Source organism: Aeromonas sp. D3 (genome assembly GCF_027705025.1).
GTDB classification, from domain to species: domain Bacteria; phylum Pseudomonadota; class Gammaproteobacteria; order Enterobacterales; family Aeromonadaceae; genus Aeromonas; species Aeromonas salmonicida.
Genome location: NZ_JAPDBE010000018.1, coordinates 1 through 94,250 on the forward strand (window position 1 = coordinate 1; position 94,250 = coordinate 94,250).

74 protein-coding genes and 3 pseudogenes are annotated in these 94,250 nt (G+C 60.0%); 41 read left to right on the forward strand and 36 right to left on the reverse strand.

Annotated features, from left to right (window positions below):
• The 3 genes from OKC28_RS12045 to OKC28_RS12055 form a co-directional block, all read right to left on the reverse strand.
• The coding region (locus OKC28_RS12045; protein WP_270689373.1) for a transposase domain-containing protein at positions 1-197 on the reverse strand (197 nt) is incomplete at its 3' end.
• A 127-nt stretch (positions 198-324) separates the two neighbouring features.
• Positions 325-1,578, reverse strand: a complete 1,254-nt coding sequence (icd, locus tag OKC28_RS12050; protein WP_005312750.1) for an NADP-dependent isocitrate dehydrogenase — start codon at positions 1,576-1,578, stop codon at positions 325-327.
• Positions 1,579-1,779: 201 nt separating this feature from the next.
• Positions 1,780-2,655: a helix-turn-helix transcriptional regulator gene (locus tag OKC28_RS12055; protein WP_219590278.1), complete on the reverse strand. Its 876-nt coding sequence runs from the start codon at positions 2,653-2,655 to the stop codon at positions 1,780-1,782.
• A gap of 132 nt (positions 2,656-2,787) precedes the next feature.
• Here OKC28_RS12055 and manA point away from each other — a divergent pair, with 132 nt between their 5' ends.
• On the forward strand, positions 2,788-3,987 hold the full coding sequence (manA, locus tag OKC28_RS12060; RefSeq protein ID WP_256687972.1) for a mannose-6-phosphate isomerase, class I: 1,200 nt from the start codon (positions 2,788-2,790) through the stop codon (positions 3,985-3,987).
• 229 nt (positions 3,988-4,216) lie between these two features.
• Here the strand turns inward: manA and OKC28_RS12065 are convergent, their stop codons facing one another.
• The gene (locus OKC28_RS12065; protein ID WP_021138017.1) at positions 4,217-4,366 is read right to left on the reverse strand and encodes a hypothetical protein; all 150 of its coding nucleotides are present in this window, start codon (positions 4,364-4,366) and stop codon (positions 4,217-4,219) included.
• A 708-nt stretch (positions 4,367-5,074) separates the two neighbouring features.
• Between OKC28_RS12065 and OKC28_RS12070 the strand changes: the two genes are divergently transcribed.
• From OKC28_RS12070 to OKC28_RS12085, 4 genes are all read left to right on the forward strand, one after another.
• Positions 5,075-6,982 (forward strand): PTS fructose transporter subunit EIIC, encoded by a 1,908-nt coding sequence (locus OKC28_RS12070; protein WP_256687970.1) that lies wholly within the window; start codon positions 5,075-5,077, stop codon positions 6,980-6,982.
• 484 nt (positions 6,983-7,466) lie between these two features.
• A complete protein-coding gene (locus tag OKC28_RS12075) occupies positions 7,467-8,687 on the forward strand; it encodes an alpha/beta hydrolase family protein (RefSeq protein WP_256687968.1) in 1,221 nt (406 codons plus the stop codon).
• A 287-nt stretch (positions 8,688-8,974) separates the two neighbouring features.
• Complete coding sequence (locus tag OKC28_RS12080; RefSeq protein WP_021138020.1) at positions 8,975-10,078, forward strand: YdcF family protein; 1,104 nt, start codon at positions 8,975-8,977, stop codon at positions 10,076-10,078.
• Between the two features lie 479 nt (positions 10,079-10,557).
• Complete coding sequence (locus tag OKC28_RS12085; protein ID WP_256687966.1) at positions 10,558-12,276, forward strand: alpha/beta hydrolase; 1,719 nt, start codon at positions 10,558-10,560, stop codon at positions 12,274-12,276.
• Between the two features lie 77 nt (positions 12,277-12,353).
• Here OKC28_RS12085 and OKC28_RS12090 read toward each other — a convergent pair whose 3' ends face one another.
• From OKC28_RS12090 to cyoA, 6 genes are all read right to left on the reverse strand, one after another.
• Entirely contained in the window at positions 12,354-13,715 is a 1,362-nt protein-coding gene (locus tag OKC28_RS12090) for an MFS transporter (protein ID WP_256687965.1), read from the reverse strand.
• 190 nt (positions 13,716-13,905) lie between these two features.
• Positions 13,906-14,799: a heme o synthase gene (gene cyoE / locus OKC28_RS12095; protein WP_005312708.1), complete on the reverse strand. Its 894-nt coding sequence runs from the start codon at positions 14,797-14,799 to the stop codon at positions 13,906-13,908.
• A gap of 11 nt (positions 14,800-14,810) precedes the next feature.
• Positions 14,811-15,143, reverse strand: a complete 333-nt coding sequence (locus OKC28_RS12100; protein ID WP_005312705.1) for a cytochrome o ubiquinol oxidase subunit IV — start codon at positions 15,141-15,143, stop codon at positions 14,811-14,813.
• Positions 15,144-15,758 carry a cytochrome o ubiquinol oxidase subunit III gene (locus OKC28_RS12105; protein ID WP_005312702.1) on the reverse strand — a complete coding sequence of 205 codons (615 nt, stop codon included), beginning with the start codon at positions 15,756-15,758 and terminating at the stop codon, positions 15,144-15,146. It abuts the gene before it with no gap.
• Between the two features lie 4 nt (positions 15,759-15,762).
• The gene (cyoB, locus tag OKC28_RS12110; protein WP_021138023.1) at positions 15,763-17,739 is read right to left on the reverse strand and encodes a cytochrome o ubiquinol oxidase subunit I; all 1,977 of its coding nucleotides are present in this window, start codon (positions 17,737-17,739) and stop codon (positions 15,763-15,765) included.
• A 3-nt stretch (positions 17,740-17,742) separates the two neighbouring features.
• Positions 17,743-18,768, reverse strand: coding sequence for a cytochrome o ubiquinol oxidase subunit II (gene cyoA, locus OKC28_RS12115; RefSeq protein WP_256687963.1), 1,026 nt, complete (start codon positions 18,766-18,768; stop codon positions 17,743-17,745).
• A 607-nt stretch (positions 18,769-19,375) separates the two neighbouring features.
• On the opposite strand from cyoA, the gene OKC28_RS12120 reads away from it, so the two are divergent.
• A complete protein-coding gene (locus OKC28_RS12120) occupies positions 19,376-21,301 on the forward strand; it encodes an NAD(P)-binding protein (protein WP_256687961.1) in 1,926 nt (641 codons plus the stop codon).
• On the forward strand, positions 21,298-22,497 hold the full coding sequence (locus tag OKC28_RS12125) for a c-type cytochrome (RefSeq protein ID WP_256687959.1): 1,200 nt from the start codon (positions 21,298-21,300) through the stop codon (positions 22,495-22,497). The genes OKC28_RS12120 and OKC28_RS12125 overlap by 4 nt, the downstream gene beginning before the upstream one ends.
• 71 nt (positions 22,498-22,568) lie before the next feature.
• Here the strand turns inward: OKC28_RS12125 and OKC28_RS12130 are convergent, their stop codons facing one another.
• On the reverse strand, positions 22,569-22,904 hold the full coding sequence (locus OKC28_RS12130) for a DUF3634 family protein (RefSeq protein WP_058394273.1): 336 nt from the start codon (positions 22,902-22,904) through the stop codon (positions 22,569-22,571).
• A 158-nt stretch (positions 22,905-23,062) separates the two neighbouring features.
• A complete protein-coding gene (locus OKC28_RS12135) occupies positions 23,063-24,031 on the reverse strand; it encodes a nucleoside hydrolase (protein WP_059113949.1) in 969 nt (322 codons plus the stop codon).
• A 296-nt stretch (positions 24,032-24,327) separates the two neighbouring features.
• Between OKC28_RS12135 and OKC28_RS12140 the strand changes: the two genes are divergently transcribed.
• A complete protein-coding gene (locus OKC28_RS12140) occupies positions 24,328-24,885 on the forward strand; it encodes a HutD family protein (RefSeq protein ID WP_256687956.1) in 558 nt (185 codons plus the stop codon).
• 33 nt (positions 24,886-24,918) lie between these two features.
• On the opposite strand, the gene OKC28_RS12145 is transcribed toward OKC28_RS12140, so the two are convergent.
• Both OKC28_RS12145 and azu read right to left on the reverse strand, forming a co-directional pair.
• A complete protein-coding gene (locus OKC28_RS12145) occupies positions 24,919-25,122 on the reverse strand; it encodes a hypothetical protein (protein WP_059113944.1) in 204 nt (67 codons plus the stop codon).
• 210 nt (positions 25,123-25,332) lie between these two features.
• A complete protein-coding gene (gene azu / locus OKC28_RS12150) occupies positions 25,333-25,773 on the reverse strand; it encodes an azurin (protein ID WP_256688383.1) in 441 nt (146 codons plus the stop codon).
• A 331-nt stretch (positions 25,774-26,104) separates the two neighbouring features.
• On the opposite strand from azu, the gene OKC28_RS12155 reads away from it, so the two are divergent.
• The 11 genes and pseudogenes from OKC28_RS12155 (at position 26,105) to OKC28_RS12205 (ending at position 42,379) form a co-directional block, all read left to right on the forward strand.
• Positions 26,105-27,145: an FAD:protein FMN transferase gene (locus tag OKC28_RS12155; protein ID WP_059113039.1), complete on the forward strand. Its 1,041-nt coding sequence runs from the start codon at positions 26,105-26,107 to the stop codon at positions 27,143-27,145.
• Positions 27,146-27,255: 110 nt separating this feature from the next.
• On the forward strand, positions 27,256-28,902 hold the full coding sequence (locus OKC28_RS12160; RefSeq protein WP_021138033.1) for a tetratricopeptide repeat-containing response regulator: 1,647 nt from the start codon (positions 27,256-27,258) through the stop codon (positions 28,900-28,902).
• 60 nt (positions 28,903-28,962) lie between these two features.
• Positions 28,963-29,925 (forward strand): ion channel, encoded by a 963-nt coding sequence (locus OKC28_RS12165; protein ID WP_234577217.1) that lies wholly within the window; start codon positions 28,963-28,965, stop codon positions 29,923-29,925.
• Between the two features lie 139 nt (positions 29,926-30,064).
• The gene (gene xthA / locus OKC28_RS12170; RefSeq protein WP_021138035.1) at positions 30,065-30,871 is read left to right on the forward strand and encodes an exodeoxyribonuclease III; all 807 of its coding nucleotides are present in this window, start codon (positions 30,065-30,067) and stop codon (positions 30,869-30,871) included.
• 345 nt (positions 30,872-31,216) lie between these two features.
• Positions 31,217-32,416, forward strand: a complete 1,200-nt coding sequence (locus tag OKC28_RS12175; protein ID WP_270689444.1) for an efflux RND transporter periplasmic adaptor subunit — start codon at positions 31,217-31,219, stop codon at positions 32,414-32,416.
• 9 nt (positions 32,417-32,425) lie between these two features.
• Positions 32,426-35,529, forward strand: a pseudogene (locus OKC28_RS12180) (efflux RND transporter permease subunit).
• A 118-nt stretch (positions 35,530-35,647) separates the two neighbouring features.
• Positions 35,648-36,406, forward strand: a complete 759-nt coding sequence (locus tag OKC28_RS12185; protein WP_058394283.1) for a substrate-binding periplasmic protein — start codon at positions 35,648-35,650, stop codon at positions 36,404-36,406.
• 54 nt (positions 36,407-36,460) lie between these two features.
• Positions 36,461-36,916 (forward strand): hypothetical protein, encoded by a 456-nt coding sequence (locus OKC28_RS12190; RefSeq protein ID WP_234595809.1) that lies wholly within the window; start codon positions 36,461-36,463, stop codon positions 36,914-36,916.
• Positions 36,917-37,239: 323 nt separating this feature from the next.
• Complete coding sequence (locus tag OKC28_RS12195) at positions 37,240-38,772, forward strand: efflux RND transporter periplasmic adaptor subunit (protein WP_270689390.1); 1,533 nt, start codon at positions 37,240-37,242, stop codon at positions 38,770-38,772.
• Positions 38,773-38,845: 73 nt separating this feature from the next.
• Positions 38,846-41,974 (forward strand): efflux RND transporter permease subunit, encoded by a 3,129-nt coding sequence (locus OKC28_RS12200; RefSeq protein WP_021138041.1) that lies wholly within the window; start codon positions 38,846-38,848, stop codon positions 41,972-41,974.
• 48 nt (positions 41,975-42,022) lie between these two features.
• On the forward strand, positions 42,023-42,379 hold the full coding sequence (locus OKC28_RS12205) for a copper-binding protein (protein ID WP_256687946.1): 357 nt from the start codon (positions 42,023-42,025) through the stop codon (positions 42,377-42,379).
• Positions 42,380-42,478: 99 nt separating this feature from the next.
• Here OKC28_RS12205 and OKC28_RS12210 read toward each other — a convergent pair whose 3' ends face one another.
• Entirely contained in the window at positions 42,479-43,495 is a 1,017-nt protein-coding gene (locus tag OKC28_RS12210) for a lipoate--protein ligase A (protein ID WP_256687944.1), read from the reverse strand.
• A gap of 292 nt (positions 43,496-43,787) precedes the next feature.
• Here OKC28_RS12210 and OKC28_RS12215 point away from each other — a divergent pair, with 292 nt between their 5' ends.
• Positions 43,788-46,280, forward strand: a complete 2,493-nt coding sequence (locus OKC28_RS12215; RefSeq protein ID WP_270689393.1) for a diguanylate cyclase domain-containing protein — start codon at positions 43,788-43,790, stop codon at positions 46,278-46,280.
• A 25-nt stretch (positions 46,281-46,305) separates the two neighbouring features.
• On the opposite strand, the pseudogene OKC28_RS12220 reads toward OKC28_RS12215, so the two are convergent.
• The 5 genes and pseudogenes from OKC28_RS12220 to OKC28_RS12240 form a co-directional block, all read right to left on the reverse strand.
• Positions 46,306-49,457 (reverse strand): annotated as a pseudogene (locus tag OKC28_RS12220) (efflux RND transporter permease subunit).
• A complete protein-coding gene (locus tag OKC28_RS12225; RefSeq protein ID WP_270689395.1) occupies positions 49,450-50,475 on the reverse strand; it encodes an efflux RND transporter periplasmic adaptor subunit in 1,026 nt (341 codons plus the stop codon). The pseudogene OKC28_RS12220 and the gene OKC28_RS12225 overlap by 8 nt, the downstream one beginning before the upstream one ends.
• Positions 50,476-50,531: 56 nt before the next feature.
• Complete coding sequence (locus tag OKC28_RS12230; RefSeq protein WP_111588104.1) at positions 50,532-50,978, reverse strand: YeeE/YedE family protein; 447 nt, start codon at positions 50,976-50,978, stop codon at positions 50,532-50,534.
• Positions 50,979-50,990: 12 nt separating this feature from the next.
• Complete coding sequence (locus OKC28_RS12235; RefSeq protein ID WP_270689398.1) at positions 50,991-51,404, reverse strand: YeeE/YedE family protein; 414 nt, start codon at positions 51,402-51,404, stop codon at positions 50,991-50,993.
• Positions 51,404-51,721 carry an ArsR/SmtB family transcription factor gene (locus tag OKC28_RS12240; protein ID WP_111588243.1) on the reverse strand — a complete coding sequence of 106 codons (318 nt, stop codon included), beginning with the start codon at positions 51,719-51,721 and terminating at the stop codon, positions 51,404-51,406. Before OKC28_RS12240 ends, OKC28_RS12235 begins: the two co-directional genes overlap by 1 nt.
• 115 nt (positions 51,722-51,836) lie before the next feature.
• Here OKC28_RS12240 and OKC28_RS12245 point away from each other — a divergent pair, with 115 nt between their 5' ends.
• The 3 genes from OKC28_RS12245 to OKC28_RS12255 all read left to right on the forward strand — a co-directional run bounded on the left by OKC28_RS12245 (position 51,837) and on the right by OKC28_RS12255 (position 53,696).
• Entirely contained in the window at positions 51,837-52,022 is a 186-nt protein-coding gene (locus tag OKC28_RS12245; RefSeq protein WP_270689400.1) for a YgaP family membrane protein, read from the forward strand.
• A 340-nt stretch (positions 52,023-52,362) separates the two neighbouring features.
• A complete protein-coding gene (locus OKC28_RS12250; protein WP_021138050.1) occupies positions 52,363-52,737 on the forward strand; it encodes a hypothetical protein in 375 nt (124 codons plus the stop codon).
• Positions 52,738-52,967: 230 nt separating this feature from the next.
• Complete coding sequence (locus OKC28_RS12255; protein WP_034523310.1) at positions 52,968-53,696, forward strand: MgtC/SapB family protein; 729 nt, start codon at positions 52,968-52,970, stop codon at positions 53,694-53,696.
• Between the two features lie 91 nt (positions 53,697-53,787).
• Here OKC28_RS12255 and OKC28_RS12260 read toward each other — a convergent pair whose 3' ends face one another.
• The 8 genes from OKC28_RS12260 to grpE form a co-directional block, all read right to left on the reverse strand.
• Positions 53,788-54,798, reverse strand: a complete 1,011-nt coding sequence (locus OKC28_RS12260; protein ID WP_021138052.1) for a substrate-binding domain-containing protein — start codon at positions 54,796-54,798, stop codon at positions 53,788-53,790.
• 27 nt (positions 54,799-54,825) lie between these two features.
• Complete coding sequence (locus tag OKC28_RS12265; protein WP_442865755.1) at positions 54,826-56,241, reverse strand: glycoside hydrolase family 32 protein; 1,416 nt, start codon at positions 56,239-56,241, stop codon at positions 54,826-54,828.
• Positions 56,241-57,605 (reverse strand): sucrose-specific PTS transporter subunit IIBC, encoded by a 1,365-nt coding sequence (locus OKC28_RS12270; RefSeq protein WP_021138054.1) that lies wholly within the window; start codon positions 57,603-57,605, stop codon positions 56,241-56,243. Before OKC28_RS12270 ends, OKC28_RS12265 begins: the two co-directional genes overlap by 1 nt.
• 83 nt (positions 57,606-57,688) lie before the next feature.
• Complete coding sequence (locus OKC28_RS12275; RefSeq protein WP_099369119.1) at positions 57,689-58,645, reverse strand: aminoimidazole riboside kinase; 957 nt, start codon at positions 58,643-58,645, stop codon at positions 57,689-57,691.
• A 115-nt stretch (positions 58,646-58,760) separates the two neighbouring features.
• Entirely contained in the window at positions 58,761-60,251 is a 1,491-nt protein-coding gene (locus tag OKC28_RS12280) for a carbohydrate porin (protein ID WP_021138056.1), read from the reverse strand.
• Between the two features lie 262 nt (positions 60,252-60,513).
• Positions 60,514-61,656: a molecular chaperone DnaJ gene (gene dnaJ, locus OKC28_RS12285; protein WP_021138057.1), complete on the reverse strand. Its 1,143-nt coding sequence runs from the start codon at positions 61,654-61,656 to the stop codon at positions 60,514-60,516.
• Positions 61,657-61,769: 113 nt separating this feature from the next.
• The gene (gene dnaK / locus OKC28_RS12290) at positions 61,770-63,695 is read right to left on the reverse strand and encodes a molecular chaperone DnaK (RefSeq protein WP_005312589.1); all 1,926 of its coding nucleotides are present in this window, start codon (positions 63,693-63,695) and stop codon (positions 61,770-61,772) included.
• Positions 63,696-63,993: 298 nt separating this feature from the next.
• Positions 63,994-64,569 carry a nucleotide exchange factor GrpE gene (gene grpE, locus OKC28_RS12295; RefSeq protein WP_096118784.1) on the reverse strand — a complete coding sequence of 192 codons (576 nt, stop codon included), beginning with the start codon at positions 64,567-64,569 and terminating at the stop codon, positions 63,994-63,996.
• A 267-nt stretch (positions 64,570-64,836) separates the two neighbouring features.
• Between grpE and nadK the strand changes: the two genes are divergently transcribed.
• The 9 genes from nadK to OKC28_RS12340 all read left to right on the forward strand — a co-directional run bounded on the left by nadK (position 64,837) and on the right by OKC28_RS12340 (position 76,844).
• On the forward strand, positions 64,837-65,721 hold the full coding sequence (gene nadK, locus OKC28_RS12300; RefSeq protein ID WP_005312583.1) for an NAD(+) kinase: 885 nt from the start codon (positions 64,837-64,839) through the stop codon (positions 65,719-65,721).
• 113 nt (positions 65,722-65,834) lie between these two features.
• The gene (gene recN / locus OKC28_RS12305) at positions 65,835-67,499 is read left to right on the forward strand and encodes a DNA repair protein RecN (protein WP_005312579.1); all 1,665 of its coding nucleotides are present in this window, start codon (positions 65,835-65,837) and stop codon (positions 67,497-67,499) included.
• Between the two features lie 492 nt (positions 67,500-67,991).
• Positions 67,992-68,885: a DHHA2 domain-containing protein gene (locus OKC28_RS12310; RefSeq protein ID WP_125729226.1), complete on the forward strand. Its 894-nt coding sequence runs from the start codon at positions 67,992-67,994 to the stop codon at positions 68,883-68,885.
• Positions 68,886-69,352: 467 nt separating this feature from the next.
• On the forward strand, positions 69,353-69,793 hold the full coding sequence (locus tag OKC28_RS12315) for a universal stress protein (protein ID WP_265421280.1): 441 nt from the start codon (positions 69,353-69,355) through the stop codon (positions 69,791-69,793).
• A gap of 251 nt (positions 69,794-70,044) precedes the next feature.
• Complete coding sequence (locus OKC28_RS12320; protein ID WP_011898958.1) at positions 70,045-71,208, forward strand: efflux RND transporter periplasmic adaptor subunit; 1,164 nt, start codon at positions 70,045-70,047, stop codon at positions 71,206-71,208.
• On the forward strand, positions 71,205-73,145 hold the full coding sequence (locus tag OKC28_RS12325) for a MacB family efflux pump subunit (protein WP_270689413.1): 1,941 nt from the start codon (positions 71,205-71,207) through the stop codon (positions 73,143-73,145). Before OKC28_RS12320 ends, OKC28_RS12325 begins: the two co-directional genes overlap by 4 nt.
• Positions 73,142-74,515 carry an efflux transporter outer membrane subunit gene (locus tag OKC28_RS12330; protein ID WP_270689415.1) on the forward strand — a complete coding sequence of 458 codons (1,374 nt, stop codon included), beginning with the start codon at positions 73,142-73,144 and terminating at the stop codon, positions 74,513-74,515. Before OKC28_RS12325 ends, OKC28_RS12330 begins: the two co-directional genes overlap by 4 nt.
• Positions 74,516-74,667: 152 nt before the next feature.
• Positions 74,668-75,474 (forward strand): siderophore-interacting protein, encoded by an 807-nt coding sequence (locus tag OKC28_RS12335; RefSeq protein ID WP_270689417.1) that lies wholly within the window; start codon positions 74,668-74,670, stop codon positions 75,472-75,474.
• Positions 75,475-75,737: 263 nt separating this feature from the next.
• On the forward strand, positions 75,738-76,844 hold the full coding sequence (locus tag OKC28_RS12340; RefSeq protein ID WP_270689419.1) for a 3-deoxy-7-phosphoheptulonate synthase: 1,107 nt from the start codon (positions 75,738-75,740) through the stop codon (positions 76,842-76,844).
• Positions 76,845-77,456: 612 nt separating this feature from the next.
• On the opposite strand, the gene OKC28_RS12345 is transcribed toward OKC28_RS12340, so the two are convergent.
• The gene (locus OKC28_RS12345) at positions 77,457-77,867 is read right to left on the reverse strand and encodes an H-NS family histone-like protein (protein ID WP_005312526.1); all 411 of its coding nucleotides are present in this window, start codon (positions 77,865-77,867) and stop codon (positions 77,457-77,459) included.
• A gap of 400 nt (positions 77,868-78,267) precedes the next feature.
• Entirely contained in the window at positions 78,268-78,690 is a 423-nt protein-coding gene (locus OKC28_RS12350) for a GNAT family N-acetyltransferase (protein WP_021138068.1), read from the reverse strand.
• 187 nt (positions 78,691-78,877) lie between these two features.
• Here OKC28_RS12350 and OKC28_RS12355 point away from each other — a divergent pair, with 187 nt between their 5' ends.
• Positions 78,878-79,378 carry an SRPBCC family protein gene (locus OKC28_RS12355; protein ID WP_021138069.1) on the forward strand — a complete coding sequence of 167 codons (501 nt, stop codon included), beginning with the start codon at positions 78,878-78,880 and terminating at the stop codon, positions 79,376-79,378.
• Positions 79,379-79,425: 47 nt separating this feature from the next.
• On the opposite strand, the gene OKC28_RS12360 is transcribed toward OKC28_RS12355, so the two are convergent.
• Positions 79,426-79,911 (reverse strand): hypothetical protein, encoded by a 486-nt coding sequence (locus tag OKC28_RS12360; RefSeq protein WP_270689425.1) that lies wholly within the window; start codon positions 79,909-79,911, stop codon positions 79,426-79,428.
• A pseudogene (locus OKC28_RS12365) lies at positions 79,908-80,075 on the reverse strand (DUF805 domain-containing protein); the annotation flags it as partial. The gene OKC28_RS12360 and the pseudogene OKC28_RS12365, both read right to left, overlap by 4 nt.
• Positions 80,076-80,289: 214 nt before the next feature.
• Between OKC28_RS12365 and OKC28_RS12370 the strand changes: the two are divergent.
• A complete protein-coding gene (locus OKC28_RS12370) occupies positions 80,290-80,547 on the forward strand; it encodes a DUF3297 family protein (RefSeq protein WP_005312504.1) in 258 nt (85 codons plus the stop codon).
• 136 nt (positions 80,548-80,683) lie between these two features.
• Here OKC28_RS12370 and OKC28_RS12375 read toward each other — a convergent pair whose 3' ends face one another.
• Both OKC28_RS12375 and puuR read right to left on the reverse strand, forming a co-directional pair.
• Positions 80,684-81,961, reverse strand: coding sequence for an NAD(P)/FAD-dependent oxidoreductase (locus OKC28_RS12375; RefSeq protein WP_212539095.1), 1,278 nt, complete (start codon positions 81,959-81,961; stop codon positions 80,684-80,686).
• A 51-nt stretch (positions 81,962-82,012) separates the two neighbouring features.
• The gene (gene puuR / locus OKC28_RS12380; RefSeq protein WP_270689430.1) at positions 82,013-82,612 is read right to left on the reverse strand and encodes an HTH-type transcriptional regulator PuuR; all 600 of its coding nucleotides are present in this window, start codon (positions 82,610-82,612) and stop codon (positions 82,013-82,015) included.
• Between the two features lie 356 nt (positions 82,613-82,968).
• Between puuR and OKC28_RS12385 the strand changes: the two genes are divergently transcribed.
• The 7 genes from OKC28_RS12385 (at position 82,969) to OKC28_RS12415 (ending at position 92,376) form a co-directional block, all read left to right on the forward strand.
• Entirely contained in the window at positions 82,969-84,432 is a 1,464-nt protein-coding gene (locus OKC28_RS12385) for an NAD-dependent succinate-semialdehyde dehydrogenase (protein WP_270689431.1), read from the forward strand.
• 246 nt (positions 84,433-84,678) lie between these two features.
• On the forward strand, positions 84,679-85,983 hold the full coding sequence (gene gabT / locus OKC28_RS12390) for a 4-aminobutyrate--2-oxoglutarate transaminase (RefSeq protein ID WP_270689433.1): 1,305 nt from the start codon (positions 84,679-84,681) through the stop codon (positions 85,981-85,983).
• 208 nt (positions 85,984-86,191) lie between these two features.
• The gene (locus OKC28_RS12395; RefSeq protein ID WP_125606473.1) at positions 86,192-87,517 is read left to right on the forward strand and encodes an APC family permease; all 1,326 of its coding nucleotides are present in this window, start codon (positions 86,192-86,194) and stop codon (positions 87,515-87,517) included.
• A gap of 448 nt (positions 87,518-87,965) precedes the next feature.
• The gene (locus OKC28_RS12400; RefSeq protein ID WP_005312486.1) at positions 87,966-89,315 is read left to right on the forward strand and encodes an APC family permease; all 1,350 of its coding nucleotides are present in this window, start codon (positions 87,966-87,968) and stop codon (positions 89,313-89,315) included.
• A 190-nt stretch (positions 89,316-89,505) separates the two neighbouring features.
• On the forward strand, positions 89,506-90,660 hold the full coding sequence (locus OKC28_RS12405; RefSeq protein ID WP_270689436.1) for a Na/Pi symporter: 1,155 nt from the start codon (positions 89,506-89,508) through the stop codon (positions 90,658-90,660).
• A gap of 139 nt (positions 90,661-90,799) precedes the next feature.
• On the forward strand, positions 90,800-91,270 hold the full coding sequence (locus OKC28_RS12410) for an FKBP-type peptidyl-prolyl cis-trans isomerase (RefSeq protein WP_021138077.1): 471 nt from the start codon (positions 90,800-90,802) through the stop codon (positions 91,268-91,270).
• A 338-nt stretch (positions 91,271-91,608) separates the two neighbouring features.
• Positions 91,609-92,376: a DODA-type extradiol aromatic ring-opening family dioxygenase gene (locus OKC28_RS12415; protein ID WP_270689438.1), complete on the forward strand. Its 768-nt coding sequence runs from the start codon at positions 91,609-91,611 to the stop codon at positions 92,374-92,376.
• Positions 92,377-92,432: 56 nt separating this feature from the next.
• Here OKC28_RS12415 and OKC28_RS12420 read toward each other — a convergent pair whose 3' ends face one another.
• Together OKC28_RS12420 and OKC28_RS12425 are read right to left on the reverse strand one after the other, a co-directional pair.
• Positions 92,433-93,014 carry a DUF1349 domain-containing protein gene (locus OKC28_RS12420; RefSeq protein ID WP_270689440.1) on the reverse strand — a complete coding sequence of 194 codons (582 nt, stop codon included), beginning with the start codon at positions 93,012-93,014 and terminating at the stop codon, positions 92,433-92,435.
• A gap of 223 nt (positions 93,015-93,237) precedes the next feature.
• Positions 93,238-93,609: a hypothetical protein gene (locus OKC28_RS12425; protein ID WP_270689442.1), complete on the reverse strand. Its 372-nt coding sequence runs from the start codon at positions 93,607-93,609 to the stop codon at positions 93,238-93,240.
• Positions 93,610-94,250: the final 641 nt, after the last annotated feature.

Sequence of the window (94,250 nt, forward strand, 5' to 3'; positions counted from 1 at the left end):
GGGACGTGGCGGAACATGGCCATGCCGATGATGGCCCAGACCAGACGCTCCATGGGCATGCGGCGACGGCGCAGGGTCACGACATTCTCTTCGGCGAGCAGGGTAGTGATGAGCGCAGGGGGAATGAGGTCGGAAAGTGACTCAAACTGGGCAGCATTGCTGGCGTGAAGGAAGTCGAGGGCCTGTTCGATACGCATAAAAAATCCGAAACCAATCAATAGGTTTCGGATTTTTACACATCAGCAGGATCGGTCAATGGATCCTTAACTGATCGGCATTACGCTCATGGCGCCGGTTTTGCTTTTCAAGACCTTCTGGATCCCATTACATCTGGTCGACCATGTCCTGGGCGAACTGGGAGCAGGAGCGCAGGGTGGCGCCTTCCATCAGACGCTCGAAGTCATAGGTGACCGTCTTGTTGGCGATGGCCGCTTCCATGCCCTTGATGATGAGATCGGCCGCTTCGACCCAGCCCATGTGACGCAGCATCATCTCGGCAGAGAGGATCAGCGAACCCGGGTTGACCTTGTCCTGACCGGCATACTTGGGCGCAGTGCCGTGAGTCGCCTCGAACAGGGCCACGCCGTCGCCGATGTTGGCGCCAGGGGCGATACCGATACCACCGACCTGGGCGGCCAGGGCATCGGAAATGTAGTCACCGTTGAGGTTCATACAGGCGATGACGTCGTACTCGGCCGGACGCAGCAGTATCTGTTGCAGGAAGGCATCGGCGATGACGTCCTTGACCACGATGGTCTTGCCGGTTTTCGGGTTCTTGAAGGAGCACCAGGGGCCACCGTCGATGAGCTGGGCATCGTACTCTTTCTGGGCCAGGGCATAGCCCCAATCCTTGAAGGCACCTTCGGTGAACTTCATGATGTTGCCCTTGTGCACCAAGGTCACGGAGTCGCGATCGTTGTCGATGGCATACTCGATGGCGGCACGCACCAGACGCTCGGTACCGGCCTTGGACATGGGCTTGATGCCGATGCCGCAGGACTCGGGGAAGCGAATTTTCTTCACGCCCATCTCGTTTTGCAGGAAGGCGATCACCTTCTTGGCTTCGTCGCTGTCCGCCTTCCACTCGATACCGGCGTAGATGTCTTCGGCGTTTTCGCGGAAGATCACCATGTCAGTCAGGTCAGGACGCTTGACCGGGCTCGGGGTGCCTTCGTAGTAACGGACCGGGCGCAGGCAGATGTAGAGATCCAGCTCCTGACGCAGGGCCACGTTGAGAGAGCGAATACCGCCGCCGACCGGAGTGGTCAGCGGGCCCTTGATGGCCACGCAATATTCACGAATGAAATCCAGGGTTTCGGCCGGCAGCCAGGCACCTTCGCCATAGATATGAGTCGACTTCTCGCCGGTATAGATCTCCATCCAGGCGATCTTGCGCTCGCCTTTGTAGGCTTTCTCGACCGCGGCATTGACCACATTCAACATGGCCGGGGTCACGTCCACACCGATGCCATCCCCTTCAATAAACGGAATGATCGGATGGTTGGGAACCTGCAGCTTGCCGTTGGCATCGACTGTGATTTTCTGGCCCTGGGTCGGGATAACTACTTTGCTTTCCATCGGCATCTCCTAACTTCCGTTTGTTATCAATCTGTAAGTTGCGCGCGGCCATCTTAGCCCATTCGTTTTCATAATCAAATGGCGAGCACGCATGTCAGACCATAGTCGAGTACTGGATCACAATGCGGCCGGCTCGCTCGCCCCTGCATACATTCGACGCCATCCAGCCCTGTTGTACTCGGGCCCAGACGGCGGCATGACTCATACCACCAGCCTATCCCCCTGCCCTTGCGGCTGACTCAGGGAGCGGTACTGTGAGGGGGTCAGCCCGGTCTTTTGCTTGAACACCCGGCAAAAATAGTTCACATCGCCGTAACCACAGCGGCTCGCCACCTCTTCAAGGCGGAAGCGGTATTTTTTCAGCATGAATTTGGCCCTGTCGATCCGCACCCAGCTGATGTAATCGGCCAGGCGCATGTGGCCCTGCTCGCGAAACAGGTGGGAGAGATGGCTGGCCGACACGTTGAAGCGGTGGGCGATGGAGTCGCGGGTGATGGGGCGGTGAAAATTTTCCTGGATATAGATGCAGATGCCATGAAACAGGTCTGCCCCTCTTGGCCGCTCGGCGGCGGATTCCGCCAGCAGCTGGCGGGCACTGGTGAGCAGCGCCTGCAACAGGTGGTTGTCGGTGGGGGAGCGGCCGGGATCCTCGGTCAGCACGTTGAGCGCCGCCAGTATGTGTTCGATCACGTGGCCGGCCCGCGCCATTATGCTGTGCTTTTGCACATCGAAAAAATCCGGGTCTTCCCGTCGCTTGCTCACCAGACTGAAACCGAGCTGGCGCTTGCCAAACAGCAGGCTAAGCACCGAGCAGTCCGTGGTCCACAGCGGCTTGTTCCAACCGTTGGGGGGGATGTAGAGCGCCTGTCCCGGCAGCACGCTTATCTCCTTGCAGCCCAGCTCCTTGTCCCAGACCTGGTTGAGGTATTCGCCGCTGAACACCAGTTCGAGGCGGGGAAAGTTGACCTGATAGCTGAAACCGGGCGGCACCCCCTGATCCTGGGCAAACCAGATCTGCTCGAAAGGGGCCTGCTCATGAAGGGCGCCATCGAGCAGCTGGCTGAAGATAAGTGACATGCTGATCCTGATCAAATAGAGAGAGGCAAGCGGTTGCTGCGGCCACAACCGCCCATGTTATAGTCCGGCCCACAGCAGCAATGCCACCCTTTTCTTCACCCGACTTTCTTCACACTAAATGAGGCATCCCTTATGAGCAGTCGCGATCTGCCCTCTTTTTTGTTAATGCAAAATCCGATTCAAGGTTACGACTGGGGCAGCCATGACTCCCTCACCACTCTGTTTGGCATCCCCAATCCGGCGGGCAAACCCCAGGCCGAATTGTGGATGGGCGCCCACCCCAACGGCTGCTCCGAGGTGACCCTGGCGGGCAGTGCCCAGAAACTCTCGGCGGTGATCGACACAGCCCCGGCCGCCGCGCTGGGTAAGGCCACCGTCACCCGCTTTGGCAGCCTGCCGTTCCTGTTCAAGGTGCTGTGCGCCGAGAAGGCCCTCTCCATCCAGGTACACCCGAGCAAAGCCCAGGCCGAAGCGGGCTTTGCCAAAGAAGAAGCCGCTGGCATCCCCATCAAGGCGGGCAATCGCAACTACAAAGACCCCAATCACAAGCCGGAGCTGGTGTTTACTCTCACCCCCTATCAGGCGATGAACGGCTTTCGTGCCATTCCCGCCATTCTGGCGCTGTTCGAGCGGGTCAAGCTGGCGGCCATCGCCGATCTGGTTGCGGCCCTTGCCGCCAGCCAGAACGAAGTGGGCCTGCAGCACTTCTTCCACCAGCTGCTGATCCTCAGCTGTGAGCGCAAAGATGAGGCACTGGCGGGCCTGCTGGCCTATGCCGCCGCCCATCAGGATGAGGAGACCTTCGCCCTCATCACCAGCCTGGCCGCCCAGTACCCGGGGGATGTGGGGCTGTTCTCGCCGCTGCTGCTGAACGTGGTCACCCTGCAGCCCGGTCAGGCGATGTATCTGGATGCCTGCACCCCGCACGCCTATGTGCGCGGCACCGGCCTCGAGATCATGGCCAACTCCGACAACGTGCTGCGCGCCGGGCTCACTCCCAAGTACATAGACGTGGCCGAGCTGTTGGCCTGCACCCGCTGCTTGCCCAAGCCGGACGACCAGATCCTGCTTGCTCCCCGCATGGAAGGGGCGGTGCAGCACTTCGAGGTGCCGGTGCCGGACTTCACCTTCAGCGTCTACCCGGCGGGCGAGCACCAGCTCACCACCGCCAGCGCCGAGATCCTGTTTGCCATCGACGAGGCCGTGATCCTCAAACGCGGTGACGACACTCTGCGTCTCGAGAAGGGGCAGTCCGCTTTTATCCCTGCTGCCACCGGCCACTACCAGTTGCTGGCCGAAGGCCGGGTCGCCCGCGCCGGCAACCGCTGCTAAGGCGTGAACCCGACACGGGGTCAATGAGTGAATAAACGCACAAGGGCCATCACTGATGGCCCTTGTTGTTTTTCTTTGGAAATCATCTTCACCGTTAGCCTGCCCTGCATGACGTGTACCACCTGACCAATAAAAACCCCCACCTCCCTTGCGGGCTGTGGGGGTTGTACTTTTCTGCTTGATGACGATGACAACTGGCTTGGCTATCGGCCAGTGACAGGATCAGCGGCTACTCATCCAGTTCATCCGGTTGCCGTTCCCCTGCCCGTATCTGTTGCAGTTCATCGACTCTGGCTTGCCACTTGTCGTGGGCCTGCTTGAGCTCCTGTTGCTTGAACTCTTCACGCATGGTGTCGATCTTCTGGTCAAGTGTTTCCATCAGAATGTCTCCTTACATCATTGGGTTAGCATGACAAGGTTAAGACTGGCTGACGGCGCTATTGGCCAACCTGCTCACCTAGTCAGACACCCCAATCCCCATAACCGCCCAACGAAATAAACGATTGATTATCTATAAACCAATCTAAAAAATGGGTGATAGCATCTTATGAAGCCATGCAGCCCATGCTCCCCAAGCCGGCAGAGGACCATTCTGCCCCCCCGGATTGTGCTGCAATATCAAGGGGCTATGCATATACCCAAGGCGGCCAATCCCCTACGACTGCTTATGCCTGGCCTCCTTTCCTTGACCCGGCTTACCAGTACAGACATAGGCAGCAAAAGAAGATCCCCCTCCCCGGCAGCACTTTTGCCAAACGGCTCACATTAAAGAGGCGGTTAAAGGGTTCAACACCCCGTCCCAACCTCCCCTTTTGCAAGAGGGGGGAACCGCAACGCCTCTTGCCCATCATTCCATAAAAATAATCAAGCACTTGTTTTTAAACAGATTTAAATCCATTCAGCCCAGCGATCCCCTGACAATCAAAGTGCGAGCCTGCTCACAGGGCCGGGGCATTGACACAAAAATCCAGTAAAGGGCACATATATCCGATTTCGGTGACATGGCTTGGGCGAAACAATAGGCAGGTCAATCGTTTGCTCCGTTCGTTACTCATATCACCAGGGCTCGCAGAGCCAGGAGACACCTATGCTCACCACCTTGATAGATGAAGGACTGATCTGCCTCGACATAGCGGCCAACGACAAGCAGGGATTGTTTGTCGAACTGGCCGCGCGGCTCAAAGCCTGCGGCAAGATAGCCAATCAGGATCAGTTCGTGCGCGACCTCTGGGCGCGGGAAAACCTCGACAACACGGGTTTTGAACAGGGGGTTGCCCTGCCCCACGCCAAGAGCGAAGCCGTGTTGCAGCCCGCCATCGTCATAGGCATCAGCCGGCAGGGGATCGACTACGGCGCCGAAGATGGGCTGTCCTCCAGACTGTTCTTCATGATTGCCTCCCCGGCTGGCGGCGCCAACCAACATATCGAGGTGCTGGCCGAGCTCTCCACCAAGCTGCTGGAGCCCGGCTTTATCCCCCGGATGCAGGCGGCCACCAGCAAGGCCGAGGTGCTGTCACTGCTGGCAGCCACGGCGCCTGTCGGCGTAGCCGGCAAGCAGCCGGTACGCGCCGAGGCAGCAGCTCAACCGAAAGCCAGTGCACCTGAACCCCAGGATCGCAGCATCAAGGCACAGCTCAACACCCTCAAGCAGCACCTGCTGTTTGGCACCTCCCACATGATCCCCTTCATAGTGGCAGGGGGCGTGCTGCTGTCGCTCTCGGTGATGATGAGCGGCAAGGGCGCCGTGCCCGAGGCGGGCGTGCTCAAGGACATGGCGGACATGGGGATAGCGGGGCTCACCCTCTTTACCGCCGTGCTCGGCGGTTACATCGCCTACTCAATGGCGGACAAGCCTGGTCTGGCGCCGGGCATGATCGGCTCCTGGATAGCGGTGCAGCAGTTCCACACAGGTTTTCTCGGCGCCATCCTGGTGGGTTTCATCGCCGGGCTTATCGTCAACCAGCTCAAGCGAATAAAACTACCGGATTCCATGAGTTCGCTCGGCTCCATCTTCATCTATCCGCTGATCGGTACCTTCCTGGTGTGCGGCATCGTCATGTGGGTCATAGGTGCGCCCATCGCCGCCATGATGGAGGGGATGAACCACTGGCTCTCCAGCATGGCGGGCTCCGGCAAGGTGATGCTGGGGGCCATCCTGGGCGGCATGACCGCCTTTGACATGGGCGGCCCGGTCAACAAGGTAGCGACCCTGTTCGCCCAGACCCAGGTCAACACCCAGCCCTGGTTGATGGGCGGGGTCGGTATCGCCATCTGCGTGCCACCGCTCGGCATGGCGCTGGCGACCCTGCTCTCCCCCCGTCGCTACAAGAAGGAAGAGCGTGAAGCAGGCAAGGCGGCCGCCATCATGGGCATGATCGGCATCAGCGAGGGGGCCATTCCCTTTGCTGCCGCCGACCCGGTGCGGGTCATTCCGGCCATAGTCGCAGGCGGCATCGTCGGCAACATCACTGGCTTCATGATGCACAGCATCAACCATGCCCCCTGGGGTGGCTGGATAGTGCTACCTGTGGTCGAAGGCAAGATGGGTTATATCCTGGGAACCGTGCTCGGCGCCCTGACCACGGCCCTTATCGTCAACCTGCTGAAAAAGCCGGTCACCGAGGACGAGACAGTGGCAACCGCCGACAGCGGCTATCAGATCATCGAAGCGGAAGGGGAAGCGGACGTGCTCGCCATCACCGCTTGCCCCTCAGGGGTGGCTCACACCTTTCTCGCCGCCAAGAGCCTGCAAAAGGCGGCCGCCAAGGCAGGCATCAAGCTCAAGGTGGAGACACAAGGCGCCAACGGCATCATCAACCGTATCAGCGCCAAGGACGTAGCCAATGCTCGCTGCGTCATCCTGGCCCACGATGTGGCCATCAAGAACCGGGAGCGCTTCGCCAATATCGAGGTTATCGATGTGAAGACCAGGGAGGCCATCCACAACCCGGAAGGGCTACTGGCCCGCACCCTGGCAGGCAGCAAGGTGGCCTGACGAGGGCGTTTGATCCGATGTGCAACAGGAGGGGCCGAGGGCCCCTCCGTTTATTTCAATCCCTACATTTTCAATGCAACGCAGGTGTGAAGCGCCAACCGCCATATCATCGCCCCCCATCTGCAGAAGCGGGCATCAGCCTGACCAGGCAGGCCTCGCCTTGTATTGTGAGTCGCCCCCCCTCCAGATGCCGGGTCGCCATCAACAAACAGGCCATTGGATGATCGGGAACCGATTATCACCACGCACTGCTTTCCCTTTCGGGTTTAGCCCTTGACATGAGCAGTGAGCAATCAAGCCTCAAGGGGGTCGCATCCATGGCGCGGATGGATCACACTGGGCTGGCTAACAGGAATAAACTGACGGTGGTCAGGCTCTGTCTCTGCCTTGTGTTCGCTGACACACCCAGGACCTGCAGACGCAGAAAGCCGGGCAATGAACAGCGCCACATTGCGTATCTTTACTGGAAAATGGAGTCTTCAGGATGAGAAATTGGATTCGTCTCGGTATTTTTACCCTGCTTTTGCACATAGGCGTATCACCGGCGTTCGCCCAACAGAGCGAGCCGATTCAGGTAACGTCAGGCATCCAGTACCAGTTGATTGCACGCTGGGATCAGGATCAGCTGAACAAGATCCTGACCCGTGACACACCGGCCTTTGCCGGCATCACTGTCTCGTATACACCCGCGCGCAATGCCGTGCGCCTCTATCGCATCAGCTACCACTCCGTCATCCCCGAGATGGGCAACAAACCCACTGTGGCCTCTGGCCTGCTGGCTGTGCCTGACACCGGTGGCCAGGACTTTCCGACGGTCTCCTATCAGCACGGCACCGTCTATGGTCACAATGAGGTGCCCTCCTTTGCCGATCAGTCACCGGAAACCCAGTTGATGATCGCGCAGTTCGCGGGTCAGGGGTACCTGCTCATCGGTGCCGACTACTTTGGTCTCGGCACCTCGACCGAACCGGAAGGCTATATGGTCAAGGGCAGCCATCAACAGGCCACATTTGATCTGCTGATGGCCAGCCGCGCTGTGCTCGCCCACATGCAGATCGTCAGCGACAAGCTGTTTCTGGCAGGCTGGTCACAGGGGGGCTTCGTGACCATGGCCTTCCTCGAGAAACTCGAAGCGGCCGGGGTCAAGGTCGATGGCGCCGCCACCGCCAGCGCACCGCTGGATGTCTACGCCTTGATGCAGGGCTTTCTGGTCTACCCACGCAAGTTCGATGCCGTCTGGCTCAACAGCATCATGATCCTCTCATCCTTTGCCTACGAGCATTACTACGGCATACCCGGGCTCGCCCGCTCCTTGCTGACCGACGAGTATTACGACATTGCCAAGAAGGCCTATGACAGAGAGCCCTTCAATCCGTCCGACATCACCACGGATCTGCACAAGCTGATCCGCCCTGCCTATTTCGACCCTCACTATTTTGCCAACTCGGCGTTCGGCAAGCTGATCGGCTCAGCACACGCCTACCGCTGGGTCATACAGTCGCCGGTACGCAACTACTACGGGGAAACCGATGAGGCAATCACACCGGGAGTCGGTCGTATGGCGATGATGTATGCCCAATCCATGGGGTCGGGCAACCAGAACGTCAAAGCCATCTCGACTGGCCCGACTACCCATCGCGGCACCTTCGCCACCGCAGTCCCCCAGTGGAAAGCCTGGTTCGACAAGGTCGCGAAGCCGGAGTGACCTCGGCACCGACAGCACGTCCCCCCCGGCAAAACGTCGGGGGGCAGGTGACAAACACACCCTGCCCCGGTATCTACATTGGTATCGGTTCTTTGCTCTGCATTGCCGAACTGGCGGCTCTCTTTGGCCCCACCACTACAGCCCATCCCCCGATAACCGAAGCGGTTCACGTTTTTTTCATCTGAAAAGGAGTAGAGTGGGCAATCATCAAGTTGATGTTTTTATTGAAAAAGCCCCTACGGGTCATGCGATGGCATAGCGCCCTTAACCCTCGGTGGAACGCCATGATGAAGAAAAATGCGGTTGCCCTGACCCTGGCCAGTCTGTTGATGTTGCCAGCGTTTATCCCCTCCAATGCCTGGGCGACCTCGGTGCGCTCCCTGCAAAAGGAGCAAAATTACGAACAGTACATCAGCAAGCGCCAGGTGGTTGATCAACTGCTGGCGGACGCCTGGCAGGTCTTCAAGTCGCCGGCTCGCATCTCCACTGCCGGGTTCACCGCCAAGATGCCGAGCAACATGGAGCAGGTCACAGAACTGCTGCTGCAAGCCTATCAACTCGAACCCTACCGCACCGACCTGTTGATCTCGGCAGCCAACGCCCAGATTTACAACGGCAACGTGGACAAGGCCATCACACTGTTCGAGCAGGGTCTCAGCACGGCGCCAGACGATCTGGATCTGAACACCTATCTCGCCACCTGGCAGCGCTTCAAAGGCAATCAGGGCAAGGCTGATGACTATTTCAAGCGGGTGAGCGAGCTCAACAGCGGCCGCGCCGCCGATCTGAAACGCATCTTCGACACCATAGACAGAGTCAATGCCACTCCGCTCAAGGAGCGTCAGGGCCGGGAAAAGAAAAAGGGACGGCAAGCCATCGTCACCCTGGGGTATGCCCTCAACCCGGATGGCAGCATGCACGAGATCCTGCTGGGCAGGCTGGAGACCACCCGCTCCCTGGCCCAGGCCAATCCGTCTGCGCTGATCATACTGACAGGTGGCGTGCCCCAGAACCGCCAGACCGAAGGCAAGCTGATGGCCGACTGGCTGGTAAAGAAAGGGGTAGATCGCTCGCGCATCATTGAGGAGAACTACGCCACCAGCACGGTGGAAAATGCCCTCTACAGCGGCTATGCCCTGGCCCGTCACCAGATCCAGTATGCGACCCTGGTGAGCTCCGCCAGCCACGTGCGCCGTGGCCAGACCCTGCTGGAGATTGCCTGCTGGCAGAGCGGTCCCGCCGGGATCCAGATAGACAGCGTCAGCTACCCGGACAAGCCGCTCTCGGCACTGGCCAAGGTGAGCGACAGCGAACTGCTCGGCATCTACCGCGATGCGCTGCGCACCTATGGCCTCTGGAGTTACCGCTCCGCCCCCCTGCTGGAGCGCTAATAGCCAGCACTCGGCCAGAAAATAAACATGCCCACTTCATGAGTGGGTGTTTTTATTTGGTCCGCTCTCGCCCGGATGGCGACAGCTCACTATTATCTTATTTATCATCCACAGCAAGAAGCCGCCAGCGTGGCGAAAAGGCAACCAAAATACAGGCTGCAACAGCAGCCGCAGATAGCGGCCATCATCAAGTCGCCTATATTGAAAACTATATTGGCAACCTGGCAGACAAGGTAACGAAACCCAAAGATAACACATAAAGCTTTGTTTTATTTCATATTTTCATTTGATAGCACAGGGGTGATAAAATTGAAAATAATGGTTCTGCACACAACAGTTACTATCTATCTTCTTATTTAATGCCTTTCATTTATTTTTGATATAAACAACAGCAATATTTTCACACAATTAATCACTGCATTTCATCTTGTTCATTCGCTTACCATCCGCTTGTTCAGGCAATACGATGGAAACAAACGATGAAATACACGCTGATGATCTCTCTACTGGCACCCACCCTGTTGGCGGGCTGTGAACTGGAAAAGAAAGAGGAGCCCCCCTTCAAGGGGCAACATATCACCGCCGCCTATGACACAGGTGTCGTCTGTCGCCAATTGCAGCAGGAGTGGCAGCAAGATGACATCGCCAGTCAGCTCAGTTGCCACTACCTGACGGTACCACTGAATTACGACAAGGAGTGGGTCGACGTCAAACAGACCAAATGGGAGAAGCGCCCTGCGCCCACCACAGCAACCTCCTTCCTTTCCGGCAACACGACTCGCTTCTCATCCCCTTCCTGGTCAGATAGCACAACCCGGTTCTCGACTCCCTCCTGGTCAAACGGCATCGACCTGGGTCAGGTCAAGCAGGAGACCCGCAAGGTCAAGGGTGACAATATCGATCTCTTCTATGTGCACTATCGCGCCAGCGGCGACTATCGCGGCACCCTCTTTTTCAACCCGGGCGGCCCCGATTCAGCAACCCCGAGGATGGGCCCCCTGCTCACCGCGCTGCGCAATGCCGATCCTGACATTCTCAGACATTACGATATCGTCACCATGGACCCCAGAGGGGCTGGTTACAGTGCACTAGGACACGAGCTCAGAAGCTGCCTGCTAAAAGACAAAGACGGCGTCAAACCTGACATGACCCCAAGCGAGCTCGCCAGATTATTCATTGAACGGGACAAGGGCGCCCTGTCGGCGCTGAACAACAGCGGCGATCACGGCAAGGCTCTCAGCAAACTGATACTGGAACGCTGCGACGAGCCATTTCGTCGTTACGCCCCCCATCTGGGCTCCCAGGCCATAGTGCAGGACATGGATCGCCTGCGTCAGCACCTGGGGCGCGACCGGATCACCCCCATCACCTTCTCCTACGGCACCCGCCTCGCCGCCCTCTATGCCGCCCGATATCCGAGCCACGTGGCAAATCTGGTGGTCGATTCGCCGATGTCCCCCACCGAGAGCCGCTACCCGGTCATCTTCCGCGGCGATGCCGAGAATGCCAATCGCATCCTTGAGTGGCGCTTCGGGGCCGAGGCGTTGCAACGCAGCATGGTGGTGACCCGGCAGGTACGCGACAGCGGCCGCTATGTGGATAATCAGGGCAATGTGCTCGACCGCACCCACTGGGAAGATGTGATGAGCGATGCCATCAGCGGCAGCCAGCACGCCGATCAGCTCGCCTTCTGGCAGCAGGATGATGCCGGCCCCCTGTTGGCCCGCCTCACCCAGGAGCAGGACGGCGAGACGCCCTACCAGGATCTGCTGGAAATGCCCTTCTTCAGCACCATCCACTGCACCGACAATAGCGAGCCCTATGGCTGGCAGGCGCTGGATGCGGAAGATGCTGCCTTCCAGGGCGCGGGCGCCCTGCTGCTGGCCAAGAGCTTCCACACCTGCGCCGACTGGCCTTACCCCCGTCAGCCCATCGCGACTGTTGGCGCCGGCGAGATCAAGCTCCCGGCCGATGCAAAGGCCCTGGTGCTCGGCGCCGAGTTCGATCCCAACACCCCGTTTGAAGGCGCCCGCCAGATGCAGGCGGCCTTTGGCAGCGCCGCCCGTCTGGTGCGGGTGGAGCAGAGCAACCGGCACGGCCAGCTGTACTCTTCACAGTGTGCCAGGAACGCCCTCAGCACCCTGCTGCTGGGCGACAGGCAAACACTGGTGCGGGAGCAAAGCTGCAAGGCTGATTGAGCAATTGCCCTACCCCACAAAAAACAAACAAGAAGCCCGCCGAATTGGCGGGCTTCTTTATCGATGGCACAAAGAGATCAGGCGGCGATCAACTGCTCCAGATCTTGGCGAGTGAGGCGCTTGGCATCGATTTTCACGTACACAGAGTGCTCTGCACTGGCCAGCATCACATCGCTCACCCCATCGCAGGCGCGGATCTTCTGCTCCAGCGCCGGACTCGCCTCCACACCTTCCGGCAGCACGATGCGCAGGCTGCTCACATAGGGGGGCTCCTGCATGGTCAGGCTCACACCGAGCCAGATCAGGGCCAGCAGGGCGCAGCAACCAAACACCAGTGCACCGCCTCCCAGACTGTAAAAGAGCCCGCCCAGGCTGCCACCGAGAGCCACGCCAATAAACTGGCTGGTGGAGTAGACCCCCATGGCGGTGCCCTTGTAACCGGGGGGGGACTCCTTGCTGATGAGGGATGGCAACAGGGCCTCCATTACGTTGAAACCGATAAAGAAGAGCTGCAACCCGGCGAGCAGGCCCCACAGCTGCAACCCGGCCTGCCACAGCACCACTTCGGCGATCAGCATCACCAGCACGCAGATCTGGAATACCCGCTTCATCTGGCGGTGCTTCTCGGCATAGATGATGAACGGCACCACGCTCACAAAGGCGACCAGCATGGTGAACAGATAGGCCTGCCACTGACTGTCGCGGGGCAGACCGGCCTGCTCCAGCAGTGGCGGCAACGCCACGAAGCTCGACATCAGCAGGGTATGGACGCACAAAATGCCGAGGTTGAGTTTGAGCAGGCGCGGGTTGGTGAGCACGGTGCGCATCCCCCCCCTGACCATGCTGGACTCGCGGTTGAGCAGATGACTGGTCGGGGTCGGCACCAGCCAGAGAGTGATGCCAATGCCCCCCAGGGCCAGCAAGGCTATCAGCCAGAACAGGCCGGAGAGCCCCAGCGCATGGGTAATCAGGGGGCCCGTCACCATGGCAATGGCGAAGGTGATGCCAAAGCTCACCCCGATAAAGGCCATCGCCTTGGTGCGGTTCTGCTCGCGGGTGAGATCCGAGAGCAGCGCCATCACGGCAGCCGAGATGGCACCGCTGCCCTGCAAGGCGCGGCCGAGGATGACGCCCCAGATGGAATGGGTCAGTGCCGCGATCACGCTGCCCAACGCAAACATCAGCAGGCCGCCGACGATCAAGGGCTTTCTGCCGATGCGATCGGAGAGCAGGCCGAACGGGATCTGGAACAGCGCCTGGGTCATGCCGTAGATGCCGATGGCCAGACCAATCAGGGCCTCGGAGGCGCCGGCCAGTGACATGCCATAGGTAGTCAGCACCGGCAGCACCATAAACATGCCGAGCATGCGCAAAGAGAAGACGGAGCCGAGCGCCCAGGTGGCGCGGCGCTCGCCCCTCGTCATGGTGAAATCATTCATGATGGCCTCGATAGGTCAAAGAGAGAGAAGAGAAAAGGGGCGGATGACAAGGCACACCACACCCGAAAAAGCCGACAATGCGCCCCAGAGGGCGGGCCTCATAATAACAGAGCCGGGAAGGTTCCCGGCTCTGGATTCTATTGATTTTCCTGGGTTGCATCACAGCCTTGGGAGCTGGAGACACGGACCATCAGGGCAGCATGCTCACCAGCACGGGCGTCGCGTCCGGCTGGAAGTCCACCGACATCATCACGCTCAGGCAAGTAATGGTGACGATGGAGAACATGAACAGCTTGCGGGCCCAGAGGGAGTCATCGACCGCCTGCTTGTAACCCGACAGCGCCATGCCCAGCCACCAGACGCTGACCGCAGTGGCCACGATCAGATACTTGTAACCGGCGTAACCGCCGAGGAACAGCATCAGGGTCGGCACCATGAAGGCCAGTATGTAGAGGGTGATGTGGTGTTTGGCCACGACAATCCCCTTCACCACCGGCAGCACGGGTATGTTGGCGGCCTGATAATCCTTGAAGCGGAAGATGGCAATCGCATAGGAGTGCGGCATCTGCCACAGGCTGAAGATCGCCAGCAGTATCAAGGCCCCCGAGTCGAACTGGCCGCTCACGGCGCAGTAGCCGATGACGGGTGGCGCGGCACCCGAAAGGCTGCCAACCAGGGTGCCGTAAACCGAATGACGCTTCATGTAGAGGCTGTAGACCCCCACATAGACAATGAAGCCCAGCACCGCCAGCAAGGCGGCCAACGGATTGGCCGCCCAGTAGAGCAGTGCAATGCCCGCAACACCGAGCGCGCTCGCATACCAGAGCGAGACGCCGGGGGCGATAAGCCCCCTCACCAGAGCGCGGTTTTTGGTACGCTCCATGATGCAGTCGATGTCCCTGTCTATGTAGTTGTTGAACACACAACCGGAGGCCACCACCAGTGAGACACCGGCCATGGTCAGGATGAACAGGGGCACATCCAGGCTCCCCTTGGACGCCAGCAGGAATCCCCCGATAACCGAGATGAGGTTACCGAAGATGATGCCCGGCTTGGTCACTTGCAGGTATTGCTTCATCATCATTGCCAACCTGCTCAGTGAACCATCATGTTGATGTTGAGGTTGTACATGATCCACAGGGAACCCACGACCACGATGGCGATGATGAGCACGGTAAACACCAGTGCCACCAGGTTCCAGCGCTCCTCGGACGAGGTGTTCATGTGCAGGAAGTAAACCAGATGCACGAAGATCTGCACCACCGCCATGGCCACCACTGTGATCAGCATGGTCTGGTGGGTGAAGCCCCCGTCCATCACCATCCAGAACGGGATGGCTGTCAGTATGACTGACAGCACGAAGCCGATCAGATAGCTCTTGGCACTGCCGTGGCTGGCGCCATGATTGTCAACGCTATGAGTGCTCATTTACATTGCTCCCATCAGATAGACCACGGTAAACACGCAGATCCACACCACATCCAGGAAGTGCCAGAACAGGCTCAGGCACATCAGACGGGAACGGGTGCGATCAGTCAGCCCCTTCTTGGCTACCAGCACCATCATGACGATCAGCCAGATGAGACCGCTGGTCACGTGGATGCCGTGAGTGCCAACCAGGGTAAAGAAGGCGGAGAGGAAGGCACTGCGATCCGGGCCATAACCCTCGGCAATCAGGTGATGGAATTCGTAGATTTCCATCGCGATGAAGCCGGCGCCCAGCACAAAGGTCACCAGCAACCAGCCATTGACGGCAGCAGCACGGCCCTTGTTCATGGCCAGCATGGCAAAGCCGAAGGTGATGCTGCTAAACAGCAGCAGCATGGTTTCGGCAAACACGAACGGCAGTTCGAAAATATCCTTGCCGCTGGGGCCGCCGGCGGTGCCGTTGACCAGGACTGCATAGGTTGCAAACAGACATGCAAACAGGATGCAGTCACTCATCAGGTAGATCCAGAAACCGAATACCTTGTTGGCTCCGGCATCATGGTGCCCATGGTCATGGGCACCCTCGTGAGTGTGATGTAGAACGTCGGTCGCCATGGCGTCACGCCCCCTTGTTGATGTTGGCAAAATGCTGACCTTCGATGCGTTCGATCTCGTCAACCTGCACGTAGTAGTCCACATCATCGTTGAAGCTGTGGATGATCCAGGTGGCAATCATGGCGACGAAAGCGGCAATCGCCATCCACCAGATGTGCCAGATCATGGCAAAGCCGAACAGGGCACTGAAGCCTGCGATGATGACACCCGCCCCTGTGTTTTTGGGCATGTGGATCGGCGCATACTGCTTGGGCTGCTGATAGGCGGTGCCGTTTTGCTTGGCTTCCCAGAATGCATCCAGACCTGTGATGGTCGGCTCGATGGCGAAGTTGTAGAAGGGCGGCGGTGAAGAGGTCGCCCACTCCAGGGTACGGCCACCCCAGGGATCGCCAGTCAGATCGCGATTCTTCTCGCGGTCACGGATACTGACCACCACCTGGATCACCTGGCACAAGACGCCAATGGCAATCAGGCCGGCACCCACGGCGGCCACGACCAGCCAGGGGTGGAAGGCCGGATCCAGCTGCTGGCTGACCCGACGGGTCATGCCCATGAAGCCCAGCACGTAGAGCGGCATGAAGGCCACGAAGAAGCCGACAATCCAGAACCAGAAGGAGCGCTTGCCCCAGGTTTCGTCCAGGGTGAAGCCGAACGCCTTGGGGAACCAGTAGGTGATACCGGCGAAGCAGCCAAACACCACGCCGCCGATGATGACGTTGTGGAAGTGGGCGATCAGGAACAGGCTGTTGTGCAGCACGAAGTTCGCAGCCGGTACCGACAGCAGTACCCCCGTCATGCCACCTATGGTGAAGGTGATGATGAACCCTATGGTCCACAGCATGGGCGAGGTGAACTCGATGCGACCACGGTACATGGTGAACAGCCAGTTGAAGATCTTCACCCCGGTCGGGATGGAGATGATCATGGTGGTGATGCCGAAGAAGGCATTCACGTTGGCGCCGGACCCCATGGTAAAGAAGTGGTGCAACCAGACGATGAAGGAGAGCACGGTAATGGCGATGGTCGCCCACACCAGCGAGGTGTAACCGAACAACTTCTTCTTGCAGAAGGTCGCCACCACTTCCGAGAAGATCCCGAACACTGGCAGTACCAGGATATACACTTCGGGATGGCCCCAGGCCCAGATGAGGTTGATGTACATCATCATGTTGCCACCCATGTCATTGGTAAAGAAATGGGTGCCGAGGTAACGGTCAGCGGTGAGCAGTGCCACAGTGACGGTCAGGATCGGGAAGGAGGCGATGATCAAAATGTTGGCGCACAAGGCAGTCCAGGTGAACACCGGCAGACGCATCATGGTCATGCCGGGGGCACGCATCTTGATGATGGTGGCGAAGAAGTTGACGCCGGTCAGCAAGGTACCCAGCCCCGAGATCTGCAGACTCCAGATCCAGTAATCCACCCCGACCCCCGGGCTGTATTCCAGACCAGAGAGTGGCGGATACGCCAGCCAGCCGGTCTGGGCAAACTCGCCGACCGCCAGGGAGACGTTGATCAACACAACGGCGGCGGCGGTGAACCAGAAGCTGATGTTGTTGAGGAAGGGGAAGGCCACATCACGGGCACCGATCTGCAGCGGTACCACTATGTTCATCAGACCTATTACCAGCGGCATGGCCACGAAGAAGATCATGATGACACCGTGAGCGGTGAAGATCTGGTCGTAGTGGTGGGGCGGCAAAATGCCATCGCCACCGGCCGAGGCCATCACCTGCTGGGTACGCATCATCACCGCATCGGCAAAGCCGCGCAGCAGCATGATCATGCCGAGGATCAGATACATGACCCCCAGACGCTTGTGGTCGACCGAGGTGAACCACTCTTTCCACAGATACTGCCACTTGCCGAAATAGGTGATCAGCCCGGCAATGCCGAGGCCACCCAGAATGATACCGGCCACAGTCACCATGATGATGGGTTCATGGTACGGAATGGCATCGAGCGTTAATTTTCCAAACATCAGTTATTCCTCGGATCCCGCTTTCACAGAGTTGTCATCCGTCGGCATCGTCATATGCCCGGCATGATCCATTTGTGTGTCATGCGCCATGGCGTCATGGTTCATTGTTTGCTGATCCATGGTGGTGTGATCCATGGTCTCGCCGTGCGCCATCCCTTTATGCTCACCGTGGCCCATGTCACCCATGAACTTGTTGATCAGGTTGACGAACAGTCCCGGATCGGCGCTGGAGAAATACTCCACCGGATGGTATTCGGTCGGCTTGGCCAGGGCATCGAACTCCGCCATTGTGGTGAGCTGCTTGGGCGATTGTTTCACCTTGGCGACCCAGGCGTCGAAACCTGCCTGATCCTGCGTGGCGATGGCCTTGAACTTCATCCCGGAGAAACCGGCACCGCTATAGCTGCTGGAGATGCCGTCATATTTCCCGGCTTCATTGGCGATGAGATGCAGCTTGGTCTGCATACCGGCCATGGCATAAATTTGCCCGCCCAGTTTGGGAATGAAGAAGGAGTTCATGACGGTGTCAGACGTCACCCGGAAATTCACCGGCGTGTTGACCGGGAAGGCCAATTCATTGACCGAGGCAATCCCCAACTCCGGGTAGACAAACAACCATTTCCAGTCGAGGGAAATAACATCGACCAGGATCGGTTTGGCCTCGGAATCGAGCGGCTTGTAAGGGTCCAGCTCGTGGGATGTTTTCCAGGTGATGGTCGCCAGAATGACGACGATAATGACGGGAACGGTCCAGACAACCGCTTCAATCTTGTTGGAGTGAGACCAATCCGGGGTATATTTGGCGTCGGTATTGGATGCCCTGTATTTACGGGCAAATACCACTGCCATAATAATCACAGGGATCACCACAATTAACATCAGCCCCAAGGCGGTTAATATCAGTGATTTCTGCTCCAGACCAATCTGCCCTTTGGGGTTCATCAACGCCATGTCGCAGCCGGTCAGCAAGCTGGCCGATGCGATCAACAGCAAAGCACCCAAGCCCCTCTTTAATTCAAAAGGTCTCATGCAGTGTCCTCATCATTCGCAGGCGTAAAGGTATAAAAAAAGCGCATCATTATATTGCATTGAGAATGGATGTAAACAAGGTGGGAAATTAATCTGCAAGTTGTTTTCTGTTTGGAGGTGACCTGTGATGTATGTTAATGCCTTGACAGCCGCCATTTTCACAAGGCTGTGCAATTATTCACCAGCAGCATTGATTTCATTTCAATCAGAATTAGCTCAGCAAGTGAACAGTCAGTTTTAAACCCTTTATTTAATGCGGTTAAATGACTTTTCCTGTATTTACGTCAGTTGCAAGCGGCCCTGTTTTCAACAATGGAAATAACCACATAAAAAGCAGATATAAAGACTCTTACAGACCCTTAATTAATCAAAATACGCTCAAGTTAATTCCATGCTATTGGTGAGACTATCTCCTGAACATACCTGTCTCATGCATTTCATCGGGTCTGCTTCATCACAACCGTCATCATCTTGTTTAATAAGTTATTATCAAACCCATGGACTCCATCCGGATATGGCGTTAGGTTGCGCCCCTTCGTTGCCAAGCCAGTGACGAAACCGACCCTATCCCATTCCCCATTTGACTCTTCATACCACAGGGATTGCCATGAGTATCACACGCAGAGACTTTCTCAACGGCGTAGCCATCACCATAGCGGCAGGCATAGCCCCCATCAATCTGTTGCAGGCGGCAGAGGGCGGCAAGGCGCTGGCCGACAAGACGCTTGCCTATCCGCCCGCCCTCACAGGGTTGCGAGGCAACCACCCGGGCTCCTTTGAACCGGCCCACAGCATAGCCCGCGACGGCAAGCAGTATGACTTCGCCAATGTTCCCCTCGAGGGGGAGTACGATCTGGTGATCGTCGGCGCCGGGATCAGCGGTCTGGCCGCCGCCTGCTTCTATCAACAGTTACTCGGCGCGGATAAAAAGATCCTGCTGCTGGACAACCACGACGACTTTGGCGGCCACGCCAAGCGCAACGAATTCACCACGCCTGATGGCCTGCGGCTGGGTTACGGCGGCAGTGAATCCCTGCAATCGCCGCGCTCCGTCTACAGCCCCATCGCGCTCGGCCTGCTCAAGACGCTCGAGGTGAACATCGACGAACTGGCCGCCGGCTTCCAGCAGACCTTCTATCCGGATCTGGGCCTGAGCCGCGGCGTCTACTTCGACGAGAAGCACTTTGGCGTCAACAAGGTGGTGAGCGGTGACCCTGGCCACAACGTGGCCGACGACATACCCCGGGACCGCCTCAACGGCCGCCCCCTTGCCGAATTCATCGGTGACTTCCCGCTCGATGAGCGCGACCGTGCAGCCTTGCTGGCCCTGCACGAAGAGAAGATCGACTACCTCAGTGGCATGAGCCGGGAGGAGAAAGACCTCTGGATGACCCGCAACAGCTACACCAGCTTCCTGCGAGACAAGGTGGGTCTGAGCGAACGTGCAATCACTTACTTCCAGCAGCGCACCAACGACTTCCAGGCGGTCGGTATCGATGCCACCGCCTGCGCCGATGCGCGGCTCTGTGCCCTGCCTGGCTTCGACGGGCTGGATCTCACTCCTCTCGATGCCGAGGAGCAGGCGGAGCTGGACGATCCCTACATCTTCCACTTCCCGGATGGCAACGCCGGCCTGACCCGCCTGATGGTGCGCAAGCTGATCCCGCAGGTGGCGCCGGGCCACACCATGCAGGATGTGGTGCTGGCCAAGTTTGACTACGGCAAGCTCGATCTGCCGGAGCACAAGGTGCAACTGCGCCTTGGCAGCACGGCGCTGCAGGCGAAGAACATCCGCCGCACCGATGGCAGCACAGGGGTGGATGTCACCTACATCAAGGAGGGCAAACTCCATCGGGTGCGGGCCAAACAGTCAGTCATGGCCGGCTACAACATGATGATCCCCTACATGGTGCCGGAGATGGCAGAGCCCCAGAAGGAGGCCCTTCGCCAGAACGCCAAGGCACCGCTGGTCTACACCAAGGTGGTGATCAAGAACTGGCAATCCTTCGTCAAGCTGGGAGTGCACGAGGTCTACTCCCCCGCGGCGCCCTACAGCCGGGTCAAGCTGGACTACCCGGTCAACCTCGGCGGCTACGAGCATCCCAAGAATCCGGATCAGCCCATGTGCCTGCACATGGTCTATGTGCCGACCCTGCCGGGCAGCGGCCTGTCGGCCCGCGAACAGTCCCGCAAGGGACGCGCCATGATCCTCGGCATGCCGTTCGAGCAGCACGAACAGATGATCCGCGAACAACTGCAGGGAATGCTGGGCAGCGCCGGTTTCAACCATGAGCAGGACATCCTCGCCATCACGGTCAACCGCTGGTCCCACGGCTACTCCTACATCACCAATACCCTGTTTGATGACGAGGCGCAGTGCGAAAAATGGATTGAGCTGGGTCGCCAGCCCATCGGCAACATCACTATCGCCAACTCCGACTCGGACTGGAGCCCCTACGCCCACTCCGCCATCGACCAGGCCTGGCGCGCGGTCAACGAGCTGGTCGCCATGCACAAAGGAGGTGCCCAATGATCCGCGCCCTGTCACTGACCGCTACCGCCCTGCTGGCAGCCATGGCGGCCCAACCTGCGCTGGCTGGCTCCGCCATGTCGGCAGGCGAGTATATTTCCAAGCTGGGGGATTGCGCCGCCTGCCACACCAGCGAGGCCAGTACCCCGCTTGCCGGTGGCAAGGGCTTCCCGACCCCCATAGGCACAGTGTTCGCCACCAACATCACCCCTGACAAGACCCACGGCATCGGCAACTACAGCCTGCCGGAGTTCATCAAGGTGATGCGCGAAGGGGTGACCAGGGATGGTCACCAGCTCTATCCGGCCATGCCCTACACCGCCTACGCCAAGATGAGCGATAAGGATCTTGAAGATCTCTATCACTACCTGATGAAGGAGGTTCCCCCGCTGGCGGTGGCCAACAAGGAGAGCGACATCCCCTGGCCGCTCAATATGCGCTGGCCGCTGATGGGCTGGAACTGGCTCTATCACGATGACAGTCGCTTCACTCCGGTAGCGGGCAAGAGCGAGCAGTGGAATCGCGGCGCCTATCTGGTGCAGGGTGCCGGTCACTGTGGCAGCTGCCACACCCCGCGCGGGCTCGGCATGCAGGAAAAGGCCCTGACCGAGGCAGACCCCCTCTATCTGAGCGGTGCAACGCTCGATGGCTGGTATGCCCCCAATATCCGCGGGGCCCGGTACGACAAGCAGGCGATCATCGATCTGCTGAAAACCGGCCTCAGCCAGCATCAGGCCGTTTCTGGCCCCATGGCGGAAGTGATCACTCACAGCAGTCAGTACTTCAGCGACGCCGATCTCGCCAGCATCGCCACCTATCTCACCGAGCTCAGTGACGACACGCCGGTGAGCCAGGGCAACCGGGCCTACGCCAGCGCGGGCGGAAAGGCAGACTACGCCATGTACTGCTCGACCTGTCACGGGGTCAACGGTGAGGGCAATGACCACGTCATTCCTTCACTGGTGGGCAACCAGACTGTGCTGGCCGATGATCCGGCCAGCCTGCTCAACGTGCTGCTACACGGCGCCGAGACCCCGATCACTCAGGGCCATATCGGCTACCACATGCCAGGTTATGGCTGGACCCTCAACGACGAGCAGATGGCCGAGCTGGCCAATACGCTGCGCGCCTCCTGGGGAAATGAAGGAGCCGCCATCAAACCGGCAGCCGTCAAGGCCCAACGCGAGCTGCACGAGTAGCACAACTGCAGACCTTCGCCATAAAAAACGGGCCTCCCATGGAGGCCCGTTTGCTGTGTGCCATCAGGGCGTCAGCCCTTGCGGGACTTGGGACCTTGGGTAGACACAGCTGACTGGTGGTAATCGGCATAAGGGAAGATATTGCGAAAACGCTGGGCGACTGGCTCCGGGATCGAACGGGAGAAGACCAGCTTGACCCCGTGCCCGTCCCGCTGACCCAGGATGCGGCCCCGCACGGGATCGTGGTGCAGGATCTGCCGGGCCTGGGCCAAAAACGCGGGGGACACCTTGCCCCGCTTGACCACCACCTTGTCCGCTTGCAACCGGATCTCGAACAGGGCTCCCCGCCCCAGCGTCATCAACCACCCGATCAGGGCAATTGCCACCAACAAGGATAACCAGGCCATCTCTTCCCTCCTAACGACTCAATGTCAGCACGTCACTCCGGGCTATTTCCACCCCCGCTGACGTCTTGCTGTCAGACAGTATAAGCGGCCCCATTGCCGGAATGTTTGGCGCGGATCACAGCCGTCGACTCACCTTGCGTTCGGTCACCCTACGCAGGTCAGCAATCCTTGCCCCAGGCCACCAGGGTGTCGCGATAGAGCGCCAGCAGCGCCTGATCCCGCACCGCCACCCCCACATGCTGGGCACGATAGTCGGCCCAGCCGTCATGAGGATGGGATTTGTCATCGAACTTTTGCAGGGTATGACCGATGGCGGGGCCACTGTTGATCACCCGCACAGGCCCCTTTCTCAGGGTGAACAGAGTCGGATCGATCACGTAGGCGATGGCGGAGGGATCATGTACGTGGCAACCATCCAGGCCGATGCGCTCCGAGTAGAAGCGCAGATAGAAACGGCTCACCTCCCACAGGAAGCGGCCCGGCTCGCCCGCCTCATCGCGCAGCGCATCCAGATAGCCACTGCTGAAGAAGCTCTGCTGGGTCACATCCAGCCCTATGATCACCACGGGCCAGTTGGCGGTAAACACCCGGTCGGCGGCATCGGGATCGTCGTGGATATTGGCCTCGGCATAGGGGGTGACGTTGCCGCGATGACCGTTGACGCCAAAGGCACCGCCCATCACCACCACCTGCTTCACCAACCCGGTGATCTCCGGTGCCTCCTGCAGCGCCAGCGCCAGGTTGGTGAGCGGCCCTATGGTAACCAGGGTGATCTCGCCGGGGGCGGCTTTTACTGCGTCGACTATGTATTGCCACGCCGGGCGTGCATCCGGGGCGAGACTCACCTCCCCGGCCTCGACATCGCCGAAACCACTCGGGCCGTGCACGACAGTGGTCGGCCCCACGGGATCGCGCAGCAGCGGCGCGGCCGCGCCCTGGGCGACATCTGCCTTCATGCCGTACTTCTGCTTGAGCCAGAGTGCATTGCGGGTGCCATTGTCGATGGTGGCGTTGCCAAAGACGGTAGTGATGGCGATGAGATCGATGGCGGGGTGCGCCTCGGCAAACAGAATTGCCATGGCGTCGTCGATACCCGGGTCGGTATCCAGAATGATTTTGTGGCTCATAGGGCCTCCAGACAACAACGGAACTGCCAGTGTAACGACACCCTGCCCGTTTAACAGCGCTGTGATCACACCCTGACGATTGCCTTTCCCCGGAGCGGGTCGAGTGGCGTCTTCTTGAGCAGAACGGGTGGCAGAGACAGGCCGGTAACCTGACAGTCGGCCTGCGCAGCGAAAGAGTGCTGAAATAGTGGGCAACCGGACGGCCGCGGATAGCTGCCGCCTTGTGAGCCGCCGCGCGGAATGGTATCACTTGGCCTCATTGACCACTTATCTCACCCACCTGCCGAGGCGCCATTGTGATCACCCTGATTAAAGAGTCGGACCAGCTGAAGATGCCCTGGAAGAACAAGCAGGGCACCACAGCCCAGATCCTCATCTCTCCCAGGGGAGCGACTCTGGACAAGCTCGACTTTGACTACCGTCTGAGCTCGGCCCCCATCAAGGAAGCCGGTATGTTCTCCCGTTTCCCGGGTTATCAGCGCATCCTGCTGCCCGTCAGCGGCGCCGGCTTCGTGCTCAACGGCCATCCTTACGCCACCCTGGAGGCGGCCCATTTCAGCGGGGATGACGAGACCCACTGCGCCTTGCTGAAAAAAGAGGTGACGGATCTGGGGCTCATCTACGATCCTGCGCGCATCAGCGCCAACGTACGGGTGCTCAATCTGCCGTTTCCCCTCACCCTGACTCTGGAGGCCGACAAAACCTACCTCTGCCATCTGCTGAGCGGTCAGCTCACGGTTCAGGATCATACCGTGGCGGTCAACGACACCCTGGTGGTGACCGGCGAGGAGAGCATACGGCTGGAGTGCCAGAAGAAGACCGCCATCGCCTTCTTTACCCTGCAAGCCAGATAGGGGAGAGGCCCGCGCAGGCCATTGGAGACGGGATCACCGTTTGGGGGCGCGGCCCCCGCTGTCGAGACAGGCCTGCATGGTGTCGTAGGGAACATAGTGCTTGGTGCGGCTGTAGTAGGTGCCGCCCTGGGGGTGGCAGATGCCGTTGCGGCTCTTCTTGACCGGGGGCTCAGCCGCCAGCGCCAGGGCACACACCAGCATCAGACAACAGCTGACAACCCATTTGACTGCGCTCATCACTCACATCCATTCAGTGTCCGGGCCAGCAGGCCCCGCTTGCTGCCTATTTTATCCCGCCCAAAGCGCGGCCACTCCTTGCCAGATCACGAAATGAATCATTTATTCAATCGCTTGGCTCATCTACATCCGCGATCGACACAAGATTTGCGCATCATAAAAAAGCCGGGGCAGCCCGGCTTTTTCTTCATGACAACCAGAACAAGCGGCTTAGCCGATCTTGAAGCTGCCCTTCATCATGGCGAAGTGGCCGGGGAAGGAGCAGAAGAAGGTGAGGTCGTTACCAGCCAGGCCGTCGGTTTTGAAGGTCACGCTGGTGCTCTCGCCGCCGCCAATCATCTTGGTGTGGGCCAGCACCCGCGGATCATCCTTGGGCAGGTAGTTGTTGTCGGCACCGGCACTCATGCCGGCGGTGGCGACAGTCTGATAGTCGGCGGTGTTTGACAGCACCCAGTTGTGGCCCATGGCGGTCACCGGCATCTTGCCTGTGTGATTGAGGGTCACTGTCACCTCTTTGCAGGTCGCCGGTACGCTCATCTCTTTGAGGTTGAACTGCATGGCATCATTGCCTTCGATGACCAACGCGCACTCATCGGCCAGAGCCGGGGCAGCCAGGGTGCTCAGAAACAGCAGGGTAATCGCCTTTTTCATCATCTTCTCCTTTGATTGGCAATAGATGGCAACACAATTGCCTCAGGCTGTGATCCACAACGGGCAAAGATGCTGTCAAAATCGACCTTATTCTACTCAAGTGTTGTCAATCGGCTATGGCTTTAGTGCAAAGCTGCGGGTCAAGTCACCAGATTGACCTTATTAACAACAGACCTTGAGCCTGAATGGATACGCACCCGCCTCGTCATAGGCCCACCTGTGTTTAATTTTGTCCGCGATTTTGTGCGCCAGACACTCGCCACCCGCCAACCTCTTGGCTAAGCTGGCGCCCCTGTGGCACAACGCCCTGTTTGAGATAGAGATGTTGCTTATGTCGTTCACCTCCATGTCGGCCCTGCGTGGCCTGCTGTTACCTCTGGTGCTGATGTTGACCGCCTGCCAGCCAGCCCCCACCCAGACCCGCATTCAGGGTCAAACCATGGGCACCTACTATGTGGTGACGGTGAACGATCCCTATCCGGGCGGTGAAGCAGAGCTGAAGCGTGAGCTGGATGCCCTGCTGGCGCGGATGAACAAGGAGATCTCCACCTATGACAAGAGCTCCCTCATCTCCCGCTTCAACCAGGGGCCAGCCAACCAGCCCATGATGATTCCGGCCACCATGGCAACCATAGTGCAACAGGGCATTGATACGGGACACCTCAGCCAGGGCAAGCTGGATGTCACAGTGGGCCCTCTGGTCAACCTCTGGGGATTCGGGCCGGACATGCGCCCGCTCAAGAAACCCAGTGACGCACAGATCGCCAAGGCGCGTCAGAGAGTGGGTATCGACAAACTGACCCTGACCCCGCAGGGGGATCACTTCCTGCTCAGCAAGGCAATCCCGGATCTCTACCTCGATCTCTCTACCCTGGGGGAAGGCGCCGCATCGGATGAAATCGCCGTGTTGCTAGAGAGCAAGGGCGTCCACAACTATCTCATTGAAGTGGCGGGTGCCGTGCGCAGCAAAGGCAACAACAGCAAGGGCAAGCCCTGGCGCGTCGCCATTGTCAAACCGGCGGATCAACCCGGCGCCTTCTCCGATGTTGTGACCCCCAATGGCATGGCCCTCAGCACCGCAGGCAGCTATCGCAACTACTACGAGCTCGATGGTCAGCGTTACTCCCACATTATCGACCCGGCAACAGGCGCCCCCGTGACCCACAAGCTGGTCTCCGCCAGCGTGATGGCCAACACAGCGCTGGAGGCCGACGCCCTCGATACAGCACTCATGGTGATGGGGCCTGATCAGGCAATGGCCTTCGCCAAAGAACATCAGCTGGCGGCCTATCTCATCATCAAGACGGAGCAGGGCTTTACCGCGAAATTCACCCCCCAGTTTGCCCCTTATCTGGTGCAAGAGAAGCCATAAACCGTATGGCCCCGCTGAAAAACAGCGGGGCCGGCCCATGTTCAATTGCCTGTCTGCGCGCTTTGGTGGCACACTTCTGTTATCCGCCCGTAGCGCCTTGACCCTGACAGATGCAGACACCGGAACCCGAAGCAGAGAAAAAAGTCCAGCCCAAGCCCAAACGCATCTTGCTGGTCAACGAACAGCGATCCTTTCAGGTGATGATGAAGGCCATGTTGATCAACCTGGGCATCAATCGCATCACCTATGTCAATTCGGCCGAGGAAGCCCGGCGCCGCTGTCAGAAAGAGACCTTTGACATCTATCTGCTCGACTACGAACTGGGGGGCGGCGAGAACGGGCGTCAACTGCTGGAAAGTCTGCGGGATCAGCATCTCATCCCCCCCCAGAGCGTGGTGATCATGGTGAGCGCTGACAGCTCCCGCGCCATGGTGCTGAGTGCGCTGGAGGCCGAGCCCGACGAATACCTGATGAAGCCCTTCTCCCAGGAACAGTTTTCCTTTCGCCTCAAGCGTGCCCTCGCCCGCCGCCAGGCGCTGGAGAGCGTCTTCACCGCCCTGGCCAAGGACGATCTGCCTGCTCTGCTGGCCATCTGTGCCGAGCGAGCCGATGCGGTGCCCCGCTTTGCCAACTTCTGCCGCTGCCTGCAAGCCGATACCCAGCTCAAGCTGGGGCAGGCCAAGGAGGCGCGCAGCCTGATGCGCCAACTGCTGGCCGGGCAAGAGAACAGCTGGGCTCGGCTGACGCTGGGCAAGGCGTGCCACACCCTGGGCCTGAACGAGGAGGCCGTGAGCCACCTGCAGGCTACCCTCAAGAATACCCCGCTGATGGTGGAGGCCCACATGTGGCTGGCGGAATCCCAGCTGGCCCTTGGCAATGACGAGCTGGCACAGCAGGAGCTCAGGCGAGCGGTGGATATTTCGCCCCAGTCGGTGCAGCTCTCCCGCCGGCTGGCAGAAGTGTGCCTGCTACGCCACGACTACGCCCAGGCCAAGGATGTATTGCTGTCCCTCATCGACCTGTCGCGCAACTCCATCCATCGCACCCCTCACTATCTGGGGGCCTATATCCAGACCCTGACCCTGTACGCCCTCAACAGCAACGACAGCTACCACATCGCCAATCTGCAGAAACAGGTGAATTCGGCCCTGTCTCGCATCCGCGATTCGCTGATGATGGCGGAGTTCAACTACCCGGTGTTCGAGCAGATCTGCCAGGCCAGGGTGCAGATCGCCCTGGGGGAGCTGCTCAAGGGCAAGAAGATGCTCTATCGCGCCAACCAGAACTGGCTCGACCAACCGGCCACCATGCCCCCCAGCCTGCTGGGCGAGACCATACTGGCCCTCTACCAGCTCGGCGAATTCGAATACGCAGAGAGCCTGCAGGCACTGCTGGCAGAGGATGAAGACAGGCTGCTCACCACCTGCATCCAGGCCACCCGTGATGACAAGACAGTGCTGGAGCGGCGTCAGCGTTACCAGCAGCTCAACGATCTCGGTATCAAGGCCTATCAGAGTGGTGAGCTGGAGCAGGCCCTCGGCCACTTTCGTGAGGCCCTGCGCCGCGCCCCCGCCAATACAGGTGCTGCCCTCAACAAGATCCAGGTGCTGCTGCAACTGATGCAGAAGAATCGCAAGAGCCCGGAGTTTGGCGCCGAGTGCAAGGAGACGCTGGAGGTGCTGGACGGCATCCCCCTCAACCCCACCCAGCAGGATCGTTTTCGCAAGCTGCGTCAGGAGTTTACCCAGCTCAGCTGACCCGGAAGCGGCTCCCCTCGCCTATGCTGATACAGACTTGGCGAGGGGAGGAGAACCGCAATGGCGATGTGTCGATATCTGGTGGCGGACGGGCGTCACTGCAGCGAGGAGGCAGGGGAGCACGAGCTGTGCCGCTGGCACGATCCCCACGCCGATCATCAGGATCCCCAGACGGCGCATGAGCTTGAGCACTACATTCATCAGGGCGGTCTGTGCCACGGCCTGCAACTGGCTCGTGCCAACCTGGCCGGGCTCAATCTGGTGAAGAAGGGAGCACCACAGGGCTTCTTGCTGGAGCAGTGCAACTTCTATCGGGCCAACCTGCAAGGTGCCCACCTCTACGGCATTCGCATCAAGGGCGGCAGCCTGATGAAGGCGGATCTCAGTGACGCCAACCTCCACTGCGCCGAACTCGACGACGTCAATCTGCTCGGCATCCGCTGGCACAACACCCGCCTCGACAACCTCAACACCGGCAAACGACTGATGCAGGAGCGGCGCGGACGCAGCGAGCGGGATCCGGCGCAAGCCCGCATCTGGTTCAAGGAGGCCGAAGAGACCTACCGGGATCTGCGCAAAGCCTCGGAGGCGCAAGGCATCTTCACCATGTCAGGCCGCTACATACAGCGGGAGCTCACCATGCGCCGCCTGCAACTGCCGCTCTGGTCAATCCAGAGATTCACCTCCTGGATAGTCGATCTGTTCTGCGGCTACGGCGAGGCGCCGATGCGGGTGGTGCTCTTCTCCCTGCTGCTCATCTTCATCTGCAGCATCTTCTACTTCTTCTTCGGCCTGAGCTTCCAGGGTGAGCACCTTATCTACCAGCCCGGCGCCCCCTTCGAACAGAACGCCATCTTTCTGCTCGAATGCCTCTACTACAGCGTGGTGACCTTCACCACCCTGGGGTATGGCGACTTCACTCCCGTCGGCCTGTCGCGGATCTTTGCCGCCTTCGAGGCCTTTACCGGCAGCTTCACGCTGGCGCTGTTTGTGGTGGTGTTCGTTAAAAAGATGACCCGTTGAGTGGCGCCGCCCTCCCCGGCCAGCGTTGGCGCCGGGGCAAGCGCCCACGCCAGCGGGGCCAAGCCGGCCCCTGAACTTGCATCCGCGGCGGATTCCTAGTCCAATAGCGACTTATAAAAATGACATGAGCATCCCGGACATGAAGATCATCTCTTTTAATATCAATGGCCTGCGCGCCCGCCTTCATCAGCTGCAAGCCATCATCGACAAACACCAGCCGGATGTGATCGGCCTGCAAGAGATCAAGGTACACGACGAGGCCTTCCCGCTGGCAGACGTGGAAGCCATGGGCTATCACGTGGAATTCCACGGTCAGAAGGCCCATTACGGGGTGGCCATCATGAGCAAGCAGAAGCCGGTCGAGGTACAAAAAGGCTTCCCTACCGATCCGGAAGATGCCCAGCGCCGCATGATCATGGCGACTTTCAAACGGGAGGATGGCTCCCTCATCAAGGTGATGAACGGCTACTTCCCCCAGGGGGAGAACCAGGATCACGAGACCAAGTTCCCGGCCAAGCAGAAGTTCTACGAGGACTTGCAGCACTATCTGGAAACTCACCACACCCCGAATGATCAACTCGTGCTGATCGGGGATGTGAATATCTCCCCCACGGATCTCGACATCGGCATCGGCGAGGCAAACCGCAAACGCTGGCTGCGAGAGGGCAAGTGCTCCTTCCTGCCCATCGAGCGCGAATGGATGGAACGCCTGAAAGGGTTCGGCCTGACCGACACCTTCCGCGCCGCCAACCCCACGGAGTGCGAGCGTTTCTCCTGGTTTGACTACCGTTCAAAGGGCTTTGACGAGAACCGCGGCCTGCGCATCGATCTCATCATGGCCTCCGACGCCCTCAAGGACACAGTGACCGAAACCGGCATCGACTACGAGCTGCGCGGTATCGAGAAACCCTCCGACCACGCTCCCATCTGGGCCACCTTCGCCTGATAAATTCACACAGTGGGGACGTTTGACTCCCCACTGTGACCCAGCCCCCACTTCCCCCTCCCCTTTCCTTCTTATAATTCCCGACAAACCTCCCGGATCATGAGCAATGCTCATAATGGAGTACGCCCGCACCATCAGGATAACCATTGTCGCTGGCCTGACGCCCATCTCCTCATTGGAGCTGACAACATTCAACACCGAGCAGCTTGGGTTCAATGTCTGTGCTCTATCATTTAAAAACTATTTGTAATCCAATAAGTTGAATTATTAATCATGCAGTTGATGACATCAGTTCAGAACAGGGGTGGGCACGACGATCGCTGCCCATTCAACAGGAGTGCGATGATGAAGGTGCAAAACGTCGGGGAAAGTATGTTCAAGCGTGGCTGGATTGCTCTGGCACTGGTCAGCGTGCTGGCTGGCTGTGGCGACAAACCAGCCAGTAGTGCCCAGGTACGCCCCCCTGTGCCCGTGGTAGTGGCCGAGGCCAAACTGACCGATGTGCCGCTGACGACCGAGATGGTGGGAGAGACGGCGGGTTATCGCGAGATCGAAGTTCGCTCCCGGGTAAACGGCATCCTGCTTGAACGCACTTATGTGGAAGGGCAACCCGTGACAGCAGGCCAGGAGCTGTTCCTCATCGATCCCGCCCCCTACAAGGTGGCACTGGAACAAGCCAAGGGGGCCCTGGCTCAGGAACAGGCCCGGTTCAACAAGGCACGCGCCGATCGGGACCGCATCATACCGCTGTTCAAACGCCAGGTTGTGAGCCGCAAGGACTATGACGACACCATCGCCAACTACGAAGCGGCCATTGCCAGCCGCCAGGCCGCACAGGCAACAGTCAAAGAAGCAGAACTCAACCTCAGCTACACCCAGGTGACGGCACCGATTGATGGCATGGCGAGCAAGAGCTCCCAATCCGAGGGGAGTCTTATCTCAACCAATGCCAACAGCAGCCTGCTCACCACCATCACCCAGTACAACCCGCTCTACGTCAATTTCTCCTACTCGGAACAGGACCGTCTCAATTTTGAAACCTCGGTGCGAAAAGGATTGATTGAGGCCAAAGACACCACCAACTGGCGTACCCATATCCGTCTCGCTGATGGCTCCGTCTATCCCCAGGCGGGCAAGCTCAACTTCTCCGATAACCGGGTCGACCCGCAGACGGGAACAATTCGGGCCCGCGCCATCTTTGACAACAAAGAGGGGGTCCTGCTACCGGGTCAATTTGTCCGACTCACCATCGACCTGGGTATTCGTAAAAACGCCATAGTGGTGCCCGCCAGAGCGATTGTGCAATCCCAGGCCGATCGCATGGTGATGGTGGTGGACGGCGATGACAAGGTGGTACCACGCCCGGTCAGACTCGGTCCGGCCATTGCAGAAGGAGTGCTGATCGAGAGCGGCCTTGATGCAGGCGAGCGTTACATCGTAGAGGGGCTGATGAAAGCCAGACCCGGCAGCATAGTCAAACCTGTCTCGGCCCAAGAGATGCAGGCGATCGGCGACCAGATGGCCAGCAAGCCAGCGGCCAGGTAAGGAGCTCGTATGTTTTCCAAGTTCTTCATTGAGCGCCCCATCTTTTCCTGTGTGATATCGATCATTATCGTACTGGCAGGATTGGCCGCCATGCGTTCCCTGCCCGTCGAGCAGTTTCCGCAGATCACGCCCCCCGTGGTATCGGTCACGGCCTTTTACCCGGGGGCAACCCCCGAAGCCATCTCTCAAACCGTTGCAGCCCCACTCGAGCAGCAGATCAACGGGGTTGAGCATATGGTGTACATGCAATCTGGCTCCGCCTCCAATGGCCAGATGAACCTCAACGTCTATTTCGAGATCGGCACCGATCCGGATCAGGCCACCATCAACGTCAACAACCGGGTCTCGGCCGCCATGGCCCAACTGCCGGAAGAGGTGAAAAAGCAGGGAGTCACGGTCAAGAAAAAATCGACCTCCATCTTGCAGGTCATCACCCTGGTGTCACCCAACCAGTCATTTGATACGACCTACCTGTCGAACTATGCCCTGCTCAACATCATCGACGAGCTCAAGCGGATACCTGGCGTTGGCGACACCATGCTCTTTGGTGGCACTGACTACGCCATGCGGATCTGGCTGCGCCCGGATCGTCTTGCCCAGTTGCAGCTGACCCCGGGCGATGTGATTGGCGCCATCCGTGAGCAGAACACCCAATTTGCCGCAGGCAAAATAGGGGCTCAGCCCACCAGCACGCCCATCGACTTCACTTACACGGTGCAGACCAAGGGGCGCCTTGAGGATGTCAAAGAGTTCGAGAACATCATCATACGATCCATGCCAAATGGCGCCAAAATTCGGGTCAAGGACATTGCCCGGGTCGAGCTGGGTGGCAAGGATTACGACATAGTCGCTCGCGCAAACGGCAAACCTGCCATCGGTATCGCCACCTATCTGCAACCGGGTGCCAACTCGGTTGCCGTGGCGGATGCCGTACACGCCACCATGGCGCAACTGCAAACCCGGTTTCCGCAGGATATCGAGTATCAGATCCCCTATGACACCACCGAGTTCGTAAAACTCTCCATTGAGGAGGTAGTACATACCCTGTTTGAAGCCATGGTGCTGGTGTTCGTGGTGGTTTACCTCTTCTTGCAGAATTTCCGCGCCACCCTGATCCCCTGTATCGCTGTGCCGGTGTCCTTGATCGGCACCTTTGCCGGCATGCTGCTGCTGGGCTTCTCTATCAACCTGCTCACCCTGTTCGGTATGGTGCTGACCATAGGCATAGTGGTGGATGACGCCATAGTGGTGCTGGAGAACGTGGAGCGCAGCATGCGCGAGCGAAAGCTCTCGGCGCCGCAAGCCGCCATTCTCGCCATGCAGGAGGTGTTCAGCCCCATAGTCGCCACCACCCTGGTCCTGTGCGCCGTGTTTATACCCGTGGCCTTTATGGGTGGCATGATAGGGGTGATGTACAAGCAATTTGCCATCACCATCGCCGTCTCTGTGGTCATCTCCAGCATCATTGCCCTGACCTTGTCACCGGCCTTGTGTGCTGTCTTGCTCAAGGACGGCCATCAGGAACCCGCTCGCTTCTTCGTCTGGTTCAATCACCGCTTTGACCAGCTCACCAGAGGATATGTGCGTGGGGTGGCTTTCCTGAATCGCCGGGTGGCACTGGCCTTCAGCATCATAGTGACCATGCTGCTCGCCAGTTATCTGCTGTTTATGAAAGTACCGGGGGAACTGGTACCGGATGAGGATCAAGGCTACCTCATCTCTGCCATCATGCTGCCAGACGCAGCTGCACTCACTCGCACTCAGGCGCTGGCTGACAAGTTTGACCAAATCGCCATGGCCAACCCGAACGTGAAGGATGTCGTCACCTTCTCCGGTTTCGACATTCTCTCCAGTGCTGTGATCAGCAACAGCGGCCTGAGCTTCATCACCCTCAAGGACTGGAGCGAGCGAAAAGACGCAGGACAAGACTCCTTCTCCCTGGCGAATACCTTTCAAGGCATGAGTCTGATGGGGCTGGCGGATGGCTTTGTGGCCTCCTTCAATCCACCGCCCATCCAGGGGATGTCCACCACGGGGGGACTGGAAGGGTATCTGCAAAACCGCACGGCAGCGATGCCAAGACCTTCTCGGCAGAGGTTGAACATTTCCTGGCCGCAGCCAGAGAACGGCCTGAGTTTGCCAGCGTCACCTCGACCTATCGCGCCAATGTCCCTCAGGTCTATCTGGATCTTGATCGGGAAAAGACCAAGGCGTTGGGGCTGCCCATCAATGCGGTGTTCGACACCATGCAGGCCACCTTCGGTCAGGTTTACGTCAACGACTTCAACCAGTTCGGTCGTACCTATCGGGTCCAGCTTCAGTCAGAAGCGGATTATCGCGCCAAGAAGGGCGACATTCGCAACATCTATGTCCGTTCCGACAAGGGCGAGATGATCCCCCTTAGCAGCCTGGTGACGGTACGTGACGCCAGCGGCCCCGAGTTGGTGGAACGTTTCAATGTGTTCCCTGCCGCCAAGATCATGGCGCAACCCGCACCGGGATACAGTTCAGGACAAGCCATTGCCGCATTGGAAGAGATCGCGAACAGTACCCTCGGCAACGATGCCAAACTGGAGTGGACCGGCTCTGCCTATCAGGAGAAAGCCTCTGCCGGCAGTGCCGGCATGGCGTTTGGCTTCGGCATAGTGATGATTTTCCTCATTCTGGCGGCCCAGTACGAACGCTGGAGCCTGCCGTTTGCGGTGATCACTGCGGTTCCCTTCGCGCTGTTCGGGGCCCTGCTCGCCACCTGGGCCGTGGGCCTCACCAACAACGTCTACTTCCAGATTGGGTTGGTCACCCTAGTGGGGCTGGCGGCCAAGAACGCCATCCTGATTGTGGAGTTTGCCGTGATGAAGCATGAGGAAGGGATGAGTATTGCCGAGTCGGCACTGGAGGCGGCGCGCCTGCGTTTTCGCCCGATTGTCATGACATCGCTGGCCTTTATTCTCGGCTGCATCCCCTTGATTACATCGAGCGGTGCCGGTGCGGCCAGCCGCCATGCCCTCGGCTGGCCGGTCATTGGCGGCATGCTGGCCGCCACCTTTATCGCCATCTTCTTTATCCCGCTCTTCTTCCGCTTGATCATGCAAGGCTCGCAAAAGAAGCGCTAATACCGTTATCAATCAATATGGTATTTGCTCAAACGCCTTCGCTCTGCGAGGGCGTTTTTATTCAAATCAACTCGGCTCAATCACCTAAACTCTGGGAGATTTGAGGGGGAGTATTTCTATGCTGGTTCAGCTTTGGCTCGCTGCGGCACTTGCCGGATCAAACATGACAGCCTGTGGTCACCATGACTATCCCCCGTGGAACTGGCATGCGGGCGGTAAAATCGTGGGTGTCTGCGCCGAAGTAGTGAGCACCCTCTATCAACGGCTGGGGCTCAACGTTAACCTTGACTACGTAGGCCCCTGGGCCCGTTGCCAGCAAAAGGTGGCCTCCGGCGAGGTAGACATCAATATTTGTGCCCTGCGCAACGGCGAGCGTGAAAGCTACTCCCGCTTCACGCAAACACCGATGGCCATCAATGACATGGCTGTGTTTGTTCGCCAGCCCAGCCCGCGTCTCTTGGAGCAACGGGAGGATCTGGCCGGGCTAAGGGGAGCCATGATGATCGGGGTCAGCCTTGGCAGCGAGCTGGACACTTTTCTGGAAGAAAATACCCGGATCCACAGGGTCAACTCCCTCAAGCAGGTCTTTGGGCTGCTGGCCAGCGACAGGGTCGACTTTGTGCCCTACGGTCGCTCTTCTGGTCGCCTCTTTTTACGGGAAAATTACCCGGATAGCGGTCTGGCCGATCTGCTCTGGCCCCTGCAACAGGGAGAACTCTACATCTCGGTGTCCCTCAACTCCCCCCACCTCGATACCCTGGAGAAACTCGAACCCATGTTGCAGGCTCCGGGTATGGGTCAGTGGATAGATCAACTGCTGGACAAATACAGCACCCTCTATCTGGAGCAGCAACGACAGACTCAGCAGATGCCTTGACCTTCTCCCGCGAGTAAGGTTTAGATTTGCCCCATCCCTTGCCAGAGTTGACACATGATGAGTTTGGTTCGATTGCCCACCCTGCTATTGGCCCGGCTGTTGCTGGCGCTGATGCTTGTCTGCAATCTGACCCTCTGTATCAGCTGGCACGGGACCGATGTCATCTCCTCCACCATGACGACCGGCAGCGACAACGCAACCATGAGTGCGACCGCCATGCAGGGGCTCGCCTGTCACACAATGGCAGCCGATGATGGAGAGCAAGGCAATGCCATGAGCCAGGGAGATTGCCAGATGCACGGCGGCCTCACCTCGCCAACCGGGGGCGGCCTGCCACTGCTGGCCGCGCTGCTGACCTTGCTCGCCCTCCCCCTTTTGCTGCTGCCCCATTTGGGGGCCGCCAGTCATCTGTTCGATCACTGGCTGCGGGATCCCTTCCTGCGCAGCCGCGGTACTCATCCCCCCTCCTGGCCCCGCCGACATCTGATGCTGTCGGTGCTGCGCCACTAGAAGGATCTTCTCCCGTGCATGGGACAAGGCTGACCTTGCCCGACACTGCACGTCCTTGCCTGACCCTGTGACGGCTGGCACCGCCAGCAATAGCAGGGAGCCGTGCGTCCGCTGACTCGTCAGCAACGCCCCGTTTGCCGCCCAGCCTGTGTGATCTGCTGCGATAGATGCAGCAACCAGATGCTCGTTATGCGTCTGTCACCATCACAAGCTGGCGGCCTGATAGAAGAGAAGATGCACATGTCATCTGCCCGATTGACCGAGCCAGTTGCCGCTCACCCTTGCACCATTAGCGCCCGCCTGATGCAGGTCGGAGGTTCCCTATGAGCCATAAATCAAGCCAAAAGCTGCTTGTCTCAGCCCTGCTGCTGGCCCTCGGGGCCGGTGGCGGCTACTGGGCCGCCAAACAGACTGGCGACGGTGCAACCGCCAAAGAGAAGACGCCCCTTTACTGGGTCAACCCCATGGATCCCCGCGACAAGCGCGACGGCCCGGCCAAGGACAACATGGGGATGGACTTTATCCCCGTCTATGAGGAGCAGAAAAACGGCTCGCCGGGCACAGTCACCATCAGCCCCGAGATCCAGCAGAACCTGGGGGTGAGACTGGCCAAGGTCGAGCGACTGCCTATCCACCAGCAGATCGAGACGGTGGGCTATGTCGGTTATGACGAAGATCGGCTGGAGGCCATCAACGCCCGCATGGCGGGCTGGATCCGCACCCTTGCCATCAAGAGTGAGGGGCAGAGAGTCACCAAGGGGAGCCTCATCTATGAGCTCTACGCCCCGGATCTGGTCAATGCCCAGCACGAGTACCTGCTGGCGCTCAACACGACCAATCCCCTGCTGCTGCGCGCCGCCGAGGGCAAGCTCAAGTCCCTGCAGGTACCGGCGGATCAGATAGCCGCCCTCAAACGCAGCCGGCAGGTGCGCGAAACCATCAGCATTTATGCCCCCAGCAGCGGTTATGTCTCTGAGCTCAAAGTGCGCGAGGGGCAGTATGTAGAGCCCGCCGCAGCGCTTTTCAACATCAGCACCCTCAAGCAGGTGTGGGTCAGTGCCGAGGTGTTCGAGCGCCAGGCCGCCCAGCTGAAAGTGGGAGATCCGGTCACCATGACCCTGGATTACGCTCCAGGCCGCCGCTGGCTGGGACGGGTAGATTACCTCTACCCGACCCTGGATGCCGCCACCCGTACCCTCAAGGTGCGGCTGCGCGTTGACAACCCGGACGAGTTTTTGAAACCCAATATGTTTGCCAAGGTGGCCATTCGCACCGGCCAGGGGGAACCCCGGCTGGTGGTACCGAGCGAAGCGGTGATCCGCACCGGTAGCCAGGACAGGCTGGTGCTGGCGCTGGGGGATGGCAACTTCAAGTCGGTCGCCGTCACCCTGGGCCCCCAGTTTGGCGACAAGGTCGCCATCAAGGCAGGGGTAGAAGCGGGTGACAGCATAGTCAGCTCGGCCCAGTTCCTGCTCGACTCCGAATCGGCCATCGATTCGGACTTCCAGCGCATGACAGCGGTGCGCCCGGCGCAGGTGTGGACTCAAGGGACTGTACAAAGCATGGATCTGGCCAGCCGCACCCTGATGGTGGCCCACCCGCCCATCCCCGAATGGCAGTGGCCCGCCATGGAGATGGAGTTCACCGTCGCCGAAGGAGTCGATATCAGCAAGCTGGCCGAGGGGCAAAGCCTCCATCTGCAGGTGATACAAGAGGGGGATGAGTACCGCATCACCAACATCCATCAGGAGAGTGCCAAGGAAAGTGCCCCGGCCACCGGCCACGCTAAGGAGCAGGCAATAGATGAGATGGAAGGCATGGACCCTAGCCAGCACGGTATGGGGGCCAAGCCATGATCCCCTCGCTTATTCGCTACGTTGCCGACAACCAAGCTCAGCTCTCTGCGCAACATAAGAAAGGAGCCAGATCATGATCCCTGCCATCATTCGCTGGTCCGTGGGCAACCGCTTTCTGGTACTGCTGTTGACCGTCATGCTCACCGCCTGGGGGCTCTGGTCGGTGAAGCAGACCCCGGTGGATGCCCTGCCGGATCTCTCCGACGTGCAGGTGATCATCAAGACCTCCTACCCGGGTCAGGCGCCCCAGGTGGTGGAGGATCAGGTGACCTACCCGCTTACCACCGCCATGCTGGCGGTGCCGGGGGCCACCACGGTGCGCGGCTACTCCTTCTTCGGCGACTCCTTCGTCTATGTGCTGTTTGACGACAACACCGACCTCTACTGGGCCCGTGCCCGGGTGCTGGAGTATTTGAGCCAGGTGGCCCCCAATCTGCCCGCCTCCGCCCGCCCCCAGCTCGGCCCCGATGCCACCGGGGTAGGCTGGGTCTATCAGTACGCCCTGGTGGACAGAACCGGCAAGCATGATCTCAGCGAGCTTACCTCGCTGCAGAACTGGTTCCTCAAGTACGAGTTGCAGACGGTGAATGGCGTCTCCGAGGTCGCCACCGTCGGCGGCATGGTGCGCCAGTATCAGGTACGGGTCGACCCCGACAAGCTGCGTGCCTACGGCATTCCGCTCTCCCTTATCGAGACCGCCATCAAACAGGGCAACCAGGAGACAGGCGCCTCCGTCATCGAGATGGCGGAAGCTGAGTACATGGTGCGCTCGAATGGCTATTTGAAGAGCGTGGAAGACCTCAAGCAGATCCCGCTCGGCACCACTGTGCGCGGCGCCCCGCTGCTGCTGGGGGATGTGGCGGATGTGGTCACCGGCCCCCAGATGCGGCGCGGTATCGCCGAGCTCAACGGCGAAGGGGAAGTGGTGGGCGGCATCATTGTGATGCGCTATGGCGAGAATGCCCAGCACACCATCGACGGGGTCAAGGCGCGGCTGGCGGAGCTGAAGAGCAGCCTGCCGGAGGGGGTGGAGGTGGTCACCGTCTACGATCGTTCCGACCTTATCCAGCGCGCCATCGACAACCTCTCCGGCAAGTTGCTGGAGGAGTTTGCCGTGGTGGTGCTGGTCTGCGTCGCCTTCCTGTTCCACCTGCGCTCGTCGCTGGTGGTGGTCATCACCTTGCCCATCGCCATTCTGGTGGCCTTTATCGTGATGCACCTGCAGGGGATCAACGCCAACATCATGTCGCTCGGCGGCATTGCCATCGCCATCGGCGCCATGGTGGATGGCGCCATAGTGATGATCGAGAACGTCCACAAGCATATGGAGCGGGAGGCGCTCACCGACAAGAACCGCTGGCGCATCATCACGGAGGCGAGCATCGAAGTGGGGCCCGCCATCTTCTTCTCCCTGCTCATCATCACAATGAGCTTTTTGCCGGTGTTTGCGCTGGAGGCGCAGGAGGGACGGATGTTCCATCCGCTCGCCTACACCAAAACCTACGCCATGGCGGCCGCCGCCGCGCTCGCCATCACGCTCGTTCCAGTCATGATGGGCTACTTTATCCGCGGCAAGGTGCTGGCCGAGCAGGCCAACCCTCTCAACCGTGGCTTGAGCCAGGCTTATATCCCGCTGCTCAAGGCCGTACTGGCGCGCCCGAAAACCACCCTGATGCTGGCGGCGGTGGTGACGGTAGCGGGCTTCTGGCCGCTCAAGTATCTGGGCTCCGAATTTATTCCGCCGCTCGATGAGGGGGACATAATGTACATGCCCACCACAGCGGCCAATATTTCGGTGGGCAAGGCGCGGGAGATCTTGCAGCAGACCGACAAGCTGATCCGTACCGTGCCCGAGGTACAGAACGTGTTCGGCAAGGCGGGGCGCGCCGAGACCGCCACCGACCCCGCCGATCTGGTGATGATGGAGACCAGCATCCAGCTCAAACCCCGGGAGCAGTGGCGCCCCGGCATGACCCCGGAGAAGCTCAAAGAAGAGCTGGATTCCCTTATCCGTTTCCCCGGCCTCACCAACGCCTGGGTGCCCCCCATCAAGACCCGTATCGACATGCTGGCAACCGGCATCAAGACCCCGGTCGGCATCAAGATAGCGGGGCCCGACCTCAAGGTGATCCAGCAGTTGGGCCAGCAACTGGAGCAGATCGTCGGCAAGGTGGCGGGAGCGGCCTCCGTCTACGCCGAACGGGTGGCCGGTGGCCGCTACGTCAAGGTGGATATCGACCGGCTCAATGCCGCCCGTTATGGCCTCAACATCGCCGACGTGCAGGCGGTGCTCGCCACCGCAGTGGGCGGCATGGACGTGGGCCAGACCATAGAGGGGCGCGAGCGCTACCCCATCAACCTGCGCTATCCCCAGAGCTACCGCGACTCGGTGGCAAGCCTCGAACTGCTGCCGCTGGTGACCCCGAGCGGCGCGCGCATCGCGCTAACGGACGTGGCTCGGGTCTATATCAGTGACGAGGCCCCCATGCTGCGCAGCGAGAATGCGCGCCTGAACGGCTGGGTCTACGTGGATATTCGCGGCCGCGACATCGGCACCTTTGTCGATGAGGCCAAGGCCGAGGTGGCCAAGCAGCTGGTGCTGCCGGCGGGTTACGCCCTCACCTGGTCCGGGCAATACGAATACATGGAGCGAGCCAAGGCGCGCCTCGCCTACGTGGTGCCGTTAACCATCGCCATTATCGTGCTGCTGCTCTATCTGGCGTTTCGCCGCTTCCAGGAGGTGCTGCTCATTCTCACCACCTTGCCGCTCGCGGTAGTGGGCGGGATCTGGACCCTCTGGCTGCTGGATTTCAACCTCTCGGTGGCGGTGGGGGTGGGCTTTATCGCCCTGGCCGGGGTGGCGGTGGAAACCGGCGTCTTGATGCTGGTCTACCTCAACCACGCCTGGGATGAGCTGGTGGCGAGCGGCAAGCCGGACAAGGCGGGTCTGCACCGTGCTGTGATCCACGGCGCAGCCCTGCGCCTGCGCCCCAAGATGATGACGGTGGTCACCATCATCGCCGGCCTCTTGCCCATCATGTGGAGCCAGGGCACCGGCTCCGAGGTGATGCAGCGCATCGCCGCCCCCATGATAGGCGGCATGGTGAGTGCACTGGTGCTGACCCTGCTGGTGCTGCCCGCAGCCTACTACCTGTGGCGCAGCCGAAGCCTTGACAAGCAGGCCGACCAACCAGCCGACTAACCCTTTTGCAATCAACGAAGTGTTTGAATCAATCACAAGGAAAAGACCATGAACTACAAGACATTTGCAATGACATTGCTGCTCGGCCTTGCCTCTCTCCAGGCCCGGGCCGAGATGACCATGAGCCACGAGGGGCACGATATGTCCCAGATGGAGGGGATGGATATGCAGGCGACAGGAGATAGCATGATGACCAAAGGGATCATCAGCCGTATCGACGAGGCCAATGGCAAGGTGGGCATCAAGCACGAGGCCATCGACAACCTCAATATGCCCCCCATGACAATGGTGTTCCTGCTGGCCGATCCCGCCCTGACCAAGGGGCTAAAGGTCGGAGATACGGTACGCTTTCACGCCGAAAACCCGGCTGGCAAGCTGACGGTCACCCAGCTGCAAAAACAGTGAATTGACGGACAAGATAAACGGCGGGACTCTCCATCCCGCCGTTTATATTAAGGTTCGTTTGGGCACCTAGTTAGTGAGCATGCTGCCTGGACAATGCGGTCAGCGCAGTGCCGCCTGCAACCAGCCAGCAAGCGCATCCAGCTCGGCTTGCCGAGCCGGGAAATCGGTCTTCAGTTGCCCGAGCAGCGCGGCTATGGCGTCGCTGCGATAGGTCACACCCACCAGCCGCTGGGCCAATGCATCCAATGGGGCCGGATCCAGGCTGTCGCTGAAGATCTGCGCCCGACCTATGACCCCCTTCTCCACATCGAAATGCAGCTCCACCCCGCCCCAGTCGAAGCGCTCGTCCAGCTGATGGGTGAACGCAGGCGCATGACCAAAATTCCACTCCCAGCTGCGCTGGCGGGCGAAGGTCTCGGCAAAGCCGGGCAAGTCCGGCAATTGGGTCGGGGAGATATGCTCGGGGGAGACGCGCGCACCGTAGTGGGCGAAGAAGGCCTCAATGAGCGCATGACTCACCTGCTGATGTTCGATCCCAGGCAGCAGCTCGCACAGATTGGCTACCCGACTGCGTACCGAGCTGATCCCCTTGGCGGCCAGCTTCTTGGGGTCGGGATTGAGGTAATTGGCGAGGCGGCTCAAGTCTGCATCGAGCAGCAGGGTGCCGTGATGAAAGCCGCGATCATGGGTCTCCCGATAGGCCGAGCCAGACACCTTGCGATCCCCGTCCTGGGTGGCCACCAGCAGGTCGTTGCGCCCGGAAGCAAAGGCACTCACCCCGAGCAGCTTGAGCGCATCGAGCACTATGGCGGTGGAGATGCTCTTGTCATAGCCCGGCTTGCCCGCCATGAAGGTGAAGCAGCTGTTGCCAAGGTCGTGAAACACGGCGCCCCCCCCGCTGCTGCGCCGGACCAGGGTCACGCCATCCTCTTCCATGCGGCGGGTGTTGCACTCCTTCCACGGGTTCTGGGCACGGCCAATCACCACTGTATTGGCGTTACGCCACAGAAACAGTACCCGCTGGTTCGGGTCCATCTGCCGGAAGATGCACTCCTCCACCGCCAGGTTGAACAGGGGATCGTGAGAGTCGGAAACTAGCAGACGCAGAGCAGTCATGGGCAGGCCTTTATCGAGTCAATAACGGGCCGATATTACCACTTTCTTTCTCACCTGCAGTCTTCAACCAGGCCAGGTTGCGGCCATAGGCCATCAAAGATTGACAAGAATGACGCCAAAAGCACCGATACGGTCACAACCGTGCAAAAATCCCCCCCTGACCGAGGGATTGACACTTGCAGCATGAGAGAAATTGCCCGACGCTAGCCATAGATACATCACCAGGCGGCCTTACTTGAGCTCACCCCCTGCATTTTTAAATTGCGCAGGCCGGCATATTGGCCCTTTGCTCATGCCGTTGCTGCTGATCATACTGGCCTGTCTGCCGGCCAGGGTCGCGGCACAGGATCCGATTGTTTTACAGTTGAAGTGGCATCATCAGTTCCAGTTTGCCGGCTACTATGCGGCCATCGCCCAGGGCTATTACCGGGATGCAGGGCTCGATGTCAGGCTCAGAGAGGCCGGCCCGGGCACGGATGTGGTCGACGAAGTTGTCTCGGGACGCGCCCATTATGGCGTCGGCAGCAGTGACTTGCTGCTGGATCGCCAGCGCGGCCAACCTGTCGTGGTCCTGGCTACTCCGTTTCAACACTCCCCTCTGGTGCTGCTGGCCCGTGCCAATATCGACAACGTGCATGATCTCGTTGGCCGCCGTCTGATGCTGGAATATCACTCCGAAGAGCTGATCGCCTACCTGCAACACGAAGGGGTTGCGCTTGGGTTACTCCACCGCCAGCCCCATACCCTGAGTGCAGATGCGCTAATTCGGGGCGAAGTGGACGCCATGAGCGCCTACAACACGGATGAAACCTACACATTGCAGCGCAGCGGTGTGCCCTATCAGACCTTTACTCCCCGCAGCGCCGGTATCGACTTCTACGGTGACAACCTGTTTACCTCCGAGCGTGAATTACGCGACCACGGGGCGAGAGTCAGAGCCTTTCGCGAAGCCAGCCTCAAGGGGTGGCGTTACGCCATGCTACATCCGGAAGAGGTGGTGGCCTGGATCCTCACCCAATATCCGGCGACCAATAATCCGGCCCTGGACCGCAACAAGCTGCTGTTTGAAGCCAAGCAGATGCAGCCGCTGATCCGCGCCGATCTGGTGGAGATGGGCTACATGTATCCCGGCCGCTGGCAACACATAGCGCAAACCTATATGGACCTCGGCCTGCTCACCGCCATGCCGGATCTGGATAGTTTCCTCTACAGCCAGCAGGAAGAGAGAGCGCATCAACAGCAGTTGATGATCTATCAGGGCATCGCCATCGGCCTGCTGGTCACCGCCTTCCTATTGATATTGCTTATGATCTTCCTTCGTCTCAACCGCCGTCTGCGGGAAGAGAGCAAGGCACGCCATCAGCTAAGCCAGGAGATAGCCGACAACGAGCGCCACTTCCGCTTCATCACGGAGAACAGTGCCGACGTCATCTGGACCATGGATATCCAGAGTGGTCGCTTCACCTACCTGAGCCCGTCGGTACAGCACCTGCGTGGTTTCACCGTCGAGGAGGTGCTGGCCCAGACGGGCGAGGAGCTGATGACGGCTGAATCTGCCGACCGCATCGCCCGCCAGATGAAGGAGTCGCTGGCAACCTGGGCGGCGGGGGATCACATCAATACCAAGCGAGTCACCCTGGTGGATCAGCCTCACAAGGATGGGCGCCTCATCCACACAGAAGTGGTGACCACACTGCATGCCGACAAGGATGGCAACCCCGTCTCTGTGCTCGGCGTAACCCGGGACATCAGCGATCGCAAAGCCAGCGAGGAGATGATGCGCCAGCTCGCTTTTTATGATCCCCTCACTCACCTGCCCAACCGTCGCTTGCTACAAGACAGGCTGCAACACTCACTGCAACAGGCGGACGGAAAGCCGCTGGCCCTGCTGTTCATCGATCTCGACCACTTCAAGCCGGTCAACGATCAGCATGGGCACGAGGCAGGCGACTGGCTGCTGGCCACCGTCGCCAAGCGCATGCTGCACTGTGTGCGGGAGGGGGACACGGTCGCCCGGATCGGCGGGGATGAATTCATGGTGCTGCTGCCCGAGATAACGGGAGAGGCGGGGGCCATCGCCATCGCCGAGGCCATCCACCAGAGTCTCAACCAGACCTTTGCCATGACGGATGCGCTCCATTTCCATATCTCAAGCTGTATCGGTGTGGCCCTCTATCCGCAGCACGGCACCACCCAGAAGCAGTTGATGAATCACGGCGATCAGGCCATGTATCAGGCCAAGGAGGCGGGGCGCAACCGCATCCAGCTGTTCACGCCCCAGATGGCGGGCGGGATCACGCGAGAGGTAGCCAATCAGATGCAGCTGGGCTGGAAACAGAGCCACGACTGCGGCCACCCGCAGATCGATGATGACCATCGCCAGCTGTTTGCCCTGGCCAATCAGTTGCTCAACGGTGTGCTGACCATGGAAGAGGATACAGACCAGTTTCATCAAAACTTCGAGGCCCTGCTGGCCCTGGCCGCCAGCCACTTCAACAACGAAGAGGCCATTCTGGCCAAGCTGGAGTACGCCGAGCTGGACACTCACCGTCAGGAGCATCAAAAGCTGCTCCGTCGGGCCAACAGCCTCTATCAGGCGGCCCGCACTGGCGAGCTGACCAATCTTGCACTACTGGATTTTGTTCTGCAGGACCTGGTGCTGGGCCACATGGTCAAGCAGGACAGACGCTATTTCCCGCTGCTGAAGGCCAGCATGCAGGAAGAGACCCTCCTCTCGCCAGATGGCCCTCTCACCTCTCCCCCGCCCGGTCTGGTGAAACACTGAAAGCACTGGCCACGCCCTGCTCCCGTCAAACACGCGGTGCCATCAGGCTATAGTAGAGCAGCGGTATTACGACCAGGGTGAGCAGGGTGGAGACCAGGATCCCGAAAATCAGGCTGATGGCCAGCCCGTTGAAGATGGGATCATCGAGGATAAACAGGGCCCCGATCATCGCCGCCAGCGCCGTCAGCATGATGGGTTTGGCCCGCACCTGGGCCGCTTCGATCACCGCCAGCTCAAACGCTATTCCGGCTCTTCGCTGCTGCTCGATAAAGTCCACCAGCAGTATGCTGTTGCGCACTATGATCCCGGCCAGCGCTATCATCCCGATCATCGAGGTGGCGGTAAACTGGGCTCCCAGCAGGGCGTGGCCCGGCATCACCCCTATGAGGGTGAGCGGAATGGGCGCCATTATGATGAGCGGCACCAGATAGGAGCGGAACTGGGCCACCACCAGCAGGTAGATGAGGATCATCCCCACTCCGTAGGCAATCCCCATGTCGCGGAAGGTCTCGTAGGTGATCTTCCACTCCCCGTCCCACAACAGCGCCACCTCCCCCAGCTTGTCGGCTGCTGCACGTAATACTGGGGCAGATCGATGTCGGCACCGGCGGCAAACATGCCGTAGAGCGGGCTGTCGGTATGACCGCCCATGTCGGCGACCACCATCACCATGGGCTGCATGTTCTTGTGCATGATATAGCTGGGGGCCACCTCATCACGGCGACTCACCAGCTCGGATACCCGGATGAGCTGGCCGCTCTGGCTGCGCACCTTGAGGGCCAGCACGCCCGCCAGATCCCGCTTGTCACCGGGGGCGAGCTCGATGCGGATCGGCACCGGATATTTGGCGCTGTGCCCCTGCAGCCAGCTGGCATCCTGATAGCCCACGCCGCCATTGAGGGTGGTCACCAGTACCCCGAGATCAACCCCGAGCAGGGCCGCATTGCTGCGATCCACCACCAGCCGCCACTTGGGCTGCGGGTCGGTCAGATAGATATCCACATCCACCAGATCCGCCGTGGCAACAAAACGGGCCTGTACGGCGCGAGCCGCTGCTTCACGGGCGGCCGGTGTCGGGCCATATACTTCCGCGACTATGGGGGACCAGACCGGCGGGCCGGGGGGCACCTCCACCACCTTGAGGTTGCCCCCCGCCGCGCTGGCGATGGCCTGCAGCGGTGCCCGTACCGACTGGGCAATCTGATGGCTGCTGCGATCCCGTTCGTGCTTGTCCACCAGATTGACCTGAATATCCCCCACGTTGGCGCCGCTGCGGATGAAATAGTGGCGCACCAACCCGTTGAAGTTGATGGGGGCCGCGGTACCGGCGTAGATCTGGTAATCCTTCACCTCCTCCACCTTGGCAAGCTCCCGCCCCACCGCCAGCAGGGTGCGCTCGGTCTGCTCCAGGGTCGCCCCCTCCGGCATATCGAGCACCAGCTGGAATTCCGACTTGTTGTCAAAGGGCAGCATCTTGAGCACCACCCACTGCACCACCGGCATGGCGGTGGCGGCCCCGACCAGCAGCAACACCGCCAGCCAGAGCTTGCGTCTGGCGCGCTTGGCGCCAGCGCCGATCAGAAAAGGGGTCATCAGCCGCTGAAAGAGCCCGGTCTTGACCTCACCGTGGGCGACATGTCCCTCGCTCTTGAGCAGGTGGTTGGCCAGCCAGGGGGAGAAGATAAAGGCAACCAGCAGGGAGATAAGCATCCCCATGCTGGCATTGATGGGGATGGGGCTCATGTAGGGGCCCATCAGGCCGCTGACAAAGGCCATCGGCAGTAGGGCCGCAATCACGGTCAGAGTCGCCAGTATGGTCGGCCCCCCCACCTCGTCCACCGCCCCCGGAATGAGATCCTTGAGCGCCCCCTTGCCCAAACCGCGATGGCGATGGATGTTCTCCACCACGACTATGGCGTCATCCACCAGAATGCCGATGGAGAAGATCAGCGCAAACAGCGACACCCGGTTGAGGGTAAAACCCCAGGCCCAGCTGGCAAACAGGGTCAGTGCCAGGGTGATAACGATGGCAACGCCCACCACCAGCGCCTCGCGCCAGCCCATGCTCACCAGCACCAGCAGCACCACCGCCGTGGTGGCAAAAATCAGCTTGCCAATGAGGGTGTTGGATTTGGTCTCGGCGGTGACGCCGTAGTCACGGGTCACCGTCACCTCGACCCCGGCAGGGATCAGCCGGTTCTGCAAACTCTCGACCCGCGCCGCCACCCGCTTGGCCACATCCACCGCGTTCTGGCCCGGCTGCTTGCCGATGGCCAGCGTCACCGCCGGATAACTGGCCTGCCCCTGCCCCATCCAGCTGCGCCTAGTCGGGGTCTCCTGACCCAGAGAGACCTTGGCCACATCCCCCAGATAGACAGGCCGGCCGTCATGCAGCCCGACGACCAGTTCCCGGGCCTCCTGCTCGCTTTGCAGGAACTGCCCCACCTGCACCTTGATCTCACTGTTGTCCTGCTCGATGGCCTGTGTCGTGCCCACCTGATTGGCGGCGGCCAGTCGCTGGCTCAGCTCGCCCCAGCTGATGCCGTGGGCGCTGAGGGCCGCTGGATCCGGCATCACCCGCAGCACGGCGCTCTGACTGCCCAGCGTGTAGATATCGCGGGTACCGGGAATGCGCTTGAGTTCGCTCTCCAGCTCATGGGCGACCCGGGTCAGTTCAGGGGCGCCCAGTTGCTTGCTCCAGAGCGTGAGACTGACGATGGGGACATCATCGATCCCCCTCGGTTTCACCAGTGGCTGACCGACCCCGATCCCCTGTGGCAGCCAGTCGCGGTTGGAGTCGAGCTGGTTGTTGAGATCGACGATGGCCTGCTCGCGGCTCACCCCCACCTTGAACACCACCACCAGCAGGGCGCCATCGGGTTGGGAAAAAGAGTAGAGAGTATCAATCCCCTTTATCTGGGAGACCACCTGCTCGGCAGGGGTAGTGACTAGGGATTCCACCTGCGCCGGGCTGGCTCCCGGGAAGGGGATATAGACATCGGCGAAGGTGACATCGATCTGCGGCTCCTCCTCCTTGGGAGTCACCAGCACCGCAAACAGACCGAGCAACAGCCCCACCAGCGCCAGCAGCGGGGTGATGGCCGAGCCCTGAAACAGCGCCGCCAGCCGACCGGCAGGCCCCAGCCTCTCCCCGTTGCCGTTCAGGTTGTTACTCATGGGCCAGCTCCTGCTGCTGCGCCCAGGCATCGGGGGCCAGCTTGTCACCGGCTTGCAGCCCGGCCAGGATCTCGCACTGTCCCTCGACGCAATGGCCAACCCGCACCGGCGTCAGGGCCCAGCCAGCGGGCTGCTGCAAATAGACGCCGTTGAACTCCCCTTGCCGCAGCAGGGCGCGTACTGGCACCTGCAACACCTGACGCTCACCCTGCTTGAGCTGCACCTTGAGCCACATGCCGGGCAATACCCCGGCGGTTTGCGGCGGCAGGTCGAGGCGCAGCCTGAAAGCATGGCTCTGGCTGTCGGCATAGTTGAAGCGAGTCAGTTTGACCGGGGTAACAGGCTTGCCATCGGGCAACAGCACTTGCGCATCCGCAGGCTCACGAGCCAGCGTCAGGGCGGATTGGGGCAACTCCACCTCCACCCGCAAGGTGTCGAGGGAGAAGCCCGACAGCAGCGGGGTACCGGGGGCGACTGTCTCCCCCAGCTCCACCAGCCTTTTGGTCACCACACCGGCGTAAGGGGCCAGAATGCGGGTATAACCGTAGGCCTCGCGGGCCTGGGTGAGGGCCGCATCGGCGGCATTGACCTCGGCGCGGGCGGCGCGATCGATAGCCTCTGCATTATCGAGCTGGGCGCGGGTGATCACCCCCTTGGCAATCAGCGCCTGAAAGCGGGCGAGCTGGCGCTCGGCTTCCACCTGCTGGGCCTGCGCCCGGGCCAGCCGCGCCTGCGCCCCCGTAACGGCGGCAAACTGCTCCTTGCCGCTGATCTCCAGCAGCGGCTGCCCCGCCTGCACCTGATCGTTCACATCCACCAGCATACGGGAGACCCGGCCGCTGGTCTGGGCCGCCACCGTTCCCTGATTGATGGCACTGACGGTGCCATCCAGCGTCAGCCAGTCGGTCACCGGCTGCGGTGACAGGGTAAACGAGGTCAGGGTTTCTGCTTCCCCGGCCAGCGCCAGGGTGGATGTCATGACCAGCAAGGTGGCCCCCGGCAACCGGAAATGCTTCATGATAACCTCCCTCCTTGGTGCTGCGGTTCAGTACGCCAGCGGTTCACGCCACAGGATCAGGCGATGGGAGATGGCCGCACCTTCACCCATACCCGATTCAATCCCTTATCAACCAGCAAGATCCCGGCCACCATGCTTGCCACAAACAACAATATCATGGGCTGACCGCTGGAAATGAGACTCAAGGCTGGCCCCGGGCAGATGCCAACCAGCCCCCAGCCGATACCAAACAGGGCCGATCCTGCGAGGAGGCGGCGATCCACTTGTCGGAGCTGGCCGAACTGGTATGGCTCATCGAGCAGGCTGCGGCTGCTCGGTTTGACCAACAGTTGGTAGCCCGGCATAAACACCAGCAAGGCGCCCCCCATCACGAAGGCCAGGCTGGGATCCCAGGCCCCCGCCAGGTCGAGAAAACCGATGACACGGGCCGGATCCACCATGCCGGAGATGGCCAGACCGAGCCCGAACAAGAGACCTGCGAGCAGACTGATAAAAAGTTTCATCTCATTACCTCGTTACAACAGATGCAGGGTGACAAACACCGTCATGAAACCGGCCGCCATAAAGATGAGGGTGGCAAAGAGGGAGCGCACCGAGAGCCGCCCCATGCCGCAGATACCGTGACCACTGGTGCAACCATTGCCAAGACGGGTACCCATACCCACCAGCAGACCCGCCAGCGCGACCAGTGGCCAGGTCGGCAGAGCGCTGAAGCTCGGCATCCGGGCCCAGCCCAGGCTGAACGCCAACCAGGCGCCCGCCCCCAGTCCCAACAAAAACAGCCAGCGCCAGGCATGCCTGTGCTGCAAAGCTCCCGCCAGAATGCCGCTGATCCCGGCCACACGACCGTTGAACAGCATCAACATCAGGGCGGAGAGCCCCACCAGCAAGCCCCCGAACAGGGCAAGCAACCATTGGGTTTCAAACATCAAGACACCTCATCCTCTTGGGAGTGACAAAAATGGGTTTGCAACACGGCCAGCACATCCGCCGCCGCCTCGTTTGCCAGCGAGTAGTAGATCTGCTGGGCAACCTTGCGCGATCGGATCAGGCCGCTACGCCTGAGCACCGCCAGTTGCTGGGAAAAGGCTGACTGCCCCAACTTGCTGTGGGCCAGCAACTCGCCGACCCCCTTCTCCCCATCAATCAGCTGACAGAGCACCATCAATCGCTCTGGATGGGCCAGCGCCTTGAGCAGGGCAGCCGCCTCGCTTGCGTGGCGGGTCATCTCATCGAAAGGGGCCATAGGCATAAATTAGTAGTTGCTTATATTTGGTTTTATTCTATAAATAAAACCTAAATTAGCAATATCTAATTTTATGCGTTGGCAACCAGCCGGATAAACAACCAAGGAGCAAGATATGACTGTTGATAACGGAGTGAGAATCGTGGCGGGAAGCATGCTGTTGCTGTCACTGGCGTTGACCCAATGGGTCCATCCGGGCTTTTTCTGGCTGAGTGTCTTTGTCGGGGTCAACCTGATCCAGAGCGCTTTCACCGGTTTCTGCCCTGCCGCCATGGTACTGCGCAGGCTGGGTTATCGCTGATGTAGCCAACTGGCTCACATTATTGACAAACTTGTATCTAAATGTTGCTGAAGGAGGATAGGGCTTTACCTCATCGCTCTGGATGAGTACCATCTGGCCGTTCATCAACAGCGGAGACCATCAGTGGGCAATTCATCAAGTGACAGTTGTAGGCCGACCCTCATCGTCGGCACCCAGGTCGCGAGATAGCCGCAGGTCTTCCTCTGCCGCGTTCTCGCAACCCTGCGAGAAGCGGAAATCCACTCCCCTCTTCTCTGTTTTTACACTTGACGTCAGGTGACCCAAGCCCAGGCCTGGACACCTTGCCTGCATAGTTTCTGCTTCCCACAAGGAGGCTGCTATGCGTTTTATTTCAACCAAATCTGGATCTACCCAGGCTCACCCCCTGCTGAGCAAGCTGGGCCGTGGTCTGCTGCCACTCTGGCTGCGTGGCAAGCCGAGTCAGCACCACTACCGGTTGCAGATCCGCTGCCAGGATCGCGCCGACATGGAGCAGGTACTCGACATGGTGAGCCACACACTGCAACCGGCCGGGCTGCATCCCATGCAGTCCCTGAGACCTGGGCGCAGTGGTGGTCGGGAGCTGGTGCTCAACCTGCACTGCACCCCGCCCCAGCGCCGGTATCTGGTGCAGTTCGTGCACCAGGTCGGGGTAGCCCACCCGGTACGCTGGGAGCTGCGCCCCCGGCGTGATGCCGAGCCAGTGCTCAACTGACAGCTATCAGGTAAATCCGGGGCCAGCCATGCTGGCCCCTCTCTATTAATCCGGCACCTTGCCCGTCGCCTCCCATTGAGCGCCTGAATATCCGGGTCTGTGCGACCCGGGCGTCCGTTTTCATTTTCCATGATGGTCTTTACCGCATGCAGCCTTGCGATTCATCAGGAGTGCCCATTGGCACACCATCATGCATCCCGAAGGCCATCAGTTATCAGAAGGAGTACGCCATGAGAATGTGGCAGCAAATTGACATGATTTCCCTGCTCGACACCCTGGCCAGCCTGTTGCTGGCCTTCGTGCTGGGCAGCCTGGTGGGACTGGAGCGTCAGTACCGCCAACGCACCGCTGGCCTTCGCACCAACGTGCTGGTCGCCGTGGGGGCCGCCCTGTTCGTCAGCCTGGCCCAGCGCATCTACGACCTGCACGGTGGCAACTACAACGTGGTCCATGTGGTGGCTTACATCGTCTCCGGCATCGGCTTTCTCGGCGCCGGTGTCATCATGCGCGAGTCGGGCAATATCCGCGGCATCAACACCGCCGCCACCCTCTGGGGCGTCGCCGCCGTGGGGGCAGCCAGTGGGGCCGGGCTCGCCATGGAAGCAGTGCTCGGCGCTCTCTTCGTGCTGGCCGCCAACACACTGCTGCGCCCCCTGGTCAACCAGATCAACCGCCGCCCGGTGGACAATACCGATACCGAGGTGACCTACAGAGTCACGGCCCTCGCCCAGCGCGAGTATCAGAAGGAGGTGCTGCACTGGCTGGAAGAGATGATGGAACAGGCCAACTACCCCCTGAGCGAGCTGGACATAGCACCGTTCGGCGAGCGGGATCTGGAGATATCGGCCGTGCTGCTGGCCACCTCCATCGATGGCGACGAGCTGGATGCTCTTATGGTCAAGCTGGCCATTCATCCCCATATCAAGCAGGTGTTCTGGCGCGCCAGCACCACGGATTGAACGCACGGGGAATATCTTTGCGTCCTCTCCCGATAAACAAACAGCCCCGCCAACATTGGCGGGGCTGTTTGATGGGAACGAACCTGCGCGACTAGCGGCGACTGCGCCAGCGCACTCTGGGGGCTATGACCTGGGCGGTCTGGCCGGGAACATTCCCTGCAATCAGCTGCTGCATCAGCTCGAAGGCGGCACGGGCCAGCGCCGGACAATCTTGCGCCACAGAGTCGATGCGCATAGGAATGCAGTCGAGCAGGTCGTGATCATCGAAGGTACACAGGCGCATCCCCGTCTCCATCAGCCCCGCCTCGTTGAGGTAGCGCAGCACCCCTTCCAGCAGGGTAAAGGAAGCGGTAAAGAGCCCCCTGGGAGGCGCCCCCAGCTCGGCGACCAGCTCGGCCATCAGCTGATAGCCGGAGCTGGGCTGATAATCCCGATGGCGCACCCGGGCAGGCTGGGCCTCAAGACCGGCTCTATGCAGACCCAGTTCATAACCCGCCAGCCGGTGGCGACTGGGGGAGAGATCCAGCAGGCCGCCGAAGTAGTAGATCTCCGCCCCGCACTCGCCAGCCATGTCCCGTACCAGCTCGGCGGTGGCCTTGCAGGCATCGGAGATCACCATGGGCAGGCGCGACTCGCCGATGTGGCGATCCAGCTGCACCACGGGCAGGCGGTCGTGAATACGGGCATAGGTGTCATCGCTGTGGCCGCTGGAGGCGACGATAATGCCATCCACCTGACGACTGATGAGGTTGTCCACCACCTTCTGCTCCAGAGTGGGATCATCTTCGGAGCAGGCGATCAGCAGCTGGATCCCGGCCTCGCGACAGTGTGCCTCGAGGGCCCGGGCGATACTGGCAAAACCGAAGTTGGTGAGATCGGGGATCACTAGCCCCCAGGTGTAACTGCGGGTCTCGCGCAGGGCACGGGCATGAAAGCTCGGCTGGTAGTGGCACTCGTCCGCCACCGCCTGGATCCGCTGGCGGGTCTGGTCGGCAATCCGGTACTCCGCACTCTTGCCGTTGAGCACCAGACTGGCGGTCGCCTTGGACACCCCCGCCAATTCGGCTATCTGGGCAATCGTGATCCGTTTCTTCTTCTCCACCTGGCCTCCCGGCTGACTAGAACCGGGCTATTGTACTAGGCACGCCGACAGCGGCCAGTGATTGAGGCAAATTTTGCCGCCCTCGCCTGTATCACCTGCCGATAGTTGCGGCTTTTCACCGGGGAAGTAACGGGCTGACAGCGTCTGACGACCATCATCCACGAAACACTCGAGGCTGGATCGATCGCACAAGAGTGTCAGCGAGCCACCCAGCCAGGGCGCTGACCTCTCTTCCCACTCCCCGCTCTGCCAGTTCTGGCGACGCAATCCAATGCGCCCTTTCTGCCACACCAGCTCGGCCACGGCGCCGAGCCAGAGACTGCCCGCGCCGGTCAGCGTCAGATCCAGCCAGGCCGAGTCGATGGTCATCCCCGGAAACTCGCTGACGACACCCTCGAAACGGGTCAGCTCCCCCTTGAGGGCGGCAAGTTCAGCCACCGGCCGCTGGCAGAGCCACTCATGCTGCCAGAACAGCTCCCGTGGACAGCTCATCTGGTGGAGCCAGCCATAGGAAATGGTCGGCTGGCTCATCTCGTTCTCCTCCGGCAACCCCAGCCAGCCAAACAGCAGGCGACGGCCCTGGCTATCTTGCGTGGTCTGCGGCGCATAGAATTCGAAGCCCCTGTCCAGCTCGTGAAAAGCCCCGTGCTCGAAGTGCTCGCCATCGAACTGCCCCGCCAGCCAGCCACACTGGTAGAGGTTGCGATAATCCTCCCCTTGCGGGGCAATCCCCTGCGGGCAACTTATCAACACATGGCGATCGGCCAGCGGGAAGAGATCAGGGCACTCCCACATATAGCCAAACTCACCGAGGCCGCAGCGCCCGCTGCCGGCGATGGGGCCGAGCAGCTGCCACTTGTCCAGCGTCTGGCCGCGATAGAGCAGCACCTCCCCCTTGTCGTCTTGGGTGCGGGCTCCCAGCACCATCAGCCACTGCTGGCCGTCGTGCCACACCTTGGGGTCGCGCACATGGCCGCTGTAGCCTTCAGGTAAATCGAGCACAGGCCCCAGCTTGTCAAAACCACCCTCACCGTCGGCGCGGGCCAGACACTGATAGGCGGTGCGGCCGCCGTCCGGGTATTTGACATTGCCGGTGTAGATCAGGGTCAGGCGTCCCTGCTCGTCGCTCACCGCCGAGCCAGAATAACAGCCGTGGCTCTCATAGGTCTCGGTGGGCAGCAAGGCGATGGGCTCGTGCTGCCAGTGCAGCAGATCGGTGGAGCTGACGTGCCCCCACCCCTTGTTGCTGTGCGTGCAGCCCAGCGGGTTCCACTGGTAAAAAAGGTGATACCGGCCGCCGTGCTCGATAAAGCCGTTGGGGTCATTGAGCAGCCCCACCGGGGCTGCCAGATGCCAACGGGGCCTATGGGGATCGGCCGCCGCCTTGAGCTGTCCGGTCAACAAGGACCGGACTATCTGTTGGAAAAAATCGACTTCCTTCATCACTCCACCTTGTATTTGAGCAGCCAGGAGGCAGCGAAGGCGGCGCCAAAGGCGATGACCAGGCCGATGACATAGTGGATCAGATTCATGGGCTGGACGATGGCCATGCCCGGAATACCGGTCAGGCCCACCGCCGTCATCCCCACCTTGGCCGCCACCACGTAGGCGCCACCCAGGGCACCGCCGAGCAGGCCGGCCAGGAAGGGCTTGATGTAACGCAGGTTGACACCGAAGATCGCCGCTTCCGTGATGCCGAGCAGGCAGGACATGGCCGCCGGCACTGTAATGGCCTTGATTTTCGGATCCCGGGTCTTGAAGTAGACCGCCAGACAGGCACCGCCCTGCGCCACGTTGGCCATGGCCCAGATGGGCAGCAGGAAGTTGACGCCTATGGCCGGATTGGTGAGCAGCCCCGCCTCTATGGCGTGGAAGCTGTGATGGATGCCGGTGATGACAATGAGCGAATAAGTCCCGCCAAACACCAGCCCCGCCAGCCAGCCTGCCTGCTCATAAAGGGCGCTCAGGCCGAAGGAGATGCCATCTCCCAGCACCCGTCCGGCCGGGCCGATAAACAGCAGGGCCACGAAGCCGGTGATGATGACGGTGAGAAATGGCGTGAGGATCAGATCCAGCGCGTCCGGAATGCGCTTGCGCAGCTGCTTCTCCAGATGGGACATGAACCAGACCGCCAGCAGCACAGGGAAGACGGTGCCCTGATAGCCGATCATGGCGACATCGAGACCGAAGAAATCCATGGTCTTGAAGCCACCGGCCACACCCCAGGCGTTGGTCAGGGCCGGGTGGGTGAGGATCCCCCCCATGGTGGCCCCCAGATAGGGGTTGCCGCCAAACTCACGCGCCGCCGTGAACCCGATCAGAATGGGCAATATGATAAAGGCCGCCGAGCTGAACATGTCGAGCATGACGAAGAGGGCGCTGTCGGCATTGACCCAGCCATAGGTGCGCACCATGCCGAGCAGCCCCATCAGCAGACCGGACGCGACTATGGCCGGAATGATGGGCACGAAGATGTTGGAGAGCGTCCGCGCCAGGCGCTGGGCCACGTTGAGCTTGGCCGTCGCCATGTCGGTCAGCTCCGCCTTGCTGGCCGTCCCTGTCCCGGTAATAGCCACGAACTCTGCATAGACCTTGTTGACCAGACCGGTGCCGAAGATCACCTGGATCTGGCCTGCGTTGCTGAAGCACCCCTTGACCCCCTCCAGCTTGTCGATGGCGACCTTGTTCACCTTGCTGTCATCGGCCAGCACCAGCCGCAATCGGGTGGCGCAGTGGGCAGCGCTGACAATATTCTCCTTGCCCCCGAGCAGGGGCACCAAATCCTTGGCTATCGCACTGATATTCATATTATTCCTCTTATGACCCGCCACGCTGGCGGGCCCTTGTCACATGAGAGTAGGGTCTGTTGAGCTGCGGTTCTAGCCGCAGCTCAACAGCCGCTTGAGGCTGATCGCAAAAAGGCATCCAGTTCTGTGCGGGTCGGCAGTGCCGTCATGGCCCCCTTGGCGGTGGTGGCGAGCGCCCCGCAGCCGTGAGCCTGAGCCAGGATGGCGGGCAGCTCGGCCAGCGTGGGCAACCGCTCGCCCTGTGCCAGCGCCGCCAGGAGTCCGGCGACGAAGGCATCCCCCGCCCCCGTGGTGTCGAGCGGGGTCACTTTCGGCCCCACCCACTCCAGCAGCTCGCCCTCGAGGCGGGCCACCACTCCGGCGGCCCCCCGGGTCACCAGCACCAGCGCCGGGCCCGAGATAGTGGCGAGTCCTGCGGCCAGATCATCCTCGCCGCTCAGCAGCTGCAGCTCGTCAATCGAGAGCTTGACCACATCCGATAGCGCTATGGTCTGGCGCACCACTGGCAGCATCTCGGCGGGCTTGCCCCACACCTCGGGCCTCAGGTTGGGGTCGAAACAGACCCGTCCCCCCGCGTCCTTGATGGCGGCCATGGCCTGCAGGCAACTGCCGCGTACCGGTTCGTTGGCGAGCGCGATGGAGCAGGTGAGCAACCACTGGCTGGCCTGGAAGCCGGGCAACTCATCCGGGGTCAGGAACTGATCCGCACTGGGGCGCACCATAAAGGTGAAGCTGCGCTCCCCCTCTTCATCGAGCTCCACCAACACTGTGGAGGTTCGATGAGCGGGATCCGCCCGCAGACAAGCGGTATCCACCCCTTCCCTTGCCAGGGTATCGGCCATAAAGCGACCGAAGGGATCGGCGCCGACCCGGCCGATAAAGGCTGACTCGCCGCCGAGTCGCGCCACCCCGACCGCCACATTGGCGGGTGCGCCACCCGGGCACTTGAGGTAGTGCAGTTCCCCTTCCGGGATCAAGTCCACCACCGCATCCCCCATTACCCACACACGATTCGTCACCTTGCTACTCCACTGCTGCACAGGATTCATTGACAGGGCCGGGCCCTCATCTCTTGGCTTCCATTATCAGCTAAACCGATTTAGCCAACCAACAGATCCTGGCACCGGCTGCCATTTTTGTGATCGGGATAACGAACTAGAACCAGGTTTCCATCTGCACGCCAAAGTTCCACTCGCCACCGGCGGTGAAGTTGCTCTGGCCCATGGCATCGTCACTGGCGTAGCTGTCGAGCTCGGATGACCAGTCCATCCAGGTGGCGAACACCCGCAACTCGGGACGCTCGAAGAAGCCGGCGGTCTGTGCCTTGAAGGTGGGTGCGAAGGTGAGCTTGGTGAAGTTGCCGTTCACCGCCTGGCGACCCTTGTAGCCCTTGGGATCCAGATCCATGTACTGCCATGCCGCCTCATAGACCAGCTCGACATTCTGGCTCAGCACCTGGGCTACCCGGGTATTGAGGGTCAGCCACTGGTATTCATCCCCTTTCACGTAACGATCCTGGCTCTGCTCTGCCAGCAGGGCCGGTGCGAAACGCCAGCGCGGGTTGAGGTCGGTAGCACCGAACACGGCGACCCGCACTGCATCGGCATCGGGCAGCAGTTCGCTGTCGGAACCCAAGCCCTTGAGCTCGGCACCCAGACCATGACCGTAGAGGATCGCCGCCTTGGAGAAGCCGGGGTTGATGCCAAAGAAGCTGTCGGCGTGATAAGCCACCAGGGTGTGGGCCCCCTTGTCTGCCGCCTCGCTTCCCTTGCCACCGTCGTTGATGCGCTGTTCGTTGTCATTGGCCGAGAGGCCGTTCACCATCCACTGCCAGTTGCCGAAGCGGTTGTTCATGGTGAGGATGTAGCTCTCTATGTCCGACAGACCGCTGGCACTGATGTCGCCATAGTCGCGACCATAGAGGGAGAAGTTCGCCTTCCAGCTGTCGGCCAGTTGCACGTCATAGACACCGCCACCGGTACCGGCCAGGAAGACCACGTCCGAGTCGAGCCAGTGGATGTCGAAGTTGTCCCGATCAAAGCGCTTGCCCGCCCACAGCACCGCATTCTTGAAAGCGCCATCGAAGCTCGCCAGATTGCCTATTTCGGCAAACACCTGACGGGTATTGAGGCTCGAATCGCTGGCGGTCCAGTCGTTGCTGGTCTCCACGCCATCTGCCAGCATCAGCTTGTAGCGTGCCCAGCTGCCATCCTCGAAGGTCTGGGTTTTGAGCAGGTTGGCCTCCATGTAGGTGTCGTCTTCGTTGCCAAGCCGGCCCACTGCGCCCCCCACTGATCCTGCCGGCGTAATGTAGGGACCGCCCCGCCCACCGTTGCCATTGCCGTTGACCAGGAGGCCAGAGCGGGCATAGCCGTGAAACTCGAAACCCTGTGCCCCCGCCGTCTTCTCATCCACCTTCTGGCTGCGGGTGTTGGCGACCTGGGCATCCTCACTGGCCGCACTCGCCTTTATCTCGGCCTGACTGGCACGACTCTCCGCTGCCTCGGCTCGTGCTTCGGCCGCCTGTACCCGCGCCTCCAGCGCCGCCAGCCTGGCTTCGATACCGCCCTCCGCCGCCCACAGCGGGCTGCTCATCCCCAATCCCAGCGCCACTGCCAACGCCAATTTGCTCTTGAACATGGTCATCTTCCTCACCTGTCGTGTGTTGCCCGGTCGGGCTCTGTTTTTATCGGCGAAGAGAGCATAGCTAAACCGCTTTAGCTAACTCAAGATGGCAGCTAAACCGTTTCAGCCACTCTGTGAGCGGGATAACATTTGTACAGAATGAATTGGCGGGAGTTGTGAGGTGGATCCCTCATCAGGATCCACTCAATAACGAAGAGACGGGCCAAATGACAGGCAAAAAGAAAGCCGGCACAGAGGCCGGCTTTGCTGGGATGCGCTGAGATCAGCGGGTCAGGTCGTCGAAGAAGCGTTTCACCCCTTCGAAGAAACCTTCCGATCTCGGCTTGTGGGTCTTGGCGGCGGCACCGCTGAACGACTCGTCCAGCTGGCGCAACAGCTCTTTCTGGGACTCGGTCAGCTTGACCGGAGTCTCGATGACCACCTTGCACATCAGATCCCCCACCTGGCCGGAGCGCACTGACTTGACGCCCTTGCCCCGCATGCGGAACATCTTGCCGGTCTGGGTCTCGGGAGTGACCTTGAGCTTGACGCGACCATCCAGGGTCGGCACTTCGATCTCGCCACCGAGCGCAGCAGCGGTGAAGCTGATGGGCACTTCGCAGTAGAGGTTGTTGCCGTCACGCACGAAGATCTCGTGCTCCTTGACGTGCACCTGTACATAGAGGTCTCCGGCTGGTGCGCCCGCTTCCCCCGCTTCCCCTTCGCCGGAAAGACGGATACGGTCGCCGGTATCGACGCCCGCCGGGATCTTGACCGACAGCGTCTTGGTCTTCTGGTAACGACCTTCGCCATGGCACTTGCGGCACGGATCCTTGATGATCTTGCCGCGACCGTGACAGTGCGGACAGGCCTGCTGCACCGCGAAGAAGCCCTGACGCATCTGAACCTGACCGGCACCGTGGCAGGTCGGGCAAGTCTGGGCTGTGCTGCCGGTGTGGGCACCGGAGCCGTTGCAGACCTCGCAGTGGACCAGGGACGGCACCTTGATCTCTTTGGAGACACCGCGCACCGCCTCTTCCAGGGTCAGCTCCATGGTGTAGCGCAGGTCTGAACCCCGGGCCGGACCACGACGACCGCCGCCGCTGCGGCCACCGAAGATGTCGCCAAAGATATCGCCGAACGCATCACCGAAATCGGCACCGCCGCCAAAGCCACCGTGGCCACCGCCACCCTGGCTCTGATCCACGCCGGCATGACCATACTGGTCATAGCGAGCCCGCAGATTCTCGTCGGTCAGGATCTCATAGGCTTCCTTGACCTCTTTGAACTTCTCTTCGGATGCGGCATCACCCTGATTGCGGTCCGGGTGAAACTTCATCGCCAGACGCTTGTACGCCTTCTTGATCTCGCGCTCATCGGCACCTTTCGATACCCCGAGCACTTCATAGAAATCGCGCTTTGACATACTGATCCTGTTGCTACGTAAACAGTTATGCAGACGGGCGTTGGTCACCCAACGCCCGTAAATTCATCGATCAAGCCGATGGGTAGAGCGGGCTCTACCCATCTGGGTGTGGCTTATTTCTTGTCGTCTTTCACTTCTTCGAACTCGGCATCGACCACATCGTCGTCAGCCTTGGAAGAAGAAGAGGACTGGTTGGCATCGGCGCCAGCACCCTGAGCCTGGGATTGCTGCTGGGCAATCTCCATCAGCTTCTGGGACGCTTCCAGCAGAGCCTGCTGTTTGGCTTCGATGACAGCCTTGTCGTCACCCTTGATGACGGCTTCCAGCTCGCTCAATGCAGTCTCGATCTTGGTCTTGTCGTCGGCAGGCAGGGCATCACCGGCTTCGGTGATCTGCTTGCGTACAGAGTGGACCAGACCGTCAGCCTGGTTGCGAGTCTGCACCAGCTCTTCAAACTTCTTGTCTTCGGCCGCGTTGGCTTCTGCCTCGCGTACCATGCGTTCGATCTCTTCATCAGACAGACCAGAGGAAGCCTGGATGGTGATCTTCTGCTCCTTGTTGGTCTCCTTGTCTTTGGCAGAGACGTGCAGGATACCGTTGGCATCGATGTCGAAGGTCACTTCGATCTGCGGCAGGCCGCGCTGAGCCGGACGAATGCCTTCCAGGTTGAACTGGCCCAGGGACTTGTTGTCGCTGGCGCGCTTGCGCTCACCCTGCAGCACGTGAATGGTCACGGCAGACTGGTTGTCTTCGGCAGTGGAGAACACCTGGGACTTCTTGGTCGGGATAGTGGTGTTCTTCTCGATCAGCGCAGTCATGACGCTGCCCATGGTTTCGATACCCAGAGAGAGCGGGGTCACGTCAAGCAGCAGTACGTCGGTCTTCTCACCGGACAGTACGGCACCCTGGATGGCAGCACCCATGGCCACGGCTTCGTCCGGGTTGACGTCTTTACGCGGCTCTTTGCCAAAGAACTCGGCAACTGTCTTCTGCACCATAGGCATACGGGTCTGACCGCCCACCAGGATGACGTCGTCGATCTCGCCAACTGCCAGACCTGAGTCTTTCAGGGCAGTGCGAACTGGTTCGAGTGAGTCTTTAACCATGTCTTCCACCAGGGATTCCAGCTTGGCGCGGGTCACCTTGATGTTCATGTGCTTCGGACCTGTGGCATCTGCAGTGATGTACGGCAGGTTCACGTCGGTCTGCTGGGCAGAAGAGAGCTCGATCTTGGCTTTCTCGGCGGCATCTTTCAGACGCTGCAGGGCCAGCTGGTCGTTGCGCAGGTCGATGCCCTGCTCACGCTTGAACTCATCTACCAGATAGTTGATGACACGGTTGTCGAAGTCTTCACCACCCAGATGGGTGTTACCGTTGGTCGCCAGTACTTCGAAGGTGGTTTCCCCTTCAACTTCGTCGATCTCGATGATGGAGATATCGAAAGTACCGCCACCCAGGTCATACACGGCAACCTTGCGCTCACCCTTGACCTTGTTCACGCCGTAGGCAAATGCCGCTGCGGTCGGTTCGTTGATGATGCGTTTTACATCCAGACCGGCGATGCGACCTGCATCCTTGGTAGCCTGACGCTGGGCGTCGTTGAAGTAGGCCGGCACTGTGATAACAGCTTCGGTCACCGGCTCACCCAGATAATCTTCGGCGGTCTTCTTCATCTTCTTCAGCACTTCGGCAGAGATCTGCGGCGGTGCCATTTTCTTGCCCTTCACTTCCACCCAGGCATCACCGTTGTCAGCCTTGGCGATGGCGTACGGCATGATCTTCAGGTCACGCTGCACTTCTTCATCTTCGAAACGGCGACCGATCAGACGCTTGATGGCGAACAGTGTGTTCTTCGGGTTGGTGATGGCCTGACGCTTGGCCGGCTGACCAACCAGGATCTCGCCATCATCGGCATAGGCAATGATGGACGGAGTAGTACGATCGCCTTCTGCGTTCTCGATCACGCGAGCAGTGTCGCCATCCAGAATAGCGACGCAGGAGTTGGTAGTACCCAGGTCAATACCGATGATTTTACCCATTTGACGAATCTCCAAATACTTTGAATAAACTGGCGAGGAACTCGCCTTAATGCGTTAACGGCTAGGTGGGGGCTGCCAGTGTGGCTTTCAAGCTCCCGGCATCAAATTTTTTGTGCCGCCGTGGCCTTGGAACCTATATGGGGTCTCAAGTTGACGCTTCAAGCCCTGCCCTCAAAAAACCGCACATTCTTGCCTTGTTTACGGAAGAATGCTTGCCAAATGACGCCAAAAATAAGCAGTTGGCGCCGCAACCAATAAAAAGCCCGCCGAGCGGCGGGCTCAGCACAGCTGATGGCAATCAGGCTGGCGCCTTGGATACCATCACCATGGCCGGACGGATCACCCGACCATTGAGCTCGTAGCCCTTCTGCATCACGGCGATGACAGTGTTCGGTGCCAGCTCGCCATTTTCGATCATGCTCATCGCCTGATGGGCATTGGGATCAAACGGCTGATTGAGCGGATCAAGCGGATTCAGACCAAACTTGGCCACGCCGCTTTGCATCGATTTCAGGGTCAGCTCGACCCCTTCGATCATCGGCTTGAGCTCTTCGCTCTCCTTGTCGGCCAGCTCGATGGCGCGCTCCAGGTTGTCCAGTACCGGCAACAGTTCGGCGACGAATTTCTCCAGCGCAAACTTGTGGGCCTTCTCCACATCCTGGGCGGCACGGCGACGCAGGTTTTCCATTTCGGCGACGGCACGAATGGCACGCTCACGCTCTTCATTGGACGCCAGCTGGGCGGCTTCCAGTTGGGCCTCCAGCTCGGCAATGCGGGCCTGCTCGGCTGTCACTTCACTGTCTACATCGGTCGGCTCGACTGGCTGGGCTTCCACTTGCTCCATCGTTTCAACCTTTTGTTCTTCGTGGTTCATGACATCTCCAATTTCAGGGTTGCTTATGAGGGTCTGCTGACGTTCGGGTGCGAGACAAGTCGGCAACAGACCCTGTAATGGCGCTATTATGGGGACGCAGCCTCGGCTTTCAAGGGGAAAAAGGCGCTATCGTCGCCAATGAGCCGCACCGACAGGTAAATTGCCACTTTTCCCGGTACGATGGCGCGAGCAGAACGCTGGCAGCAGACAAATCCCCCACAAAGCGGGGTATACTGCCCCCAATACTCATCCCAGACCCGACAGACTATGGATTCTCCGTTCAAAACCATTGCCCTGATTGGCAAACCCCACCACGAAGGGGCCAACCAGACCCTGACCGGCTTGCATCAGTATCTCACTACCCGTGGTTTCAAGGTGCTGGTCGAAAGCCGGGTCGCCCACACCCTCGGCATCATGGATGAAAACGTGATGGATCTGGTCCAGCTTGGTGAGCAGGCGGACTTGGCCATCGTCGTCGGCGGGGACGGCAACATGCTGGGGGCGGCCCGGGTGCTGTCACGGTTCGATGTGGCGGTGATCGGGGTCAACCGGGGCAATCTCGGCTTTTTGACTGACCTGTCGCCGCAGGATTACCTGCTGCCGCTGGAGCAGGTGCTTTCCGGCCACTACAAGAGTGAACACCGCTTCTTGCTGGAAGCCGCCGTCTATCGTCACGGGGAGCGCAAATCGAGCAACCTGGCGGTGAACGAAGCTGTGCTGCACCCGGGCAAGATAGCTCACATGATCGAGTTCGAGGTCTATATCGATGGCAGCTTCATGTACAGCCAGCGCTCGGACGGCATCATAGTCGCCACCCCGACCGGCTCCACCGCCTATTCGCTATCGGCGGGCGGCGCCATCCTCACTCCCAAGCTCAACGCCATCACGCTGGTGCCCATGTTCCCGCACACCCTGAGCAGCCGCCCCATAGTGCTGGATGCGGACAGCGAGGTGCGCCTGCTGGTCTCACCGGACAATCAGGATGATGCCATGCAGGTGAGCTGCGACGGTCAGGTGACACTGGCGGTACACCCGGGGGACGAGATCCTCATCAAGAAGAGCAAGCACAAGCTGCACCTGGTGCATCCGCTCGATTACAGCTACTTCCACGTGCTGCGCAACAAGCTCGGCTGGGGCAGCAAGCTGTTCTAAGCCGCTTTCAACCCGTCCTTGTCCATCCTGTTGCGGGTCGACTCTTTACTGTATGGAAAACCAGTATATACTGGATGCATACACAGTAATGTTGGCCCATACAGGATGAGACAATGCTGACCCAGCTGACCGTCAACAACTTCGCTATCGTCAAGTTTCTCGAACTCGATCTACAACCCGGTATGACCTGCATCACGGGTGAGACGGGTGCCGGTAAATCCATCGCCATAGACGCACTCGGCCTCTGCTTGGGTGAGCGGGCAGAGGCCAGCATGGTGCGCCCCGATAGCGACAAGACAGAGGTCAGCGCCCGTTTCCTGCTGGACGGCAACCCCGCCGCCCGCGCCTGGCTCGCCGCCAACGAGCTGGAAAACGAAGGTGAATGCATAGTACGGCGGGTACTCTCTGCCGAAGGGCGCTCACGCAGCTACATCAACGGCGTGCCCGTCCCCCTGACCCAGCTCAAGAACCTGGGTCAACTGCTGGTCAACGTCCACGGCCAGCACGCCCACCAGCTCCTGCTCAAACCCGACTACCAGCTCAGCTTGCTGGATGGCTATGCCGGCCATCACCTGCTGCTGGAAGAAGTGCGCCAGCACTATCAGCTCTGGCGTCAGCTGCAAAACGAGCTCAATCGCCTCAAGGCCGAACAGCAACAGCGAGAAGCCCGCCGTCAGCTCATCGAATATCAGGTGCAGGAACTGGACGAATTTGCCCTGCAACCGGGGGAGTTCGAGGCGATCGAAGAGGAGCATCAGCGGTTGGCCAACGGCACCGAACTGATGCAGGAGTGCGGCGCCTGTCTCGATCTGCTCTATGACAACGAAGAGACCACCATCGCCGGCCTGTTGCAGGTCGCCGTCGACAAAGCCGAGAGTCTGGTGGGCATGGACAGCCGCCTCAGCCCTGTGCTGGAGATGCTGAACGAGGCGATGATAGGCGTGCAGGAGAGCCACAGCGAGCTGCGCAGCTATCTGGATCGGCTTGAGCTGGACCCTGAGCGCTTCACCGAGCTGGAGGCGCGCCTCTCCAAGGCCATCAATCTGGCCCGCAAGCACCATGTCAAGCCGGCCGAGCTGGCACTGCACCATCAGGATCTTGCCAGTGATCTCGCCCGCCTCAACTCTGATGAAGAGCGCCTCGAGGGCATGGAAGATGAACTGGCCGAGGCCCGCCTCGCCTTCGTGCAAGCCGCCGAGGCACTGAGCCAGAGCCGTCAGCGTTACGCCGAGGAGCTCGGCACCAAGGTGACCGCCAGCATGCACGAGCTGGCAATGCCGGACGGCCGCTTCGCCATCGAGGTGCGACCGGATGCCCAGAGCAGCCTGTCGCCGCTCGGCATTGATCGGGTGGAATTTATGGTCACCACCAACCCGGGGCAACCAATCCAGCCGCTGGGCAAGGTGGCCTCGGGCGGCGAACTGTCTCGCATCAGCCTCGCCATCGTCGTGATCAGTGCCCGCAAGGTCTCGACCCCGACCCTGATTTTCGATGAGGTGGACGTGGGGATCAGCGGCCCCACCGCCGCCGTGGTGGGTCGTTTGCTGCGCCAGCTCGGTGAATCCACTCAGGTCATGGTGGTCACTCACCTGCCCCAGGTAGCAGGCAAGGGCCACCAGCACATGGTGGTGAGCAAGCACACAGACGGCAAGACAACGGAAACCCAGATGCAGGCACTGGATCAGGGCGCTCGCCTCAAGGAGCTGGCTCGTCTGCTGGGCGGTGACCATATCACCGACAATACCCTGGCCAACGCCCGCGAGCTGCTTGCCTCCTGAGAAGGAACGCCCAATACGGCCAGTAAAAGGGGAGCCTCACACCTGCGGGTGTGAGGCTCCCCTTCTTTATATGGCTATCTGACGTTGCGATCGCCCTATCCTCTCTTCTATTTTTCCCCACAAACCAGCCGCTTGGTTAGCCGACATCCAGGGAACTCTCTGGCTCGGATCGAGTGCGGGAGCCAGACCAGAGTACGGGAGCTAAACCTGGCTCAACCTCAATAAGCGCCGCACAGCAACAAGACCCGGCTCCGAGTGCCGGGTCTGGCTCCATAACAAGGTGCTAGGACAAGCCGATGCAATCAGCTAGGTGACGGTGTGACCATCAAGGACGGTGCGAGTCATCCTGGTTGCCATGACCAGCACCGACGCATAGAGTGAGACCAGGTCGGGAGCAAAAACCCGTGCGCCTTCACCTGTTTTATCTGCCCCCTTGTCCGGCCAGCGTCCTTGCGCGGTCGACCAGGAGCCTCCAACTTCAGGAATGCCTTTATGCTCCACGTGTTTGGTCACAAGAACCCCGATAGCGACAGCATCTGCACCGCTCTGGTCACCGCCGACTGGCTCAATGGCCAGGGCAGACCGGCCCAGGCCTATGCACTGGGTGACCCCATCGCCGAGACCCGCTTCATTCTGGAAACCGCCGGGGTCGATGCCCCGCCCCTGCTGCAGGGGAGCGTGGCCAACAAATCTGTGTTTCTGGTCGATTTCAGCGAGCTGGAGCAGGGGCCAGAGGGCCTTGCCGAGGCGGATGTGCAGGGGCTGATCGATCACCACAGGATCGGCACTCTGATCACTCGGGGCCCCCTCGATGCCTGGATCCGCGCCGTGGGTTGCAGTGCCACTGTACTGCTGGAGCTGATGGGCTATGACAGCCTCTCCCGTTCCCAGGCTCGCCTGCTGCTGGGCGCCATCATCAGCGACACCTTCAGCCTCACCTCGCCCACGACAACGCCCCGTGATCGCGCAGCCGTCAATGCGCTGCTGCCCCTGGCCGATCTGGCGCTGGAGCCCTTCGCACAGACCCTGCTGGAACGCCGCACCCAGTTAGGTGATGCTCCCCTGGCCGAGCTGCTCATCGCCGATGAGAAGGCGTACCAGATTGCCGGTTACACACTGTCTGTCAGCCAGATATGCGTGATGGATCCGGCACAGCTTCAGTCACGGCAAGCAGAGCTGGTTCAGGCCATGCAGGCCCGGCTGGAACAGGACAAGCTGGATGCCTATGTGTTGATGCTGACCGATCTCGCCAAGGGGAACAGCCTGCTCTATTTTGCCAGCAACGGCATCTTGCCCGAGCAACCCATCCATCTGGCCGGTGCCGTCAGCCGCAAGAAGGAGGGTCTGCCCTGGCTGGCCCACTATCTGTCAACAGACCCGGTGTGATGCCAAGTGGCAGGGAAGCGGTACACGCCGGGTTCCCTGCCCTCTCTTTCTACCCCATGGCTTTGACACGCTACCTCGGTCGGCATGCGACTTCTTCTGTACGCCCTGGCGTCAACTTCTCTCATCCTGCTTGTTCGTGCTCACGGCGTCACGCGATACTCAGATAGAGACCAGGCAGCATGATTCAGATATGCAGCGCTTGCTGACCATGCAAACATGCTAAAAAAATACCATTTTTATCCACAATTCCGCCGCTAACCGTCAAATATGCGGGATCCCTTCATTCTCCATTCAACTCGGTCTGTTATGCTGATGTAAACGAACATGGTTTTACTATGCATCACCGACAGAGGGTGACGCCAGACGACCTGGACATGTTAGCGCCATACCATATATAGCGGGAACACAGTGGTAAGAGACACACTTGGTGTCTCTGGTGACCCGCGTCATGCCAAGGAGAACTGCTTATGACCTCAACCCATATTGTGCTCTTGCTGGAAGGCAAGGATTACGAGCAAGAGACGCTGGCCAAAGCAAGCCGGTTGGCACAGGGCATGGGCACTGAGCTGACCCTGCTGCACCTGACTCACAGCAGCAAGGTGCGCCGCGAAAGCCTGTCGCTGTCCGAAGAAGAGCGCAGTGCCCAGGGCACATTGGATGCCAAGGCCATCATCAGTGAACTCATCACCACCTTGCCGCATCCGGTGGATTATCAGTGCCTGGTGGTCGATGACGTTGTGTCGGACCTGAAGCACTGGCTGGCTTCACACCCGACGGATCTGCTGCTGGTGGGCAGCCGCCATCACTGGATGGAAGGATCCCTGGCCCGTCTGCTCATCTACAAGCTGCCGATCGATATCCAGATCTGCCACGAACCCTACGTAGAGCAGCTCAAAGCCGTCAGCTAACCTGAAAGGCGCCCGCTCAAGTGGTGGGCGCCTCATCTCCCCCTGTCCCCTCTTGTTGCCATCGACACGCGCACTTTCCCCGTTTGCCACGCGACTTGCTCATTGCCGCCACCTCTGCCCAACCCGCTGGCAGCCTCACTAATGACAAGCCTGTCTACATGTTTCCTTACATATTCATCGCTGTTTTTTAAGCCTCGTTTGCTGCAGGATATTGCCCTTGCATGCCTTCGCACGTTTCATTCAGGTGATAAATGAACATAACTCCCAAGCAGAGAAAATTTGCCCTGCTCGCACTCATCCCCCTGGCCGCCATCACCTGGCTGGCCTGGCCGAATACGACCCCGGACCCGGTGCTGAGCGCGCCAGTGACCCGCCAGGATGTGGAGCAGACTGTGCTGGCAAGCGGCGTCCTGCAGGCCATAGAGCAGGTGGATGTGGGTGCCCAGGTCTCGGGTCAGGTGACCTATCTGGCCGTCGAGGCGGGACAGAGCGTCAAGCAGGGTGACCTGCTGGCCGAGATAGATCCCCTGATCGCCCAGAACAACCTCAAGACCGCCGAGGCGGATCTCGCCAGTCGCCGTGCCCAGCTCAAGATCAAGCAGGCACAGCTCAAGCAAAACGAGCTGGCCTGGCGCCGTCAGCAGCAGATGTTCAAGCAGGAAGCCAGCTCCCGCGCCGATCTGGAGAGCGCCGAAGCCCAGTTGGCGGTCACCCGGGCCGAGCTGCAGAGCGCCCAGGCCGAGATCGAGAATGCACTGATCAAGGTGGATCGCACCAAGACGGAGCTGGGCTATAACCGCATTCTGGCCCCCATGGATGGCACAGTCGTCAGCATAGTGACCCGCCAGGGCCAGACCTTGGCCGCCAGCCAGACTGTGCCCACCCTGCTCAAGCTCGCCAATCTGGAAACCATGACGGTCAAGGCACAGATCTCTGAGGCGGATGTCACCCGGGTCAAGGCCGGCATGCCGGTCTATTTCACCCTGATGGGCGATGCGGATACCCGTTATCACGGCACCCTGCGCACGGTCGAACTGGCCCCCACCAACATCAACGAGCAGGCCACCAGCACCACGGCCACCAGCAATGCCGCCGTCTATTACTACGCCCTGTTCGATGTACCCAATCCGGATCACACCCTGCGAGTCGCCATGACCACGCAAGTCACCATAGTGCTCGGCGAGCGCAAGCAGGTGCTGACCATTCCACAGACGGCCCTTGGCAAGAAGCTGGGGGAGAACGAGTACGAAGTCACCCTGATCAAGGATGACGATCAGAAAGAGACACGCCGCATCAAGACCGGCATGAAAGATGACATCAAAGTCGAGGTAGTCAGCGGCCTCACCGAGCAGGACAAGGTCAAGCTGGGTCAAAGTGCTCCCGTCAACGGCCCCGATGTGGAGATGATGTTGTGAGTGAGCCACTGATCCAGCTCAAAGGGATAGAGCGACGCTACCAGAGCGGAGAGCAGGAGGTTACCGTCCTGCATCCGCTGGATCTGACCATTGAAGCGGGTGAGATGATCGCCATCGTCGGCGCCTCCGGCTCCGGCAAATCCACCCTGATGAACCTGCTAGGCTGCCTGGATCGCCCAAGCGCGGGCCAGTATCTGTTTCGGGGGCAGGACACCGCCACTCTGGATGCCCTCTCCCTGGCCCGGTTGCGCTGTCACCACTTTGGCTTCATCTTTCAACGCTACCATCTGCTGCCACACCTCAACGCCGCCGCCAACGTGGAGATCCCGGCCGTCTATGCCGGCACCTCCCGCCCCGATCGGCAGGCACGCTCCCAAGCCCTGCTGGCACGGCTGGGCTTGAGTGATCGCAGCCATCACACCCCGGGGCAGCTCTCCGGTGGTCAACAGCAGAGGGTCAGCATCGCCCGGGCACTGGCCAATGGCGGCGAAGTGATCCTGGCGGACGAACCCACGGGTGCCCTCGACAGCCAGAGCGGCAAGGAAGTGATGGCCATTCTCAAGGAGCTGCACGTCCAGGGCCACACCATTATTCTGGTAACCCACGACATGGCAGTGGCCAGCCACGCGGATCGCATCATCACGCTGCGCGATGGCCGGGTGCTGGAAGACAGCGGCAAGCCGGCCACGACCACAGCCCGCCTCCCGGCCGCCTCCCCCGCCGCCAGGGCGAGCGGCAACGACTGGGATCGCTATCGCGAGGCGGGACGCATGGCGCTGCACGCCATGCTGGCACACCGGATGCGCACCTTCCTCACCATGCTCGGCATCATCATAGGCATAGCCGCCGTGGTGAGCGTGGTCGCGCTCGGTCAGGGGGCCCGTGCCAAGGTGGTCGACCAGATCAACGCCATGGGCACCAACACCATCGACATATTCCCGGGCAAAGATTGGGGGGACGAGAAGGCCGCCAGCATCCAGACCCTCAACAAGCGGGATCTCGATGCGCTGCTCGGCCAGCCTTATCTGGAAGGGGCCAGCCCCCAGATTGCCTCGTCGGGTCAGCTGCGTTATCGCAACAAAACCAGCAGTGGCAGCATAGTGGGAGTCGGCAGCGACTTCTTCCGGGTCAAGGGGATGAAGCTCACCAGTGGCCGCCTGTTTGACGAGCGCGACATCCAGAACCGGGCCGCGGTGGCAGTGGTGGATGGCAAGACCATAGAGAGCCTGCTTGGCAAGGAAGATCCGGTCGGCCAGGTGGTACTGGTCGGCACCCTGCCGGTGCGCATCATTGGTGTGGTGGAAGAGGAGACGGGGTTTGGCCGCAGCAGCCAGTCAGTGAACGTCTGGCTGCCCTACAGCGCCGTGATGAGCCGCCTCATCTCCCAGAACCACTTCAGCCAGCTCACCATTCGGGTCAAGGACGGGGTGCAACCCGCCCTTGCCGAACAGGCTGCCATCGAGCTGCTGACCCAGCGCCACGGGGTGAAGGACTTCTTCACCTTCAGCAGCGACAGCATCATCAAGTCTGTGGAGAAGACCACAGCTACCATGACGCTGCTGGTCTCCGCCATCGCAGTGATCTCCCTCATCGTCGGCGGGGTCGGGGTGATGAACATCATGCTGGTCTCAGTGGTGGAGCGTACCCGCGAGATAGGGATCCGCATCGCGGTCGGCGCTCGCCAGTCCGACATTTTGCAGCAATTTCTGATCGAGGCCGTGATGGTCAGCCTGCTCGGGGGCATGCTCGGGGTCGGCGTCTCCCTGTTCATAGGCCTGCTCTTCTCCCTGTTCGTGGAGAGCATTCAGATGCAGTTCTCGCTCTTTTCCATCCTGATGGCGTTTGGTTGCTCCTCGCTCATCGGGATCCTGTTTGGTTACCTGCCCGCCCGCAATGCCGCCCGGCTCGATCCGATCGAGGCGCTGGCGAGGGAATGACGATGCACAACTTATCCAAACTGGCGCTCTGCCTGGCCCTTGCTGCTGGCGTGAGCGCCTGCAGCCAGCAGAGCACCTATCACAGACAAGATCTGGCACTGGCTCCGAGCTGGCAACAGCCGGATGACGGCCTCACCCGGCAGCAGGCCGGCCTCTGGTGGCAAGGGTTCCATGATCCGGCGCTGGATCAACTGGTGGAAGCCGTGCTGGCCGCCAACCCTGACATGCAGGTCGCCGGGTTGAGGCTCAAGAGCGCACTGCTGGGCGCAGATTATGCCGATACCAACCAGACCCCCTCGGTCAGTGCCAGCCTGGGGGCCAACGGCACCAAAAATCTGAAAGATGGCAGTGCCAGCAGCGGCATGGGCCCCTCTCTCACCCTCAGTTATGAGGTGGATCTCTGGGGTCGACTCGCCTCGATACGGGATCAGGCGAGCTGGGAAGCCCAGGCTTCCGCCCAGGATTTGGCGGCCACCCGCCTGATGCTGATCGGCAAGGCGCTGGAGCAGTACTGGCAGCTGGCCTATCTCGGCTCGGCCATCACACTGGGCGAGCGGCAACTGGCAAATTACACCCGCGCCGAACAGCTGACCCAGGCCAAGTACCAGGCCGGCGCCATTACCCGGCTCGATCTGGTGCAGGCAAGCCAGCAGAAGGCCAACAAACAAGCTGAGCTCGCTTCGCTCCTGATGCAGCAGGAACAGGCCCGCAACGGGCTGCGCCTCTTGCTTGGGCGCAGCAGCGGACCGCTGGAATTTGCCCCGACCGCACTGACGACGAGCCCGGTGCCATCACTGACGGTCGGCATTCCAGCGGATGTGCTGGCACGGCGCCCCGACGTGCGCGCCGCCGAGTTGCGCCTGCGCAAGACACTGGCAAAAGGGGATGAGATCCGCACCAGTTTCTATCCCAGCTTGAGTCTCACCGGCGGTGCCAGCAGCACCTCGGACACCCTGACCCAGGTATTGCAAAATCCGGTGGGCACTCTGGGTGCAAGCCTGGCGCTGCCTTTCCTCGAATACAACAAGACCCGGATCTCCATTGCGAGCTCAGAGCTTGATTACCAGATTGCCGAAACCGAATTTCGCAAGCAGCTTTATACCGCCCTGGTCGAGGTGGAAGACGGCCTGGCCGCCCGCCATCACGGCGAGCAGCGCCTGAACTATCTGGCCGAGCAGCTGACGTTTGCCAAAGAGGCAGAACGGCTTGCTCGGGCTCGCTTCCAGGCCGGTGCCACCGGGGTACAACCCTGGCTGGATGAGCAGAACCGCCTGTGGGAGGCCGAGCTTTCCTTGCTCAACCAACAAAAGGAGCAGCTCAATACCATGGCCAGGATCTACAAGGCGCTGGGGGGCAGTGATCGCAGCTGAGCCAGCGCGCTCGACACCGCCTCTCATGCCATGAGAGGCGGTGCTTTTTCCCCCTCTTGATGTCCCCTTCCTGATTGCCTGTCACACAAAGCAATTGATAATAGTTTTCATTTGATGAAAAATGGGCGCCATTGTCAGTCAGGAGTATTCATATGTCTCAGCCCACCCCGGTCAATCGCCCTCGTCTGCTCACGGTCAAACACGTCCGGGATGTGAGCCCGCACCTGCGCCGAGTCTGCCTGACCAGCCCGGAACTCGCTGACTACCCCTTCACCTGCGGCGGCGCCCATATCAAGATCATGCTGCCACAGCCGGGCCAGACCCACGCCGTACTGCCCACGCCCACCCCGCAAGGGCCGCGCTGGGAAGACCCGAGCCAGCGCCCCATCATGCGCACCTTCACCATACGGGCATTTCGTCGCGAGGCACTGGAGCTAGACATCGACTTCGCGCTGCACGGCGATGCCGGCCCCGCCAGCCGCTTTGCCATGCAGGTCAAACCCGGTGATCTGCTTGCCATCTCGGGCCCGGGTGGCCCGGATCCCATGCTGCAGCCTGCCCGGCACTACTACATGGTGGGTGACCTCACCTCCCTGCCCGCCATCAGCGCCATGGCCGAGGTAATGCCCGCCGACGCCCAGGGCCACATCGCCCTGCTGGTACCCTATCAGGAAGATGTACAGGATCTGTCGCTACCCGCCGGCATGACCTTGCGCTGGTTTATCGGCACCCCCGAGCAGACTGAACCACTGGTGGCGTATTTCACCGCCCTGCCGATGCAGGAGCAGGCGAGCTACTTCTGGTTCGGCGGTGAAGAGGGGCTGGTGGTGCCATTGCGCCGTCACGTCAGGCGCACCCTGGAGGTGGATCGCACTCGGGTCTACGCAGTCCCCTACTGGCGCCACGGCAAAGATGAAGAGGCCTATCACCACGCCCGTCACGATGTGATGGACAGCTGATCTGCCCATTTTTTCCTTGGAATATCAAGCTCATGGCCTGCCGGTCATGGGCTTGATTGCTATGTGCACTCCCCTTATTTGCTCCTTGCCCCCCATTGTGGTGATCCGAGCGGTTGTGCTTGATTTGATGCAAACAACCAGATAATGATAATCACTCTCAACAATAAACAGTGATGACGCCCCATTGCAGCCTCTCTCCATGCCCCGGGTTTGGATGTGGCGCGCACGTCATTCACTCCCGTTTGCACAGCAAGGTAATCCAGATGGCAGTTTTGAACTCAGTAATGCGCGCCTTCGCGGTGGAGGCTCTTCCCACTCCTGCCGACCTGTTGGCACTTCATCCCTGTCCCAGCGAGGTTGCAGCGCAGATCGATCACCATCGCCAGCAGGTTCGCCAGATCCTGACAGGAGAAGACGATCGCCTGCTGGTGGTGATAGGTCCCTGCTCCATCCACGATCCCCTCGCCGCCCTCGATTACGCACAGCGACTGGTACGGTTGGCCGACGCCTATCAAGACAGGTTGCAGATAGTGATGCGCACCTATTTCGAGAAGCCACGCACCACAGTGGGCTGGAAGGGGCTGGTATTCGACCCCCATCTGGATGGCAGCAACGACATAGGTCACGGCCTGCGGCTGGCGCGTCAGCTGCTGCTCGACATCAACCGTCTGGGATTGGCCACCGCCACCGAGTTTCTCGATACCACCAGCTTCCTCTATCTTGCCGACCTCATCAGCTGGGGAGCCATCGGCGCCCGCACCACCGAATCCCAGGTGCACCGTCAGCTGGCCTCGGCGCTGCCCTGCCCTGTCGGCTTCAAGAACGGCACGGACGGCAATATCCGGGTCGCCATCGATGCCATTCAGGCCAGTGAAGCCTCCCATCTGTTCACAGCGCCGGGCAGTCAGGGCGGCATTGTGGTGATCAAGAGCGAAGGCAATCCCGCAGGCCACATCATATTGCGTGGCGGCACCCGCCCCAATTATCACCAGAGCGACGTGGAGGATGCCGTCGAACGCCTGACGCGGCAGGGGCTCAGCCACCGCCTGATGGTGGATTGCAGCCACGGCAACAGCCAGAAACTGCACAAAAATCAGATCCGGGTGGCAGGTGAGCTCTGCCGTCAGTTGGGGGAAGGCAGCGAAGCCATCGCCGCCGTCATGGTCGAGAGCTTCTTGCAAGGGGGCAGCCAGAAGCCTGCGCCATTGAACGAACTCGCCTATGGCCAGTCGGTCACCGACGCCTGCCTGTGCTGGGACGATACCCAGACCCTGCTCGCCATGCTGGCCGAGGCTGTCGAGTTACGTCGCCAGAGCAGAACCCGACGCCAGCCCGGAACGGTACACTGGGATGCCCAATTGGCCAGCTGAACAAGAGAAGGCTCCCCCAGCGGGAGCCTTATTATCTGCAAGTCCCGTCATTACCATTTAGTCAGCCAGGTCGCCAAATAAAATGGTCCAGACTTATCCGTTCAGGATAAAGACCATAGGGTGCGGGCTTTGGATGGGATACAGAAAATATCCGTGCTACCTCTCTTCATTCGTCACTCGATGACCAGCAACCGGCATACCGGCTCCCCTTTATGCCATGTCAGACAAAACTGAAAAGCATGCCAGTTAATGGAAAAAGCCCTTCGATGAGTAAAAAGAATCGTAGCTTGCTTGCGGGCAGCTTAATGCCCCCTAATTTTCTGGGGAATGATGGAGGCGAATATACAATGGGCTGTATGAGTCCAGTGACTCGTCTCTCATTGGCCGTCGGTGAACTGCTGGCAATACAAGATGGGGAAACCACAAGCCGATGCAGACATGACAATTAATCGGCCAATAAGAAAGGCAAACATCACGGCTGACAGTATGCTGTCGCACTGCGACAAACAGGGACGGTACAAAGTGAGGAGGGAATTGACAGGAGAATACGTCGGTGAGCACAAATAATAATGCCGCCTCGCGGGCGGCATCATTCATGATCGATCCGGTGGATCAGATCAGGAAATCATTCAGATCCTTGCCCAGCGCAACTTGCTCGGCAATGGCTTTCGGCATACGGCCCTGGCCGGTCCAGGTCTTCTCCTGGCCATCTTCCTGATACTTGTACTTGGCAGGACGCGGTGCGCGCTTGCTCTTGGCGGCGCCAGCAGTGGCGGCTGGGGCAGCGGCGCTGTTGATCAGCTCACGGGGATCAATACCGGCTTGCTGCAGCATTTCGGTGAACTCGCTCAGCTTGCGCTGACGCTCTTCCTGCTCGGCACGCTCTTGCTCAACAGACTCGGCGCGCTCGTTATATACCAGCTCAAACTTTTCTTTCGCTTCTTGCAGCTGTTCAAACGGCAATTCACGGATGGCAGCACGCAGGCTGCGAATGTTCAGCAGAACTTTCAGAAATTCGTTCATTACTTCCTCACAAAATTATTTTTGTTTGTCACAGGGATAACACAGCTTGAGAATAGCATGCCTGTTTGATAACAACATACTGTTTTTATAGTTCCTGTCACTTTCTTAACAAAAACGATTGGCTGAATATGCCAGCAACTTTATTCACTCGTTGCTCATTGTCGTAACCGCCGTGATCGCTCACCACACAATTCTCCCCGGCGTGCCTGACAAATAGACGGACACACCCTGGCATATTTCTCATCACACTTATGTCAGCTATTTTCACAATTGGCCATTGTGGTTAAAACCTGTACCACTCAGACGAGGCTCAAGGTAGACGAATGGCGCTATATATTACTGCCCCATAGCGCCCCATGCCTGCCATCCCTATATTCTCGCCCTCGCGCTTCACATCATGTTATTTGAGGATCAAGCGACGCCAGGGGCCTGTGATCTCGCAGTGACCCGTTTCCTCCGTATTCTGCCAGCCGAGGCGATGATAAAAGGCCAGAGCAGAGGTATTGTGGGTCGCCACCTTGAGCGAGGCCGGCTTCCGACAAGCCGCCAACCCCTGGGTCAGCAGTGCCCGCCCCAGCCCCTGACCATGCCAGTCGGCCGACACGTAGAGATGATGCACGAAGCTCTCATCCCCCCAGATGGAAACAAACCCGCAAGGGGTGCCACCCTGTTCAGCCACCCAGAGCTGCTCGCCCCGGGTATGCTCGTCGAAATCCTCAAGCCGAAAGTGGGAAGGGTCGACCCAGTGAAAGGTCTGACGCCGCCCCTTCAGGTACAGCTGCGCCAATTGGGGAATATCCGTCTCTCGCATGACTCTGATCATCAGGCCTTCCTTCGTCACTGTTATCACTTGGCAACACTGTCGGATGGATCGCCACACAGTGTCAAATATCATGGTTAGGATAACGGCCAGCCGATGGCACGGGTGTGACACACCTCTGTCCATTTTATCGCCCATGGGGCTATACTGCCTGAGTCCCATGTATGGATGGTTTGAGGCTCGCTGATTTATGGATAACAAGCAGATAGAAGGTAACATCTTTGTTCCGGCCCATATCGACGATGTCTGGCGTGCCTGGACAACCGAGAGCGGCCTGCGCAGCTTCCTGGCACCGGAATGCCTGATGGTGCCCGAACCGAATGGTCCCTTCGAGATCTATTTCAGGCCCGATGCCCCGCTGGGTGAACGTGGTAGCGAAGGCTGTCGGGTGATGGCCGTCATGCCCCACGACCTGCTCAGCTTCAGCTGGAACTTTCCGCCCTCCCTGCCCCATATTCGTCTGCAAAAAACTCAGGTCAGCCTGCGTTTTGTGCCTGAAGGTCAGGGTACTCGCCTCTACTTCCTGCAAAGCGGCTGGGCAAACGATCCCGACTGGGATCAGGGCTACGCCTATTTTCGGGAAGAGTGGCTGGAAACCAGCCTGCCCCGCCTGCAGTATCGCTTCACCCACGGCCCCATCGACTGGAATAACCCGCCGGACAAGCAGCAACTGAAATCACTGGCCCAATAAGCCGACATATCAAAACACCGCCAGCTGGCGGTGTTTTTTATATTCAATTAGCGGCAGTTCAACGCGGGTTTGTCATCCAGCAGCCAGGAAATCCAGCGCCGTTTTGAATTTAGAACAAACCCTTCATCTGCCTCAATGCCTTTTACTATGTAGCCATCTGCTGACAACTGTTCTGCCATCCCGGCAAAATGCCATTCGTTGCTATTAATACGCTCGCCCTTGATCAAGGCGTCACTTAGCTGTTGATTCATCACAATGATCGAAAGTCCCGTCACTGAGTCTATCCCCAGCCCGGTATTTGCTACCCGCCCAACCACAACCGGTACCTTGACTGTACAGTGGCGACCTTCACTATCAGCTGTGGTATAGCTCCCTTCACCAACTCGCCCCTGCATCCATAAAAGACTTCCCTGAGTCAAACGCTCTACCGACAATATACCCAGCGCCCCCTTGGGGAAATCATGAATATCAACAGTCTCGGCGAGCAGGACCGGACATGCCAGCATGAACAGCCATAGATAATGTTTCATCATGTCCTCCCCGCTGATTGAGCGTATGAATCGCCTTGTTGCGAGAGAAAATAGAGCAACACAAAGGGGCCGATGACAGGGACAAAAAAGACACATCCCCACCATCCCGAACGATCAATATCGTGCAGACGGCGGACGACAAGTGCATTCAGAAAACAAAGCGAAACGTAGTCCCGTTAATATGTTACGCGCCGTCATGTCAAACGGTCAGCCAAGCCCGACACTGACCGAAAAAGCCAATAAGCATCCTGAACACCAACGAGCAATAATGAAGCCCAAAAAATGGGCGGCGGGTGCTGCTTATGGGCTTTATGACCACCTTGAATGCCATGACGGCATTCTCTACAATGACGCACTTTCTAGCCATTTCAGGTCATATTGATGAGCGATACCAACACCAAACCGGCACTGCCGGATCACCTTGCGGGCAACCCGCGCAGCCCGCACCATGTCGCAGCCTGTTTCGAACACCCGATCGGTATTCGGCTCAATGGTAAAGAGCGCACCGATGTCGAGGAGTATTGCATCAGTGAAGGTTGGGTGAAGATCCCCTCCCCCAAGGCGCTGGATCGTCGCGGTCAGCCGATCCTGATCACCCTGAAAGGCACCGTTGAAGCCTACTATATCGAGTCCGTTTAACTGCTGCGGCCTGCCTCTTCGGCTTACCGAGCCAGCGGGTCTGTCACTGCAGTCAACAACAAGGCCACCATAACGGTGGCCTTGTTGTTTCTGGCATCTGCCAAGGTGAACGACTTGCGGGCTGAATCGGCGGCGCTTACACCCCCAAGCGGTCGCGCAGGGTGTACCAGGCGGCACCAGCGGCGGTAAAGGGGATACGAAACAGGCGGCCGCCGGGGAAGGGATAGTGCGGCAGCTTGGCGAAGGCATCGAAGCGCTCTGCCTGACCACTCAATACCTCGGAGAGCAGCTTGCCCGCCAGATGGGTACAGGTGACACCGTGGCCGCTGTAACCCTGCATGTAATAGATGTTGGGGCCGATGCGGCCAAACTGCGGCAGGCGCGACAGGGTCAGCAGGAAGTTGCCGGTCCAGGTGTATTCCACCTTGACGCCTGCCAGCTGCGGGAAGGTCTTGAGCATTTTGGGGATGATCAGCCGTTCGATATCCGCCGGATCCCGCGCGCCATACACAACGCCACCGCCGTAGAGCAGACGGTGATCGCCGGAGGTGCGGTAGTAGTCGAGCAGGTAGTTGCAATCTTCCAGGCAGTAATTTTGCGGCAATAGGGAGCGGGCGCGCTCCTCCCCCAACACCTCGGTGGCGATCACCTGGGTACCGCAGGGCATGCTCTTGCCAGCGAGCTCGGGCACCAGGTTGCCAAGATAGGCGTTGCCGGCCACCACCACGAAGCGCGCCTTCACCGCCCCCTTGGCGGTCTTCACCAGTGCAGGTTGGCCTGGGGTGATGCTGGTGACGGCGGATTGCTCAAAAATCCGCCCCCCCTGCATGCGGATGGCTTCGGCCTCCCCCAGCGCCAGGTTGAGGGGGTGAATATGGCCGCCGCTCTTGTCGAGCAGGCCGCCGACGTAGCGATCACTCGCTACCACCTCGCGGATCCCGTCCCCATCGAGCAGCTCCAGCTTGTCGTTGCCCCACTTCTGCCAACGGGCCTGCTGGGCCTTGAGCTCATGGAGCTGGCGCTCCGTCTCGGCGGCAAAGACGCCCCCCTCCTGCAGGTCGCACTGGATGTTGTAGCGTTTGATCCGCTCGCGGATGATCTGCCCCCCTTCAAACAACATGGAGCCGAGCAGCTTTGCCTGATCCGGCGGGCAGTTCGCTTCTATGGTGTCGATATCGCGGCTGTAGGAGTTGACGATCTGGCCGCCGTTGCGACCGCTGGCGCCAAAGCCTACCCGGGCCGCCTCCAGCACCACCACCGAATAGCCCTTTTCCACCAGATGCAGCGCACTGGAAAGGCCGGTGTAACCCGCCCCTATGATGCAGACATCGCACTCAAGCTGCTCGGTCAATGTCGGATAGGGTGCGTGTTGATTGGCACTGGCTGCGTAGTAACTGTTTACATGCTCGGTCATGATCCCTGTTTCCTTACCGGTTCTTTTCCCAAACGAGACATAGTCTCGACACTAGAAGTTGGCCGGGGTATGGGCGCTGACGATGCGACAAGTCTGCCCCGACGGATTGCTGAAACTGTGGGGCTCGCCTGTGTCGATCACATAGCTGTCCCCGGCGCTGAGTGGATAGGTCTGCCCGGCCACCGTCAGGATCACAGACCCTTCCAGCACGGTACCGACCTCCTCCCCCAGATGCTTGACCTGACCGCCAGTGTCGGTGCCGGGGGCATAGGTCTCCAGCATGAAGCCAAGCTGGCGACGATTATTGCCGTTGTGCACCAGCTTCATGGAAACCCCCTGACTGCCCAGCTCGATCAACTGCTCGGCCTTGATCACCACGCTTGGCGCACGCCCCTCCTCCTCGGCGAAGAAGCGCGACAGCGGCAGCTCATAGACGTTAAGCAGCTTCTGCAAGGAGGCCACCGACGGGCTCACCTTGTCCTGCTCTATCATGCAGATGGCGCCGTGGGTCAGCCCGCTCAGCTCGGCGACCCGTCGCTGGGAGAGCCCGAGACGGCGGCGTGTGGCGGCGAGGCGCTCCCCCATACTCTTGTCCATCAGCGGGTTAGCCGTCATGGTCTGCCGCTTTGCCTCTGCTTGTTGTTGCTGCATCGCCCACCTCCTTGTGTGCCTGCCGACTTGCGTATTTATCTGCTTGTGTGCCTGTCGAGTGTGCTTGCGGATCGGTTCGAGGGCGCAACCGGTTAAAATAGCGAGTCACATTGCAGGACCTGTTCGTTATCCTGCACGGCACGTGCCGTTCATTATTTTGCACACTCAATCCCACAAAAACCGGTAAAATCGCCCTGACAGCTCCATTTCTAGCATGCAGCGCCCCGTTTACTCAAATATATTTAACACTTGAAAAACATTTCAGCTCAATTTATGGTCTTTCTGTGCTTATTATTCTATACGGTGGCAGCACAGGATCCCTTGGCCACCCTGACCCACAATCGAGGCTTCCTTCTATGTCAGCATCACAACCCGCTCTCTCCTTGATCAAGTCCCTTGCCTATATAGATGGTCGCTGGTGCGAGGCGCATAGCGGACGCCACTTCGAGGTACTCAATCCGGCCAATGGCCAGATCATCACCCAGGTACCCGACATGGACGAGGTGGACACCCGCCGCGCCATCGAGGCCGCCAGTGCGGCGCAAGCGCCCTGGGCCGCCCTCACGGCCAAGGAGCGCAGCAACAAACTCTACGCCTGGTTTGAACTCATCATGGCCAATCAGGACGAGCTGGCTCGCATCATGACCTGCGAGCAGGGCAAGCCGCTGGCCGAGGCCAAGGGGGAAGTGGCCTACGGCGCCAGCTTTATCCAGTGGTTCGCAGAAGAGGGCAAGCGCGCCTATGGCCGCACCATTCCGGGTTTTTCCAGCGACAAGCGTCTGGCCACCATCAAGCAGCCAGTGGGGGTGGTCGCCGCCATCACGCCATGGAACTTCCCCATCGCCATGATAACTCGCAAGGCGGGCCCGGCGCTGGCAGCCGGTTGCACCATCGTCATCAAACCTGCCGCCGAGACGCCGCTGTGTGCGCTGGCGCTGGCTGCGCTGGCGGAAGCGGCCGGCATTCCGGCTGGCGTTATCAATATCGTTACCACCCATCACTCGTCAGCGGTGGGCAACGAGCTGTGCAACAACAAGGCAGTGCGCAAGCTCTCCTTCACCGGCTCGACCCGCATCGGCAAGCTGCTGATGCGCCAGTGCGCCGACACCATGAAGAAGCTGTCGCTGGAGCTGGGTGGCAACGCCCCTTTCATCGTGTTTGACGATGCCAATCTCGACGCCGCCATCGCCGGGGCGCTCGCCTCCAAGTACCGCAATGCGGGCCAGACTTGCGTCTGTGCCAACCGCATCTTGGTGCAGGCCGGTATCTACGACGCCTTCGCCGAGAAGCTGACTGCCGCCGTGCAGGGCTTCAAGGTGGGGGATGGCATGAGCGAGGGCACCCAGATAGGCCCGCTGATCAATCCCGCCGCGGCCAGCAAGGTGGCCGAGCTGGTCAAGCAGGCCGAAGCCGCCGGCGCCAAGGTGCTGGTGGGCGGCGAGCCGCATCCCGCCGGCCCTCTGTTCTACCAGCCCACCATTTTGGGCAATGTCGATAAAACCAACCCCATTTTGCAGGAGGAGATCTTCGGCCCGGTCGCTCCTCTGGTACGTTTCGACACCGAAGCCGAGGCCATCGCCATCGCCAACGACACCCCCTATGGGCTGGCAGCCTACTTCTATGGCCGGGATATCGCCAGGGTGTGGCGGGTAGCCGAGCAGCTGGAATACGGCATGGTGGGCATCAACGAGGGGATCATCTCCACCGAGCTGGCCCCCTTTGGCGGCATCAAGGAGTCGGGTCTGGGCCGCGAAGGGGCGGCCGAGGGGCTGGAAGAGTATCTGGAAACCAAATATCTCTGCTTTGGGGGCATTCGCTAAGAGCGGATTTATACCAGACCCCGGCTTCTCCCTTCTCAAGAAGGAGGAGCAAACCGCCCCACTCGGCAGGGAAGGAGATGCAACGTCAACCGCCTTCCCTGTCAGAGGGAGGGTTGGGATGGGGTCCGGCTATCAAGCTGCAGCGTGCCTTTGCAGGCATACCATCATGAAAAGGACCAAGTGAGCGCTCCCGGTTGGGAGGCTCGCCACATTGAGACCGGGGCCAAGGCCTCTCAGGGAGGAAAGATGAGTTATTCAGATAGCCATGCAGACAACAACCAGGCCTGGCAGGCCCGCCGTGAAGCAGCCGTGGTCAACGGCGTCGGCACCCTGCTGCCGGTATTTATCGACAAGGCTCTCAACGCCGAGCTATGGGACGTGGAGGGCAACCGCTACATCGACTTTGCCTCCGGCATCGCCGTGCTCAACACGGGCCACAATCACCCTAAAGTGGTGGCGGCAGTGCGTGAACAGCTCGAAAAATTCAGCCACACCTGCTTTCAGGTGACCCCCTACCCCGGCTATATCGAGCTTGCCGAGAAGCTCAACGCCCTGGTGCCCGGCCCTACGCCGAAGCGCACCCTGTTTCTCTCCACCGGCGCCGAGGCGGTGGAGAACGCCATCAAGATAGCCCGCGCCCACACAGGCCGCAGCGGCACCATCGCCTTCAAGGGGGGCTTTCACGGTCGCACCATGATGGGGATGGCGCTCACCGGCAAGGTTGTGCCCTACAAAACGGGTTTCGGCCCCTTCCCGGGAGAGGTCTATCACCTGCCCTTCCCGAGCGATTACCTGGGGGTGAGCGAGGCCGATGCCTTGGCCGCACTGGATCTCTGCTTCAGCTCGGATATAGAACCGGCCCGGGTGGCAGCCATCATTCTCGAACCCGTGCAGGGTGAAGGGGGTTTCTACCCCGCCTCTCCCAGCTTTATGCAGAGCCTGCGCAAGCTGTGCGATCAGCACGGCATAGTGCTCATCTGTGACGAGATCCAGAGCGGTTTCTGTCGCACCGGCAAAACCTTTGCCACTGAATACAGCGGCATAGAACCAGACATCATGACCCTGGCCAAGAGTCTGGCCGGTGGCTTCCCTCTCTCGGCCGTGGTGGGCAAGGTGGCCATCATGAACGCTGCCAAGCCGGGCGGTCTGGGGGGCACTTATGCCGGTTCCCCCATCGCCTGCGCCGCCGCCCTGGCGGTACTGGAGGTGATCGAAGAGGAGCAACTCAACCAGAAAGCCCTGGCTCAAGGGGAGCAGATCAAGGCTCGCCTGCATCAGTTGGCCGAGGGTTTTGACTGCATCGGCGACATTCGCGGCCCGGGCGCCATGGTGGCCATGGAACTGGTCAAGGGCCGGGATGCTAGCCAGCCTGACCCGGACCTCACCAAACGGCTGGTGGCCGAGGCCGGCAAACGTGGGCTTGTGCTGCTCTCCTGCGGCGTGCGGGCCAACGTCATCCGCTTCCTGGCGCCCCTTACCGCCACTCCGGCCTTGATCGAGGAAGGGCTGGCTCTGCTGGAACAGGCGCTCACCGCCGCCAGTCAGGGCTAGATCCACCCGGTTTCATCGGTCATGGCGAAAAATACCGTGAGATAACCGCAGGCCGCCCATCGCGGACGGCCTGCTCATACGGTATCATCCCCGCCCCAAAAAATGATGACAGGCGCGCTGGGCTCCCTCCAGGGCCAGCCACACTGTCACGCGTCCTTCGCCTGCCTGCGGCGCGGGACATACGCCCCAAATTCGAGGAGAGAGGCCAATGGCTCAACGCCCGGCTCGATTGAAGCAAACCCTGACCCTGTGGCAAGTGGTGGTGATGGGATTGGCCTATATGACCCCCATGGTGGTGTTCGATACCTTCGGCATCGTCACCGACATCACTCAGGGCCATGTGACTACCGCCTACCTGCTGGCCCTGGTGGGCGTGTTGTTCACCGCCACCAGCTATAGCCAGATGGTGCGCCACTATCCGGTTGCCGGCTCCGCCTATACCTATGCCCAGAAGGAGTTCTCCCCCGTGGTGGGCTTCATGGTGGGCTGGTCATCCCTGCTCGACTACATGTTCCTGCCGATGATCAACATGCTGCTGGCCAAGATCTACCTGACCGCCCTGTTTCCCGGCATCGAACCCTGGATCTTCATCTGCGCCATGACGGCACTGATGACCCTCATCAACCTGCGCGGCATCGATCTGGTGGCCAACCTCAACGGCGTCATCATCTTGATCCAGATCGCCATCATGGTGGTGTTTCTGGCCCTGATCGGATACGGCATCGCCCAGGGCGAAGGGGTCGGTACCGTCAGCCTGCAGCCCATCTACACCGCCAACACAGAGGTATTGCCACTGCTGACCGGCGCCACCATCCTCTGTTTCTCCTTTCTGGGATTCGACAGCCTGAGCGCCCTCAGTGAAGAGACCCCCAACGCCGGCAAGGTGATCCCGAAAGCCATCTTCCTGACCGCGCTGCTGGGGGGCCTCATCTTCGTGGTGGTGGCCTATGCCCTGCAACTCTACTTCCCGGATGCCTCACGCTTCAAGGAGCCGGATGCAGTGCTGCCCGAGATTGCCCTCTATGTGGGCGGCAAGCTGTTCCAGAGCGTGGTGCTGGTCTGTGCCTGCGTGGCCGTGCTGGCGTCGGGACTCTCCTCCCACGCCGGTGTCTCCCGCATCCTCTACGTGATGGGGCGGGACAAGGTGCTGCCCCAGCGCACCTTCGGCTATATCCACCCCAAGTGGCAGACACCCGTGTTCAATATCCTGCTGGTGGGCATACTGGCGCTGTCGGCCATCAGCTTCGATCTGGAAATCGCCCTGGCCCTGATCAACTTCGGTGCCCTGGTGGCCTTTACCGTGGTCAATCTGTCGGTGATCGCCTGCTATTACGTGCGTCAGGGGCGCAACAAAACCCTTAAGGATCACCTGCAATATCTGGTGCTGCCCCTGTGCGGGGCTGGGACTGTCGCGATTCTCTGGCTCAATCTCGAACTAACCTCTCTTATCCTCGGCCTTATCTGGGCTGCCATAGGGGGAATTTATCTGTTTTTGCGTACCACCTTCTGGCGCGTATCCTTGCCGACCTATTGAGCTGCAAGCCTTGCCAACACTGGGCTGGCGCCGCACTCCCCCGCACGGGTGACGGCGCCATTTATTGATATAAAACAGGTCATTGATAATTCTCTTGCCCGGAATGCCTTTAGTGGCTTGTCTTCCCCCCCCATCTGGGGCAAAATCCCGCCGCTTTCATAACCGATGTGATCCCACATCGGTTATTTTTCATTTTGAAAAATTTTATTACCACTCGAGGCCGGACAACTTCCGGAAATGATATCAAGGTTCAGATGAACCTAATGCCGCAATGAGGAAAAACATGGGGCTCTTGTTTGCTTTGTCTCCGGTCGCCACCGGAACCTGCTTTGGTCGCCGCGCGACCAACGTCTGTGGTTTGCATACCGATGTTGTGAGTACGCGAGAACCCGGTCCCATGGCCTCAAGCCATTCCACTTCCTGCCGCCCGTGCAAGGAGGAAGCCTGAATGAGCCAGCAACCCGTTCGTCTGAAGAAAACCCTCAGCATGTGGCAGGTGGTGGTGATGGGCCTTGCCTATCTGACCCCCATGGCCGTGTTCGATACCTTCGCCATCGTCGGTGACATTACCGAAGGTCGGGTCGCCACTGCCTATCTGCTGGCGCTGGGCGGCATACTGCTGACCGCGTTCAGCTACGGCCATCTGGTGCGCAAGTTCCCCTCTGCGGGCTCTGCCTATACCTATGCCCAGAAGGTGTTCAACCCCTACATCGGTTTCATGGTGGGCTGGTCTTCCCTGCTCGACTACATGTTCATGCCGATGATCAATATCCTGCTGGCCAAGATCTACCTGACCGCCATGTTCCCTGGAGTTGATCCCTGGATTTTCATCTTCGGTCTGGTGACAGTGATGACCTTCCTCAACCTGCGCGGCATCAACCTGGTAGCCAACTTCAATGGCTTGATCGTGGTGATCCAGCTGGCCATCATCACCCTCTTCATCGGTCTGATGGGCTGGGGCATCTACCAGGGTGAGGGCGCAGCGACCCTGATGAGCAGCCGGCCGTTCCACTTCGAATCCGCCAGCGTGGTGCCGCTCTTTACTGGTGCGACCATTCTCTGCTTCTCCTTCCTCGGCTTCGACGGCCTGAGTTCGCTGTCAGAAGAGACCCCGAACGCCGGCAAGGTGATACCGCGCGCCATAGTGCTGACCGCGCTCATCGGCGGTGTCATCTTCGTGGTGGTCTCCTACTGCCTGCAGCTCTACTTCCCGGATCTGGCCCGCTTCAAGGAGCCCGATGCCGTGCTGCCCGAGATTGCCCTCTACGTCGGCGGCGCCTTCTTCCAGAGCGTGGTGCTGGTGTGCACCACAGTGGCGGTACTGGCCTCCGGCATGGCGGCGCACGCAGGCGTGTCCCGCATCCTCTACGTCATGGGGCGCGATCGCATGATCCCGGAACGGGTGTTTGGCTATATCCACCCGAAATACCGGACGCCGGCCATCAACGTGCTGATGGTGGGCTGTCTCGCCCTCTCCGCCGTGTCGTTTGATCTCGACACAGCGCTGGCGCTGGTGAACTTCGGTGCCCTGGTGGCCTTCACCTTCGTCAACCTGTCGGTCATAGGCCAGTTCTGGGTACGCGAGAAGCGCAACAAGAGCATCAAGGATCACCTGCTCTATCTGCTGCTGCCGCTGCTCGGCGCCGCCACTATCGGTGCGCTCTGGATCAACCTGGAGCAGAGCTCCCTGGAGCTGGGCCTGATCTGGGCGGGTCTCGGGGTCACCTATCTGTTCCTGCGTCTGGCGGTGTTCCGCATTCCCTTCCGTCAGTACGAAGAGACTGCCGACTCCCAATAAGGGAGCGCGCTACACAGCAAAAAAGCAGAAGGGGAGCCATGGCTCCCCTTCTTGTTATCCGGCCCTCTGTGCAGCCTTGTCATCAAACCATCATAAAAGTGTCACTTTGTAATATTTCTGTCATAGAGCCTTGATTAAATGCGCAGGTCTACTTCAACCCCGAACGGTATCACCGTCCTCAAGAGGCTACATGCAACAGACGCAATCCTTGCCACAACAGCGAGCATCCCACTTCAGATCGCTGTTCAACTGGGTCACGGTTATCGCACTGGTCTACATCATTCTGGTTGCCGTTGGCGCCGTTTCCCACGGCTTCAAGGGCTTCTCCGGCGGCGCCGAGGGCGCAGCCCAGATCTTCGCCTTCGCAAACAATCCCTTTGTCGCCCTGCTGCTCGGCATACTGGCGACGGCCCTGGTGCAATCCTCCAGCACTGTCACCTCGGTGATCGTCGGTCTGGTGGCGGGCGGCCTGCCCATCGGCATGGCCATTCCCATGATAATGGGAGCCAACCTCGGCACCACCATCACCAACACCATTGTCTCATTGGGTCATATCAGGGACAGGGCCGAGTTTCGCCGCGCCTTTGCCGCCGCGACCGTACACGACTTCTTCAACCTGCTGGCGGTGTTTATCTTCCTGCCGCTTGAGCTGATGTTCGGCCTGCTGCAAAAGAGCGCCGAGTGGCTGGCTACGCTGCTGGTGGGCTCCGCCGACTTGTCGATGAAAGGGGTGGACTTTATGAAGCCCCTCACTGCCCCTGCACTCAACCTTATCGACAGCGCGGTCGCCTTCTTGCCGGGCAAGGGTGCCGCCATTGCCACCATCGTCATCGGCATACTGCTGATCCTCGCCTGCGTTACCTATCTGGGCAAGGTACTGCAACAGGTCTTGGTAGGTCGCGCCAAGGAGCTGCTGCACAAGGCACTGGGTCGTGGCCCGCTGACCGGTATCGCCTCGGGTACCCTGGTCACCATCATGGTGCAGTCCTCCTCCACCACCACCAGCCTGATGATACCCCTGGCCGGTGGCGGCGTGTTCAGCACTCGCCAGCTCTATCCCTTCACCCTGGGGGCCAATATAGGTACTACCATCACGGCCCTGCTGGCGGCCACCGCCATCAGCGGTGCCGGTGCCAAGCTGGCGCTGACCATAGCCCTGGTGCATGTGCTGTTCAACCTGTTTGCCGTTGTGCTCATCTATGGCGTGCCCTTCCTGCGGGAATTGCCCATCAAGGCCGCCGAGGGGCTGGCCCGGGTCGGTAGCGAAAACAAGCTGCTGGCACTGGGTTATGTGGCCGGGCTCTTCTTCGCCCTGCCCGCCCTCATGATGGTGGCGGCGAAGTAATCCGCCCTGATGAGGCGAGGGGGCTGGATCCTGGCCCCCTCGTCGTCTGTCTGCCCCGTCACATCCTCCTGCGTCCCGGCTCGCCCTCCCTCCCCGACTGGGATAAGATGCCGCCTTCATTGCCTTTAAGGAAAAACTGATGAAATTCATTCTGATCGCGCTGCTGATTGCCGGTGTCGCCTACTACTTCTACTCCAGCAGCAACAACAAAAAACAAGCGGTGGAAAATGTGCGCAAGGGCGCCGAGTTCCTCGCCAGCAACAAAGACAAACCTCTGGTGACCACCACGGCCTCCGGCCTGCAATACGAAGTGCTGACCCCGGGTACTGGCACGGTTCATCCCACAGCCACCAGCAAGGTGAAGGTACACTACGAGGGCAAGCTGCTGGACGGCACCGTCTTCGACAGCTCGGTCGCCCGCGGCGAGCCTATCGAATTTGGCCTCAATCAGGTGATTGCTGGCTGGACCGAAGGGGTACAGCTGATGGTGGAAGGTGAGAAAACCCGCTTCTACATCCCCGCCAATCTGGCCTATGGCGACCGTGCTGCTGGCAAGATACCACCGGGATCCGTGCTGATCTTCGACGTTGAGCTGCTGGGTATCCAATAAGCTGGCTTATGCCAATCGCGCCGCTGGCAAGATCCCACTGAGCGCCCTGGTTGATCTCCGACGTTGAGCTGCTGGGCATCCAGTAGTCCGTCCTCGACAGCGCCTTATGACAAGGCCAGCGCACTGCGCTGGCCTTGTTGTTTCTGCTTGTCTACGGCCCTGCCCTGTCACGCCAACCACTGTTACTATCAACCAATGGTGAACAGTGCTTATACATAGCGCTAGATTGTTAACCTTGCATCCCAGGCAGATAATGACCCCATCGTCAGTGGCCCGACGCCCTGACCCCGGTTTCGGGTACGCAATACGTACCGACACAGCTTATATGGAGTCTTGTCATGTCTATCGCCCCCGTCTGGTTCATCTCTCACGGCGCTCCGGATCTGGTTCTGCGCGACCAGCCGGCCACTCACTTCCTGAAAACATTGCGCCTTGGCGATATCAAGGGACTGGTGGTGATCTCGGCACACTGGTTCAGCCGCACAGACCTGCAGATCAACGTCGAGCCCAATCCGGCGCTCATGTATGACTTCTACGGTTTTCCGGAGCCGCTCTACCATATTCGCTGGCCGGCAACGAGTCCGCTGTGGTTGCAAGAGGCGGTAGGCGATCAGCTGATGCTGGCGGGCTTGCCGGCTACACAGGTGCGCCGCGAGCTGGATCACGGCGTCTGGTCGCCGCTCTCCCTGATGGATCCGGCAAGCGAGATCCCCCTGGTGCAGATCTCCATTCCGGCCAGTTTCAGCCCGGCCCAGCTATGGCAACTGGGGGAAGCACTGCAGAGCCTGCGCGAACAGGGGATAGGCATACTGGCCTCCGGCGCCATTACCCACAACCTGCGGGCCCTCGGGCCGGACCACTCGCCCGTCCCTGGCTGGGCCAGCGATTTTGTGAACTGGCTGGAGCAGACCATGGCTAATGCCGATCGACCGGCGCTGGAAGAGTACAGAACGCGAGCCCCAGGAGCGGTGGAAGCACACCCCCATGACGATCACCTGCGCCCGCTGTTTGTGGCCCTGGGGGCCGCCGGCAAGGACAAGCCCCACAAGCTGCACGACAGCTGGGATGGCGGCAGCCTCTATATGGGCTCTTACCGGTTCGGTTGAGCCTGAACGGGATAAGAACGAGAGCGAGACAGTGACTGCTGTTGTGAGCCGCGTAACTAGCTCAGGTCATGCAGTGCCTTGCCAAGGGGTGGCGTGAGGCGTAGATCCGAGAAGTGCACCGCCAGCCCCTGCCGCTCCGGCGTGCAGCACATCACCCCGATAAAGCAACTTTCGCTTGGCGGGAACGGAGCGAGGCGCAGCAGCGGCCACACCTTGCCATCGGTGGAGTATTGCAAACGCAGGCAATCGGCCAGCCGGGTCAGCCGCAGCCAGAAGCGGCGCGGATTACCGGGGAAAATGCCGGTGGCCCAGTCAGAGCGCGGATTGGTCAGCACGCTGCCGATCATCGGCTGGGCATCGTTGTACTCGATCCCCGCTTTCAGCCAGTGCGCCTCGTCTTGCAGCAGCATCAGCCCCGCCTGATCGTAGAGGGTGATGAACTCCCCCTCGACGCAGATCTGAAAGGTAAACTCCCCTTCAATCTCGCAGCCATAGAGATGCCCGCTGTGGCGCTCGAAACCATACCAGGTGCTGCGCCAAAAATCGGTCTGCTTGTCCGTGACCACCTGCAAGCCGTCGCTGGTCTTGTGCCACTCGGCGGGCTCATTGAGCCAGCGCCATTCCGTCCCTTCCATCATCCTGCTCTGCTCCCTTTTATCCCGCGTTATCCCGGCTCGCCAACGCCTCGCCCCTCGTCCGGTAACGACAGGTCATGGCTGCGCCTCTGCGGAACCCATAAAAGGAGTCAATAGTGTCGCTATTGCCGCCCCGATACAAGCCTCGTGCCCCGCGCCATCCGTCCCCCTAAAAAAGCACGGGGGCCTGATGGCCCCCGCTAGCATGCACTGTCGACCTGTCGGCTTATGCCGATTTGACGCACTTCTGGACAAAGCTGTTCTTGGCCGCGCCCGCCAGCTTCTTGTCAGCGGCCGCTTTCTCGCACTGGGCTGCCTTGTCGGTGGCCGCGTCGGTTTTCACGCACTTCTGGATAAAGCTGTTTTTGGCCGCGCCAGCCAGCTTCTTGTCGGCGGCCGCCTTCTCGCACTCGCCGGTCGCGGCGCCAGCGGCATCTTTCACGCACTTGCCGACAAAGCTGGTCTTGGCGGCGCCGTTAAGCTTTTTGGCCGCGGCCTGCGCCTCGCACTGCAACTGGGCAGAGTCCTGGGCAAAGGCTGTGCCGGTCAGCAGCGCGCCGGTACAAAACAGGCCGAACAGGATGGCAATACGCTTCATATGACGTTCCTTATTGTGATGTGTTTGCAACTGCTGATTGTTGCCGCAGATCCTCTGCCTCGCCAGCAAGGAGGATGGAGAACAAGACACAATCGACCGCACTATAGCGCCGATGACCAGCGCGGAATTGGCCCCGACCAACCTTCTCCAACAGCAAGCCCGCCACCCAACTTCCCGTCTCGCCCACCAACCCCAATAAAATCAAGGGCCATGGGAATCCGGCTCCCGGTCAGTGCGATTTGTTGAGCTGGCGCATAAAACGCAGATCTTCCTGATAGTTACGTCAATTTTTGACTGGTAAGCAGGAATCTGCGCAATGTAAGATAGTCATCCGAGCCTATTTAAATTGATACGATAGGCCTAGGCCTCGTAGGTTAATGGAGCATTTTGGAAGCTGCAATCCACGGGCGGTAGCGTAGTGCTTATTAAGTTAAGGTTATATACAAAACAATTACAGTGCCTCACTCTTTTGGGAAGGTGCGAATAAGCGGGGAAATTCTTCTCGGCTGACTCAGTCATTTCATTTCTTCATGTTTGAGCCGTTTTTTCTCCCGTAAATGCCTTGAATCAGCCTATTTAGACCGTTTCTTCGCCATTTAAGGCGTTATTCCCAGTTTTTAGTGAGATCTCTCCCACTGACG

Coding starts and splice junctions, on each gene's coding strand:
- icd (WP_005312750.1), bottom strand. CDS start 1,578: ATGGAAAGCAAAGTAGTTATCCCGACCCAGGGCCAGAAAATCACAGTC.
- OKC28_RS12055 (WP_219590278.1), bottom strand. CDS start 2,655: ATGTCACTTATCTTCAGCCAGCTGCTCGATGGCGCCCTTCATGAGCAG.
- manA (WP_256687972.1), top strand. CDS start 2,788: ATGAGCAGTCGCGATCTGCCCTCTTTTTTGTTAATGCAAAATCCGATT.
- OKC28_RS12065 (WP_021138017.1), bottom strand. CDS start 4,366: ATGGAAACACTTGACCAGAAGATCGACACCATGCGTGAAGAGTTCAAG.
- OKC28_RS12070 (WP_256687970.1), top strand. CDS start 5,075: ATGCTCACCACCTTGATAGATGAAGGACTGATCTGCCTCGACATAGCG.
- OKC28_RS12075 (WP_256687968.1), top strand. CDS start 7,467: ATGAGAAATTGGATTCGTCTCGGTATTTTTACCCTGCTTTTGCACATA.
- OKC28_RS12080 (WP_021138020.1), top strand. CDS start 8,975: ATGAAGAAAAATGCGGTTGCCCTGACCCTGGCCAGTCTGTTGATGTTG.
- OKC28_RS12085 (WP_256687966.1), top strand. CDS start 10,558: ATGAAATACACGCTGATGATCTCTCTACTGGCACCCACCCTGTTGGCG.
- OKC28_RS12090 (WP_256687965.1), bottom strand. CDS start 13,715: ATGAATGATTTCACCATGACGAGGGGCGAGCGCCGCGCCACCTGGGCG.
- cyoE (WP_005312708.1), bottom strand. CDS start 14,799: ATGATGATGAAGCAATACCTGCAAGTGACCAAGCCGGGCATCATCTTC.
- OKC28_RS12100 (WP_005312705.1), bottom strand. CDS start 15,143: ATGAGCACTCATAGCGTTGACAATCATGGCGCCAGCCACGGCAGTGCC.
- OKC28_RS12105 (WP_005312702.1), bottom strand. CDS start 15,758: ATGGCGACCGACGTTCTACATCACACTCACGAGGGTGCCCATGACCAT.
- cyoB (WP_021138023.1), bottom strand. CDS start 17,739: ATGTTTGGAAAATTAACGCTCGATGCCATTCCGTACCATGAACCCATC.
- cyoA (WP_256687963.1), bottom strand. CDS start 18,768: ATGAGACCTTTTGAATTAAAGAGGGGCTTGGGTGCTTTGCTGTTGATC.
- OKC28_RS12120 (WP_256687961.1), top strand. CDS start 19,376: ATGAGTATCACACGCAGAGACTTTCTCAACGGCGTAGCCATCACCATA.
- OKC28_RS12125 (WP_256687959.1), top strand. CDS start 21,298: ATGATCCGCGCCCTGTCACTGACCGCTACCGCCCTGCTGGCAGCCATG.
- OKC28_RS12130 (WP_058394273.1), bottom strand. CDS start 22,904: ATGGCCTGGTTATCCTTGTTGGTGGCAATTGCCCTGATCGGGTGGTTG.
- OKC28_RS12135 (WP_059113949.1), bottom strand. CDS start 24,031: ATGAGCCACAAAATCATTCTGGATACCGACCCGGGTATCGACGACGCC.
- OKC28_RS12145 (WP_059113944.1), bottom strand. CDS start 25,122: ATGAGCGCAGTCAAATGGGTTGTCAGCTGTTGTCTGATGCTGGTGTGT.
- azu (WP_256688383.1), bottom strand. CDS start 25,773: ATGAAAAAGGCGATTACCCTGCTGTTTCTGAGCACCCTGGCTGCCCCG.
- OKC28_RS12155 (WP_059113039.1), top strand. CDS start 26,105: ATGTCGTTCACCTCCATGTCGGCCCTGCGTGGCCTGCTGTTACCTCTG.
- OKC28_RS12160 (WP_021138033.1), top strand. CDS start 27,256: ATGCAGACACCGGAACCCGAAGCAGAGAAAAAAGTCCAGCCCAAGCCC.
- OKC28_RS12165 (WP_234577217.1), top strand. CDS start 28,963: ATGGCGATGTGTCGATATCTGGTGGCGGACGGGCGTCACTGCAGCGAG.
- xthA (WP_021138035.1), top strand. CDS start 30,065: ATGAAGATCATCTCTTTTAATATCAATGGCCTGCGCGCCCGCCTTCAT.
- OKC28_RS12175 (WP_270689444.1), top strand. CDS start 31,217: ATGAAGGTGCAAAACGTCGGGGAAAGTATGTTCAAGCGTGGCTGGATT.
- OKC28_RS12185 (WP_058394283.1), top strand. CDS start 35,648: ATGCTGGTTCAGCTTTGGCTCGCTGCGGCACTTGCCGGATCAAACATG.
- OKC28_RS12190 (WP_234595809.1), top strand. CDS start 36,461: ATGATGAGTTTGGTTCGATTGCCCACCCTGCTATTGGCCCGGCTGTTG.
- OKC28_RS12195 (WP_270689390.1), top strand. CDS start 37,240: ATGAGCCATAAATCAAGCCAAAAGCTGCTTGTCTCAGCCCTGCTGCTG.
- OKC28_RS12200 (WP_021138041.1), top strand. CDS start 38,846: ATGATCCCTGCCATCATTCGCTGGTCCGTGGGCAACCGCTTTCTGGTA.
- OKC28_RS12205 (WP_256687946.1), top strand. CDS start 42,023: ATGAACTACAAGACATTTGCAATGACATTGCTGCTCGGCCTTGCCTCT.
- OKC28_RS12210 (WP_256687944.1), bottom strand. CDS start 43,495: ATGACTGCTCTGCGTCTGCTAGTTTCCGACTCTCACGATCCCCTGTTC.
- OKC28_RS12215 (WP_270689393.1), top strand. CDS start 43,788: ATGCCGTTGCTGCTGATCATACTGGCCTGTCTGCCGGCCAGGGTCGCG.
- OKC28_RS12225 (WP_270689395.1), bottom strand. CDS start 50,475: ATGAAGCATTTCCGGTTGCCGGGGGCCACCTTGCTGGTCATGACATCC.
- OKC28_RS12230 (WP_111588104.1), bottom strand. CDS start 50,978: ATGAAACTTTTTATCAGTCTGCTCGCAGGTCTCTTGTTCGGGCTCGGT.
- OKC28_RS12235 (WP_270689398.1), bottom strand. CDS start 51,404: ATGTTTGAAACCCAATGGTTGCTTGCCCTGTTCGGGGGCTTGCTGGTG.
- OKC28_RS12240 (WP_111588243.1), bottom strand. CDS start 51,721: ATGGCCCCTTTCGATGAGATGACCCGCCACGCAAGCGAGGCGGCTGCC.
- OKC28_RS12245 (WP_270689400.1), top strand. CDS start 51,837: ATGACTGTTGATAACGGAGTGAGAATCGTGGCGGGAAGCATGCTGTTG.
- OKC28_RS12250 (WP_021138050.1), top strand. CDS start 52,363: ATGCGTTTTATTTCAACCAAATCTGGATCTACCCAGGCTCACCCCCTG.
- OKC28_RS12255 (WP_034523310.1), top strand. CDS start 52,968: ATGAGAATGTGGCAGCAAATTGACATGATTTCCCTGCTCGACACCCTG.
- OKC28_RS12265 (WP_442865755.1), bottom strand. CDS start 56,241: ATGAAGGAAGTCGATTTTTTCCAACAGATAGTCCGGTCCTTGTTGACC.
- OKC28_RS12270 (WP_021138054.1), bottom strand. CDS start 57,605: ATGAATATCAGTGCGATAGCCAAGGATTTGGTGCCCCTGCTCGGGGGC.
- OKC28_RS12280 (WP_021138056.1), bottom strand. CDS start 60,251: ATGACCATGTTCAAGAGCAAATTGGCGTTGGCAGTGGCGCTGGGATTG.
- dnaJ (WP_021138057.1), bottom strand. CDS start 61,656: ATGTCAAAGCGCGATTTCTATGAAGTGCTCGGGGTATCGAAAGGTGCC.
- dnaK (WP_005312589.1), bottom strand. CDS start 63,695: ATGGGTAAAATCATCGGTATTGACCTGGGTACTACCAACTCCTGCGTC.
- grpE (WP_096118784.1), bottom strand. CDS start 64,569: ATGAACCACGAAGAACAAAAGGTTGAAACGATGGAGCAAGTGGAAGCC.
- nadK (WP_005312583.1), top strand. CDS start 64,837: ATGGATTCTCCGTTCAAAACCATTGCCCTGATTGGCAAACCCCACCAC.
- recN (WP_005312579.1), top strand. CDS start 65,835: ATGCTGACCCAGCTGACCGTCAACAACTTCGCTATCGTCAAGTTTCTC.
- OKC28_RS12310 (WP_125729226.1), top strand. CDS start 67,992: ATGCTCCACGTGTTTGGTCACAAGAACCCCGATAGCGACAGCATCTGC.
- OKC28_RS12315 (WP_265421280.1), top strand. CDS start 69,353: ATGACCTCAACCCATATTGTGCTCTTGCTGGAAGGCAAGGATTACGAG.
- OKC28_RS12320 (WP_011898958.1), top strand. CDS start 70,045: ATGAACATAACTCCCAAGCAGAGAAAATTTGCCCTGCTCGCACTCATC.
- OKC28_RS12330 (WP_270689415.1), top strand. CDS start 73,142: ATGACGATGCACAACTTATCCAAACTGGCGCTCTGCCTGGCCCTTGCT.
- OKC28_RS12335 (WP_270689417.1), top strand. CDS start 74,668: ATGTCTCAGCCCACCCCGGTCAATCGCCCTCGTCTGCTCACGGTCAAA.
- OKC28_RS12340 (WP_270689419.1), top strand. CDS start 75,738: ATGGCAGTTTTGAACTCAGTAATGCGCGCCTTCGCGGTGGAGGCTCTT.
- OKC28_RS12345 (WP_005312526.1), bottom strand. CDS start 77,867: ATGAACGAATTTCTGAAAGTTCTGCTGAACATTCGCAGCCTGCGTGCT.
- OKC28_RS12350 (WP_021138068.1), bottom strand. CDS start 78,690: ATGATCAGAGTCATGCGAGAGACGGATATTCCCCAATTGGCGCAGCTG.
- OKC28_RS12355 (WP_021138069.1), top strand. CDS start 78,878: ATGGATAACAAGCAGATAGAAGGTAACATCTTTGTTCCGGCCCATATC.
- OKC28_RS12360 (WP_270689425.1), bottom strand. CDS start 79,911: ATGATGAAACATTATCTATGGCTGTTCATGCTGGCATGTCCGGTCCTG.
- OKC28_RS12370 (WP_005312504.1), top strand. CDS start 80,290: ATGAGCGATACCAACACCAAACCGGCACTGCCGGATCACCTTGCGGGC.
- OKC28_RS12375 (WP_212539095.1), bottom strand. CDS start 81,961: ATGACCGAGCATGTAAACAGTTACTACGCAGCCAGTGCCAATCAACAC.
- puuR (WP_270689430.1), bottom strand. CDS start 82,612: ATGCAGCAACAACAAGCAGAGGCAAAGCGGCAGACCATGACGGCTAAC.
- OKC28_RS12385 (WP_270689431.1), top strand. CDS start 82,969: ATGTCAGCATCACAACCCGCTCTCTCCTTGATCAAGTCCCTTGCCTAT.
- gabT (WP_270689433.1), top strand. CDS start 84,679: ATGAGTTATTCAGATAGCCATGCAGACAACAACCAGGCCTGGCAGGCC.
- OKC28_RS12395 (WP_125606473.1), top strand. CDS start 86,192: ATGGCTCAACGCCCGGCTCGATTGAAGCAAACCCTGACCCTGTGGCAA.
- OKC28_RS12400 (WP_005312486.1), top strand. CDS start 87,966: ATGAGCCAGCAACCCGTTCGTCTGAAGAAAACCCTCAGCATGTGGCAG.
- OKC28_RS12405 (WP_270689436.1), top strand. CDS start 89,506: ATGCAACAGACGCAATCCTTGCCACAACAGCGAGCATCCCACTTCAGA.
- OKC28_RS12410 (WP_021138077.1), top strand. CDS start 90,800: ATGAAATTCATTCTGATCGCGCTGCTGATTGCCGGTGTCGCCTACTAC.
- OKC28_RS12415 (WP_270689438.1), top strand. CDS start 91,609: ATGTCTATCGCCCCCGTCTGGTTCATCTCTCACGGCGCTCCGGATCTG.
- OKC28_RS12420 (WP_270689440.1), bottom strand. CDS start 93,014: ATGATGGAAGGGACGGAATGGCGCTGGCTCAATGAGCCCGCCGAGTGG.
- OKC28_RS12425 (WP_270689442.1), bottom strand. CDS start 93,609: ATGAAGCGTATTGCCATCCTGTTCGGCCTGTTTTGTACCGGCGCGCTG.